Raw genomic sequence first — 85576 nt, forward strand, 5'->3', positions numbered from 1 at the left:
CAGCAACGGCTCGATCACCGACCAAGCGGCCTCAGATATCTCCCCATCCCTCACGACCAATCCAACGATCGGATGATCGGAAAGACACTCCCTAGAAGGTCAATGCTGTCCCGGGGTGGACCGGCAGTCGTTCCACAGGGTGGCGAGGCGGGCCGGGATCTGAGTGATCGCGGCACAGCCCTGGGGGCTGGCGGGGAAACCGTCGCCGGCCACGTAGTGCCATCCGGCACCGGGGCGATCAACGAAGTACTTCATCGCAGCTCCGTCATCCTGTAGGGCCACCTGCTCCGCCTCCGTGCTGCCGGGGGTGAGCTGGAAGCGGGTCCCGGCGTAGAAGGTCCCGTCACAGCTGCCGTAGTAGAACGTGCCCTCGACCGGGGCGATGTGGCTGAGGGGTGGCTGGGCCTGGCTGCGGTAGGCCGCCGTGACGCTCGCCTTGACGGTGGCCGATGCCGGCAATGACCGGCAGCTGCCAGTTCTGGCCGGGGAGCCGGCGGTGGTGTGCCCGGGCGATGTACTCGGCGCCGCGGACGCCACCGTCGACGAAGAGGGCGTGCGCGAAGAGGGCGTTCGAGCTGCGTTCGGGGGGGCTGCTGTGTGCGGTGCTGCTGTTCGACGTGCAGCTCGTCAGCAGGACCACTGCCGCGGCGACCATGCCCAGACCGGCACTGCGGGACAGGGAGCGGTTCCGGCGTGTCATTTCGAACCATCCTCTCTGGTACATCCAGACAGGCCCGAGATGGCGTACTTCGGACACGTTCTCCCGGTCTTGTGCATCAAGACGCCACGGCATGGGCCGCGGTTTCACCGATTCCGCTTCGGTTCTCCGGCAGTCTCCCTGTTGTCCTCGCCTCGCGAGCGCCTGCCACGCACCGCCGGGCAGTTGTCCTTGAGGATGGCGCTTCACGGCCCGTGCGAAGGCTGTATTGCGGTTCTGTCATCGCCATGTGGACGGCGCCCCCCGGCCCATCCAGCTGACCTACTATCCGGTGTGGCTGATCGACGAACTATGAGATCGGCGATCCGTCCACCCGAAGCGAGAACGCACCCCGGTGAGAATCCTCCCTGCTCAACCCGATGACCTGGGCCACCTGCTCGCCTTTCGCGAGGAGGCCGCGGCCTGGCTGTCGCGCCTGGGTACCGACCAGTGGCAACGCCCCTACCCGGTGGAAGAACTGCTCGGAACCATACGATCCGGAACGGTCTTCATGGTGCGCGACGGCGAGGCCACGGCGGCTACGATCACTTTGACGCCGGAAGCGGAGGACGGGCTCTGGTCCGAGCAGGAACTGAAAGAGCCGTCCCTGTTCATCAACAAGCTCTCCGTCGCCCGCAGCCATGCCGGCCGTGATCTCGGCGGCCGTCTGCTCGATTGGGCAGGAGATCGCGCCCACCGTGCCGGAGCCACATGGCTGCGCCTTGATGCCTGGACGAGCAACAAGGCCTTGCAGGCGTACTACATCCGTCACGGCTTTGAGCACGTTCGCACCGTGTTGGACGGCGAGGCCATCTATGGGGGGCCTCGGCTTTCGGGCTGGCTAGCACAGCGGCCAACCCGTCCCGCGGTACATGGTTTTGTGGATGAGACGTCGGATCCTGCACGTTTCTCCGACGTCTGAAGGAAGTGCCCGCTCGCGGGTCCGGTCTACTGGGCCGCCTGTTCCTGTGGGGGCAGCAGCACGTCAGTGGCTGTGGACGGGGTGGGGTGACGCGGTGTCATGCGCTTCGCCAGCCACTCGAGGTTTTCCCATACGCGGGGTTCACCGTGCCGCTTCCGCTGCGCTTCGACCCATGGTCGGTAGTGGTTCCAGACCGAAATGATGATGCCGCCCCATGCCTCGTCGATCACGTCTCGGTCAAAGGCGTCTGTCTGTGCCCCGACAGCCAGGAAGTTGAACGTCGTCAGGTACGCGGTTATCAGCTTGGTCGTATGGCCATCGCCTGACAGTGCACGGTCAATCGAAGCCGCGATTGCGGCCTCGTCCCGTTCGGTGGGTATTCCCTCGCTGAACAGCACCTTCCGCCGATCCATGTTGGCGGTGAGGTACTCCATGGTCGCCTGTTTGCGGCGCCGGTCGTGATCCTGCTTGGTGCTGCGGGACAGCAAGACGAGCTGCCAAGCCACGGCTACGAACGCCACCACGCTGACGAGCAACGACCCGAAGGACGCCACTAAGGACCACGCTTCAAACGACGTCACGACCGCATACCTTACGGAAGACGTGCCGCCGGCGGGGTCGTTTCCGACAGAACGGGGCGGACACTGCGGGTGCGCCCGCCTGCGCAGGCTGACGACCGCGCACGGCGCAGGTCGATCGCATCTGTTCGCGGCCAGGATGGCGAGCGTGTCGTCGCCGGGCCCATCACTGCCGGTCATTCCCCGCAGGTGTCAGTCACCTTCCAGCGAGATCCGGGCCATGACCAGGCCGGTCGGCTGACGGGTCCGCTCAGCACTCCCCGCCGCCGGACTCGTTCTTGTGCAGTTTCTCGAGGTACTCGTGGGCGAGTGCGGTGGCGCGGGTGAACCAGTCGGTGACGACGGCGAGTTCGTCGGGCGAGTAGTCGGCGAAGAGGGTGTTCAGGCGGGCGTAGTGGCCCGCGTACACGGCGGTGACGCGCTCGACCGCCTCGGGGAGGGCTGCCACGCGGACGCGACGGCGGTCGGTGGGGTCGGGGCGGCGGGTGACGTATCCGGCGCGCTCCAGGCGGTTGAGGATCCCGGTGACCGCTCCCGTGGTGACGTGGGCGCGGGCCGCCAGGTCGCCGGCCGTGAGGAGGTCGTCGCCGGCCTCCAGCACGAATCCGAAACAGGTCAGGTCGGTGACGTTCAGGCCCAGTCGCCGGGCCAGTTCCTGCTGTCCGATCAGGTGGGCCGCGATGAGATGGTCCATCGCGGCCAGCGCCTGGGCCGGGGTGGCGGGCGGGCGCGGCGTGCCTTGCATCCTTCGATATTCCTTAGCTAGTGAGAGATTTAGCTGCTAAGTTTCTTATGACGTGAGGGAACTGTGGCGTCTCCCGCGTCGGGTTCGATTCTGCTGCCTACGCACGCCCTGGGAGAGGGAGGCGGGTACATGAGCGCACATCTGTACGACGAGGGGCACACGATCGCCGGCTGGACCGGCTTCGGCATCGCGGCCGTCGGGACCGGGATCGTGGGGCTGGGGGTGTGTACGGGATCGATTGCCGTCGTGGGTGGCGGGCTGGTTGTCGTCGTCCTCAGTGTCCTCGCCACCTGGGGGCTGCACCTCTCCGGCTGGGGCAAGCCGCCCGGGGTGCGGCCCCGGGAGCAGTGGGGGATGCGGGTGCGCGATCCGCTGGCGCGGGAGGGGCACACCGGGTGCGTGGGGTGCCGGCTGGCGGGGCGGGGGCGCGCGCGGCGTGCGACGGCCGTGGTGCCGGTCGGCTCGGGCGGGGCGGGCGGCGAGTTGGCAGAATCGGTACCTCTGTCATCTTTCGAGTGAATGTACCTCGTACGAACGGGAGTTGGCTTTATGTGCTCCTAGCTTCCGGTGTGGAGGTGATGCTCGATGTACGAGCAGAACGACACGCCGGCGGAAGAGCCGACGGCACACAAGCAGGACGCGATCGACATCAACGACTTCGTGTTCGCGGCCACCGGGGCGCGGGTACGGAGGCTGACGTTGCCGGACGGGGAGCACCGGTTTCCGGCGGCGGACGTGGGGCGCCACCTGGGGTACGCCAACACGCGCCAGGCATTGCAGATGCATGTTGCGGCAAACTGCCAGCGACGCCTGGATGAGGTTGCACAAGGCGTCTATACAGCAGACACCTTGAGCAAACTCGCAGCTCACAGGCTGCAAAGGTCAATGGAGATGGTTGACGGAGGACGTGCACGCGGTGGCGGCGTACCTGGCGCCGACGCTCGTGCGGGGACCGGCCCGGTGCCGGCTGGAGGACGTCGCCACGCGTACGGGGCTGACGCTCGAGCGGGTGCGTGACTGTGTGCGGATGCTGATCGAGCGCGGGTGCATCCGGCAGACGGGATGCGCACCGGACGGGGCGTCGGTGTACGTCCTGCCGTAGCGGTCCGTAGCGGTCGACGCAGCTGGCCCGAAGTCGCAAACCGAAGTTGCGGCTTCGGGCCTTTGCCTACCGTAGCGCCTCGCGGTCGTCGCGGGGCGTTGTCGGTGGGGCGTCCTACTCTGATGAGTGATGGCACAGGCATGGAAGTGCTCGGGGCTGCGGTGGTCGGCGGACGGTCCCGTGCTGGTGTGGGACGGCGGCCGGAGCAGTGCGCTGCCGTGGGGGAAGCGGGTGGCCTTCGGGGTCGCGGAAGGGGGAGCCAGGACATGTGTGGGAGCGCGGGGGCATGCCTGTGCGGTGCGGGCGGTGGTGCCGGGGCGCAGTACCGGCGCGCGGTGCGAGGAGTGCGCCCGTCTGGACCGGGCGCACTCCGTGGCGGCGGACACGATCGCGGACGATCGCCGGCCCTACCGCGTATATCTGGCGTGGTTCGGTCCCGGCATGGTCAAGGTCGGTATCACCGCCGTGGAGCGCGGCTCGGCGCGGCTGCTTGAGCAGGGGGCCGTCTGCTTCAGCTGGCTGGGCACCGGGCCGCTGATGGCCGCCCGGCGCACCGAGGAGCTGCTGCGCGCCGCGCTCGGCGTGCCGGACCGGATTCCGTACGCCGAGAAGCGGGCGGTGCGCTCCGCGTTGCCCGCGTCCGCGGAGGAGCGGGTGGCGGAGATCGCGGAGCTGCACGCGCGGGCGGTGGTGCTGGGCGGCTGGCCGGACTCGCTGACCCGGGCTTCGTACCAACCCGTCGATCACGTAGGAACGTTCGGGCTGGACGGGCTGCCGCCCGCTGCCGGGGAGGTGACCGAGCTGGTTCCGGGCGCTACGGTGCACGGCGAGCTCGTGGCGGCCGCCGGGCCGGACCTGCACCTGGCGGGCGGGGGCGGGGTCGTCGTGCTCGACACGCGGCTGGTGACCGGGTGGCCGCTGGTTCGGGCGGGCGCCGGTGAACTCACGGTGCCCGTCAGGCGGTTCCCTGCGGTGAGCAGCGTGCAGGACGAGCTTTTCTGACGGAGTCCGGCGTCGCCGCTTTCTCGGGCGTCGCAGGCGGCTCACAGCTTCTGGACAGCGTTCTCACCGGTCGCGCAGATCACGCGCTCAGGTTCGTGTGGGCCAAAACTGCCGCAACTGCGGGAAACGGCGCACGAGTCGACGCTCCGCTGAGAGATCCCTGTGTGTTTCTCAGGGAAATCACAGATAACGGAAAGCCCCTTCTCAGAGGGCCCCGACATGGTGTCCACCATGACCACGACCTCGCCCCAGGGGCGCACCGAACTGCTGAGGCCGGACGGGAGCCCCGTCCGAGTGCTTGTGGTGGACGACGAACTGTCGATCACCGAACTGCTGAGCATGGCTCTTCGTTACGAGGGCTGGCAGATCAGGAGTGCGGGTGACGGCACGGGGGCCATCCAGACGGCTCGCGAGTTCCGGCCCGACGCCGTCGTCCTGGACATGATGCTGCCCGACATGGACGGGCTGACCGTCCTCGGGCGGCTGCGGCGGGAGCTGCCCGACGTGCCGGTGCTCTTCCTGACGGCCAAGGACGCGGTCGAGGACCGGATCGCCGGTCTCACCGCCGGCGGCGACGACTACGTCACCAAGCCGTTCAGCCTGGAGGAGGTCGTGGCCAGGCTGCGCGGGCTCATCCGGCGCTCCGGTGCGGCCGACCGGCGGTCCGACTCGGTGCTGGTGGTCGGTGACCTGACCCTGGACGAGGACAGCCACGAGGTGTCGCGTTCGGGGGAGTCGATACACCTCACCGCCACCGAGTTCGAACTCCTGCGCTTCCTCATGCGCAATCCGCGGCGCGTGCTCAGCAAGGCGCAGATCCTGGACCGGGTGTGGTCGTACGACTTCGGCGGCCAGGCCAACGTCGTCGAGCTTTACATCTCGTACCTGCGGCGCAAGATCGACGCGGGGCGTGAGCCGATGATCCACACCCGGCGTGGGGCCGGCTACCTGATCAAGCCCGCCGCGTCATGAGCGGGCGACGACGGCCGCGTGCGCAGAAGCGACGTGCGGGAAAGCCGCGCACTCTTCGGTCGCGGCTCGTCGTCGCGGCGGTGACGCTGATCGCCGTGGTGTGCGCCGTGATCGGCACGGTGACGACCCTCGCACTGAAGCAGCACCTCGACGAACAGCTGAACAGCAAGGTGAACGACCTCGCCATGCGTGTCGTGGGCGGCCCCATGATGCACCGGGAGAACAACGGGGACGACCAGAAGGGTGCGCAGAACGGCGCGAACGGGACGAACCCGGCCCCTCCCCGGGCGAACGTCAACCTCTCGCCGAGTACCAGGACGAATCTGGCCGTCACCAAGACCCCGGGGATGCAGGAGAAGACCATCGTCGGCTACCTGGAGAACGGCAAGGTCGTCAGCGCCGCCATCGCGCAGCAGAAGAAGGGCAGCGACGGCTACTACCGGAACATGAGCGCGGGCACGCTCAGCGATGCGCAGAAAGCGGCGCTCAACTCGGTGCCGAGGGACAAACAAGCGCACACCGTGGACATCCCCGGTCTCGAGGAGTACCGCGTCCAGTACGTCGAGCCGCCGGACCACAGCCAGGGGCAGGGGTACTACGTCGCTCTGCCGACCGCGGACGTCTCCAACACCATCACAACGCTGATCATCGTCGAGATCAGCGTCACCGCCGCCGGCCTCGGCGCCGCCGTCATCGCCGGATACGTGCTCGTCGGAATCGCCACCCGCCCCCTCCGCCGCGTCGCCGCCACCGCCACCCGGGTCTCCGAACTCCCCCTCCACACCGGCGAGGTGAACCTCAGCGAGCGTGTCCCGGAGTCGGAGACCGATCCGCACACCGAGGTCGGCCAGGTCGGTGCCGCACTCAACCGCATGCTCAACCACGTGCACGGCGCGCTGCACGCGCGGCAGCAGAGCGAGATGCGGGTACGGCAGTTCGTGGCCGACGCCAGTCACGAGCTGCGAACGCCGCTCGCCTCCATCCGCGGGTACGCCGAGCTCACCCGGCGCGGACGCGAGGAGGTCGGGCCCGACACCCGGCACGCCCTCGGGCGTATCGAGTCCGAGGCCGGGCGGATGACCCTGCTCGTCGAGGACCTGCTGCTCCTCGCACGGCTCGACGCCGGGCGCCCGCTGCAGTTCGAGCAGACCGACCTGATCCCGCTGGTCGTGGACACGATCAGCGACTCACGTGCGGCCGGGATGGACCACACCTGGCGGCTCGACCTGCCCGACGAACCGGCCCTGGTGTCGGCGGACGCGGCCCGGATCCAGCAGGTGCTGGTCAACCTGCTGGGCAACGCCCGCAAGCACACCCCGCCCGGGACGACCATCACCGCGCGCGTGCAACGACGCGGTCCGTGGATGTGCGTGGACGTGGAGGACAACGGCCAGGGAATCCCGGCCGATCTGCTGCCGCACGTCTTCGAGCGGTTCGCGCGCGGCGACTCCGCGCGGTCGAGGGCGACCGGTTCGACCGGTCTGGGCCTCGCCATCGTGCAGGCGGTCGCGACCGCGCACGGTGGCGCGGTGACCGTGGACAGCGTGCCGGGACGGACGGTGTTCACCATGCACCTGCCCGCGCTCGGCCCCGCCGTGCCCCGGCCGGCCCCCGAAACGAACTGGCAGTCGCACTCACAGGCACACCACAGCACCAACACATGGGTGCAACAGGGCGCTTGACCAGAGTCGTTGCCATGCGAACCGACTCTTCTCCCGGCACCCTGCCGGCGCGGGAGCACCTCCCGGCCGGCGACGCCGGTACGCCTGTCCTGGACGTAGTGGTCCCCGTCTACAACGAGGAGAAGGACCTCCGGCCCTGTGTGCTCAGACTGCACGAGCACCTCACGCGCACCTTCCCGTACGCGTTCCGCATCACGATCGCGGACAACGCGTCCACGGACACCACCCCCCAGGTGGCGGCGCGGCTGGAGGCGGAGATCCCGGAGGTCACCAACTTCCGCCTGGAGCAGAAAGGCCGGGGCCGTGCCCTGCGGACCGTGTGGTCCGCCTCGGACGCTCCGGTCCTCGCCTACATGGACGTCGACCTGTCCACCGACCTCAACGCGCTGCTGCCGCTGGTGGCGCCGCTGATCTCGGGCCACTCCGACCTGGCGATCGGGTCCCGGCTGGCCCGTTCCTCGCGGGTGGTGCGCGGCCCCAAGCGGGAGTTCATCAGCCGCGCCTACAACCTGATCCTGCGCGGCTCGCTGCAGGCCCGGTTCTCGGACGCGCAGTGCGGCTTCAAGGCGATCCGGCGTGACGTCGCCCAGGTGCTGCTGCCGCTGGTGGAGGACACCGGCTGGTTCTTCGACACCGAGATGCTGGTGCTCGCCGAGCGCGCGGGCCTGAGGATCCACGAGGTGCCGGTCGACTGGGTCGACGACCCGGACTCGACGGTGCACATCGTGAAGACGGCGACCGACGACCTCAAGGGCGTGTGGCGGATCGGGAAGGCCCTGACCACCGGTTCGCTGCCGCTGGACCGGCTCACCCGGCCGTTCGGCGACGACCCGCGCGACCGGGAGATCAAGGACGTACCGAAGGGGCTGGCCCGCCAGCTGGTCGGGTTCTGCGTCGTCGGTGGTCTGTCCACCCTGTTCTACCTGGCGCTGTACAGCGTCTTCCGGCAGTTCTCCGGCTCGCAGCTCGCCAACGCGCTGGCCCTGCTGGTCTCGGCGGTGGCGAACACGGCGGCCAACCGGCGGCTCACCTTCGGGGTGCGGGGCCGGGGCGGTGCCGTCCGGCACCAGGCGCAGGGCCTGGTGGTCTTCGGTATCGGCCTCGCCCTGACCAGCGGCTCGCTCGCCGCACTGAACGCGGCCACCTCCGACCCCGCGCACTCCACCGAACTGGCGGTGCTGATCGCCGCCAACCTCGCGGCGACGGTGCTGCGCTTCCTGCTGTTCCGCGCGTGGGTGTTCCCGGACCGCGGGGACTGTGCCGAGGGGCCCACGGCAGTGGCCGCGCACCGCGCGTCCTCGCCGGCCCACAGCACGGTCATCCCGCAGCGGACCGGCCCGTACGCGCCGCTGCCGCAGCGCCCGGCGCCGCACCAGACCCGCACCGCGTACGACACGACGACCCAGTTCCGCGCCGGTGAAGCCGCGGACGGCACCTGGAGGGACGCGACGATGCGGTTGCAGCCCGTCCGGACCCACGACACCGACCCGAGGGACGCCCGATGAGCACCCACACCGACCACACGACCCACCCGGGGGGCACGGGTCCCTCCGACTGGGGCCCGCCCGAGACCGCCGCTCCCCCGGCCGTCTCCCCGGCCGCCCCGCAGGCGCGGCAACCGCGACAACCGCAGCAGCCGCCCGCGGCCCCGGCGCCCGGTTCGGGTGAGCCCGAGCAGCCCTTCGTCCGCCGACTGTGGCGCGGCCGGCCCGAGGACCCGCGCTGGGTGCGCCCGGCCTTCCTCGGCCTGCTGGCCGCCACCTTCCTGCTGTACCTGTACAACCTGAGTGCCTCCGGTTACGCCAACTCCTTCTACTCGGCGGCCGTACAGGCGGGCAGCAGGTCCTGGAAGGCGTTCTTCTTCGGATCGCTGGACGCGGGCAACGCCATCACCGTCGACAAGCCCCCGGCCTCGCTGTGGCCGATGGCGCTGTCGGTGCGGATCTTCGGCCTCAACTCGTGGGCGATCCTGGTGCCCGAGGTCATCATGGGTGTGGCGACGGTCGCCGTGGTGTACGCGGGCGTGCGCCGCCGGTTCAGCCCCGCGGCCGGTCTGATCGCGGGTGCGGTGCTCGCGCTCACCCCTGTGGCGGCGCTGATGTTCCGGTTCAACAACCCGGACGCGATGCTGGCGCTGCTCATGGCCGTCGCCTGCTCCCTGGTGGTGCGGGCCGTGGAGGACGGCCGTACGAAGTGGCTGGTCTGGGCGGGTGTGGCGATCGGCTTCGCGTTCCTCGCCAAGACCCTGCAGGCCTTCCTGATCCTGCCGCCGCTGGCGATCGTCTACGCGGTGTGCGCGCCGGTGTCGCTGAAGAAGCGGTTCGGGCAGCTCGCCGCGGCGACGGGTGCGCTGGTCGTCTCGGGCGGCTGGTGGGTCGCGATCGTCGAGCTGTGGCCCGCCTCGTCCCGCCCTTACATCGGCGGCTCGCAGAACAACTCCTTCCTGGAGCTGACCTTCGGCTACAACGGCCTCGGCCGGCTGAGCGGTGACGAGACCGGCAGCGTCGGCGGTGGCGGCGGTGGCGCGGGCGGCGGTACCGGCATGTGGGGCGAGACCGGCTGGAACCGGATGTTCGACTCCGAGGTCGGCGGCCAGATCTCCTGGCTGCTGCCGGCCGCGCTGATCCTGCTGGTCGCGGGCCTGGTGGCCACCCGGAGGCTGAAGCGGACGTCCGTGACCCGCGCCTCGTTCCTGGTGTGGGGCGGTTCGCTGCTGATCACCATGGTGGTCTTCAGCTACATGGCGGGCATCTTCCACCAGTACTACACGGTGGCCCTCGCCCCCTATCTCGCGGCCGTGATCGGCATGGGCGCCGGGCTGCTGTGGGAGAAGCGGCGGGAGACGTGGGCGTCGATCACCCTCGCCGCCTCCGTCGTGGCGGCCGCGGCCTGGGGGTACGTCCTGCTCAACCGCACCTCCGACTACCTGCCCTGGCTGAAGTGGCTGGTGCTCGTCGGCGGTCTGGCCGCCGCGCTCGGCCTGGTCTTCGCGGGCCGGATGACCCGCCGGCTGGCCCTCGGCGCGGCGGCGGCCGGTCTGGTGGCGGCGCTGGCCGGCCCGACCGCGTACACCCTCAGCACGCTGCAGGAGGGCCACACCGGCTCCATCGTCACGGCGGGTCCGGCGGGCGCGAGCATGATGGGCGGCGGCCGTGGCGGTCCCGGCGGCGGTATGCGCGGCGGCTTCGGCGGCGGTATGCCGGGCCAGGGGCAGCAGGGGCAGCAGGGGCAGCAGGGCAATGGCACGGGCGGTTTCCCCGGCGGCGGCATGCCGGGTCAGAGCCGGCAGAACGGCGGCGGCACCACCCAGAATCAGCGGAACGGCGGCGGCCTCCCCGGTGGCGGTCGGATGGGCGAGGGCGGCCGGACGGGCGGCGCCGGTGGCGTCGGCGGTCTGCTGAACGGCGCCAGCGTCAGCTCCGCGGCCAAGAAGCTGCTGGAGGCGGATGCCGGGAAGTACACCTGGGTCGCCGCGTCCATCGGCTCCCAGAACGCGGCGAGCTACCAGTTGGCCACCGGCGACCCGGTGATGGCGATCGGCGGCTTCAACGGCACCGACCCGTCGCCGACGCTGGCCCAGTTCCAGCAGTACGTGACGGAAGGGAAGATCCACTACTTCATCTCGGGCGGCGGCATGGGCGGTGGCAACAGCGGCACGGCGTCCCAGATCACCTCGTGGGTCCAGAGCAACTTCAAGAAGGTGACGGTCGGTTCGGCCACCTTCTACGACCTCACGCAGAAGACCAGCGGCTGACGGCCGGCAACCGACGGCCGGTACGGAGGCGGTTCACGGAGGGAGGCGGTGGCCGAGGGGCCACCGCCTCCTCGTGTCGACGACGCGCGCGGCCGCGGACGGGGGACAGCTCTGGCATCGTGGAAGGTGGCCCCACAGGTCGAGGAAGGTGCGCCGATGGCGAAGGCTGGCGAGCGGTCGGCGCGGTCCAGTGTCTGGCTGGAGGGCAAGCCGCGCCGGGGCGGACGAGGGCAGCCCTCCGGGCTGGACCGTGACCGGATCACCGGGGTCACCGTGCGGCTGCTGGACGCGGAGGGGCTGGCCAAGCTGTCCATGCGGCGACTGGCCGCCGAGCTGGACGTCACCGCGATGTCCCTGTACTGGTACGTCGACACCAAGGACGACCTGCTCGAACTGGCGCTGGACGCGGCCCTCGGCGAGCTCCGGCTGCCCGACCCGGAGGCCGCGGACGAGGACTGGCGGGACCAGGTGCGGGCGCTGGCCCGGGAGTACCGGGGGCTGCTGGTACGCCATCCCTGGCTGTCGCCGCTGGTGGGACGGTTCCTGAACATCGGGCCGAACGCGCTGGCCTTCTCCTGGGTGCTGCAGCGGGTCATGCGCCGGGCGGGGCTGCCCGCGCACGGGGTGACCGGCGCGATCTCGGCCGTGTTCCAGTTCGTGTACGGCTACGGCACCGTCGAGGGCCACTTCTCCGCGCGGGCCGCGGACACCGGGCTGAGCCCCGACGACTACTTCCAGCAGGCCATGAGAGCGGTGACCGGGACGCCGGGCGAGGCCGCCGTGTTCCTGGCGGAGTCCGAGGAGCTCATGGCGGCCCGCGGCGGCGACACGGTCAAGGAGATGCTGGAGCGGGACTTCACCTTCGCCCTGGACCTGCTGGTGGCAGGCATCGAGGCGATGGTGGCACGCGGCTGACCAGGCCCCCCGCGGCTACTCCCCGTCCGCCAGTCGCGCTGGGAAGCCGCCGGTGGCCACGGGGCCCCGGCGTTCGGGTGTGATGCGGATGATGGACTTGCTTGCTTGACCATCGCCTGACGGGCCCCTTCTGTCTGCGCCGCTTGCACTGCTGCGCAGGCTGCGCGGCGCTGCGCCGGACTCCGTCCGTCGGGCGAGGCCGACCGGGCCCCCGCGGCTACTCCCCGTCCGCCAGTCGCGCTGGGAAGCCGCCGGTGGCCACGGGGCCCCAGCGTTCGGGTGTGATGCGGATGATGGACTTGCCCTGCTTGACCATCGCCTGACGGTACTCGTCCCAGTCCGGGTGCTCGCCGGCGATGTTGCGGTAGTACTCGACCAGCGGCTCGACGGAGTCGGGGGTGTCGATGACCTCGGCCGTGCCGTCGATCTGGACCCAGGGGCCGTTCCAGTCGTCGCTCAGGACGATCAGGCTGACCCGGGGGTCCCGCTTGGCGTTGCGGGTCTTGGCGCGTTCGGGGTAGGTGGAGACGACGATGCGGCCCGAGTCGTCGACCCCGCAGGTCAGTGGCGATCCCTGGGGTCCGCCGTCGGCCCGGCGGGTCAGCAGGATCGCGTGGTGGCGGGGGCGTACGAAGTCCAGCAACTCGTCGAGGGACACGGCGGTGTTGGTCGCGATGTTCGGTGCCATACGGCCAGCCTAGGGGGTGTCTTGTGGATCAGGCCGGCACACACCGACGGCGCCTTCCAGTCGGCCGCGGCCTCGGGATGATCCACAAGACACCCCCTGAGGCCGCCCGCCACCGGATGGGCCGGTGCTACGCCGTCAGTGCCTCCGTCAGGTCGTCGTACACCGGGACGTCGCGGCGTACGCCGGTCAGTTCCAGGACGCGGCCGGGGAGTTCCTGGGGGTGGGCCACCACGCGTACCTGGGTGTCCGGGGGCAGGAGGCGGCGTACCTCGTGGATCAGGCGGGCGCCCTGGGAGTCGAGGAAGCCGGTGTCCGTGAGGTCCAGGACGAGTACGCGCAGGCGGCCGGCGCGGGCCTCGCTGAGGGACCGCACGTGGGCGAGCAGGGCGTCGGCGTTGCAGAGGTCGATTTCCGGGGGGAGCGTGAGCAGGGTGCGGCCCGGCAGGCCACTCGGGTCGCGGGGAGTCGGGAGGAAGGTCACGGCACTCACCTGACGGCAGACGGTCGTCCGGATTCCTGACGGAATGGAACGCGGCCGCTTCCTGACCCTCGGCCCATTCCACCACGCACCGCGCGGCCATGGAAGCGCGTGCTGCCGGGTCGTCGGGCGAAGGTCACCTCACGGCAACAGAGCAGTTAGAGTGCTGTACGTCCTGTGCTCGCAGTCGGGAATGTGCTGCGGAGCTCTCCTGCGCATGGCCGTGAGGCCTTGCATGCCGAAGAGGTTCGTGGTGGCTGCGTCCGACTTTTCCGATGTGCCCGGTTTGCCGGTCGACTTCGAGCTGGCCGAGGCACTCACGGTGGCGGCTCGGCAACTGCACGAGACCACCACCTCGCACGGCACCCTGCGCACCGCGGTCAATCTGGCGGTGCATCTGCTGCCCGGCGCAGAGCACGCCGGGATCTCGGAGATCGAGCGCGGCGACCTGCGCCGTACGATCGCCTGGACCGACGAGGTGGTACGCACCGCCGAGTCACCGGACGGCGCCGAAGGCGCACCGCACTGGGAGCAGTTGTGGAACACGCCGGTGGCGCGGATAGAGGACAGCGGGACCGACGGCGGCGGTGGCCTGCTGTCGGACCTGGGGCTGCGCTCGGTCCTCTCCCTGCGGCTGCGCGCCGACCGCCGTCGGCTCACCGTGCTGACCGCCTACTCCCGCAAGCCGCGCGCCTTCGACGAGGCCACCACCCGGGTGGGCCGGCTGTTCACCGCCCATGTCAGCCTGGCCCTGCAGTCGGTGACCGTCCGCGAGCAGCTCACCGAGGCCATGCGCACCCGGGACCTGATCGGCCAGGCCACCGGCATCCTCATGGAACGCCTGGACATCGACGCGGCGGAGGCCTTCGACAGCCTGGTCCGCACCTCCCAGCGGGAGAACGTCAAGCTGCGTGACCTGGCCCGCCGCATCGTGGGCAACAAGGAAGGGGCCTGAGGCCCACGGGTCGGGCGGTCAAGAGAAGGGCGTGAAGGGGCCCACACCCTGCTTCAGCGGCCGATGACGGGATATCCGGTAGCTCATGAGACCTGAGACCCCTGACACGCTGGACCGGGCGATGGCGCGCAGCGGTGGTCTCGACACGCTGCTGCGCGATCTGGCCGACCGTGCCGTGCACGAGGTGCCCGGCGCGGTGGCGTGCAGCATCACCGTGCGCCGCGCCGACCGGCTGCTCACCCTGGCGGGCAGCGGCGGCATGCCCGGCGGGCTGGACCAGAGGCAGTACGAGAACGGCTCGGGCCCGTGCGTGGACGCGGCCGGCACCGAGGAGGAACAGTACGCGCCGGACCTGGCGCGGGAGACGCGCTGGCCGGCGTACCGGACGTACGCGCTCTCCGTCGGTGTCCGCAGTGTGCTGGCGCTGCCGCTGGACGTCGAGGGGGAGACGGGCGCGGCCCTCAACCTCTACGCCGCCGAGCCGGGCGCGTTGGAGTCCGGCCACGAGCAGGCCCGGCGCTTCGCGGAGCGGGCCGCGGACACGGTGAACGTGGCCCTGCACATCGAGCGGGAGCAGCAGTCCGCCGCCGACGTGCGCGTCGCCCTGCTCTCCCGCAGCGTCATCGACCAGGCGATCGGCATCCTGATGGCCCGTGAGCGGGTCGACGCCCAGAGGGCCCTGGAGCGGCTGCGCCGCGCATCCCAGGACCGCAACGTCAAGCTCCGCGATCTGTGCACCGACCTGGTGACCCGGGTCGGCGGCAGCCCGCCGCGCTCAGCCGAGCGGTAGCGACTCGCCCTGTACGGCCTGGATGTCCAGCTCCACCTTCAGCGTCGTGCCGATGGCCGCGATGCCTGCCTGCAGGACCTGGTTGTAGTTCATCGCGAAGTCCTCGCGGTGCAGCTGAGCCGTCGCCCGGAAGGCCGCGCGGGTGCCGCCCCAGGGGTCGGCGCCGGTGCCGAGGTAGGCCAGGTCGAGGTCGACGGGGCGGACGATCCCGTGCATCGCCAGCTCGCCGTGCACGGTCCAGCGGTCGGATCCGGTGGCCGTCAGGCCCGTCGAGTGATACGTGATCTCGGGGTGCCGCTCGACGTCCAGGAAGTCGGCGGAGCGCAGATGGGTGTCGCGCGTGCCGTTGCCGGTGTCGACGGAGGCGGCCCTGATGACCGCCTGGACACGGGACTTGGTGACGTCGTCGGGGGCGATCTCGATCGTGCCGGAGAAGTCGGTGAACCGGCCGTGCACACTGGAGATGCCCAGGTGCTGGGCGACGGCGGCCACCGAGGAGTGCGCCGGGTCGATGGTCCACGGTCCGGGCGGGGGCAGTTCGGTGCCGCCCTGCCGGGCCAGTGTCACCGTCCCGACCTCGGCCCGCCCGCTGGCGGTGACGAGGGCGCTCGCGGCGGCGGGCGCGTACCCGACGGCCGTGACGATCACCGTGTACGCTCCCGGCGCCAGCTCGGTGGTGTCCCGTACCGCGCCCTCGGCGTCCGCCTCGGCGCGCAGCACCTGCGTGCCCGTCATGTCGGTCACCGTGACGACCGCGTGCGACACGGCCCAACCGTCGCGGGTACGGATCCTCGCGGTCAGTCCCATCCCAGTAACTCCCTGAAAAGCCTTGAAAAGCGCTATAAATCGCGCACATGGAAGCCGGCCCGGGGCAGCGGGGGCTGCCCCGGGCCGGCCGTGGACTACTCGCCGGGGTGGGCGAGTTCGATGTCGTGGTCGTCGACTCCGCTGCCGGACAGCGTCAGGGCCGTGGCGGCCGGCGGGTAGCCCGTCGCGATGACGGTGTACTCGCCGCTGTCCAGGTCGGCGAAGGCGTACGCCCCGTCCTCCCCGGTGGTGGCCGTGCCGACCACGTTGCCCGCCGCGTCCACCAGGGTCACGCGGGCGTCGGCCAGCGGGCCGTGCGGGGCCCGTACGACACCCTGGAGCTGGGCACCGGCGTCCAGGTCGACCTCGAGCCGGGTGACGCCGGTGGCGCCGATCTCTACGGGCAGGGCCCGCGGCCGGAACCCGGCGGCGTTGACCGCGACGGTCACCACGCCCGGCACCAGTTCGGTGAAGGAGAAGTCGCCCTGCTCACCGGTGTTGCCGGTGGCCAGCAGATCGCCGCGCACATCGGTGACGATCACCATGGCGTCCTTGACCGGCTGCGCGCTCCCGGCCGCCCGGACCACACCGCTCAGCCCGCTGGTGCCGCTGAGCAGGATGTCGTACGACACCGGCTCCTCGCCCACCACCACGGTGGACGCCTGCGGCTGGTAGCCGTCGGCGGAGGCGATCAGGACGTAGGAGCCCGCGCCCGGGGCGCTCAGCGTGTAGGAGCCGTCGGCCCGCGCGACCGAGCGGCCCAGCTGGCGGCCGGAGAGCGAGATCAGGGTGACGGCGGCCTGCGGGACCGGGGCGCTCTCGGCGCCGCGGACGAAGCCGTGCAGCGGGGTGCCGCCGGACGCGGACTGCTGGGGCGCGGCCACCGTGGCGACGGCGGCGAGGCGCTGGGTGCCCTCGGGACCGGCCTCGGTGGTGGAGCCGGCGTCGGCCCAGCTGGGCACCCGCTGCTCCGCGACGGGCTCGGAGACCTCGGCGGCGGGGGCCTGGGCCTCCGCGACGGCCGGGGCGGCGGCGGGGGCGACCGGCGCGGCCTCGGTCTCGGCGGCCTGCGCCAGCGCGCCCTTCGTCTTCAACGGGACCTCCTTGATGAACAGGGTGATCAGGAAGGCGACGGCCGCGAGGCCGCCGGCGATGAAGAAGACGTCGGCGATGCCGTGGCCGTAGGCGCTCTCCAGCAGCGTCCGGATGGGCGCCGGCAGCTTGTCCATGTCCGGGATGCTGTCGGTGGAGCCCGATCCGCCGGCCAGGGCGGCCTGGTACTTGGGGCTCAGGGCGGAGACGCCGTCCTGGACGTAGTGCGTGATCCGGTGCGACATCACCGCGCCGAGGGCGGAGACGCCGACCGCACCGCCGAGGGAGCGGAAGAAGGTGACCGTGGAGCTGGCCGAGCCGAGGTCGGACGGAGCCACCTGGTTCTGCGTGGCGAGCACCAGGTTCTGCATCATCATGCCGATGCCGAGACCCAGCAGCGCCATGAAGATGGCCATCTTCCAGTAGTCGGTGTCGTAGCGGATGCCGCCCAGCAGGCACAGGCCGGCCGTCACCAGGACGCCACCGCTGACCAGCCAGGCCTTCCAGCGGCCGGTGCGGGTGATGAACTGACCCGAGACGGTCGAGGAGACGAACAGACCGCCGATCATCGGGATGGTCATGACGCCGGACATCGTCGGGGACTTGTCGCGGGCGAGCTGGAAGTACTGGCTGAAGAACACCGTGCCGGTGAACATCGCGACACCGACGAACAGCGAGGCGAGCGACGCCAGCGTGATCGTGCTGTTCTTGAACAGGCGCAGCGGGATGATCGGCTCGCTCGCCTTGGACTCGACGAGCACGAACAGCGCGCCGAGCACGATCGAGCCGCCGACCATCGCGTACGTCTGCCACGACAGCCAGTCGTACTTGTCACCGGCGAAGGTGACCCAGACCAGCAGCAGGGAGACGGCGGCGGAGATGAAGAACGCCCCACCCCAGTCGACCTTCACGTCCCGCTTCACCACGGGCAGGTGCAGCGTCTTCTGCAGCACGATCAGCGCGATGACGGCGAAGGGCACGCCGACGTAGAAGCACCAGCGCCAGCCCAGCCACGAGGTGTCGGTGATGACACCGCCGAGCAGCGGGCCGCCCACGGTGGCGATGGCGAAGGTGGCGCCGAGGTAGCCGGAGTAACGGCCGCGCTCACGCGGGGAGATCATCGCCGCCATGACGATCTGGGCCAGGGCGGACAGACCGCCGACGCCGATGCCCTGCACGACACGGCAGGCGATCAGCATGCCCGGGTTCTGCGACAGGCCGGCGGCGGCCGAGCCCAGCACATAGATGACCAGGGCTATCTGGACGAGCGCCTTCTTGCTGTACAGGTCGGCGAGCTTGCCCCACAGGGGAGTGGCGGCGGTCATCGACAGCAGGGCGGCGGTGACGACCCAGGTGTAGGCGGACTGGCCGCCGCCGAGGTCGCTGATGATGTGCGGCAGGGCGTTGGTGACGATCGTGGACGACAGGATCGCCACGAACATGCCGAGCAGCAGCCCGGAGATCGCCTCCATGATCTGCCGGTGCGTCATCGGGGCGTCGGCGCCTGCGCCTCCGCCGTGCTTGGCGTGAGCCCGCACACCGGCTGGTGTGGTCGTTGCCATGGGCTTCCTTTTCCTACGTCTTATGCGGGTGTACGGGTGGTTGTCTCGAGTACGGGGGAGGTGGCCGGAGGTCTGTGGGGGGTCCGGCAGTCGCCGAAGCTCGCCCTGAGCCGGGTCATGAGCCCGATCAGCTGGCCCACCTCCTCGTCGGTCCAGTCGCTCAGCCGCTCGGCCAGCAGCTCGCTGCTGCGCCGGGACAGCTCGCAGACCTTGTCCTCGCCCGCCGGGGTGAGGCGCAGGATGCGCGAGCGCTTGTCCGCAGGGTCGGGTGCCCGCTCGATCCAGCCCCGCTCGGCGACGTGCGTCACGTGCCGGCTGGTGACCGACATGTCCACGGCCAGCAGCTCGGCGAGCTTGCTCATGCGCATGTCCCCATGCCGGCCGAGCAGCGTCAGCACGCCGGCGGAACCGGCCGGGCAGTCGGGCGGCAGGATCCGTCCCAGGTCCCGTTTCACGGCGCCGAAGGCGCTGAGCTGACGCGCCAGCTCTTCGAACTGCGTCTGCTGCGCCATCACACCTCCCGTATTCGTTGCTTGTGGCAACCATAGATCTGATTGGTTGCTGCAGGCAAACATGAGCGGGGCCGAGTGGACAAAAAGTTGGCAAAGGCAAGTATTGCGTCAGTAAACACGCAGGTGGGCATGGCTTCCGGGTGCATGGCCACCCAACCGGTCCCCAACCGGACCCCACCCGGCCCCCCACTTGGGCCGCCCCCCGCGATTCGCTAGTGTCTCGGGCCATGGCTAACACCCAGGGCCCCCAGGGCAACTACGACCCCGCAGGCAGCACCCAGATGTTCCGCGCGTTCGTCGACGAGGCCCCCCAGGGGCGGCAGCAGGCGGCCACCTCGTCCGGCCCCCGCGTCGGTCTGATCGTCGGCGTCGTCGCGGCGATCGTCGTCGTGGCGGCGGTGGCCTGGCTCGCGCTCATGTAGTCGCTCGCGGCTACTTCCACTTCACGTCCACGTCGCGCGTCTCGACGTGCATGCCGAGGGGCACCCTCCAGGCGTCGACGCACACCGTCCAGGTGTGCTCCTTGTGTGCCCCGGCACCGATCGGCGTCGGCAGGTCCTCGGCCGACCCGACGGTCGCCCAGTCGGTGCCGAGCGCGTCGACGATGTGCGTCCCGAAGTTCACCGTGCCCGAACGCACGGCCGTGCCGCCCGAGTTGCGGAAGTCCACGGTCACGTCCTCGCACCAGCGTCTGTCCGTGGGCGCACGGGCGGGTTCGCCCCAGGTGAGGGCGGCGGGGCCGGGGGCGGGCGTGGAGGAGGGCGGCTCCGGCGCCGAGGAGGACGGTCCGGATGCGGGAGCGGACGGCTTCGGGGCCGTACGCCCACGGGACTCGGGGGTCGCGTCGGCGCCGGGTGAAGCGGGGCCGGGTCCCTGTCCGGACAGGGACCGCTCGTTGTGGCCACCCGGCGCGGCGTCGCTCGCCGAGGGAGCGCCGCTCCCCGAAGGACTGCCGCCGTTCCGGCCCGCGGTCCTGCCGCCACCTCTCGCGGTGCCGTCGAGCGGCACCAGTGTCACCGCGTCCGTGGGGCCCGTCGCCGTGGCCGACGTGCCCGGCGTGCCGCCCACCGGGCCGACCGCGGCGTAACCCTCGCCACCGCCGCTTCCGCACGCGGTCAGGACCGCACCGAGGCAGACGACGGCCGCCGACGCTGCCGTGACGACGGCGCACCGGCGGCCATGAGTCGGGCCTGGCGGTTCTGTCGATCCTGTAGGACCTGTCGCTCCCGTCGCTCGAAGCATCACGCCATACTGGCTGACGACCCGTCAGACGGGAAGGGTTGCGGTCGGTCCGCGCGGTCGGTCCGCGCGGTCGGCCCCCGCGATCAGTCCGAGATCAGACCGTCCCTCAGCTGTGCCAGGGTGCGGGTCAGCAGCCGGGAGACGTGCATCTGGGAGATGCCGACCTCCTCGCCGATCTGGGACTGGGTCATGTTGGCGAAGAAGCGCAGCATGATGATCCGCCGCTCCCGGGGCGGGAGCTTGGCCAGCAGCGGCTTCAGGGACTCCCGGTACTCCACGCCCTCCAGGGCGCTGTCCTCGTAACCGAGCCGGTCGGCCAGGGAGCCCTCGCCGCCGTCGTCCTCGGGGGCGGGGGAGTCCAGCGAGGAGGCCGTGTAGGCGTTGCCGACCGCCAGGCCGTCCACCACGTCTTCCTCGGACACGCCCAGGACGGCGGCGAGTTCGGTCACCGTCGGGGAGCGGTCCAGCTTCTGGGAGAGCTCGTCGCTGGCCTTGGTGAGGGCCAGCCGCAGCTCCTGGAGGCGGCGCGGGACGCGGACCGACCAGGAGGTGTCGCGGAAGAACCGCTTGATCTCACCCACGACCGTGGGCATCGCGAAGGTCGGGAACTCCACGCCCCGCTCGCAGTCGAAGCGGTCGATCGCCTTGATCAGGCCGATGGTGCCGACCTGGACGATGTCCTCCATCGGTTCGTTGCGGCTGCGGAAGCGGGCCGCCGCGTACCGAACGAGGGGGAGGTTGAGTTCGATCAGCGTGTCCCGGACGTAGGCGCGCTCGGGGCTGTTCTCGTCGAGCGCGGCGAGCCGCAGGAACAGGGAGCGGGACAGCGTGCGGGTGTCGATGTCCGCCGAGGCCGGCAGGGCCGGGGTGTCGGCGGCCGGGATGGCCGGGGCCTGCGCGGACTCGAGGGGCGTGACGTCGTCGATCACGTCGAGCACATCGAGTTCCTTGGGTGCTGCCTCGCTCATGGTGGGCGTGAGCACCTTCGAGCTGCCCTGTTCTGCGGACATGCCACCCCCTTTGGGTCGCGGGACGGTCGCGGCTGCGCTCGGACGAAGGAACGCAGCCCTCACCTGAATACCGGAGCCGAAGCCGCGGCAAACGCGCTTCCCGCAGAATGTCACATGTCGGCAACACGCTGTAGTGACATGTCGACACACAGGAAGCGAATCGGCCCTGGAAAAAAGGGGTCTGACGGTATTTCGAGGCACAACTGTCGGGAAGTTCCCCGGTGAGTGATTCGCTCGCGCCGGTTATGACTCGATCCTGCTTGCGAGTCTTATCCGTGATACCCCACGTGATCCCGTGCGCACTCCGGTGCGCCCCCTGCGCCCCTCGTGCCTCGGCTTATGCCTCGATCCGGTTGGCGGAACGCAGTCGCTGGAAGCTGCGTGCGAGGAGGCGGGACACGTGCATCTGGGAGACGCCGAGTTCCGCGCTGATCTGTGACTGGGTGAGATTGCTGTAGTAGCGCAGGAGCAGAATTCGCTGTTCTCTCTCGGGGAGCTGGACCAGTAGGTGGCGTACGAGATCGCGGTGTTCGACCCCGTCCAGAGCCGGGTCCTCGTAGCCGATGCGGTCGAGCAGTCCCGGCAGCCCGTCGCCCTCCTGCGCGGCCTCCAGCGAGGTCGCGTGGTAGGAGCGGCCGGCCTCGATGCAGGAGAGCACCTCCTCCTCGCTGATGCGCAGCCGCTCGGCGATCTCGGCGGTGGTGGGGGTGCGTCCCAGGGCCGTGGTCAGGTCCTCCGTGGCGCTGTTGACCTGAACCCACAGCTCGTGCAGCCGGCGCGGTACGTGGACGGTGCGGACGTTGTCCCGGAAGTATCGTTTGATCTCGCCGACGACCGTGGGCATCGCGAAGGTCGGGAACTGCACGCCCCGGTCGGGATCGAAGCGGTCGATGGCGTTGATCAGGCCGATGGTGCCGACCTGGACGACGTCCTCCATGGGCTCGTTGCGGGAGCGGAAGCGGGCGGCCGCGTACCGCACGAGGGGCAGGTTCGCCTCGATCAGCGCCCCGCGGACCCGGGTGTGCTCCGGGCTCCCCGGCGTCAGCTCCTTGAGCTGGGTGAAGAGCACCTGGGTGAGCGCGCGAGTGTCGGCGCCGCGGCGCTTCTCCGGAGCGGGTGCCTCCTCCTGGGGCGGCGCAGTACTGGCCGACACGGTCAACGCCACCTCTTCATCGGTCCTCCGTCAAAAGGCGGTCATAGCATCACAAGACATGTGCACTGTGTGCAAGCACCGCATAACCCCGTGTTGAGGACAAGTTGGGGCAAAAACCACCCGCAAGAAGCAGTGCGGCCAGAAGCGGCGCAGCCCCCCGCCGTACCGGCGGAGGGCTGAAGGGGCAGGGTCCCTGGGCTCAGAACTCGTAGTCGGCGATCACCCATGTGGCGAACTCCCGCCACAGGCCGACACCCGCCTGGTGATCCGGGTGCTCCACATAGCGGCGCAGCGCCTCCGCGTCGTCGAAGGCGGAGTTGATGGCGAAGTCGTAGGCGATGGGCCGGTCGCTGGTGTTCCAGCCCAGCTCCCAGTGGCGGATCTCGGCGATCCTGCCGTCCAGGGCGCGGAAGGCCGCCTCGCCCGCGACGACCCGCGGATCGTCGCGCCCGACGCCTTCGTGGAGCTTGAACAGGACCAGGTGGCGGATCATGGGCTCCAGCTCTTTCCCCAGTTAGTTCTTCGCCCCATCGGCGACCCAGGTCATGAAGTCGCCGATGGCCTTCGCTGCGTCCGATATGCCCTGGAAGCCTATCTGGACGTAGTCGGCGGCCTTTGCCGGGTCTGTGATGATCACGTACAGAGCGAAGACCACGAGCACGTACACGGTGATCTTCTTGGCGTTCACCGCCACCGCGGCCTCCCCTGTCGCTGACTGTGCCGAGCGCTGCTGACCGCGCTGAGCGCTGTTGATAATCGCACAAAGGGCCCCGTCCAACGGACGGGGCCCTTTCAAAGCGGTAGCGGAGGGATTTGAACCCTCGGTGACTTGCGCCACACTCGCTTTCGAGGCGAGCTCCTTCGGCCGCTCGGACACGCTACCGAGGGAGACCTTACAGCAAGGTGGGCCGTGCCCCGAAATCCTTTCCGGGCCCCCTGAATATCCGGGCTTCAGCGCTCCCGGAAAAAGTCGGTGAGGAGCCGGGCGCAGTCCTCGGCCAGTACGCCCTCGACGACCTCGGGGCGGTGATTGAGCCGCCGGTCGCGGACCAGGTCCCAGAGCGAACCGGCCGCGCCCGCCTTCTCGTCACGGGCGCCGTACACCACCCGGTCCACGCGGGCCTGCACGAGCGCGCCCGCGCACATGGTGCAGGGCTCCAGCGTGACCACGAGCGTGCAGCCGGCCAGCCGCCATTCCCCGAGTTTCGCCGCGGCCCGCCGCAGCGCCAGCACCTCGGCGTGGGCCGTCGGGTCGCCGGTGGCCTCGCGCTCGTTGTGCCCGGTCGCGAGCACCGTCGTACCGTCCCTGGACAGCACGACGGCGCCGACGGGAACGTCCCCGCCCCGGACGGCCGTTCGGGCTTCGTCCAGGGCGAGCCGCATGGCGGCCCGCCAGCGGTCGCGTACCGGGTCCGGTGTCCTGCCCCGGGGTGCCTCGTCCGGGTCCGGGGCGGTCAGCGGACGGTCTCCAGCACCTCCGAGGCGCCCAGGGCCTCGGCGATGGTGCCCAGCGCGTCGTCCGCGTCCAGGGCGCGCAGCTCCTTCTCGCCGATGCCCAGGTCGTCGAGGATCTCGCTGTCGCCCACCGGGCTGTGCGGCACCGAGTCGGCGGAGGAGCCGTCCTCGTCATCGTCGTCGGACTCGCCGTCCTCGGTGCCGTCGAGGTCCAGCGCGTCCAGGTCGGGGCCGTCGGAGCCGGGCTCCCGGCCGAGCAGCTCGTCGGTGAGCAGCAGCTCGCCGTACGCGCTGCGGGCGGCGGCGGCGGCATCCGAGACGTAGATGCGAGGGTCCTCCTCGCCGTCCACGCGGACGACGCCGAACCAGGCGTCCTCCTGCTCGATCAGCACGAGCACCGTGTCATCGTCGGGGTTGGCTTCCCTGGCCAGGTCGGCCAGATCCGACAGGGTTTCCACGTCGTCGAGCTCTGTGTCGCTCGCTTCCCACCCGTCTTCGGTGCGCGCGAGCAGTGCGGCGAAGTACACCGTGACTCTCCCACTGGTCATAGGCGTGCCGGTTGGGGGTCCCCCCGGCGGAGGCTGTTGGGCGGAGAGAGCTCTGGCTCCGAGCCCCACCCACTCGGAATCGTGGCAGAAACAAGGCGTTCAGGGGACGTCTTCCGCTCCCTGTGTCCGGCAGTTTTGATCGCATGGACGCATACGGGCATCCGCGCGTCCATGACTCAGTCACCAGCGCACTCGTTGCCGCCACGTGCGGATCGTACGCGGCTTTTCCCGTCGTCCACGCACGGCATTACCGGGAACACCCCAGGAAAGGCGGATCTTCCTACCAGCGGAACGTCCGCATGCGCATGGCGTGGCGGAGTCTGGCCACCTTGGCCCGGCGGGGCTGGACCCGGTCGCGCAGCTCCCGGGCCTCGGCGAGCTCGCGCAGGAACCGCGCCCGGCGGCGCCGGCGCTCGGCGTCCGTCTCCGGTTGCGCCGTGTGCGTGTCGTTCACGGAGGTGTCCTCGGGTATGTCGGATTGGTTCTCTGGCAGGTCAGACACAGTCACACCACCCCAGTCCGTCCCTCCACTTTCCCCCGGAGGGGTGGTTTGATGCCAGAGCGAGCGGTGGTGTGGCGCGGTTACTGTTATGGGCATGCGTCTCCACGTCGTCGACCACCCCCTGGTCGCCCACAAGCTCACCACCCTGCGCGACCGCCGCACCGACTCCCCGACCTTCCGCCGGCTGGCCGACGAACTGGTCACCCTGCTCGCCTACGAGGCCACGCGGGACGTGCGCACCGAAGCGGTCGACATCGAGACCCCGGTAGCCACGACCACCGGCGTCAAACTCGCCCGTCCGCGTCCGCTCGTCGTACCCATCCTGCGGGCCGGTCTCGGCATGCTGGACGGCATGATGCGGCTGCTGCCGACCGCCGAGGTGGGCTTCCTGGGCATGATCCGCAACGAGGAGACGCTCCAGGCGTCCACGTACGCCACCCGCATGCCGGAGGACCTCTCCGGCCGTCAGGTGTACGTCCTGGACCCGATGCTGGCCACCGGCGGCACGCTGGTCGCGGCGATCCAGGAGCTGATCAGGCGCGGCGCCGACGACGTGACGGCCGTGGTGCTGCTGGCCGCGCCGGAGGGCGTCGAGGTGATGGAGCGCGAGCTGGCGGGCACCCCGGTGACCGTCGTCACGGCGGCCGTCGACGAGCGCCTCAACGAGCACGGCTACATCGTCCCGGGCCTGGGAGACGCGGGCGACCGGCTGTACGGGGCGGCCGAGTAGGCCGTCAGCAGTCCTTCTTCTTCACGGTGGACGCCGGCGCGGGCGCGGACAGCTCGGCGACGGCCTTGTCGGCGTCCGCCCGCTTGCTGAGGTTCTTGAAGCCGTCGCCGATGATCAGATCGACGGCGTCGCCCTTGCGTGCGGCGTCGGTGTGCTGCTCGGTGCCGGTGAGCTGCGCGGCGACGACGGGCAGCGAGGTGTTCAGGGCCGACGCGGGGCCGAGGATCACGCCGGGGCCCTTCACCTTCTTGTCGTACTGCTTGGACGCGTTGCCCACGTCACCGATGCGGAACCCGCGCTTCTTCAACTCGTCCGCGGTCGCCTTGGCCAGGCCGGTGCGGGCCGTGGCGTTGTAGACGTTGACCGTGATCTTCCCGGGCGCGGGCAGCGGCTTCGTGTGCGCGGCGGGGCTCGCCTTGGTCGTGCAGTCTTTCTTGGCGCCGACCGTTTCGGACTTCCCGCCGCCGGTGAACACGTCGATGAGCTGCAGGGTGCCCCAGCCGGCGACCCCCAGTGCGGCGACGCCGGCCACGGCCATGAAGGCGAGCCTGCCGCGCCTGCGGGGAGGGCGCATCCGCGGGTACTTGCCCCCCGTGATCCGGTACTGGCCGCCCATGCCGGGGGGAGTCAGCATGCTCATGAGCGCAGCGTAGTGCGCCCGGGCGACGATTCCTACTAGATGATCATTCGACGCCGGTCAGCAGAACCCGAAAGGGGCAATTCGCGGTGCGTCGGCCGATTCAGTCGAGCTCGAGCACGCGCGCGTGCAGGACCTGACGCTGCTGGAGTGCGGCGCGGACCGCGCGGTGCAGGCCGTCCTCCAGGTACAGGTCGCCCTGCCACTTCACGACGTGCGCGAAGAGATCGCCGTAGAAGGTCGAGTCCTCGGCGAGAAGGGTTTCCAGGTCGAGCTGGCCCTTGGTCGTCACGAGCTGATCGAGGCGGACCGGGCGCGGCGCGACGTCCGCCCACTGCCGGGTGCTTTCCCGGCCGTGGTCGGGGTACGGCCGGCCGTTTCCGATGCGCTTGAAGATCACACGGAAAGCCTACCGGTCCCGACGTTCCGGGCGCAGCCCAGGCGACACAGCGCGGCGTTGGAAAAGACACCGTATACGGGTCATACCCGTCGTGGGCGGCTCGCGAATCGTTGTGCACAGGCTGTGGACCGAGGATCGGCTCGCGGGAGTGCGCGCGGCACGGCGGGCCCTCCCGGCGGCCCCGGCGCCCGCCTCCGCCGGTGGGTCAGCGGTCCGGGCCCTGGGCGTGCAGGTGTTCCTTGCGCCGTACGGGGCGACGGGCCGGTCTTCCGGGGCGGGGAGGGGCGCGGGGCGCAGCGGTACGGGAGTCCGGCACCTGCAGCGCCGGCATGGCAGGGACGCGTCCTCGCCGGCCGGGGACCGTTCGGCCTGGCCGTTCGGGGTGGCGCATGAGGGTGGTTGGTCGGAGTCGGCCGGTCCGGTGGATCCGCGCCCGGCGCCTGTCCCGGGACGCCTGGGGCCGGCGGTCGGCGAGGCCTTGCTGGGGGCCTCCGGGGCGGTGGCCGGGGCCCGCGTGGGCGGGGCCGGGGGGACGGTGACGTGGCGGCCCGGTCGTCCCGCCTACTTGCCGGAGGCCTTCGCCGCCGCCTTCATCTCCTGTTTGTGGGCGCGGACCTTGGCCAGTGACTCCGGGCCGGTGATGTCGGCGACGGAGCGGAAGGACTTCGGCTCGCCGTAGGCGCCGGCGGCCTCGCGCCAGCCCTCGGGCCGCACGCCGAGCTGTTTGCCCAGCAGGGCGAGGAAGATCTGGGCCTTCTGTTTGCCGAACCCGGGCAGGTCCTGGAGCCGCCGGAGCAGTTCCCGCCCGTCGCCGACGCCCTTCCAGACGAGCTCGGCGTCTCCGTCGTAGTGCTCGACGAGGTACTGGCACAGCTGCTGGATCCGCTTGGCCATCGACCCCGGGTAACGGTGCACGGCCGGTTTCTCCGACAGCAGCGCGGCGAAGGCCTCCGGGTCCCGGGCCGCGATGTCGTGCGCGTCGAGGTCGTCGGAGCCCATCCGCCGGGCGATGGTCGACGGCCCCTTGAACGCCCACTCCATCGGGACTTGCTGGTCCAGCAGCATGCCGGTCAGCGCGGCGAGCGGGGACCGCCCGAGGAGCTCGTCGGCCTCGGGGTCCTGGGCGAGGTGCAGGGTGACGTCCATGACCCCGATCATCCTCCGGTCCGGACACCCGCGCCCCTCCGTCCGTCGCGTACGATCACGCCAGGGCAGAGTAAGGCAAGGCTAACCTAAAGGTTGATCGAGGGGTGGCGGCACAAGGTGGACACCGGAACCTACCGAGACGCCTGGGGCATCCCGCACCTGCGCGCCGGCAGCGCACGCGAACTCGCCCGTGCCCAGGGCCGCGTGACCGCCGGCGACCGGGCCTGGCAGCTCGAGGTCGAGCGGCACCGGGCGCAGGGCACCTCGGCCTCCTTCCTCGGCGCGCCGGCCCTCTCCTGGGACGTCCTCGCCAGGCGGGCCCGCCTCGCCGACACGGCCGTACGCTGCTTCGCGGCCCTGGACGGACGCGACCCGGAGACGGCCGACTGGCTGAGGGCGTACACGGACGGCGTGAATGAAGGCCTGGCCCGGACCGGCGCCCCGGAGTTCGCCCGTACCGCCCTCACCCCCGGCCGCTGGGAGCCCTGGACCCCGATCGCCGTCTGGCTGTCCACCCACATCCTCTTCGCGGGCTTCCCGGCCAAGCTCTGGCGCGAGCAGGCCGTACGGCACCTGGGCGCCGGCGCCGTCGGCCTGTTCGCCACCGACGGCCCCGGCACCTCGGGCAGCAACGGATGGATGCTCGCCGGCGAGCGGACCACGACCGGCCACGCCCTCATCGCCGGCGACCCGCACCGCTTCATCGAGGACCCGGGCGTCTACCAGCAGATCCACCTCTCCTGCCCGGAGTTCGACGTCGTCGGCCTGGCCGTGCCCGGCGTCCCCGGCATCGCCCACTTCGGCCACACCGGCACGGTCGCCTGGGCCATCACCAACGCGATGGCCGACTACCAGGACCTCTACCGGGAACGGCTGCGCCGCACCGGCGCCGGGGTCGAGGCGCTCGGCCCCGACGGCGTCTGGCGCCGCGCCCACCGGCACACCGAGACCGTGGAGATCGCCGGGGAGGAGCCGGTCGAGGTGGAGGTGATCGAGACGGAGCGCGGGCCGGTGATCGCCGGGGGACCGGAGGGCCTCGACGGACCCGACCCCGCCCCCGGCGCGCCCGGCGTCCCCGGGACGCCCACCGCCCTCGCCCTCCGCCACCCGCCCCGGGTCACCGCGGACCTCGGCTTCAGCGCCCTGCTGCCCCTGTTGCGCGCCCGCCGGGTCGCCGACGTGGACCGTGCGCTGGACGCCTGGGCGGAGCCCGTGAACGTCGTGCTGGCCGCCGACACCGAGGGCGGTCTCCTGCACCGGGTCGCGGGCCGGGTGCCGGTCAGGGCGGAGGCCAACCGGATCCGGCCGGTGCCGGCCTGGGAGCCGGGCCACGAGTGGCGCGGACGGCACGAGACGCCCCGCGCCGGGCTCACCGACGGCATCGCGGTGATGGCCAACCAGCGCGGCCCCGCGGCCCCGCTCGGCGTGGAGTTCGCCCCGCCGCACCGCGCCGACCGCATCACCGCCCTGCTGCGGGAGAAGGACCGCTGGTCGCCCAGCGACATGCCCGCCCTCCACATGGACACCCACCTGGCCTCGGCGGGTCCGCTGCTGGACCACCTGGCGGCCCTGGAAGGGCTGTCCCCGGCTGCCGCCGAACTGCGCGACCGCCTCCTTTCCTGGGACCGCCGGATGGACGCGAGCAGCACCGGAGCGGCGGCCTACGCGGCCGTGCGCGGCGCGGTCGTACGCCGGATCGCCGCACACCCCGCGTTCGCCGCCCTCGCCGAACCGCCCGCCTACCCCGAGGTCCTCCTCCCCTGGCTCGCCCTGCTCCCGCGCGTCGGCTTCGCCCTGGAACACCTGCTGACCGCCGAGAACCTGTACGGCGTCGACCGCCCCGCCGCCGTCCGCGCGGCCGTCGAGGAGGTCGCCGCGGCCGGGCCGGCCGGCACCTGGGGCGACAGCCACCGCCTCGCCCCCTGGCGGGCGCTGCCGGAGACGTCGTACGACGAACCGGGGCTGTCCGGGGACCACGACTGCGTGCTGTGCACCTCCCCGGTGCCCGGCCTCACCGACCGAAGCGCCCGCGGCCCCGCCGCCCGGTACGTGTGGGACCTGGCCCGGCGGGAGGACAGCCGGTGGGTGGTCCCGTTCGGCGCGTCGGGCGTGCCCGGCACGCCCCACCACCGCGACCAGCTCCCGCTGTGGCTCGCCGGGGATCTCGTCCCCGTCGTCACCGACTTCGACCGGCTCGTGAAGGAGACCGATGTCTGACCCGTACGCCGCCCGCACGGCCGTCCACGAGCAGGTGATCGACGGCTTCGGCACCGTCCGCGTCCTGCCCCTCGACCCGCACGCCGACGCCGGGGTGGTCCACGACTGGGTGAGCGAGGAGCGGGCCGTCTTCTGGGGGATGACCGGCCTGACCCGGGACCAGGTCGCCGAGATCTACGCCCACATGGACTCGCTCGACACCCACCACGCCTTCCTGCTCCTCAAGGACGGCGCACCGGCCGGGCTGCTGCAGACGTACGAACCGGAGGCCGACCGGGTCGGCGAGACCTACGACGTCCGGCCCGGCGACATCGGCATCCACCTGCTGCTCGCCCCCGCGGGTCCCGGCGGCGCGCGCACCGGTTGGTCCTCCCACCTGCTGACCGCCGTCACCTCGTACGCCCTGCGGGGACCCGGCCGGCACCGCATCGTGGTCGACCCCGACGTGCGCAACGAGAAGGCGGTCGCCCGCTTCCTCCGGCAGGGCTTCGAGGCGGGCGGGACGGTCGTGCTGCCGGAGGTCGACCTCCCCGACGTGCACCTGCCCGAGAAGCGCGCGCAACTGGCCTTCCTGACCCGGGAGGTAGCCTGCCGGGATGACGGTGACACACGACGGGCCGGACAGGCCTGACGGCCCGGTCACGGCCGAGTTCCTGGTCGCCCACTACGGCCTGGAGCCGATCCCGCGCGAGGGCGGGCTCTTCCGGCAGACCTGGGCCGGTCCCGGGAGAGCCGACGGCCGCCCCGAGGGCACGGCGATCGTCGCCCTGCTCACCGCGGACGACTACTCGGCCCTGCACCGCCTGCCCACCGACGAGATCTGGCACTTCTACCTCGGCGACCCGCTCCACCTGCTGCTCCTCGCCCCCGACGGGACGTCCGCCCACCCCGTGCTGGGCCCGGACGTCCTCGCCGGACAGCAGCCGCAGCTCACCGTGCCCGCGGGCACCTGGATGGGCGCGCGGGTGGCGGCGGGCGGCGCCTGGACCTTCTTCGGCTGCACGATGGCACCCGGATTCACCTTCGAGGGCTACGAACACGGTGCCGCGGCGGACCTGACGGCGCGTTATCCGGCCGAGGCCGCCCGGATCGCGGAACTCTGCCGTCCATGAACCCTGCCGGGTGGTGAGCACGGCCGCCCTCCGCCGCGTACATACCGGGAAGTACGCGAGTCCGAAGACGGAGCGGTGACGTGGGCGAAGTACGAGGGCCAGACGCACGCAGCGGTGGCACGCAGGACGGAAGGCGGCGACTTCGAGGGCTGGTGCTGCTGGGCAGCATGCTGGTTCTGCTCCTCTTCGGCGGAGCCGGCCCCGCCTCGGCGCACGCCGCGGTCCGCAGCACCGACCCCGCCGACGGTTCCGTCCTCAAGTCCGCGCCCAGACAGGTCACCCTGACCTTCACCGAGTCCGTCGGACTGCTCGACGACTCCTTCCGGGTGTACGACCCCTCCAACCACCGGGTCTCCACTGGTGAGGCCCAGCACGTCCCGGGGCGCTCCGACACCGCCCGGATCACCCTGCCCGCGCGGCTCGGCACCGGTACCTTCACCGTCGCCTGGCGGGTGGTCTCGGCCGACAGCCACCCGGTCTCCGGCGCCTTCACCTTCTCCATCGGCAAGCCCTCCGCGACGACCGCGCCGCTGGACACGGGAGAGACCGAGGACCCGGCCACGGGCAGCCTCTGGAACATCGGGCGCTACGTGGCGTACATGGCGGCGGCGCTGCTGATCGGCACGCTGACGTTCGACGCGGTCTGCCGCCCGCCCGACCTCGCCCCGCTGCGGAAGGCGGTCGCGGGCGGCTGGTGGACGCTGGTCGCGGCCACCGTCGTGCTCTTCGTACTGCGCGCCCCGTACGAGGAGGGCGCCTCACCGGCGACCGCCTTCGACGTGTCCGCGCTGACCCGCACGGCGACCGGCCGCCCGGGCCTGCTCCTGCTGACCCGCCTCGCCCTGCTGCTCGTCACGGGCGCCCTCCTGCTGCTCCTGCGCCGCAGGACCACCCCGCCCGGCCGGCCCCTCCTCGCGGCCGGCGCCGTGCTCGCCGTCGGGCTCGCCCTGACCTGGGCGGCCGCCGAACACGCCTCGGCGGGCATCCAGGTACCGGTGGCCATCACCTCGTCGGTCCTGCACCTGCTGGCGATGGCGGTGTGGCTCGGCGGCCTGACCGCACTGCTCACCACCCTGCGCGGGGCGGCCGGGTCCGGGTCCGTCACCGTGCCGCCCGCCACGGTGACCCGCTTCTCCCGCCTCGCCTTCGCCTCGGTGATCGTCCTGGCCGTCACCGGGGTCTACCAGTCCTGGCGGGGTCTCGGCTCCTTGCGGGCGCTCGGCGACACCACGTACGGCCGCCTCCTGGTCGTCAAACTCGCCGCGGTGATGGTGCTGTTGCTGATGGCGAACTTCTCCCGTCAGTGGACGGCACGGCTGGCGGTGGTCGAGGTGAGCGAGAGCGTGCGGGAACGGGTGCCGGAGACGGTCGGGGGACCGTCCGCGCCGCCCCAGGGGGAGGCACAGGAGTCCGGCCGGGAGTCCACCCGGGAATCCACTGAGGAGCCCGACCAGGAGTCATCCCAGAAGTCCCCCCAGGTGTCCCCGCCCTCGCCGCTCGGCGTCCACCGGGCCCTGCGCCGCTCGGCCCTGGCCGAAGTGGCCGTCGCCGTCGTCGTGCTGGGGGTCACCACGGTCCTCACGGGCACGCTGCCCGCCCGGGCGGAGGCCGAGGCGGCGGCGGACGGTTCGGCATCGGCGAGCGGCCTGCCGACCGCGTCCGTCACGTTGATCCCCTTCGACCTCGGCAAGCCCGGCGCCCGCGGCAACGTCCAGGTCACCCTGGACTCCGGTCGGGTGGGCCGGCGCTCCGTCGAGGCCGTGGTCTACGGCCCCGACGGCGGCCTCTCCACCGTCCCCGAACTGCGCCTCTCCTTCACCCTCCCGGCCCAGAAGATCGGCCCGATCGACGCCAAGGTCACCAACCGGGGCGGCTACTGGGGCACCGACTCCCTCAACCTCCCCATCCCGGGCACCTGGACGATGAAGGCGACGGTGCGGGTGTCGGAGGTGGACCAGGTGAGCGCGTCGAGGACCGTACGGATCACGCGGTAGCCGACCCGCGGACGGGGACGCCGTCCGGCTCACATCCCGGGATCGCCGAACTGTTCGAGGAGGACGTCGGCCGGTGTGTGGGCCGGGACGGCGGGTGCGCCGTCGTGGAGGGTCTGCTCCGCCCAGATGACCTTGCCGCGGGTGGTGTACCGCGTCCCCCACCGCTGCGCCAGCCTGGCCACGAGGAACAGCCCGCGCCCGCCCTCGTCCGTGGTCGCCGCCCGGCGCAGGCGCGGCGAGGTGCTGCTGCCGTCCGACACCTCGCAGATCAGGGACTGCCCGCACAGCAGCCGCACCCCGATGGGCGCGGAGCCGTACCGGATCGCGTTCGTGACGAGTTCGCTGAGGATCAGCTCCGTGGTGAACGCGATCTCCTCCAGCCCCCACTCCCGCAGCCGCCGCCTGCAGCGCGCCCGCACCGAGGGCACCACCGCCGGGTCCGGCGGCACCTCCCACTCGGCCACACGCGAGGGCGGAATCAGCCGGGTACGCGCCGCCAGCAGCGCGATGTCGTCGCCGCGGTGCGCCGGCTTCAGCGCGTCGATCACCGCCCGGCAGGTCTCCTCCGGAGCGCGTCCCCCGGCCCCGCCCAGCGCCACCCGCAGCCTCTCCAGCCCGACGTCGATGTCGCGGGTGCGGTCCTCCACCAGCCCGTTGGTGTACAGCACCAGCTGGGAACCCTCCGGCAGCCGCAGCTCGGCGGTCTCGAAGGGGTGGCCGCACAGGCCGAGCGGTGCGGAGGGCGGCACCCCGGGGCAGTCGACCGTGCCGTCCGGGCGCACCACCACAGGGTCGGGGTGACCGGCCCGGGCCACCGTGCACGTGCCCGTCACCGGGTCGTAGATCGCGTACAGGCAGGTCGCTCCGGACACCCCCTCGCCCTCGTGGCCGTCCGCGCCGTCGCCCTCCTCGTTGTCCATGCGTACGACCAGCTCGTCCAGGTTCCCGAGCACCTCGTCCACCGGAAGGTCCAACGCGGCGAAGTTGTGCACCGCCGTACGCAGCCGGCCCATCGTCGCCGCCGCGCGCAGCCCGCGCCCGACGACGTCCCCCATCACCAGGGCCACCCGCGCACCCGGCAGCGGGATGACGTCGAACCAGTCCCCGCCCACCCCCGCCTCGGCCGGCAGGTACCGCCAGGCCACGTCCAGTGCCTCCTGCTCCGGCTGCCCCCGGGGCAGCAGACTGCGCTGCAGCGTCACCGCCATCGCGTGCTCCCGGGCGAACCTGCGGGCGTTGTCGATGGCCACCGCCGCCCGGGTGGCCAGCTCCTCCGCGAAGGACAGGTCGTCCGGCTCGAACACCGGGGAGTCCTTCGTCCGGTAGAAGTTCGCCACGCCCAACGGCACGCCCCTCGCCCTCAGCGGCACGGTCAGCAGCGAACGCAGGCCCCCCTCGAGCGACTTCCGGGCGCGCTCCGGATCCTGCTCCTGCCAGCCGCGCGCCTCGCGCAGATCCGCCTCCAGCACGCCCCGGCCCTTCTGCAGCGTCCGCATCTGCGGGGTCGCGGTCGAGAAGTGGATCACCTCGCCCAGCGGATACACCGGCACCATCCGCCGATCGCCGCCGATCGCCGCCCGCCGCAGATGCCGCCAGCCCTCCGCCGTCGGCTCCCACCCGCGCAGCACCGCGTCCAGCAGGTCCACCGTGACCAGGTCGGCGAACCGCGGCACCGCCACCTCGGCCAGCTCCCGGGCCGTACGCTCCACGTCCAGCGTCGTCCCGATCTCCGTGCCCGCCTCGTACAGCAGCCTCAGCCGCTCCCGCGCGGCCTCGGCCCGCCCGGAGACCGCCGCCAGCTCCGTGGTGTCCCGCAGGGTCAGCACGCTGCCGCCGCGGCCGTCCCGCGGGAACGTGGGCCGCTTGTTCACCGCCAGCAACCGGTCCCCGACGAGACACACCTGGTCGGTGACCTCCTCCGGCGACGCCAGCAGCCGCGTGAGCCGCTCCGGCAGTCCCAGCTCGCCCACATGACGCCCCTGTGCGTCCGCCGCCAGCCCGAGCAGCCGCGCCGCCTCGTCGTTGGCCAGCACCAGACACCCTTCGGCGTCGCTGATCAGCACGCCTTCCCGCACCGCGTGCAACACCGCGTCATGGTGCTCGTACATCCCGGCGAGCTCCGCGGGCGTCAGCCCGCGCGTCTGCCGCAGCAGCCGCCGGGACGCGAGCGTCGTCCCCATGCCCGCCAGGAGCAGTGCGACCGCTCCGGTGCCGAAGGCGATCGGTACCTGGGGTATCCACAGCCGGGCCACGTTCCTGACCGTGATCCCCGCGGAGACCGCGCCCACGACCGTGCCCCGCGGATCGGTCACCGGTACCACCGCCTGCACGGCCGTCCCCTTGCCGGCCGGCAGCGGCGGCCCCCCGGCCTGCTCCACCACGGTTCGGCCGCGCAGCGCGGAGTCGATGTCACCGACGAACTTCTTCCCGATCTCCGCCGGGTAGGGGTACGTGTACCGGACGCCCCGGGTGTCGGTGACGACCACGAAGTCCACGCCCGCCCGCTTCCGCGCCTGCTCGGCCCGAGGCTGCAGCACCGCGGAGGGGTCCGGGCCGCGCAGCGCCTGCGCCGTCCCGGGCGCGTTCGCGAACGACTCGGCCGCGACGACCGACTCCCGCCTTCCCTGCTGCACCGCGTCCCGCGCCGCCTGCAGCACCACGGCCGCCACCGCGGCCAGCACCAGCAGCACCACGATCACGACCTGCAGCAGGAACATCTGCCCGGCCGTACTGCGCGGGTTCAGCAGGGAGACACGGCGCTCACCCGGGCGTCCGGCGCCCACCCGTGCCGTCGGGCTCCGGGAATGCCCGGAAAACACCCTCATGCATCCTTCATAACACCGGGGAGCGCGCCTCACCGGGCGGGTCGGCCGGGCCGGGGGACGACTCCATGGGCAGCGGCTGTTCGGCCCAGATGGTCTTGCCGGTCGCGGTCTGGCGGCTGCCCCAGCGTTCGGAGATCTGGGCTACGAGCAGCAGCCCGCGCCCGCCCTCGTCGAAGACGCGGGCCCGGCGCAGGTGCGGCGCGGTACTGCTGCCGTCGGAGACCTCGCAGATCAGCGTCGCGTCGCGGATGAGGCGCAGCATGATCGGGGGTTCGCCGTACCGGACCGCGTTCGTCACCAGCTCGCTCACGATCAGTTCGGTCGCGAACGCCGTGTCGGTCAGCCCCCAGACGGCCAGCTGGGTGCCCGCCACCTTGCGGGCCCCGGCCACGGCCGCCGGGTCCTGCGGCAACTGCCAGGTGCGCACCTTCGCGCTGTCGAGCGCGGACGTCCGGGCCAGCATCAGCACGATGTCGTCGGCGGAGCGGTCGGCCAGTACGGTGCGCAGCACCTGGTCGCAGGTCTCCTCCAGCGGACCGTCCGCACCGCCGAGCGCCTGCTGGAGCAGGGCGAGCCCGACCTCGATGTCACGGTCGGCGGCCTCGACCAGGCCGTCCGTGTAGAGGGCGAGCAGGCTGCCCTCCGCCAGTTCCAGCTCGACGGATTCGAAGGGCAGGCCACCGAGGCCGAGCGGCGGTCCCGCGGGGAGGTCCAAGAGTCGTACGCCTCCGCCGGGGTTGACCAGGGCGGGCGGCGGATGCCCGGCGCGGGCCATGGTGCAGCGCCGGGACACCGGGTCGTACACGGCATACACGCAGGTGGCGCCGACCTCGCCCGACGCGTCCTCGGTCCGTCCGCGTACCTCCGGGCCCTCCTCCCGGTCGAGCCGGATGACGAGGTCGTCCAGCTGGGTGAGCAGTTCGTCGGGGGCGAGGTCGACGTCCGCGAGGGTCCGCACGGCGGTCCGCAGGCGGCCCATCGTGGCCGACGCGTGGATGCCGTGGCCCACCACGTCGCCCACCACCAGGGCGACCCGGGCGCCGGACAGCGGGATCACGTCGAACCAGTCCCCGCCGACGTCCGCGCCGGATCCGGCCGGCAGATAGCGGTAGGCCACCTCCATCGCCGCCAGACCCGGCGGCCGCTCGGGCAGGAGGCTGCGCTGGAGCGCCAGCGCGGTGCGGCGTTCACGGGTGTAGCGGCGGGCGTTGTCCACGCTCACGGCGGCTCTGGCGACGATCTCCTCCGCGAGCAGCAGATCGTCCGCGCTGAAGTACTCCGGAGTGCGGTGCCGCAGGAAGTGCACCAGGCCGAGGGTCACCCCACGGGCCCGCAGCGGCACCAGCATCACCGAGTGGATCATGTACTTGGACACGGTCTCCGCCCGGGCCCGGGAGGACCGGATCCACTCCCGCATCCCCGGATCCTCCATGCGTTGCCGTGTGCCCCGGCCCCCGGCCAGTGTCTGCGCCGGCGGCGTCCCCACCGGGTAGAGGAACGTCCCGCCCGTGGGCACCACCGACTCCGGGCAGCCGTCCAGGACCGACCTCTGCGCCGTGCGGCGCACGGTGACCGGCTCGCCCGCCAGCACCTGTTCCGGCTCGTCGCCCAGCGCGACGGACTCCAGCAGGTCCACGGTGACGAAGTCCGCGAAGCCGGCGACGGCCACGTCGGCCAGTTCCTCGGCGGTCCGGGTCACGTCCAGGGTGCTGCCGATGCGCAGGCTCGCGTCGTTGAGGACCGCGAGCCGGCGGCGGGCCCAGTACTGCTCCGTGGTGTCGAAGACCGCCGCGGACAGCCCCCGGACTGCGCCGGTCCCGTCCTTCAACGGCGACAGGAACATCGACCAGGCACGCTCCCGGGTGTCACCGGGGGACTGGCCGCGCCCCTCGTGGAACACCGTCTTCCCGGTGCGCAGGACCTCTCGCTGGAGGCGGTCGTACTCGTCGAACGGCGGTCTGGGCTCGATCTCCCACAGGGTCAGGCCCCGCATGTCCGCCTCGGACCTGCCCATCAGGCGGGCCATGACCTCGTTGGCGGCCACCAGCCGGGCCTGGCGGTCGTACACCGCCACCGGCACGGGGAGCTGGGCCAGCGTCAGGTCCCACAGCTCCGCGCCCCCCGGCTCCGGCGGTGCGGCGAGGTCCGCCGGGGCGGCACCGGTCACGAGCCAGAGCCGTCCGGGGCCCGCGTCGACCAGCGGCGTCCCCCGCAGCCGCACCACGACACGGTCCCCGTCCCGGCGCCGCAGTGCCACCTCACCGGCCCACCGCTGCCCGTCCGCCACACGGCGCCGCGCCGACCCGGGCAGCTCGCCGGCGAGCAGTTCCCCGGCGGGCCGGCCCACGACCTCGGCGGCCCCGTATCCGAGCAGCCGCTCAGCCGCGTCGCTCCACGCCAGAACCACCCCACCGGCGTCGACGACGACCGCCGAGTCCTCGGCTGCGCGTACCTCCACGGTGCCTCCGGATGTCACGCCCCTGCCGCTGTGCGGACACCCGGGTACCCAGTCCGACGCCGTGCTCCACGGCGGTCGGCGGACAACGGGTTCTTACGAAACCCTGACAGGGCGGCGAAGATCCCCCGTCACTTCAGCCTCATGGACGATTCTGGTTCCCAACGCCACTGGACTGCCCCCCTCGCCGGAAGCCGGCATGGAGGGCATCGCCGCGGCATGAACAAGCGGCTGCCGCGGAACAGCGCCCCGGAGGCTCCTCCGGGGCGCGACGCGTTCTCGCACCGGGACGAACCCGGCCGGGAGCGACCGTCCCCGAGGTCCTGGGCCGTACAGGACGGGCATGCGACGGGACCGTCGTCCGGTGCGGTCCTGCGGCTCACGACGCCGCGTCTTCCACAGGAGCCGAGGAACCATGTGCGCGGCGAGCGGATCGTCTACGTCCCCGGCGTCCGCACCGTTCGACCGGCGGCTGCCGACGCCGCACGCATGCCCGAGGCGGGCTCGTGCGCGCCGTCGGTCGGATAGGTCTCGTCCTCCCCGAAGTCAGGGGCCTTGAAGGGGTTCGTCGCCGGAGGCGGCGATGCCGCCGGTGCGCAGTCAGGTTGCCCTTCCAGGGCGGAGAACAGCGACGTCAGATCGATGAGAGTCCCTCTTTCGGTACAGGTCCCCGAAGGGGGCCTGGTGTGCCGTGACCGGGCACTGCGGTCCTACAGCTTGGTCATCTTGGCGTACGGGCTCAGAATCCGCATCTGCGCCGAGCCGAAGTCCACGAGCGCCGCGATGCCCTCCTCGACGCCGACCACCCGACCGAGGCCGTACACGTCATGGGTGACCTGGTCGCCCACCGCGAAGTGCTTGGGGACCGGCGTGACCGGGGCCTTGAAGGGGCTGGTGGGCAGATGACGCTTGGGTGCAGCAGGCTTTGTCATGGTTCAGTATGAGCCCATGGGGCGCCCCGTTGGCTGTGGCCGTCGGCACAGATCCATTGCGTTGACGTCCAGGCGGTCGCGTCGTTCACGATGACCGGGCCCGCCCCGCCCCGCCTGGCGGTCCGATCCGGCCATGGCCCCGATCCGGCCATGGCCGACTCGCGCCCTTCTGCCACGGCGTCGGGCTGCCCAGACTGCCGTACACGGACCTGTGGGGGAGGGCTTCGTACGTGGCTGGGCGTAGACGTGGTGCGGCTGCCCGGAGGCGGTCGGCGCGGTGGGAATCCGCGGCGGTCGGCGGTGCCCTGGTGCTGGTCGTGCTGCTTCCGCTGGTGGTGTTCTGGTCAACCGTGTGGCCGTACGTCACGGGCGTACTGGTCCTGGGCGGCCTCGGAGCGGTGGCCTGGTGGCTGTGGCGTACGGACCGGCTCGTGCGCGGGCGGGAGCGGCTGTGGCGGCAGGAAGAGGCGGTGAAGGCCGGCCACCGGACTCTCGCCGAGGTGGACGCGATGACCGGCACCGAGTTCGAGGACCTGGTCGCAAGCCTGTGCCGACGGGACGGCTGCACGCAGGTGCGGCGGGTGGGCGGTGCGAACGACAACGGCGCCGACGTCGTCGGCCGTCTCCCGGACGGGCGGACCATGGTGATCCAGTGCAAGCGCTATGCGCCGAGCAGCACGATCGCGAGTCGCGAGTTACGCGATCTGCTGGGTGCCAAGGTGCACTTCGGGGCCGACCTGGCAGTGTTCGTGACGACCACGCGCTTCAGCCGGCCCTCCGAGAGGTTCGCCGTGCAGCACGGCATCCTCGCGGTGCACCGCGATCACCTCGGCATGTGGAACAACGGGGCCTCTCTGCTGTCCCTCGGCGAGGTGAACGGCAGAGGACAGGGAGACTCCCGGCACCGGGCACGCTGGAAGCGTGCCTACGGGAGATGACCGCGTCCAGCACGGTCCGGACGGCCCCGGTCGGACGCTCCGCCGCATCCTCCTTCACGCCCTGCGCCAGGCGTCGAGCAGTTCCTCGGGGCCGTACGTGGCCTGGAGGCCGGAACAGCGGATCCCGCCCCGGGAGACCGCCACGAGCGGCACCGGCTCGTCGGTGATCGCTGCCCGGTGTTTCTGCAGTGCGGCCAGGGCGTGGCTGTCGAACACGGAGTTCTCCAGCCACTTGACCGAGCCGAGGAAGAGCAACCGCCTGGCCACCGGCTGCCGGTCGGCGCCCACCAAGTCGATTTCGACGTCGTTGCTGCGGGTCCAGTACCCGCCGACAGGGGCTCGATCGCGCGGCCCCGCCAGCTCGTCCACCGCACCCTGATCCGGCTCAGGGTGAGATCTCCCCGCATCGATACCACCTTCGAGGTGCCCGCGGGAACCGCTGCGCTCGCGCGGGGGAGCGCCCCGCGGCGCGTGGCCGCGGGGCGCCTTGTGGGGGTTCAGTCGATCGCCTCCCCGTTGTGCATGCCGCCCTTGCAGGTGTTGCTGGAGAGATCGGGCGTTCCGCCGGCCTGCTTGCACTGAGAAGGCGTGACGGAAGAGGGGGTGCCCTGTGCCGTGGCGGCGCCGGCGGCGGCGGCGCCTGTGAGGCCGAGTCCGGCGAGGGCTGCCGTAGCGATGACGGCGGCGAGAATTCGTCGAATGCGCATGTGGTTCGCCTTTCGCGGATTTGCCGGGGTTGGGGCACTAGCCAGCCTGATCTTCACCCATGTGGGTGGCACGTCATGTTGCGCCATTCGGGTGACAGCCCTGTCGGGTGCGGGGTCGGTGACACGGCCCGTCGGGCAGGCTCCGGCGGGGGCAGCGTCCCCATGCACTCTGGGAGCCCCCGAAAACGAACTGACACGGAAACTGAGACGGACAACGCCGAAGGGCCCCACCGCGAACGGTGGGGCCCTTCGACATCGTGCCCGGTGAGGCACTGGCGGAGGATACGAGATTCGAACTCGTGAGGGGTTGCCCCCAACACGCTTTCCAACTGTGGTGGTGGGGTGGTGGCGCTCGTACGGGGGCGTTCACCTGCGTTCATGGGCGGCTGGCTGTCGGCGTTGAGACGGCTGGGGGTCTCGATGAACGGCCGTGAACGTGGCTGAATGAGACGGAAACTGAGACGGCAGCCCCCATCGTCCTAGGGTTGATCTCGCCACCATGGCACGTCCGGGCTGTCAGCCGGGATGACCTTGGCCCTTGCCAGGATCTTCCTGTCGAGGGCCCGCACGAGGGCCCGTGACTCACGCGCGCTTTTCCTGGGCAGCGCGTGAAGCACGGCTTCGAGGTGTTCACGGAAGTCGGCGCCGTAATAAGCGGGTCCGCTCTAGTCGACGCAGGTCAGCTCCGCCAAGCCACCCTTCCCCCATGAAGATCACGATCTACGGCTGGAGTATTGGGGCGCGGAGCTTCAGTGGGCGTTCGGCCGTGACCTCCCTTCCTTGTGTCATCAGGCCGCCGATGGAAGGGTCCTGGTCCAGGCAGAACGGCCTATCCCAGGGAGAGGGTCGCGATGACTTACGGCTACATCGCCTCGATGAAAACCCAGCCCGGTTCCCGCGACGAAGTCGTCTCCATCTTGCTGAGTGGGGTGGACGGTCTCCGCGAGGCGGGATGTCACCTCTACGTCGTCAGCGTGTCCAACGACGATGACGTGACGATCTGGGTGACCGAGGTCTGGGAGAGCAAGGAGCATCACGATGCTTCGCTGGAGCTGACGGAGACGCAGGCTGCCATCGGCAAGGCGATGCCGATGTTGACGGGAGAGTTCACTAGGCGGGAGTTGTCTGTCATGGGCGGGCTGGGACTTTAGACGTCGTCAAGACTGCATCAGTGCCTGATACCGGCGGCTGACACCAACAAGCACGAACAGCAGCGGTCGGTGCCGGACCTCAGTGGACGATCGACCGCGGCACAGGGGCCGTTGGTCGACGTTGACAAGCCCTTGTGATCGCCCTGATAAGGATGAGGCCGAACCGTAAAGCGCCGTGCCCCACTCGTGCCCGATGAAGCGGGAAACCACGGGGAGCAGCGGGCAGCGACGGTGGCCGAACATGAGAGCGGCCCCTGACCAAGTCTCCCTGGTCAGGGGCCGTTCTCACTGCTCATCGCGCGGGCGGTGGGATTTGAACCCACGGTGACATCGCTGCCACGACGGTTTTCGAGATCGCCGAAGGAGGCGACTCGCCCACGAGACTCCCACCGAGCTAGTGATGATCTCGGCGTGGAGCCGGTCCTGTGCTCTCCTTTGTGCTCTCTGTTGAGACGGTGTGATCAGAAGCACGCATGACGGCCCTGATCAACATGACCAGAACCAGGCCGCCAACGAGGATGGCGGCGACGCCGACGCTTCCGGTCTCAACGCTCTGGCCGAACAGCTTCCAGCAGGGCCCGGTCCTCCAGTGGAAGGCTCCACGGGCGGCTCTTGCGGACCACGTCCGCGCCCCGGCGCCGCAGAACCGTCACCAGCTTGCCGAAGGCGCGAGGGCTCAACCCGGAGGACGGGGCTATCCAGGACGGCTTCGACGCCGTGATCACACCAGCCACATCCGGAACATCTCAGCTCGCCGGTTGGCCTGCGGACCTTTCACGGATGATGGTCCGCCCGCCTCCTCGTGTGGTGACGGCGGGCCGCCATTCCCAGCAGGGCTAATCCCGCGAAGCCAACCAGGAGGGTTGTCCACTCGGGCATATGGGCTGCCCGCATGAGGCCGGCGACGCCAAAACTCGTATCCCATCCGGCCTCTGTGATGGCCGAGCCGAAGCCCTGGATGGCAAGGATGGCACCGGACAACCACAGCAGCCCCTGACCTGTGCTGCTGTCTGGCCTCTTGAACTGATTCGCCATGATGAGCTTTCCCTCCCGATGTCCGCGCATCGTTCCGATGCGATCGCATCACATCGTGCCGCCACCCAGGATACGATGCAAGTGCATCAGAACGTGGGGAGGAGTAAACCGTGCCCAGGCAGGTCGACTACGAGGACCGGCGCCGACGGATCGCTGATGCGGTCTGCACCCTGATCGCACGCTCGGGCATGGAGGCGGTCAGCCTCCGCGAGGTCGCCACCCAGGCCGGCGTGTCCATGGGAGCTGTCCAGCGCTGCTTCCGCACCAAGGAGGACATGCTGCTCTTCGCGCTGGAGCACATCTCCCAGCACGTCAGCGACCGCGCCAACCAGCGCATCGCCGCCACCTCCACCCCCCAAGCCGCGTCGACCCTGCTGTCCCACACCCTGGCCGAACTCGCCCTGCTGGATGAGACATCGAAGACACAGGCTCATGTCTGGCTGGCCTTCGTCGCCCATGCCCCTGCCAGCGAGAAACTGGCCGCCGTCCTGCACGACACCTATGCCAAGCTTCACGACCTCATTGCGTGGATCATCCGCTACGGCCAGGACACCAAGGATTTCCCCCGGATCCTTGACCCCGATCGCGAAGCACACATGCTCCTCGCCCTGGCCGACGGCCTCACGGTCCACGTCCTGGCAGGCCACCACTCACCGGCCACCGCGCTGGCCACCCTGCAACGCCACATCGACCACCTGCTGGAAGACGCGTCCGGCCGCAGCTGACCCCTCCACTCCTAAAAGCGGAATCCTGCACCCGGCGCCGGGGTTCTTCATGACGCACGCCACACCGCCGCGACCGTGCTCCTGCTCCCTCGGCGTCCCGGATGTCGTGGTCGACGCGATCATGGGTTGGGAGCCTGGGGGAGCGGCGCGGATGCGGGCCCGGTACATGCACGTCACCGGGCCGATGCTCCGGAAGGTCGCGCAGCAGGTTGGTGCAGCGTTCAGGGAGCCGCCTGCGGCCGGCTGAAGCTCTCAGGGCGTGCGGGCTGTCCCTTCTCGTTCCGCGAGGAAGTCATCGAGCAGCATGAAAAGTGTCGTGATGACGCGTTCTCCTGTTCCGGTGAGAGCCGCGTGAAGTGCCAGCGCTCATTGGGAAGCGCGATGTGGCGAACCTGCCCCATCCAGTTGTGGTTGCACTTGCGGCCGCGCCGGGCCACCAGCCACTCATGCCAGCCATCGAACCCGGGACCGCCGTGTCGCTGGGCATGGGCTCCGTACCCTTCGAGGAACGATTCCAGGCGGGCGAGTGTGACCTCCCCGACAAACATGCCGGGCCGCTCCGCCACGTTGGCCCAGTACTCGCGCTCGCTCATGCCTATGAGATCCATCCGCGCATCCTCTCGCTTGGTAGCCGGCCGTTGCTGGGTGCTGAGCGAGCGGCAGTCGATCAATCGAGACGGAAGCTGAGACGGACAACGCCGAAGGGCCCCACCGCGAACGGTGGGGCCCTTCGACATCGTGCCCGGTGAGGCACTGGCGGAGGATACGAGATTCGAACTCGTGAGGGGTTGCCCCCAACACGCTTTCCAAGCGTGCGCCCTAGGCCTCTAGGCGAATCCTCCGCCGGAAACATTACATGACCGAGGGGAGTGCTCGCGAACTCGTTCCCGCAGGCCGGGATCGGGTACTCTGTGCGCAGCCCCTCACGCGGCGCTATCTGACTGAACTCCCCCAGGGCCGGAAGGCAGCAAGGGTAGGTTGGCTCTGGCGGGTGCGTGGGGGGCGTCTGCGTTGCGGTGGAGGCCGGCCGCGGGGGCTCGGGCGGGGACCGTTGTCAGTGGGCGCCTATAACCTCGTAAGCGTGTCGTCTCTCGCTCTGTACCGCCGCTACCGCCCGGAGTCCTTTGCCGAGGTCATCGGGCAGGAGCATGTCACGGACCCGCTGCAGCAGGCGCTGCGGAACAACCGGGTCAATCACGCGTACCTGTTCAGCGGGCCGCGCGGGTGTGGCAAGACGACCAGTGCCCGGATCCTGGCCCGGTGCCTGAACTGCGAGAAGGGGCCGACGCCGACGCCGTGCGGGGAGTGCCAGTCCTGTCAGGACCTGGCGCGCAACGGGCCCGGTTCCATCGACGTCATCGAAATCGACGCCGCTTCGCACGGCGGTGTCGACGACGCGCGCGAGCTGCGGGAGAAAGCCTTCTTCGGGCCCGCCGGCAGCCGCTACAAGATCTACATCATCGACGAGGCCCACATGGTCACGTCGGCCGGGTTCAACGCGCTGCTGAAGGTCGTCGAGGAGCCTCCGGAGCACCTGAAGTTCATCTTCGCCACCACCGAGCCCGAGAAGGTCATCGGGACGATCCGGTCGCGGACCCACCACTACCCGTTCCGGCTCGTGCCGCCGGGGACGCTCCGGGACTACCTCGCGGAGGTGTGCCAGAAGGAGGACATCACCGTAGAGGAGGGTGTCTTCCCGCTCGTCGTGCGGGCCGGCGCGGGCTCCGTGCGCGACTCCATGTCCGTCATGGACCAGCTGCTCGCCGGCGCGGGCGAGGACGGCGTGACGTACGCCATGGCCACCTCGCTGCTCGGGTACACCGACGGGTCGCTGCTCGACTCCGTCGTCGAAGCCTTCGCCACCGGGGACGGGGCCGCCGCCTTCGAGGTCGTCGACCGGGTCATCGAGGGGGGCAACGACCCGCGGCGGTTCGTCGCCGACCTGCTGGAGCGGCTGCGGGACCTGGTGATCCTCGCCGCCGTGCCGGACGCCGTCGGCAAGGGGCTCATCGACGCCCCCGCCGATGTCCTCGAGCGCATGCAGGCCCAGGCCGGCACCTTCGGCGCCGCCGAGCTCAGCCGGGCCGCCGACCTCGTCAACGAGGGCCTGACCGAGATGCGCGGCGCCAACTCGCCCCGCCTCCAGCTCGAGCTGATCTGCGCGCGCGTGCTGCTGCCCGCCGCGTACGGCGACGAGCGCTCCGTCATGGCCCGGCTGGACCGGCTGGAGCGAGGGGTCAGCTTCTCCGCCGCGCCTGCCGGTGCGCCTGCCGCGGGGTACGTGCCCGCGCCCGACGTCCACACGGGCGGTGGCGGGGTGCAGGTGCCGCCGGGCGGCGGTGCCGCGGCGGCTCGCGCGGCCGTCCGGGGGCAGGGGGGCGCCGGCTCCGGTGCCGCCGGGGCTCCGGCGCCCGCGGCTCCGCCTCCCGCACCTACGCCGCCTCCCGCACCTACGCCGTCCCCCTCACCCGCGCCCTCACCGTCGCCCGCGCCCTCACCGTCGCCCGCGCCCTCACCGTCGCCCCAGCAGGCTCCGGCCGGGCCCCCGCCCGGCGAGCAGGCCCCGCCGCCCGCACCGGCGGGTACTCCGGCGCGCGGCGCCTGGCCCACCGCGGCTCCGGCGGGTGGCGGCCGGCGGCCCGGTGGCTGGCCCACGGCCACCCCGGCAGGCGGCGGACAACCGGCGGCGGCCGGTGCACCGACGCCCGCCCCGGCCCCGGCGGCCCCGGCACCCGCTCCGGCGACACCCCCGCAGGCGGCCCCCGCGCCCTCGGCCCCCGCTCCCGCCGGTGGCCCCGACCCGCGCATGCTCTGGCCGAACATCCTGGAGGCCGTCAAGAACCGCCGCCGCTTCACCTGGATCCTGCTCAGCCAGAACGCCCAGGTCGCGGGCTTCGACGGCACCACCCTTCAGCTCGGCTTCGTCAACGCCGGTGCCCGCGACAACTTCGCGAGCAGCGGCAGCGAGGACGTGCTGCGGCAGGCGCTGGCCGAGCAGTTCAACGTGCAGTGGAAGATCGAGGCCCTCGTCGACCCCTCGGGCGGGTCCGGCGGCTCCGCACCCCCGCCCGCCGGCGGACCCGGAGGATTCGGATCCTCAGGTCCCTCCGGGTACGGCGGAGGCGGTGCCGGTGGTGGCTACGGCGGCTCCGGCGCCGCGAACCCGCAGCGTCCGGCCGCCCCGCAGCCGGGCCAGGGCGCCCCGCAGGCCCGGCCCTCGGCTCCGGCGGCCTCTCCTGCGCCCGCCTCCCGGCCGACGCCCGCACCCGAGCCGCCCCCGGTCTCCCCGGAGGACGACATCCCCGCGGACGACGACCCCGACCTCGACGAGTCGGCCCTGTCCGGACACGAACTCATCGTGAGGGAGCTGGGAGCGACGGTGGTGGAGGAGTTCTCCAACGAGTGACCCCGGGAGTTCGCCGGAGTCCGTAGGCGTTCGTAGGAGCTTGTAGGAACGTACAACCTCCCCGCCCTCCGGCTCTCATCGGGAACGCCAGCTAGGCTGGCCCCCGTGAAGGTCCTCGTCATCGGCAGCGGCGCCCGCGAACACGCCCTGTGCCGCTCCCTGTCCCTCGACCCCGACGTCACCGCGCTGCACTGCGCCCCAGGCAACGCCGGCATCGCCGAGGTCGCCGAGCTGCACCGGGTCGACGCGCTCGACGGCGCCGCGGTGTCCGCGCTGGCCACCGAGCTGGGCGCCGACCTCGTGGTGATCGGCCCGGAGGCCCCGCTGGTCGCCGGTGTCGCCGACGCCGTCCGTGAGGCGGGCGTCCCGGTGTTCGGCCCCTCGCGGGAGGCCGCGCAGCTCGAGGGGTCCAAGGCGTTCGCCAAGGAAGTGATGGCGGCGGCCGGTGTGCCGACCGCCCGCTCGTACGTGTGCACGACCGCCGACGAGGTCGCCGAAGCCCTCGACGCCTTCGGCGCCCCGTACGTCGTCAAGGACGACGGGCTGGCCGCGGGCAAGGGTGTCGTGGTCACCTCCGACCTGGAGGCCGCCAAGGCCCACGCGGCCGGCTGCGAGCAGGTGGTCATCGAGGAGTTCCTCGACGGCCCGGAGGTCTCGCTCTTCGCGATCACCGACGGCGAGACCGTCGTCCCGCTCCAGCCCGCCCAGGACTTCAAGCGGGCGCTGGACGGCGACGAGGGCCCGAACACCGGCGGCATGGGCGCGTACTCCCCGCTGCCGTGGGCCGACCCGAAGCTGGTGGACGAGGTGCTGCAGAGCGTCCTGCAGCCGACCGTCGACGAGATGCGCCGCCGGGGCACGCCGTTTTCCGGCCTTCTCTACGCCGGTCTGGCGATCACGAGCCGGGGTGTGCGGGTCATCGAGTTCAACGCCCGCTTCGGCGACCCCGAGACCCAGGTCGTCCTGGCCCGTCTGAAGACGCCGCTGGCCGGCGTCCTGCTCGCCGCCGCGAACGGCACCCTCTCCCACCTGGCTCCCCTGCGCTGGAGCGACGAAGCGGCGGTCACCGTGGTCGTCGCCTCGCACAACTACCCCGGCACCCCGCGCACCGGCGACCCGATCACCGGCCTCGACGAGGTGACGGCCCTCGACGCCCCGCACGCCTACGTCCTGCACGCCGGCACCAGGCGCGAGGGTGACGCCGTCCTCAGCGCGGGCGGACGCGTGCTCTCCGTGACGGCCTCCGGCCGGGACCTGGCCGAGGCGCGGGACCGGGCCTACACCGCTGTGGCCCGCATCCGCCTGGACGGCTCCCAGCACCGTTCGGACATCGCGGCGAACGCCGCGGCGGACGCGGCGGGCGCGTAAAGCCACCGGTCAAGAGCCCTTTGCGAACGACCTGACCCCGGAGCGAATCCGGGGCCAGGTCGTTGCTGTGTGTCATCCACCTCTGACCAAAGCCATTCCATCGAGTGACCGATGCCCTATCCGGCTGACGGGGGCCCAGGCCCCAACTAGGGTGCGGCGCAAGCGTTCCGGCACTTGGCCCACCGGCATTGCGATGTCACTGGGGGGTGCCACAGTGGGGGAGTGAGCAACGCCAGGACAGCGCGAGGACAGCACGGAGGGGGTGAGGTCCGGTCGTGACCGGTATGGGTATGGAGGCAGGCGCGCAGGCCGCGCGGTCCCGGGCCCTCGCCGTGCTGCGGGTGCGCGGCCGGGGGCTCGCCGTCGCCGTGCTGCCCGCGGCGGCCGCCGTGATCCTGCTGGCGGGAGGCTCCAGCGGCCACCTCGTCGGCCACGGCTGGGACGTCGCCCGCTGGGTGGTGAGCGCGCTGGCCCTGGTGGTGCTGCTCGCCGCCGCAGGGATAGCCCTGGTCGTCGTCCGGGCCCGGCCCGCGGTGAGCCCCACGGTGTCCGTCCCCGAGGAGTCCGCGCCGGACCTGTACCGCATGGTGCGCGACCTCGCCGACCGCCTCGACGTGCCCGCGCCGTCCGCGATAGCGATCACGCCGGACTGCGACAGCTGGCTGGAGGACCGCACCCATCCGGCCCACGGCCCGCCGCCGCCCGAGTCCGGCGACGAGATAGCCGGACCGGGGCGGCGCCACCATCGGCGTACGGCCGTCGCTCCCGTCCTCGTCATCGGCTCCCCGTTCCTGTGGTGGATGCGGGTCGGCGAACTGCGGGCGGTCCTCGCCCCGGTCGTGGCCGGTACGGGACCCTCGGCGCATCCGGACATAGCGGCCGCCCGCCGCTTCGTACGGGGGCTGGACGCGGCGGTGGCGGTGGCGTCGACGCCAGGCCGCTGCGCGATGATCCGAGGAGTGTGCGCGGGGCTCGGCTGGGTGGCCCGGATGCTGCTGCGCGGCTGCCGGGAGCACGCGGCCCTGATGGAGCGCGCGGTCGCGGCGGCCGCCGCCGAGCGTGCACAGGCTGTGGATTACGGGCTGCGGATCGTCGCCCAGGAGCAGGTGGGGCTGGCGTACGCGGGCTGGGACCGGCTGCTGACCCGGGTGGCACTGCCCGCCTGGCGGATGGGCCGCTGGCCCTCGCGACTGGACGCAGGTGTCGTCGCGGCGCTCACCGAGCTGTCCCGGCGGGACCGACTGGCCGAGGGCTTCGCCTCCCGGCTGGGCGAGCGCCCCGCCTGTGACCTGCTCGAGGAGCCCGGCCTGGTGGACGAGGCCGCCTCCCTGCTCGCCGCCCGTCTCTTCCACGGCGGCCCCGCCGAGTCCGGTCCGGACTGGGCGCCGGTGGACTGGCAGGAGTACCCGGAGGAAGTGGTCGACCGCACCTGGCGCACCGAGGCGGCCCGTCTCCACCGGGTCCTGGACTCCCTGGGCGTCCGCTCCGCCCCCGCCGCCACCGCCTCCCCCGCTCCGACGCTGTCGCGGGTGCTGGACCACCTGTCGTGCCCGCCGCCCCCGCCGCCCGCCGTCACCGAGCCGGACGGCTGTCGGGCCGACGACCCGCGCTTCGCGTCCGCGGGCGACCCGCGCTACGCACCCGCGGACGGCGAGCCGCTGAACGAGCGCAGCGCCTCGCTCGCCGCAAGGCTCAGCGCCGAGGTGGCCCGTGAGGAGGCCACCGGGCCGGACCCGGCGCCGACGGCCGGTGCGGGCGCCGGTCAGGGCTCCGACACCGCCCTGTGGGACGACGACGCGCTGCCCCTGTTCCCGCTCCAGCCCCCGCGCACCGCCCGCGACCTGCTCGCCGAGCACGTCACGGCGATGGTGTGCTGCGCCGCGGTCGACACGGCGGGCGCGAGCCCGGGGCTGGACTGGCTCGACGGTCCCTCGCTGCTCGTCCACGGCGAGAGGGCCGCCGACCTCTCCGCCCGGGTGCTCAGCCTGATCGAGGAGGGAGACCCGCTCCCGCTGCGCGCCTGGCTGGTGGAGTCGGGGATACGCCCGGAGAAGCCGGTACGGCTGGTCTGACGAGCCGGCTGGACGGCCGTACCGGAGTCGGCTCTTCCAGTTCAGGTCAATTCGCAACGAATAGTGACCATACGCGTGTCGAATGTGCTGTGCTGGGACCGAACGCGCACATGGCAAGGGCGTACGACATACGACAGACACACAGACCAACCGGCAAGCCACGCACACCAGTTCACACGGACACGTCGCGGAACGCGTCGCACGGACCACGACGCACAGACCGCGACGCACGGACCACGACGCACGGGCCAGTCGCACAGACGAGACCACGGGGGCACGAGGGAGGGGAGCGGCCATGGCTTCGGACCACATTCGCCGCTGGGAGTCGGGAGCACTCGCGCACGCCGTCACGGACCCCTTCGGACTGGGCCCGGTCCCCTGGCTGCGCGGCAGCGAGACGTACTTCGACGACACGGGACACGTCGTCCCCTGGTACGTGGACACGACCCGGCAGCACCCGCCGACGGCCGGCACCGGCAGGAGCACCGCACGGGTCCCGGCCCCCCGGGCCTCCGGCGGCGGTCCCCGCTCCGCCGACGACGTGCACCGTCAGATCAAGGGGTTCACCTCCGCCGGCGCGGTCGCACCCGGCGAGTCCCTCGACTTCCACATCACCGTGGACCCGCCCCAGCAGTTCGGCGTGGACATCTACCGCATCGGCCACTACGGCGGCGACGGCGCCGCCAAGATCACCACGAGTCCCCGGCTGTCCGGCATCGTCCAGCCCCCGCCGCTGACCGCCGACCGCACGGTCTCCTGCCATCACTGGTGGCTGTCCTGGCGACTGCAGGTCCCGTCGTACTGGAGCATCGGCGCGTACGTCGCGGTGCTCACCACGGCCGACGGCTACCGCTCCCACGTGCCGTTCACCGTCCGGGACAACCACCCGGCGGACCTGCTCCTGCTCCTGCCCGACATCACCTGGCAGGCCTACAACCTGTACCCGGAGGACGGCCACACCGGCGCGAGCCTCTACCACGCCTGGGACGAGAAGGGCCGTCTGCTGGGCGAGGCCGACGCCGCGACCACGGTGTCCTTCGACCGCCCGTACGCGGGCGCGGGACTGCCCCTGCACGTCGGTCACGCCTACGACTTCATCCGCTGGGCGGAGCGCTACGGCTACGACATCGCCTACGCCGACGCCCGCGACCTGCACGCCGGCCGGGTCGACCCCACCCGCTACCGGGGCCTGGTCTTCCCCGGCCACGACGAGTACTGGTCGACGCAGATGCGCCGCACGGTGGAGCTGGCCCGGGAGAACGGCACATCGCTGGTCTTCCTCTCCGCCAACACCATGTACTGGCAGGTCGAGCTGGGCCCGTCCCCCTCCGGCGTCCCCGACCGCCTGCTGACCTGCCGCAAACGCAAGGGCCCGGGCAGGCCCGTGCTCTGGCGGGAGATCGACCGCCCCGAGCAGCAGCTGGTCGGCATCCAGTACGCGGGCCGGGTCCCCGAGCCGCACCCCCTGGTCGTGCGCAACGCCGACCACTGGCTGTGGGAGGCGACGGGCGCGCAGGAGGGCGACGAGATCGAGGGCATGGTCGCCGGCGAGGCCGACCGGTACTTCCCGCGCACCCCGCTGCCCGAGCACGAGGAGCGCATCCTGCTCGCCCACTCCCCGTACACGGACGGCGACGGAGTCCTGAGGCACCAGGAGACGTCCCTGTACCGCGCCACCTCCGGCGCCCTGGTGTTCGCCTCGGGCACCTTCGCCTGGTCCCCGGCCCTGGACCGCCCCGGCCACGTCGACCCCCGCATCCAGCGGGCCACGGCCAATCTGCTGGACCGTATCTGCAAACGCGACTGACCGCTGTCCGCGAGGGTGACCGACCGCTGTGACCGACCGCTGTTCGAAAGCGCGACCGACCCGCCGTCCGCGACCCGTGTCCGATACGGGACAATCGAGGCTGGACCAAACCACGGGGAGGAACCGTGTCCGGATTCGTAGAAAAGCCCGAGCCGATCCAGGTTCCGGGGCTGGTGCACCTGCACACCGGCAAGGTGCGCGACCTGTACCAGAACGAGGCCGGTGACCTCGTGATGGTCGCCAGCGACCGCATGTCCGCCTACGACTGGGTCCTGCCCACCGAGATCCCGGACAAGGGACGCATCCTCACCCAGCTCTCCTTGTGGTGGTTCGACCAGCTCGCCGACCTCGTCCCCAACCACGTGCTGAGCACCGCGCTGCCGGCCGGCGCCCCCGCCGACTGGCAGGGGCGCACCCTGGTCTGCAAGTCCCTGAGCATGGTTCCGGTCGAGTGCGTGGCCCGCGGCTACCTCACCGGCTCCGGCCTGGCCGAGTACCAGGAGTCCCGCACGGTCTGCGGCCTCGCCCTCCCCGAAGGCCTGGTCGACGGCTCCGAGCTGCCCGCCCCGATCTTCACCCCGGCCACCAAGGCCGCGGTCGGCGACCACGACGAGAACGTCTCCTACGAGGAGGTCGCCCGCAAGGTCGGCGCCGACACCGCCGCCCGGCTGCGCCAGGCCACCCTCGCCGTGTACGCCCGCGGCCGTGACATCGCCCGCGACCGCGGGATCGTCCTGGCCGACACGAAGTTCGAGTTCGGCTTCGACGGCGACACGCTCGTGCTCGCCGACGAGGTCCTCACCCCCGACTCCTCCCGTTTCTGGCCGGCCGACCAGTGGCAGCCGGGCCGCGCGCAGCCGTCGTACGACAAGCAGTTCGTCCGCGACTGGCTGACCTCCGCCGAGTCCGGCTGGGACCGCAAGAGTGAGGAGCCCCCGCCGGCGCTGCCGCAGCAGGTGGTGGAGGCGACCCGCGGGAAGTACGTGGAGGCGTACGAGCGGCTGACGGGCGTCCGCTGGGCGTAGGAACGGAGAAGGCCCCCGGTGGAAACCGGGGGCCTTCTCACTGGAGCGGACGACGAGGCTCGAACTCGCGACCTCAACCTTGGCAAGGTTGCGCTCTACCAACTGAGCTACGTCCGCGTTGCGCCGTGGCGCGAGAGCAACTATACCCAACCTCGCTCCCGTGCGAGACGCACCGCGGTGTGCCGGTTCTCCGCCCCGAGCTTCGTCGCGGCCGAGGAGAGGTAGTTCCGCACGGTCCCCGGGGACAGCGCGGCCCGTTCCGCGATCTCCGCGACCGGTGCCCCGTCGGCGGCCAGCTCCAGCACCTCCGCCTCCCGCGCGGTCAGCGGCGAGTCCCCCGCGGAGATCGCGTCGGCGGCCAACTCCGGGTCGACGTAGCGGTTTCCGCCGTGCACGGTACGGATGATCTCCGCGAGCCGCTGCGCGCTGACCGTCTTCGGCACGAACCCGCGCACCCCTGCCGCGAGGGCGCGTTTCAGATGGCCGGGACGCCCGTGACCGGTGACGATCAGTACCCGGCAGCCGGGCAGTTCGGTGCGCAGGGCTGTGGCGACCTTCACACCGTCGGCGCCCGGCATCTGCAGGTCCAGGACCGCCACGTCGGGTGCGTGGGCTCGCGCCATGGCCAGCGCCTCCGGCCCGCTCGCCGCCTCCGCCACCACGAGGAGGTCGTCCTCCAGGGAGAGCAGCGCGGCCAGCGCGCCCCGGATGAGGTGCTCGTCGTCGGCGAGCAGCAGACGTACCGGGGTACTCATGACGCGACCTCACTCACACCGGCCACACGGGCCAAGGGCACCTCCGCGACCAACCTGAAGCCGTCAGCCCCGACCGGCCCCGCCTCCAACGAGCCGTCGACCGCCGCCAGCCGTTCCCGCAGCCCGGCGAGCCCTGAGCCGCCGCTCCCGCCGGGGCCGGCGACCCCGTCGTTCTCGACCGTCAGCACCACAGATCCCTCCCGTACCCGCAGTCCCACCGTGCACCGCCCCGCGTCCCCGTGCCGCAGCACGTTGGTCGCCGCCTCCCGCACCACCCAGCCGAGCGCGGACTGCACCTCGGCGGGCAGCCCGTCGGTGTCCCCGGTGATCTCGCAGTCGATCCCTGCCGCCGTCAACACGCCCTTGGCACCGTCGAGTTCGATGCCGAGATCGGCCTCGCGGTAGCCCCGTACGACGTCCCGCACCTCCCGCTGCGACTCCTGCGCGATGCGCTGGACCTCGATCATCTGCTCCACCGCCTCGGGCCGCCCGCGCCGGGCCAGCTGCACGGCCAGCTCGCTCTTCAGGGAGATGACGGACAGGTTCCGCCCGAGGACGTCGTGCAGATCCCGCCCGAACCGCAGCCGCTCCTCGGCGACGGCGAGCCGGGCCCTGGTCTCGCGGGCCTCGTCGAGTTCGTAGACGGAGTCGAGCAGCCAGACGGAGAAGAGGCAGGTGGAGGCGAGAGATCCGGCTGAGATGAGCACCACGAACGTCACGGCCAGCACAGTGGTCCAGGACGCACCGAACGGCCACGACCCCACGCCCGCGCCGAACGCGAATCCGCACACGGTCGAGAACACGCGCCGCCGTCTGCGCACACCCAGCGCCATGGTGCCCGCGCCGAAGGTGAGGATGACCACGAAAACTGTGCCGGCGGCGGTGTCCATGCTCGGTCCCCCGGGCCCGTACTCCTTCAGTCCCAGGGCGAGGACCGCGAGCGCGAAGGTGAGCGTGCCGAGCACCCACAACAGCCGTATCGGCTGGCCGCGCCGGCCGCGGCTCCAGTCCAGCGCCCGGGAGGCGGTCACGCATGCGGCCAACGCGTGGACGGCGCCCGCGGCCGTCAACCAGCCCGCGACGTCCGCGCGCCCCTGTCCGACCCCCGGCAGCCCGATCGCCGCGACCTCGATCACGCCGAACAGGTGGAACGACCACCGCGTGTACGTCTCGACCTTCTCCGGCGTGCTCTTGCGCCGCCACCACCCCGCGGGCCTGCCCGCATCCCCCATGTCCCGCCCCCCGTAGGTCACCGCCGCGGTTCCCAGCGGAACCGCCGCCCTACAGCAAACACCGCCACGACGGTCCAGGCCAGCGCGGTCGCCAGGGTGCCCAGCGCCGCGTACGCGCTGAGGTCGCCGGTCCAGCCGGCCCGGACCAGCCGGATCGCGGGGGACAGGGGGAGGAACTCGCACACGTCGGCGAGACGGTCGGGCAGGACTTCCGTCGGGACGGCCATGCCCGAGCCGGTCATGGACACCATCACCAGCGGCAGCGCGGTGACCTGGGCGCTCTCCGGGGTCCGGGTGAACGAGGCCGTGAGGGCGGCGAGTGCCGCGGACAGCACCATGCCCAGGCCGACCCCCAGCACGGCCAGGTACGGCGCCCGGGGCGCCCCGGTGTGCAGGAGCACCGCGCAGCCCGCGGCCAGCACCAGCGTCTGGGCGAGGCCGACGCAGACGGCGGGCAGGGCGGTGCCGGCCAGGATCTCGGCGTCGCCGAGCTCACCGGTGCGCAGCCGTTTCAGGACGAGTTCCTCGCGGCGGGCGACGAAGGCGCTGACCAGGGTGGTGTACACGGCGAAGAGGAAAGTGAATCCGATCGCGGCCGTGATCATCACGGTGCCGATGGTCAGTCCGTGCGCCTTCAGGTCCAGCCCGTCAGTGGCGGGCCGCACGCTGAGCGGCAGGGTGAGCGGCATGAGCAGCGCCGTGGCGACGGCACTGCGGTTGCGGCCGAGGAGGGTGAGCTCGGCCCGGGCGAGGGCACGCAGCCGCCGGGCGGTCGGGGCGAGGGCCAGAGTGCTCATGCGACGACCTCCAGGTCCCGCGCGATGGACAGGAACGCCTCCTCCAGCGAGGCCGAGCGCACATCGAGGCCGTGCAGTTCGACCCCGGTCCGCTCGGCCCACAGCAGCAACGCGGTGGCGGTGCGCTGCAGCTCCCGGGTGCGCAGCCGCACGTCCCGGCCGGCCACCTCGTGTCCGCTGACACCCAGTTGCGCGAGCGGCGGCAGGTCTCCGAGGAAGTAGCCCTCGGGGAGCCGGAAGGAGATCCGCGCAGGGCGGTCGGCGGTCACCTCGTCCGGTGTTCCGGCGGCCGCGATGCGTCCCTCGTGCAGGATGGCGAGCCGGTCGGCGAGGCCCTCGGCCTCCTCCAGGTAGTGCGTGGTCAGCAGCACGGTGGTGCCGCTGTCGCTGAGTGCCCGCACCAACTCCCAGGTGTCCCGGCGCCCTTCGACGTCGAGTCCGGTCGTCGGCTCGTCCAGGAACAGCACCTCGGGCTCGCCGAGCAGGGCGAGCGCGAGGTCCAGCCGGCGCCGCTCACCCCCGGACAGCTGCTTCACCCGCACCCCGGCCTTCCCGGCCAGTCCCACCAGGCCCAGTGCCTCCGACTCGGGCCGGGCCCCGCTGGTGCACCCCGCCCACATCCGCGCGGTCTCGGCGACGGTCAGCTCGGAGGGAAAGCCGCCCTCCTGGAGCATCACGCCGGTGCGCGGCCGTACGGCCGCCCGTTCCCGGTAGGGGTCGTGGCCGAGGACGCGCACCCGGCCCCCGGCCGGTGCCGCGAGGCCCTCCAGCAGCTCGACCGTCGACGTCTTGCCCGCGCCGTTGGTGCCGAGCAGTGCGAAGACCTCTCCGCGGGTCACGGAGAAACTGATTCCGCGTACCGCTTCGAACCCGCCCCCGTAGACACGTCGTAGGTCGGTGACCTCGATCACGTGCTCGTGTCCGTCGCTGTCCATGCGGTCTGTCTGGTCCATGCATCCAGCGTTCCGGCGGCCGGGGCCGGGGAGCAGTGCGCGGTGTCATCACTCGGCATGACAAATGTCAGGCGGACGCTCGCGGCAGGGCATGAAAAAACCCCGGTCGCGATGACCGGGGCTTCACTGGAGCGGACGACGAGGCTCGAACTCGCGACCTCAACCTTGGCAAGGTTGCGCTCTACCAACTGAGCTACGTCCGCACTGCTCCCGACCGGCTCCCACCGATCGGTGCGAGCACCAGCCTACCTGATCCACAAGCTGCTCAGGACCGGCGGTGCAGAGCGGGTGACAGGAATTGCACACTGCGCCTTCCCCCTGGAAGGGGGATGTTCTGCTACTGAACTACACCCGCATGTACTCCGTCGGGCTCGGGCCTTTCGGCCTCGCCCTTCGGCGTGCTCCAGACATTAGCTGAACAACAGGGGGGTTGCGCAAGTCGGTTCCCCCCGGGGGTGCCTGACACCCAACGCGGCTGCCCTCAGGGGCCGCTGACGGACCCTGAGGGCTCACCCCTCGCGGGCGGACTCACTGTGCCGCGCTGAACGCCTCGTAGACCTTCTTGGGGATGCGGCCGCGCGCGGGGACGTCCATCTTGTTCGCCTGGGCCCAGGCGCGGACCGCCGCGGGGTCGGGGGCGACCTCCGTCTGGCGGTACGCCTTGCCCGACCTCGACCGCTTGCGGCCGGCCGTCACGTAGGGCTCGAGGGCCTTACGCAGTTTCTTGGCATTGACCTGGTTCAGGTCGATCTCGTACGACTTGCCGTCGAGTCCGAAGGCGATCGTTTCCGCCGCTTCCGAGCCGTCGATGTCGTCAAAGAGAGTGACCACGACCTTCTGCGCCACGAATATCGGTCCCTTCGTGCGACACCTCTCCGGTGATGACGTGCCGAGACGTCCGGAAGATGTCGACTGTCCGCCTGTTATTGGGCAAAGTATCAGCTATTGCCAATTCATTTGTACAGTGCGCGGCATTGGAAAGTGAAGCCCGACTAAATCCGTCCGCGTGTCCGGGGGCAATACGGTTCGCCGGACGATCCGGTAACTTTCCCAGAATTTTTCACGGTGTACCCCGTTCGACACCGGACCGTGATGCCGCTCACGTAGGTTCCTACAACTCTACCCGCGTAGAAATTTTGTGCGGGTAGTCTGAAGGAACCTGCTCAGCACCACACACCGGGAGTGCCAGTGGCACGCGTCGTAGTCGACGTCATGCTCAAGCCGGAGATCCTCGACCCCCAGGGCCAGGCGGTGCAGCGCGCACTGCCGCGCCTGGGTTTCGACGGCATCTCCGACGTACGTCAGGGAAAGCGATTCGAACTGGAAGTTGACGGGCCGGTCGACGAGGCCGCGCTCGCCCGCATTCACGATCTTGCCGAATCCTTCCTCGCCAACACCGTGATCGAGGACTTCACCGTCAAGGTGGAGGAAGTCGCGGAGGCCGTGAAGTGACCGCTCGTATTGGCGTCGTCACTTTCCCGGGCAGCCTGGACGACCGGGACACCCAGCGGGCGATCCGTCTCGCCGGTGCGGAGCCGGTCGCGCTGTGGCACAAGGACAAGGACCTCAAGCAGGTCGACGCCGTGGTGCTGTGCGGAGGTTTCTCCTACGGCGACTATCTGCGCGCCGGCGCCATCGCCCGCTTCTCGCCGGTGATGGAGCCCCTCATCGAACAGGCGAAGGCCGGCCTGCCGGTCCTCGGCATCTGCAACGGCTTCCAGATCCTCACCGAGGCCCATCTGCTGCCCGGCGCGATGCTCGGCAACGACCACCTCCACTTCATCTGCCGTGACCAGAAGCTGCGGGTGGAGAACGCGGAGACCTCCTGGACCACCGACTACCGCGCCGGCCAGGAGATCCACATCCCGCTGAAGAACATGGACGGCCGGTACGTCGCCGACGAGTACACGCTCGACAAGCTGGAGGCGGAGGGCCGGGTCGCGTTCCGGTACCTCGACTTCAATCCCAACGGCAGCCTCCGTGACATCGCCGGCATCACCAACGAGGCCGGGAACGTCGTCGGCCTGATGCCGCACCCCGAGCACGCCGTCGAGCCGCTGATCGGTACCGGTCGTACCGACGGCCTCCCCTTCTTCACCTCGATCCTCAAGAAGCTGGTGGGCGCATGAGCCGGACGCCTCTGGACACGGTCGAGCACGCGGCCGCGACCCCCGACGTCGAGCTGCCCTGGGCCGAACTCGGCCTGAAGAAGGACGAGTACGAGCGGGTGGTGGAGATCCTCGGCCGCCGTCCGACCGGCGCCGAGCTCGCCATGTACTCGGTCATGTGGTCCGAGCACTGCTCGTACAAGTCCTCCAAGGTGCACCTGCGCCAGTTCGGCGAGAAGGCCCCCCAGTCCGACGCCCTCCTCGTCGGCATCGGCGAGAACGCCGGTGTCGTCGACGTCGGTCAGGGCTACGCGGTCACCTTCAAGGTCGAGTCCCACAACCACCCCTCCTACGTCGAGCCCTACCAGGGCGCGGCCACGGGGGTCGGCGGCATCGTCCGCGACATCATCGCCATGGGCGCCCGCCCGGTCGCGGTCGTCGACCCGCTGCGCTTCGGCGCGGCCGACCACCCGGACACCAAGCGGGTGCTCCCCGGAGTCGTCGCGGGCATCGGCGGCTACGGCAACTGCCTGGGCCTGCCCAACATCGGCGGCGAGGTCGTCTTCGACGCCTGCTACCAGGGCAATCCGCTGGTCAACGCCGGTGCCATCGGTGTGATGCGGCACGAGGACATCCACCTCGCGAAGGCGTCCGGCGCCGGCAACAAGGTCATCCTGTACGGCGCCCGGACCGGCGGTGACGGCATCGGCGGCGCGTCGATCCTGGCCTCCGAGACCTTCGACGACGCGAAGCCGAGCAAGCGCCCGGCGGTCCAGGTCGGCGACCCCTTCCAGGAGAAGCTCCTCATCGAGTGCACCCTGGAGGCCTTCAGGGAGAAGCTGGTCGTCGGCATCCAGGACCTCGGCGCGGCCGGCTTGTCCTGCGCCACGTCCGAGCTGGCCTCCAACGGCTCCGGCGGTATGCGCGTCACCCTGGACGACGTACCGCTGCGTGACTCCACGCTCTCGCCCGAGGAGATCCTCATGAGCGAGTCGCAGGAGCGCATGTGCGCGGTGGTGGAGCCGGAGAAGGTCGACCGTTTCCTGGAGATCTGCGAGAAGTGGGACGTCATCGCCACCGTCATCGGTGAGGTGACCGACGGCGACCGCCTCGAGATCTACTGGCACGGCGGCAAGATCGTCGACGTCGACCCGCGTACGGTCGCGCACGAGGGCCCGGTCTACGAGCGCCCCTACGCCCGCCCGTCCTGGCAGGACGAGCTGCAGGCCGACGACGCGAACAAGCTGCCCCGGCCGGCGACGAGCGAGGAGCTGAAGGACCAGGTCCTGAAGCTGGTCGGCTCGCCCAACCAGGCCTCCAAGAAGTGGATCACCTCGCAGTACGACCACTTCGTGCAGGGCAACACCGTCCTCGCCCAGCCCGAGGACTCCGGCATGATCCGCGTCGACGAGAAGACCGGCCTCGGTGTCGCGATCGCCACGGACGGCAACGGCCGGTACGCCAAGCTCGACCCGTACACGGGCGCGCAGCTGGCCCTAGCCGAGGCCTACCGCAACGTCGCCACCACCGGCGCCAAGCCGCTGGCCGTCTCCGACTGCCTGAACTTCGGCTCGCCCGAGGACCCGGCGGTCATGTGGCAGTTCGCGGAGGCGGTACGCGGTCTCGCGGACGGCTGCCAGCAGCTCGGCACCCCGGTGACCGGCGGCAACGTCTCGCTCTACAACCAGACGGGCGAGGCGGCCATCCACCCGACGCCGGTGGTCGCGGTCCTCGGCGTGATCGACGACGTCGCGCGCCGCACGCCCGTCGCCTTCCAGGAGGAGGGCCAGCTGCTCTACCTCCTCGGCGACACGCGTGAGGAGTTCGGCGGTTCGGCCTGGTCGCAGGTGGTCCACGACCACCTCGGCGGCCTGCCCCCGAAGGTCGACCTGGAGCGCGAGCGTCTGCTCGCCGAGATCCTGATCTCCGCCTCCCGCGACGGCATGATCGACTCCGCGCACGACCTGTCCGACGGCGGTCTGATCCAGGCGGTCGTGGAGTCGGCGCTGCTCGGCGGCAAGGGCGCCCGCCTGATCGTCCCGGACGGTCTGGACGCCTTCACCTTCCTCCTCTCCGAGTCCGCGGGCCGTGCGATCGTCGCCGTGCCGCGCTCGGAGGAGGTCCGCTTCAACGACATGTGCGGCGCGCGGGGCCTGCCGGCCACCCGCATCGGTGTCGTGGACGGTGACACGATCGAGCTCCAGGGCGAGTTCGAGCTGACACTGGAGGAGCTGCGCACCGCCCACGAGGGAACCATCCCGGCCCTGCTGGCCTGAGTCCTCGCGGGGTTCCGCGAAGTCCCGCTCCTTCGAAGCCCCCGCCCGGGGTCACCGGGTGGGGGCTTCGTCGTTGTGTGCGGGTTCGAAGCTTCACTTGCACGAGATTACGTAGTTCCGTAATCTCATAGCCGTGGAACTCGAACAACGCGTCGCGGACCTCGAACGCAGGCTGGCGGCGCTGGAGGACGCGCAACGCGCCGCCCCGCAACTGGACGCGAGCGACTTCTGGGCCCTGAACGGGCTGAAGGAGCAGCTGGCCGAGCTCGGGGCGGCCGACGGAGGCGTCCTGTTCACGGGGGCCGTACGGCTGCCGACCGGGGAGCGCTACGACTGGCAGCACGGCGCACTCACCGACGAGCTTCTGGACGACGACTGGACCCGGGTCGCCGAGCCGCTCGCCGCCCTCGGGCACCCGGTACGGCTGCGGCTGCTCCGCGAGATCCTCGGCGGCCGGCGCACCGCGGCCGAGCTCGCCGAGCTGGACGAGGTCGGCACGACCGGCCAGATCTACCACCACCTGCGCCAGCTGTCCGCCGCCGGCTGGCTGCACACGACCGCCCGCGGCCGCTACGCGGTACCGGCGGGACGGGTGGTGCCGCTGCTCGTCGCACTGTCCGCGGCCCGGTCCTGACCCGGCCGGCGCCGACACCAAGAGGGGGAACCATGACCGCACGCAAACTGACCGGCATCGTCCACCGACTTCTGCAGCTCGTCTTCCTCGGCCTCGTGATCACCCACGCGTTACTGGACCTCGGGTATCCGTGGTGGTGGAACTTCGGACCGCTCGCCCTCGCCCAGGCCGTCCTCATCGTGGGCCGTCGGCGGTGGAGCGGTGCCCCGGACAGCCCGCGCGCGGCCCGCGAACCCGTCGAGGTCGTCCCGCCCGTGACGGGCCGCTGGTCCGCGCTGAACAGCCCGGCCGACCGCACGCCGAGCCACGGGACGCACGCCTACGGCCAGACGTTCGCCATCGACGTCGTCGCCGAGCCCGAGCCGGGCGCCCGCCCGTGCTTCCGCATGCTGTGGCCGCTCGCCCGCCGGAACAGCGCCTTCCCCGCCTTCGGCGCCCCGCTGCTCGCGGTGGCCGACGCCACCGTCGTACGGGCCACCGACGCCCAGCGCGACCACCTCAGCCGCACGTCGCTGCCCGCCCTGCTGTACCTCACGTTCCTGGAAGAGGCCGTGCGTGCTCTGTTCGGCGTCAAACGGATCGTCGGCAACCACGTCGTGCTGGATCTCGGCGAGGGCACCTACGCGATGTACGCGCACGTCCAGCGCGGCTCCCTCGCCGTCCGGGAGGGCGACCGGGTGCGCGCCGGGCAGACCCTCGCCCGTTGCGGGAACTCGGGCAACTCGACCGAGCCGCACCTGCACTTCCAGTTGATGGACGGCCCCGACCCGGACACCGCCCGCGGCATCCCCTTCACCTGGCGCGGCATCGGCGTCCCCCGCAACCGCGAGATCTTCGAGGCGCCCGCGACGGCGTCGCAGCCCACATAGGCTGCCGCCATTCATCGCCGACGCGCTCGCCGTGAAGGCGCCCGGCGGCTCCCCGGCCGTCCGTGCCGAGACGGTGAACACTTCGCGAACCAGTTGTAACGCCCTGCGCCCGCAGGGTAGTTGTGAGGCGAAAGCGTTTGTGGGGAGTGGCGCCGGGCTGACAGGGGGAGCGGCCGGATGGAGATCAGGTTCGAAGCGGCGGGATCCACGCGCGAGGAAGAACTGCAGTCCCTGTACGACTGGCTGGCCGCAGACCGGGCTCTGCGCCGCGAGGTCCGGGTGACCAGGGTCGCCGAACCCGACGCCGGCACCGGCCGGATGGGCCCCGGCGTCGACCTCGTACTCGCGGTGCTCTCAGCACTGGGTGGCGTGGGACAGCTCCAGCAGTCGTACCTGGCCTGGCGGCAGAGCCGCAGACCCGAGAGCCGGGTCACCGTCGACATCACCGGCCTCGACCCCGAACGGGCGGCCGAGCTGCTGCGCGGGTTCGGGCAGGCCGACGGCGACGGCCACGGCGAGGACGAGGAGCCGCGGTGACGGCCACCACGCGCAGCCCCACGATCGACACCTCGGGCCGGATCGACCCGGACCGCTCCGCCTGTGTGCTGATCGGCGTGGACGACTACACGCACCTCGACCCGCTGCGCAGTGTCCGGCACAACCTCGTGGAACTGCGGGGCACGCTCATGGACCGGAACATCTGGGGCGTCCCCGAGGACCGGATACGCACGGTCGCCAACCCGGCGACGGCGGCCGAGGTGACCGACGCGATCCGCGAGGCCGCCGAACTCGCCGAGGACACCCTCCTCGTCTACTACGCCGGACACGGATTCCGCCGCGATCAGCAACTGCTGCTCACCCTGCCCACATCGGTCGAGGGCCGGCCTGAGACCACCACCCGTGCCGACGACGTGCGCGGCGCCATCGCCGGCACCGGCGCCGCGCAGCGTCGCGTACTGATCCTCGACTGCTGCTTCAGCGGCCAGATGCTGACGGAGATGGCGGACGGCCACCGCCAGGACGTCGAGGCGGCGATGCGGACCCTGCACGACGTCGAAGGCGCCTACACCATGACCTCCGGCACACGTGACCGGCCCTCCCACGCCCCCGACCCCGAGCGCTGCACCCTGTTCACCGGCGCCCTGGTCGACGTCATGCGACAGGGTCTCCCGGACGGCCCGGAGATGCTGGGCCTGCACGACCTCTTCAAGGAGGTCAAGAAACGCATCGTCGCGCACCGGCCCGAGCTGCCGCAGGAGCCGCAGGACGAAGACCACAACGGGGTCGGCGGCCTGCCCTTCGTCCGTAACGTCGCCGTACTGCCCCCACGGGAGACGCCGCCGCCCCCGCCGCCGCCTCCCACGCGCTGGCAGCGGATCCGCACCCCCGTCCTGTCACTGACCGCCGGTGCCCTCGGACTCGCGCTCGGACTGGGCGCCCAGCCCCTCGTCCACTGGTGGCGCGACACCCACCCGGCGGCCGCCGCCGGTCCCTGCGCGCGTCCCTCGCCGGCCGATGCCGCCGCGCCCCGCGCCGTGCTGCTCGACCACTCCGACGCGCTGAACAAGCAGCATCCCGACTACGAGAACATCGCCGGCCTGTCCGGCCTGGCCCTCGTCTCGCAGGGCAAGACGGTCAAGGCGCTCGCGCTCGCCGACAACTCGCCGGGCCGGGTGTGGCCGCTTACCCTCGGCTCCCCCTTCCACCTCGACCCCAGCCCCGACACGGCACTGCCCCTGCACCGCGCCGACGGCAAACCGTTCCCCGACGACTGGTACGACGGCGAGGCCCTGGTCATCGAGAACGGCGGCAGGACGATGCTGATCGCCTCCGAGACCGGCCCGGCCATCCGCCGCTTCGACATCGCCACCGGACGCCAGCTCGGCAAGGACTTCACCATCCCGAAGGAACTGCGCTACTGGCCCCAGGGCTCCGCGCAGATCGGCCGCAGCATCGAGTCCCTGGCCGTCTCCCCGGACGGCCGCCACCTCTACGCCGGCTGGGAGGCACCTCTGGCAAAGGACGGCGACCAGCGCGGCCGGGCGATCATCCGCATCCAGCGCTACAAGGGGACGCCCGGCGGCGACTACACCCCGGACGGGGAGTACGCGTTCTTCGCCGACGACGGCATGTACCTGTCCGAGCTGAACGCCATCGACGACAGCGGCGACCTCCTCGCGCTGGAACGCCAGTACACCGCCGGCCTCGGCTCGGCCATCCGGATCGTCCAGCTCTCCCTCAGACAGGCCTCCGACGTGACCGACCTGACCTCGCTGTGGCACCAGCCGGCACACATCTTCGCCAAGGAGGAACTGGTCGTCGACCTGGCGACCTGCCCCGCGGGCGGCCCCGGCGCCGTCGCCGTCCCGGCCTCGTCCCCCGAGCATCCGCTCCTCGACAACGTGGAGGGCATGGCCCTCGGCGACCCGTGGAAGTCCGGCACGTACAAGGGATGGCAGCCGCTCTACCTGGTATCCGACGACAACGACAGCGATGACCAGATCACCCGCCTCTACTCGCTCGCCGTGAAGCTGCGCAGGTGATTAGGCTCCCCGTCATGCCCACGGCCAGGAAACGCCCCCGCACCTACGACCCCGTCAGGACCCGCACGGCGGTCCTCGGCCAGCTCGCCCATGTACGGGAAGCCGTCCGCGGGCTCACGCCCGAGCAACTCGCCCTCCCGACCCGGCTCGGCGGGTGGACCGTACGGGAGCTGGTCGCGCACATCGGGATGGCGCTCACGGCCATCGAGCGGTCCCTCGACCTGCCCGAGCCGGAGAAGCAGGACGCCGTCCTCGTCGAATGGCCGTTCGCGACCTCTTCCAACGCCACGGCCATCGACGAGTTCACCCGGCGGCTCGCCGAGCAGCACCCCGACCTCGACACCTACCTCGCCGGCATCGAGCGGAACCTCGTCGAGCAGCTCGACACCCACCCCGGGACCCGCCTGCTGCAGACCAACGCGGGCGTCCTGCCCCTCGCCGACTACCTGGTCACCCGCGCCGTCGAACTCGTCGTCCACACCGACGACCTCAACGCCGCGGTGCCCGGCCTGGAAGTGCCGTACGAGCGTCAGGCCCTCGCCGCCGCCACCCGGCTCCTCGCCGACGCGCTCGCCGTGAAGGCACCCGGCGGCTCCACCGAGGTGCGGATCCCGCCGTACGCCGTCGTGCAGTGCGTAGAAGGACCCCGGCACACCCGCGGCACCCCGCCGAACGTCGTCGAGACCGACCCGCTGACCTGGATCCGGCTCGCCACCGGACGGCTGGCCTGGGCGGACGCAGTGGCGCGGGCCGAGGTCAGCGCCAGTGGGGAGCGGGCCGACCTGGAGGGAGTGCTGCCGCTGATGGCGTGACGGACACCCGAATGATGTGCGACACCTCACTCACGCATGGGGGCAAAGGACTCCGCAGCGGCCCTCCCAAGGCCCCCCGGTGACCGGACGACACCTCGGTATATGGCGCTGACCTGCGGGAACGAAGAAACCGATGAGACGATCACCAACGCTTGATCACTTACCGGCCACTGTCCCCAATTCGGACCAGTGGTCGACCTCGCCTACACTCGGGAACGTGCCACGTGGTGACGGTCGACTCAATCACGATCTGCTTCCCGGCGAGAAGGGCCCCCAGGACGCATGCGGCGTCTTCGGTGTCTGGGCTCCGGGCGAAGAGGTCGCAAAGCTCACTTACTTCGGGCTCTACGCCCTCCAGCACCGGGGTCAGGAATCCGCGGGAATCGCGGTCAGCAACGGCTCCCAGATCCTCGTCTTCAAGGACATGGGCCTGGTCTCCCAGGTCTTCGACGAGACCTCGCTCGGTTCGCTCCAGGGTCACATCGCGGTCGGACACGCCCGCTACTCGACCACCGGCGCCTCCGTGTGGGAGAACGCCCAGCCGACGTTCCGCGCCACCGCGCACGGTTCGATCGCCCTCGGCCACAACGGCAACCTGGTCAACACGGCGCAGCTCGCCGAGATGGTCGCCGAACTGCCGAAGGACACCAACGGGCGCTCCACGCGGGTCGCGGCCACCAACGACACCGACCTGCTCACCGCGCTCCTCGCGGCCCAGGTCGACGAGGACGGCAAGCCGCTGACCATCGAGGAGGCCGCCCACGCGGTCCTGCCGAAGGTGCGCGGCGCCTTCTCCCTCGTCTTCATGGACGAGCACACCCTCTACGCGGCCCGCGACCCGCAGGGCGTCCGCCCGCTCGTCCTCGGCCGTCTCGAGCGCGGCTGGGTCGTCGCCTCGGAGTCCGCAGCCCTCGACATCACCGGCGCCAGCTTCGTCCGGGAGATCGAGCCCGGCGAGTTCGTCGCCATCGACGAGAACGGCCTGCGCAGCTCCCGGTTCGCGGAAGCGAAGCCCAAGGGCTGTGTCTTCGAGTACGTGTACCTGGCGCGCCCCGACACCGACATCGCCGGCCGGAACGTCTATCTCTCCCGCGTGGAGATGGGCCGCCGACTGGCGAAGGAAGCCCCCGTCGAGGCCGACCTCGTCATAGCGACCCCGGAGTCCGGCACGCCCGCCGCGATCGGTTACGCGGAGGCCAGCGGCATCCCGTTCGGCTCGGGCCTGGTGAAGAACGCCTACGTCGGCCGGACCTTCATCCAGCCCTCGCAGACCATCCGGCAGCTCGGCATCCGGCTGAAGCTGAACCCGCTGAAGGAAGTCATCAAGGGGAAGCGCCTGGTCGTCGTCGACGACTCGATCGTCCGCGGCAACACCCAGCGCGCCCTGGTGCGCATGCTCCGCGAGGCGGGCGCGGCCGAGGTCCACATCCGGATCTCCTCGCCGCCCGTGAAGTGGCCCTGCTTCTTCGGCATCGACTTCGCCACCCGCGCCGAGCTCATCGCCAACGGCATGACCATCGACGAGATCGGCACCTCCCTAGGCGCCGACTCCCTGGCGTACATCTCCATCGACGGCATGATCGAGGCGACCACCATCGCCAAGCCGAACCTGTGCCGCGCCTGCTTCGACGGCGAGTACCCGATGGAGCTCCCGGACCCCGAGCTGCTCGGCAAGCAGCTCCTGGAGACCGAGCTCGCGGCCGGTCCGGCGGCCACGGCCGCGTCCGACGCGATCCGCCGTCCGTAGAAGGCCCGTGCTGTGCCTTTTCAACAACGCCTGCCGTACGACACGAAAGTCCTCATTGGCCATGTCTGAGACAACTGGTGCCAGCTACGCAGCCGCGGGCGTCGACATCGAAGCGGGCGACCGCGCCGTCGAGCTCATGAAGGAGTGGGTGAAGAAGACGCAGCGCCCCGAGGTCCTCGGCGGCCTCGGCGGCTTCGCCGGGCTCTTCGACGCCTCCGCCCTCAAGCGCTACGAGCGTCCCCTCCTCGCCTCCGCCACGGACGGCGTCGGCACCAAGGTCGACATCGCCCGGCGGCTCGGCGTGTACGACACCATCGGCCACGACCTGGTCGCCATGGTCATGGACGACATCGTGGTGTGCGGTGCCGAGCCGCTGTTCATGACCGACTACATCTGCGTCGGCAAGGTCCACCCCGAGCGGGTCGCCGCCGTCGTCAAGGGCATCGCGGAAGGCTGCGTACTGGCCGGCTGCGCCCTGGTGGGCGGCGAGACGGCCGAGCACCCGGGTCTGCTGGGCGAGGACGACTTCGACGTCGCCGGCGCCGGTACGGGCGTCGTGGAGGCCGACCGGCTCCTCGGCGCGGACCGTATCCGGGGCGGTGACGCGGTGATCGCCATGGCGTCCTCAGGGCTTCACTCGAACGGATACTCCCTGGTCCGCCACGTCCTGCTGAACACCGCGGGCCTCTCGCTCGATACGCGGATCGAGGAGCTCGGCCGCACCCTGGGCGAGGAACTGCTGGAGCCCACGAAGATCTACTCCCTGGACTGCCTGGCCCTCACCCGCACCACCGACGTGCACGCCTTCAGCCACATCACCGGCGGCGGGCTGGCCGCCAACCTGGCCCGAGTGATCCCGGACACACTGCACGCGAGGGTCGACCGCTCCACCTGGACCCCGGGCGCGATCTTCGACCTCGTGGGCAGGACCGGCGACGTCGAGCGGCTGGAGCTGGAGAAGACCCTGAACATGGGTGTGGGCATGATGGCGATCGTGCCGCAGGAGTCCGTGGACGTGGCCCTGGCGACCCTGGCCGATCGCGGGGTCGACGCCTGGGTGGCAGGCGAGATCACCGACCGGGGCGACCACGGGACCGGCGCCGAGCTGGTCGGTACGTACTCGATCTAACGGCGCCGCGGTCTGAACCTGCGGGTAGCACAGAACCCGGTCGGTGGCTGTGCCACCGACCGGGTGAGTGCTCAATGCAAGGTCAAGCGCCGCGACGGTGTTGTGAGGGACCGTCGTCCTCATCCTCGTCGTCGTCCTCATAGAGGTCGGCGTACCGAGAGTAAAGATCGTCCTCGTCGTCCTCATCGTCCTCGAACGGCTCGCCGTTCGGCGGCTGGCTCGAAGTTGATGCGCCCAGTTCACTGGCCAGACGCGACAGGTCAGTCCCACCGCTGTTGTACTTCAGCTGGCGGGCGACCTTCGTCTGCTTGGCCTTGGCCCGGCCGCGCCCCATGGCTCGACCCCCTCGGTGACGGGGCTCGACGGCCCCAGAGTCTGACACGCGTTCATGATCTGGAACGGACTCTCCGCGGAGAGGCCGGTCCGTAGGGCTTCCACGGTACCTGAGCCCGCGCCCATACGGTACGTCGCCCGCAGCACGCGCGTGTGCACAGCCCCTTCGAGGCGCCCCGTCCTCGCTGGTCAGTGGCGATTTTAACCACTTATCCCGGGACGACCCGCCGACGGAAGTGAGAGTTCTCTCTAAGTTCCCGCCGACGGGTACCGGTCATGCGTGCGAAGCCCTGCCCTCCGCCATCCGCTGCTCGGCGATCCGGTCGGCCGCGGCGGCCGGCGGAATACCGTCCTCCTTCGCACGTGCGAATATGGCCAGCGTGGTGTCGAAGATCTTCGCGGCCTTCGCCTTGCACCGGTCGAAGTCGAACCCGTGGAGCTCGTCGGCGACCTGGATGACCCCGCCGGCGTTCACCACGTAGTCCGGCGCGTACAGGATCCCGCGGTCGGCGAGGTCCTTCTCCACACCCGGATGGGCGAGCTGGTTGTTGGCTGCGCCGCACACCACCTTGGCGGTGAGCACCGCCACGGAGTCGTCGTTCAGCGCGCCGCCGAGCGCGCAGGGGGCGTAGATGTCGAGGCCCTCGACACGGATCAGCGCCTCGGTGTCGGCGACGGCCGTGACGCCCTCGGTGTGCTGGTCGACGACCCGCCGCACGGCCTCCGCGCGCACGTCCGTGATCACGACCTCGGCGCCCTCGTCCCGCAGGTGCCGCACCAGGTGGTGCCCGACCTTGCCGACGCCCGCGACGCCGACCCTGCGGCCGCGCAGCGAGGGGTCGCCCCACAGGTGCTGGGCGGAGGCCCGCATGCCCTGGTAGACGCCGAAGGCGGTGAGGACGGAGGAGTCGCCGGCCCCGCCGTTCTCCGGGGAGCGGCCCGTCGTCCAGCGGCACTCGCGCGCCACGACGTCCATGTCGGCGACGTACGTGCCCACGTCGCAGGCGGTGACGTACCGCCCGCCGAGCGAGGCCACGAACCGCCCGTAGGCGAGCAGCAGCTCCTCGGTCTTGTGCCGCTCCGGGTCGCCGATGATCACGGCCTTGCCGCCGCCGTGGTCGAGACCGGCCATGGCGTTCTTGTACGACATCCCGCGCGCGAGGTTGAGAGCGTCGGCGACGGCCTCCGCCTCGGTCGCGTACGGGTAGAAGCGGGTACCGCCGAGCGCGGGGCCCAGCGCGGTGGAGTGGATGGCGATGACGGCCTTGAGTCCGCTGGCGCGGTCCTGGCAGAGCACGACTTGCTCATGACCGCCCTGGTCCGAGTGGAACAGGGTGTGCAGTACATCAGCAGGTGCGCCGGTCACGTCGGTCACTGTGGTGACTCCTGTTGCGAGTAGCGGCGGTGGTCCTGGGACCAGCTCCCATGGGGGTCCCCCCACGCTTTTGGCAGTGGGGGAGGGTGGCGGGTAGCTGTGGCTGAGCGTAGAACACTGCCCGGCCGCCATCCGCGCAGTGTTCAGGATCACTCTCCGGGAGCTTCCATGCACGTATCGGCATGACACGATTTGCAGAGATTTCCCGTCGTCCCGAGCCCGGCCCGTGCGGATTCGGTGTCCGCCCCGCGAGGGTTTCGAGCCGAATCCGGTGGGGAGGGAGCAGGCGTGCCCAAGGTGTCCTCGGTGATCGTCCCCTACGCCACGTACCTGCGTGTGTACGAGCCGCTGGCCGCCTTCCCCGAGCCCGAGCGCGGCCACTGGACGCGGTACGCCCGCCGCCCGGAACGCCCCTCCTACCAGGACGAGCTCCGCCGCTCGCTCGCCGACCTGCTGCCCACCCCGCCGGTCCCGGTACCGGTGCACGAGAGCGGCGACGCCTTCGTCCTGGACGTCGACGGGGTCGTCTGCGTGTGTCCGTGGCGGACCCGGCTGCGCGGCTGGCAGGCGCTCGACGACCTCGCCGAGGAGCTGCCGCCGGCGGTCCTGGACGCGGTGCTCCCCCCGGTCGTGCGCCAGCAGGCCGGCCGGGACTACGAGCGCTGGCTCGACCGCAACCCCGACGCCCGTCCCTGGATCCGTACCGCGACCTGGCAGGTACCGCTCAACTGGTTCGTCCTGGTGTCCGACGAGGAGCGGGAGTACGCCAAGGGTGCCGGTGACCCCGGGGCGGCCGGCGCCGAGCCGCCCGTGCTCCGTTACCGCACGCCCATGGTGCAGGCCCGGCGTCGGGTGGCCCGCGGGCTGCGCGCGCTGAAGGACGCCATCGAGGAAGGGCCGCTCATCGACGGCCTGGTGGACGTGGGCCGCTGGCTGGAGGAGTTCCACCCGCGCTCGCTGGTGGAGCTGGACTACGGCGGCCTGGTGCACGTGCTGCCCGCCGGCGAGCTCGAGGGCGATCACTCGGCGGCCGACGTCGCCGAGGGAATCGACGCGCTGCGCCGCGGGGACGGGGCCGCCGCCGGTGAGGCGTACGGGCGGCTCGTGGAACGCTGGCGATCGGTGCGGGACCGGCGTTCCGCGAACTGACGGGGCGTGAGTGACGTGGATCACGGCCGAAACTGCCTCGAACAGCGTACGGTAACGCCACTTCGGTGACCTGACGGGATGTTGGTCCCGAACTGGGCTTTTGTCCGGAAGAGTGCCGCAAGGGTGATGGACCGCACGTACACGGCCCTTGCGCCACTTGCCCCCCCTCATGCCAAAATAGGACAAGGAGTCCGGGGAGGGCTCCATCCGTCCGCTTGTGCTTCATTGTGGGGGGAATCTCAGCATTGCACGCTTTGGGGGGTCTCGTGACTCCCGATCGCCAGTGTGACTGATCGTCACACTGGCGTGACTGTCCGCTATGGCATGGTCCATCGGCTTCCGTCGCTGATGAACACCTGGGAGGGCAATTCCATCGGTTTGGCCGACGCGGCTGGACAGATGGTGTAGTTGTAGTGCCGAGGACAAGCCGTTCGTCCTATAACCGACTCGACTCGCGTCCGCCATTTCGGGCAACGCGGGTCAAGGTGCAGAATTTAGAGGAAAGAACCGAGAAGGTTCGGTTCTCCCGAGGAGGCCGCTCATGACCGCTCGCACCCCTGATGCCGAGCCGCTGCTGACCCCGGCTGAGGTCGCCACCATGTTCCGCGTGGACCCGAAGACGGTCACGCGGTGGGCGAAGGCCGGCAAGCTCACGTCGATCCGTACGCTCGGCGGGCACCGCCGCTACCGCGAGGCCGAGGTCCGCGCGCTGCTCGCGGGCATCCCGCAGCAGCGCAGCGAGGCCTGAACAACTGAATAACCGGGCGATGCGGCAGGTCCCCCAACCGGCCGGGAAGCCCGAAACCTAGCTCCAAGCGACGCGGGACCTGCCCCAACAGGCCCCTCTCCCAAGCCGAACAGAGCTCACTGGCAAGCGACACAGGGTGCGTCGTCGATCGCGCTGGACTCCGCCGGGTCCAGCGCGATCTTTTTTGTGTGCCGGGGGGCGTCTACACGGGTCCGCCTGGGCGGGCTTGTGGAAGTCTGGGGAGCCGTGTCGGATCGGCCGGGGGACGGTCGTGAGGTCTGGTGCAATTGCACATATTAAATTGACCAGTTGTAGGTCGCGTGTAAGTACCGTGCTTTCAAAAATTCATGCGGTGACACCCGTCACATGGTGGAACGCCTGTTGTGGGCCACCTGTGCGGGGCGGACGGTCACGCCGGAGACGGGCTCTCGTCCTCGGCGGCCTCCTCCGTGGGCAACGGGCCGCACGGCGGCGAGTCCAGCGCCAGCCGCAGCAGGTGGTGGCAGACCGGGCAGTGGCGGGTCAGATGCCCGTAGGACGAGGCAGCCGCCAGATGCGCCCTGAGGAGCGCCCGCGTCTCGTGCCGGACCGATGCCGCCATACGCCACCTCCGGGGCCGCTCGAGGGGAACCCGGCCCTGTTTTCTGGGTACCGGCGGAATGTGACGCCGTCAAGGCCGCCGCGTGGCTCCGCCGGTTGGGCTGTGCGGCTCGGCGGGCGCCGCTTGTGCCGTGCGGGGCGGCGGGCGCCGCTTGTGCCGTGCGCGCCGGCGGGCGCCGCTTGTGCCGTGCGGGGCGCATGGGGCCGCCGGCTGGGGGCTGCCGCCCCCAAACCCCCGCTTCGGCCTGAACGGCCTCGTCCTCAAACGCCGGACGGGCTGAGAATCACGGACCGGACCAAGAGGAACGGGCGCCTACGGCTCCGCCGCGGGCGCGGCCTCCGGCTGGGTATGACGAAGGCCCGCATCTCCCAAGGGATGCGGGCCTTACTTGCGGTCCTGACGGGATTTGCTGTGTCTGATTGCGGCTCCGCCGCGGGCGCGGCCTCGGCTGGGCATGACCAAAGGCCCGCATCCTTGGGGGATGCGGGCCTCTTCTGCGGTCCTGACGGGATTTGAACCCGCGGCCTCCACCTTGACAGGGTGGCGAGCACTCCAAACTGCTCCACAGGACCAGGTTTCGCGGCGCCTTCGTCGCGTTGCGCTGCGAGAAGGACTGTACAGGAGGGTGAGGGTCCTGGTCGAACCCACTCCCCGTATCCGGTCGATTACGGGACGGCCGCGTCGATCGCCTTCACGATCCGCTTGTCCGAGACGGGGTACGCCGTGCCCAGCGCGTGGGCGAAGTAGCTGACCCGGAGCTCCTCGATCATCCAGCGGATGTCCAGGACGGAGGAGGGGACAGGCCGGCCCTGGGGGAGCTGCTCCAGGAGCCACGCGTACTCGTCCTGCATCTCATGGACCTTCTCCATGCGCGTGGTGTCCCGCTGGACGCTCGTCGGCATCTGCTGCAGGCGCCGGTCGGCGGCCACCAGGTACCGCATGAGGTCGGGCAGCCGGCGTATCCCCGCCGCCGTCACGAAGCCGGGCTTCACGAGGCCGTCGAGCTGCGCCCGTACGTCGGCCAGGTTCGGCAGCAGCGAGGGGCTCCGTACGGCCTTCAGCCGCCGCTCGCAGGACTGCCAGGCGGCCAGCACCTGTTGCACCTGGCCCACCGTCCGCACGGTCGTGTCGACGATCTCCGCGCGTACCTTGTCGTACAGCTTGCGGTACGACTCCTCGTCCCACACCGGGCCCCCGAAGTCCGCGATCAGCTTGTCCGCCGCCGCCGTCGCACAGTCGTCGAACAGCGCCTGGATCGACCCGTGCGGGTTCGCGGACAGGCCCAGCTTCTGGGCGTTCGTCAGGCGGTCGCTCGCGAACTTCGCCGGGTTGACCGGGATGTTGCGCAGGATGAGACGCCGGGTGCCCCGCCACATCGCCTCCGTCTGCTCCGCCTCCGTGTCGAAGAGCCGGACCGAGACCGTGTCGCCGTCGTCCACCAGCGCCGGATACGCCTTCACCGGCTGCCCCGCCCTGCGGGTCTCGAAGACCCGGCTGAGCGTGCCGATGGTCCAGTCGGTGAGGCCCTTGCGCTCCAGTGACTCGCCGCCCTGACGGGAGGCGGTGGCCGCCGCTGCCTGCGAGAGGGCCTGGCGGGCCTTCGGCTTCAGCCGGAGCTTCAGGGGCTCGAGGTCCTTGTCCTCCGCCAGTTTCCGCCGTCGCTCGTCGACGATCCGGAAGGTGATCTTCAGATGGTCGGGGACCCTCGCCCAGTCGAAGTCGCCTGCCTCGAAGGGCACACCGACCATGCGCTTCAGCTCGCGGGCCATGGTCGTGGTGAGCGGCTCGGCGAGCGGCGCCGCCTTCTCCAGGAAGGCCTTCGCGTAGTTCGGCGCGGGCACGTAGTTGCGGCGGATCGGCTTGGGCAGGGAACGGATCAGCTCCGTCACCAGCTCCTCCCTGAGCCCCGGGATCTGCCAGTCGAAGCCCTCGTCCGTGACCTGGTTGAGGACCTGCAGCGGAATGTGCACGGTCACGCCGTCCGCGTCCGCGCCCGGCTCGAACTGGTACGTCACACGGAACTTGAGCGGGCCCTGACGCCAGGAGTCCGGATAGTCGGTCTTCGTGACCGCCTCCGCCGACTCCCGGATGAGCATCTCCCGCTCGAAGTCCAGGAACTCCGGCTGCTCGTGCCGCTTCCGCTTCCACCACGAGTCGAAATGGGCACCGGAGACGACGTGCTCGGGCACCCGCTGGTCGTAGAAGTCGAACAGCGTCTCGTCGTCGACCACGATGTCCCGGCGCCGCGCCCGGTGCTCCAACTCCTCGACCTCGCTGAGGAGTCGGCGGTTGTCCGCGAAGAACTTGTGGTGCGTGCGCCAGTCGCCCTCGACCAGCGCGTTCCGGATGAACAGCTCGCGGCTGGCCTCCGGGTCGATCCGGCCGTAGTTGACCTTCCGGTCGGCGACGATCGGCACGCCGTACAGCGTGACCTTCTCGTACGCCATCACGGCCGCCTGGTCCTTCTCCCAGTGCGGCTCGCTGTACGTCCGCTTCAGCAGGTGGCCGGCGAGCGGCTCGACCCACTCGGGTTCGATTTTGGCGTTGACCCGGGCCCACAGCCGTGACGTCTCCACCAGCTCGGCCGACATGACGAACCGCGGCGTCTTCTTGAACAGCGCCGAACCCGGGAAGATCGCGAACTTGGCGTTCCGCGCGCCCAGGTACTCGTTCTTCGCGCCGTCCTTCACGTCCTTCATGCCGATGTGCGAAAGCAAACCGGCGAGGAGGGAGACGTGGATACGGTCGTCCGGGGCGTCCTCGTCGTTGAGATGGATGCCCATCTGCTTGGCGACCGTGCGCAGCTGCGTGTAGATGTCCTGCCACTCCCGGATGCGCAGGAAGTTCAAGTACTCCTGCTTGCACATCCGCCGGAAGGAACTGGACCCCCGCTCCTTCTGCTGCTCCCGGATGTACCGCCACAGGTTCAGATAGGCGAGGAAGTCGCTGGTCTCGTCCTTGAAGCGGGCGTGCTGCTGGTCGGCCTGGGTCTGCTTGTCGACGGGGCGCTCACGCGGGTCCTGGATGGACAGCGCGGCGGCGATCACCATGACCTCGCGGACACAGCCGTTCTTCTCCGCCTCCAGCACCATGCGCGCCAGGCGCGGGTCGACGGGGAGCTGGGCGAGTTTGCGGCCGGTGTCCGTCAGGCGTTTGCGCGGGTCCTTCTGGGCCGGGTCGAGGGCGTGCAGCTCCTGCAGCAGCTGGACGCCGTCGCGGATGTTGCGGTAGTCCGGCGGATCGATGAAGGGGAACTTCTCGATGTCGCCGAGGCCGGCCGCGGTCATCTGCAGGATGACGGACGCCAGGTTCGTACGGAGGATCTCCGCGTCCGTGAACTCCGGACGGGAGAGGAAGTCGTCCTCGCTGTAGAGGCGGATGCAGACACCGTCGCTGGTCCGCCCGCAGCGGCCCTTGCGCTGGTTCGCGCTGGCCTGCGAGACCGGCTCGATGGGCAGCCGCTGCACCTTCGTGCGATGGCTGTAGCGGCTGATCCGGGCGAAGCCGGGGTCGATGACGTACTTGATACCGGGGACGGTCAGGGACGTCTCCGCCACGTTGGTCGCCAGCACGATCCGGCGACCGGTGTGCGGCTGGAAGACGCGGTGCTGCTCGGCGTGGGAGAGCCGGGCGTACAGCGGCAGGATCTCCGTGAAGCGGTAGTTCTTCTTCGTCAGCGCGTCGGCCGTGTCCCGGATCTCCCGCTCCCCGGAGAGGAAGACGAGGATGTCCCCCTTCCCCTCCGCCATCAGTTCCTCGACGGCGTCGGTGATCGCGGTGATCTGGTCGCGGTCGGCGTCGTCCGAGTCCTCTTCCAGGAGCGGCCGGTAGCGCACCTCCACCGGATACGTCCGCCCGCTCACCTCGACGATCGGCGCGTCGCCGAAGTGCCGCGAGAAGCGCTCGGGATCGATGGTGGCGGAGGTGATGACGACCTTCAGGTCGGGCCTGCTCGGCAGCAGCTGGGCGAGGTACCCCAGCAGGAAGTCGATGTTGAGGGACCGCTCATGGGCCTCGTCGATGATGATCGTGTCGTAGGCGCGCAGCTCGCGGTCGGTCTGGATCTCGGCGAGCAGGATGCCGTCCGTCATCAGCTTCACGAAGGTGGCGTCCGGGTTCACCTGGTCGGTGAACCGCACCTTCCAGCCGACGGCCTCACCGAGAGGGGTGTTCAGCTCCTCGGCGACACGTTCGGCGACGGTCCGGGCGGCGATGCGGCGGGGCTGCGTGTGCCCGATCATGCCGCGCACACCGCGCCCGAGCTCCAGGCAGATCTTCGGGATCTGCGTCGTCTTCCCGGACCCGGTCTCGCCGGCGACGATGACGACCTGGTGATCACGGATGGCGGCCGCGATCTCGTCCTTCTTCTGGCTGACCGGCAGTTGTTCGGGGTAGGTGACGGCGGGCACGTGGGAGCGCCGCTCGTGCATCCGGGCCTCGGCCTTGCCCACCTCCGCCTCGATCTCGGCGAGGACGGCGGCGCGGGCCTCCGGCTTACGGATCTTGCGCGCGCCCTCGAGCCTGCGCCCGAGCCGGTGCGCGTCGCGCAGCGACAGCTCGGTCAGACGGGGGGCGAGGGTGCCGAGGGCGGGGGCAGGGTGCGTAGACATACGCGGTCCAGGATCTCACCTCGGCCAAATTCCTGGCTAACGAATTGCCTCCGGCGGTTCAGCAGGGGGTTTCCTCGCCCGCCCGCCCGTGCGGCACGTCGACGACTGCGAGTGGCCCCAGCGGGGGCTGATCGCCGTCGGCGAGGGCTACTGGTTCTGTTGAGCCGGCGGAGTCGTCTGCGGAGGCTCCCGGCGGTGACCGTCGCCCAGGGCGATCGACCTCGCCGTGTTGGACACCGCCTTGATCCCCAGATAGGCGGTGGTCGTGCCGCTCACCGCGGTGAACGCGGCCGTCAGCACCCCGACGATCACCGCTCTGTCCCCGTTGAGCCGCCACACCCCGAAGATCGCGACCGCGGCGACCGCGAGGTTGCTGAACACCACCGCCATCAGCCCGTACCGAGCCCGGACCCTCTCCAGCTCGTCGACGTCCCGACCCGCTCTCGCCTCTGCCTGATGCATCGTCCCCCGCCCTCAGCGATCCGCTCGACCGGCCAGAACCTAGCGCCGCGCACAGGACATGCCAAGACCAGAAGTGATCACGTGTTCGGGCAGCCGCTCGCGTCGGTGAACCGCCCCTGTTCGCGAGACCGAACGAAACCCCAGCCATAGGATCCGTGTTCGTGAAGTTGACCGTGCGTGTGAAGCTCCTCCCGACACCTGAACAGGCCCAGGCCCTCCGAGCAACCCTGCACGCCTGCAACGAAGCCGCCAACCACGTCTCTGCCACCGCATTCGCCACAGGGACCACAGGCAACCGCGAGCTGCGAGCCACGGCCTACACCCACATCAAGAACACCTGGCGCCTCGGCGCCCAAGCCGCCCAGCACGCCATCAAAAAGACCAGCGACGCGTACGCGGCCCTCAAAGGCAACCTCAAAGCCGGCAACCTCGGCCGCCCCGGATCCAAGCGACACCTGGCCGCCACCGGCAAGCCACTCCGCTTCCGCTCCGACGCCGCCCAGCCCTACGACGACCGCATGCTCTCCTGGCAGACGGAACCGCGGACCGTCTCCATCTGGACCACCGCCGGACGCATGAAGCACCTCGCCTACACAGGCAGAGAAGAGCACCTCCAGCTACTCGCCGAGTACCGGCAGGGAGAATCCGACCTCCAGTACCGAGACGGTCAGTGGTACCTGCTCGCCACCCTCGACCTGCCCGAACCCGCCCCGAACCCGAACCCCCGGGCGTTCATCGGTGTCGACCTCGGCATCGCCAACATCGCCACCACATCCACGGGGCACCGGCACAGCGGCAGAAGACTCAACCGCACCCGGCACAACGACCGAAAGCTCCGCACCCGACTCCAGAAAAAGGGCACCCGCTCCGCCAAACGACGCGCCAAGCGTCACGCGGGCAAGGAAGCCCGACGAACCCGAGACATCAACCACAAGATCAGCAAGCACATCGTGGCGGAGGCTCAACGCACCGGACGCGGCATCGCCCTCGAAGCTCTGGGCGGCATCCGTGAACGGGCACGGCTGAAAAAGCCCCAACGCGTCACGATGAACTCCTGGGCGTTCGGCCAGCTCGCCGAATTCATCGCCTACAAGGCACGCAGGGCCGGAGTCCCCCTGGTCCACGTGAACCCGGCGTACACCAGCCAGGAGTGTTCCCGCTGCCACCACATCGACAGACGCAACCGGCCGAGCCAGGCCGTCTTCACCTGCAGGTCCTGCGGCTTCGTTGAGCACGCGGACCTCAACGCGTCCCACGTCATCGGCCACCGCGGCTGGTGGACGTGGGTCCGCGGGGCCGAGTCACAGGTCCCTGCCCTCACGCTGATCGCGTAGGGCTGGATGCGCCGCTTCCGCCGAAGCCATCGGCGGGCGCGAGCTGCGAGCCGGGGGTAATTCTCCGGTAGCGGACGCGATCGCTCGTACACGCGCGTGATCCCGGGCCATACAACAAGGCCCCGATCCTTAAGATCGGGGCCTTTGCTGTGGCTGGGGCCGGGGTCGAACCGGCGACCTTCCGCTTTTCAGGCGGACGCTCGTACCAACTGAGCTACCCAGCCAAGGGGTTTCACGTGAAACAAAACCCCAGCGGTCCTGACGGGATTTGAACCCGCGGCCTCCACCTTGACAGGGTGGCGAGCACTCCAAACTGCTCCACAGGACCAAGCGTTGTGTACAACAGTGTCGCACACGGTGTTGCGTGCCCCCAACGGGATTCGAACCCGTGCTACCGCCTTGAAAGGGCGGCGTCCTAGGCCGCTAGACGATGAGGGCTATCGGCCCGCCTGGGCGCTTCTCAGCGCGTCGGGGACGTGAGAAGCATATGGGATGGCGAGGGGTATCGCCAAAACGGTTTACGGCGCCGCCCGCGAAGGGGCCGGCGACGAGGGTGGCGGGCTGGTCGGTGCCTGGGGCGCGCCCGGCTGGTTCTCCTCGGGGAGGTGGCGGCTGACCTCGGCCGTCGTCAGGCCCAGGCCGCCCAGCTTGATCGCGTCCCAGGCCTGGAGGCGCCGGGTGTCCCTATCGAAGTAGAGGATCGACGCCTCGATCGGCGCCGGGTACTTGTGCTCGACGGCGCGCAGACCGCTGCCGCCCGTGGAGCCCTCGATGCGCAGCCGGGTCCCCTTCTTCATGATCTCGTCGCCCTCGTGGTGGAGGTGCCCGGCCAGCACCAGGGGCACCTCGCCGTCGGTCTCGCGGGCGGCGGAAGGCTCGTGGATCATGGCGACGTCCACCGGGGTGCTGGCGGTCCGCTGGTCGCGCAGGGCGGAGGCCAGCCGGTCGCCCGCCTGCTGCTCCTGGGTGTCGCTGAGCCGGCCCGAGCGGTCGGGGGTGAACTGAGGATCGCCCATCCCCGCGAAGCGCAGGCCGGCCACCGATTCGGCCTTGCCGTCGTCCAGGATGTGCACGTTCTTCATCCGCCCCAAGTATTTCTGGGTGACCCGCGAGTCGTGGTTGCCGCGGACCCACACGTACGGGACGCCCAGGTCGGCGATCGGGTCCAGGAAGCCGTTCTCGGCCGCCGTGCCGTGGTCCATGGTGTCGCCGGTGTCCACGATCACGTTCACCTTGTACTCCGCCACTAGCGAGGTGATGATCTTCCAGCTCGCCGGGTTGAGGTGGATGTCCGACACGTGCAGGACCCGGATCGTGGTGGGGTCCGGCTGGTAGGCCGGCAACGTGGACGTGACGTCGTACAGCTTGGTCACGTTCGTCACCAGGCGGGCCAGCTCCTTCTGGTAGACGTCGAACTCCGTGACGATGCTGCGCGCGTTGCCGACGAGTGAGGGCGCGGAGGACAGCAGGCCGGAGAAGCGCGGCTCCAGGACCGACTCCGGGTTCCAGGTGGCGTACGCGGTCGCGCCGGACGCCGCGAGGAGGGTGAGCGCCAGCCCGCCGGCGGCCAGGGCGCGGCGCGGGCGGCGGTAGACCGCGAGGCCGAGCGCCGTCGCGCCGGAGACCACGGCGACGCAGGAGCGTACGGCCAGGTCGACGGTGCCGTGCTCGACGTCGTGGGCGATCTCGTCCTGCAGGCCGGAGATGCGTTCGGGGTGGTCGACCAGGGCCTGGGAGCGGACCGGGTCGAGCTGGTCGACGTTGACGTCGAGGCGGACCGGCGCGACGTGGCTGTCGAGCGAGAGTGCGCCGAGCGGTGCGACGTTGATCTTGGTGCCGCCGGTCAGGGACGGGCGGAGGGTCATCGTCGTGTTCATCGGGCCGACCGGGGCCCGTACGTTGCCCACGATCAGCAGGCCCAGCCAGGCACCGACCAGTACGACGCCCGTCAGGCCGAGGGCGCGGGCCCAGGGGTTGGGGCGTGCGGCCAGCTCGAGCGGAGGGAGGGGGCGGGGCTCCTTCCGGAAGCGGGCGGCCTTCCGGAAGCGGGGGTTCCTCCGGATGCGGTGTGTGCGGTTCTCGGTCCGGTTCAGCATGTGGTCCAGGGCTGCGAGGGGGACGCGGGCCATTGGTGCCGTATGCCCGGTCGTGTGCGCGGGTATGCGGTGCTCCAAGACCTTCGTACGAGGGTGCCGTACCGGACAATGGGCCTGTGCTGGAGATGACGCGCGAGGAGTTCGAGGAGCTGGTCGCCGAGGCGCTCGACCGGATTCCGCCGGAGCTGATGCGGCTGATGGACAACGTCGCGGTGTTCGTGGAGGACGAACCGCCCGCCGACGACCCCGAGCTGCTCGGGCTGTACGAGGGGACGCCGCTCACGGAGCGCGGCGAGTGGTACGCGGGCGTGCTGCCGGACCGGATCACCGTCTACCGGGGGCCGACCCTGCGGATGTGCGAGACCCGGGAGGACGTGGTGGCGGAGACCGAGGTCACCGTGGTGCACGAGATCGCCCATCACTTCGGCATCGATGAGGAACGGCTGCACGCGCTCGGGTACGGCTGAGTCGCTTCGGGCCCTTTCCGGCGGGTCGCGTGTCCTCTTGTGGGCGGCGGGAGTTGGGCAGGTTGACTTCTTCACCCTTTGGAGGTGGCCGCCGTGCGTCCCTTGTCCGTACCCGTCCGTCTGGCCACCACGGCGCTGGTCCTCGCCGCCGCCTCCGGCTGTGTGAGTGTGGGTGACGACGCGGGCCCGGGCAGACCCGCGCACTCGGCGGGGCAGCGGGACGGCCGGGCGCCCGACGGCCTGACGGTGGTGTCGGGGCACGGCGGGGGGCACGACGGCGGCCCGGCCGACGGCAAGCACCGGCACGGCGGGAAGGCCAAGCCGGGGAAGTCGGCTTCGGCGTCGGCCGAGCCGTCGGCGCCGGGCAGCGCGTCCCCGACAGCGCGGGCCGAGCCGGGAAAGACCGCCGGGCCGGGCGAGCCCGCGCCGACCGACGCCCAGCCCGTCCCCTCGCGGACGGCCGAGCCCACGCCCACGCCCCCGCCGCCTCCTCCACCGCCGCCGCCCACGCCGACCAGCGAGCCCCCGTCCGCCGAGCCGTCGTCGTCGGCGCACGAGGAGGCCGGGCCGCAGTTGGTCGAGCGGGAGCCAGCGCCGGAGGCCGGGTCACCGGTGTAGCCGGACGCCTGGCCGTGTGACGTAGCTCAACGAGACCCGGTTTGCCTTCGGGGGCGTTGGGTGCGTATCTTGGTAGATCGTTTGATCCCATTTGCCCGGCGCCACCGCAGAGCGCGCCGTGTGGCGCGTACTCTCCCTTGCCGTGGCTGACCGCATAGAGGCGGTCGTATTGCGAATCACGGAGTTGACGGGCGCGTGCCGACGAGACTCCGGAAGGTTTCGCATACGCATGTCCATTTCCAGTACTGATCACGTCGTGGTGTCCGAGAACATCGAGGCGGACAACGCTGAGCTCGAGGCCAACGACGAGACCAGCACCCCCGAGGTCACCTTCGCGGACCTCGGTCTCCCCGAGGGCGTCGTGCGCAAGCTCGCGCAGAACGGCGTGACCGTCCCCTTCCCGATCCAGGCCGCGACCATCCCGGACGCCCTGGCCGGCAAGGACATCCTCGGCCGCGGCCGCACCGGCTCCGGCAAGACGCTCTCCTTCGGTCTGCCGACCCTGGCCACGCTGGCCGGCGGTCGCACCGAGAAGCACAAGCCGCGTGCCGTCATCCTCACGCCCACCCGTGAACTCGCCATGCAGGTCGCCGACGCGCTCCAGCCGTACGGTGACGTCCTCGGCCTGAAGATGAAGGTCGTCTGCGGCGGCACGTCGATGGGCAACCAGATCTACGCCCTGGAGAAGGGTGTCGACATCCTGGTCGCCACCCCGGGCCGCCTGCGCGACATCATCAACCGTGGCGCCTGCTCCCTCGAGGACGTGCGGATCGCGGTCCTCGACGAGGCCGACCAGATGTCCGACCTGGGCTTCCTGCCCGAGGTCACCGAGCTGCTCGACCAGGTCCCGGCGGGCGGCCAGCGGATGCTGTTCTCCGCCACGATGGAGAACGAGATCAAGACCCTCGTCGACCGGTACCTGAACGACCCGGCTCTGCACGAGGTCGACGCCGCCCAGGGCGCCGTCACGACGATGTCCCACCACATCCTGATCGTGAAGCCCAAGGACAAGGCGCCGGTCACCGCCGCGATCGCCTCCCGCAAGGGCCGCACCATCATCTTCGTCCGCACCCAGCTCGGCGCCGACCGCGTGGCCGAGCAGCTGCGTGACGCGGGCGTGAAGGCGGACGCGCTGCACGGCGGCATGACCCAGGGCGCCCGTACGCGCACGCTGGCCGACTTCAAGGACGGCTACGTCAACGTCCTGGTCGCCACCGACGTCGCCGCCCGCGGTATCCACGTCGACGGCATCGACCTCGTCCTGAACGTGGACCCGGCCGGCGACCACAAGGACTACCTGCACCGCGCCGGCCGCACGGCCCGCGCGGGCCGCACCGGCACGGTGGTCTCCCTCTCCCTGCCGCACCAGCGGCGCCAGATCTTCCGCCTCATGGAGGACGCCGGCGTCGACGCCGGGCGCCACATCATCCAGGGCGGCGCCGCCTTCGACCCGGAGGTCGCCGAGATCACCGGCGCCCGTTCCATGACCGAGGTCCAGGCCGAGTCGGCGGGCAACGCCGCGCAGCAGGCCGAGCGCGAGGTCGCCCAGCTCACCAAGCAGCTGGAGCGCGCCCAGCGGCGCGCCGCCGAGCTGCGTGAGGAGGCGGACCGGCTGGTCGCCAGGGTCGCCCGTGAGCGGGGCGAGGACCCGGAGGCCGCGGTCGCCCAGGCGCAGGCCGAGGCGCAGCAGACCGTCGCCGAGGTCTCGGTGCCGCAGCAGACGGCCGCGCAGGACGTCGACCGGGCGGAGCGCGAGGAGCGCCCCGCGGCTGCGTCGTCGTACGAGCGTCGCGAGCGTCGTGACGAGCGGGGCGGGCGTTCCTTCGACCGTGACCGTGGTGGACGTTCCTTCGAGCGTCGGGACAACGACCGCGGGTTCGAGCGCCGTGACAACGACCGTGGCGGCTTCCGCCGTGACGAGCGCCGGGACGGTGACCGTGGCGGCTTCCGCCGTGACGAGCGCCGTGACGACCGGGGCGGGCGTCCCTTCGAGCGCCGTGACAACGACCGTGGCGGCTTCCGCCGTGACGAGCGCCGGGACGGTGACCGTGGCGGCTTCCGCCGTGACGAGCGCCGTGACGAC

General features: G+C 71.0%; 77 protein-coding genes, 9 tRNA genes, 1 other RNA gene and 4 pseudogenes. 43 read left to right on the forward strand and 48 right to left on the reverse strand.

Annotation, left to right across the window (positions count from 1 at the left end; genetic code table 11):
• Window positions 1-99: 99 nt before the first annotated feature.
• Complete coding sequence (locus ACFYZQ_RS34850; protein WP_389156773.1) at window positions 100-459, reverse strand: hypothetical protein; 360 nt, start codon at window positions 457-459, stop codon at window positions 100-102.
• A gap of 593 nt (window positions 460-1052) precedes the next feature.
• Here ACFYZQ_RS34850 and ACFYZQ_RS34855 point away from each other — a divergent pair.
• Window positions 1053-1619 carry a GNAT family N-acetyltransferase gene (locus tag ACFYZQ_RS34855; RefSeq protein WP_389156776.1) on the forward strand — a complete coding sequence of 189 codons (567 nt, stop codon included), beginning with the start codon at window positions 1053-1055 and terminating at the stop codon, window positions 1617-1619.
• A gap of 26 nt (window positions 1620-1645) precedes the next feature.
• Here ACFYZQ_RS34855 and ACFYZQ_RS34860 read toward each other — a convergent pair whose 3' ends face one another.
• The gene (locus ACFYZQ_RS34860) at window positions 1646-2200 is read right to left on the reverse strand and encodes a DUF4760 domain-containing protein (RefSeq protein ID WP_389156779.1); all 555 of its coding nucleotides are present in this window, start codon (window positions 2198-2200) and stop codon (window positions 1646-1648) included.
• Between the two features lie 247 nt (window positions 2201-2447).
• Window positions 2448-2942 (reverse strand): MarR family winged helix-turn-helix transcriptional regulator, encoded by a 495-nt coding sequence (locus tag ACFYZQ_RS34865; RefSeq protein ID WP_389156782.1) that lies wholly within the window; start codon window positions 2940-2942, stop codon window positions 2448-2450.
• Between the two features lie 129 nt (window positions 2943-3071).
• On the opposite strand from ACFYZQ_RS34865, the gene ACFYZQ_RS34870 reads away from it, so the two are divergent.
• From ACFYZQ_RS34870 to ACFYZQ_RS34905, 8 genes are all read left to right on the forward strand, one after another.
• On the forward strand, window positions 3072-3461 hold the full coding sequence (locus tag ACFYZQ_RS34870; protein WP_389156785.1) for an HGxxPAAW family protein: 390 nt from the start codon (window positions 3072-3074) through the stop codon (window positions 3459-3461).
• Between the two features lie 376 nt (window positions 3462-3837).
• Window positions 3838-4044: a hypothetical protein gene (locus ACFYZQ_RS34875; RefSeq protein WP_389156787.1), complete on the forward strand. Its 207-nt coding sequence runs from the start codon at window positions 3838-3840 to the stop codon at window positions 4042-4044.
• 129 nt (window positions 4045-4173) lie between these two features.
• Window positions 4174-5046 carry a DUF2797 domain-containing protein gene (locus ACFYZQ_RS34880; protein ID WP_389156790.1) on the forward strand — a complete coding sequence of 291 codons (873 nt, stop codon included), beginning with the start codon at window positions 4174-4176 and terminating at the stop codon, window positions 5044-5046.
• 231 nt (window positions 5047-5277) lie between these two features.
• A complete protein-coding gene (locus tag ACFYZQ_RS34885) occupies window positions 5278-6018 on the forward strand; it encodes a response regulator transcription factor (RefSeq protein ID WP_389156793.1) in 741 nt (246 codons plus the stop codon).
• Complete coding sequence (locus ACFYZQ_RS34890; RefSeq protein WP_389156796.1) at window positions 6015-7700, forward strand: ATP-binding protein; 1686 nt, start codon at window positions 6015-6017, stop codon at window positions 7698-7700. The genes ACFYZQ_RS34885 and ACFYZQ_RS34890 overlap by 4 nt, the downstream gene beginning before the upstream one ends.
• A gap of 14 nt (window positions 7701-7714) precedes the next feature.
• A complete protein-coding gene (locus ACFYZQ_RS34895; protein ID WP_389156799.1) occupies window positions 7715-9205 on the forward strand; it encodes a glycosyltransferase in 1491 nt (496 codons plus the stop codon).
• On the forward strand, window positions 9202-11454 hold the full coding sequence (locus tag ACFYZQ_RS34900; RefSeq protein ID WP_389156802.1) for an ArnT family glycosyltransferase: 2253 nt from the start codon (window positions 9202-9204) through the stop codon (window positions 11452-11454). Before ACFYZQ_RS34895 ends, ACFYZQ_RS34900 begins: the two co-directional genes overlap by 4 nt.
• A gap of 156 nt (window positions 11455-11610) precedes the next feature.
• Window positions 11611-12369, forward strand: a complete 759-nt coding sequence (locus ACFYZQ_RS34905; protein ID WP_389156804.1) for a TetR/AcrR family transcriptional regulator C-terminal domain-containing protein — start codon at window positions 11611-11613, stop codon at window positions 12367-12369.
• A 15-nt stretch (window positions 12370-12384) separates the two neighbouring features.
• Here the strand turns inward: ACFYZQ_RS34905 and ACFYZQ_RS34910 are convergent.
• The 3 genes and pseudogenes from ACFYZQ_RS34910 to ACFYZQ_RS34920 all read right to left on the reverse strand — a co-directional run.
• Window positions 12385-12468 (reverse strand): annotated as a pseudogene (locus ACFYZQ_RS34910) (PPOX class F420-dependent oxidoreductase); the annotation flags it as partial.
• A gap of 118 nt (window positions 12469-12586) precedes the next feature.
• Complete coding sequence (locus ACFYZQ_RS34915) at window positions 12587-13057, reverse strand: PPOX class F420-dependent oxidoreductase (protein ID WP_389156806.1); 471 nt, start codon at window positions 13055-13057, stop codon at window positions 12587-12589.
• A gap of 127 nt (window positions 13058-13184) precedes the next feature.
• Window positions 13185-13538 carry an STAS domain-containing protein gene (locus tag ACFYZQ_RS34920; protein WP_389156808.1) on the reverse strand — a complete coding sequence of 118 codons (354 nt, stop codon included), beginning with the start codon at window positions 13536-13538 and terminating at the stop codon, window positions 13185-13187.
• A gap of 232 nt (window positions 13539-13770) precedes the next feature.
• Here ACFYZQ_RS34920 and ACFYZQ_RS34925 point away from each other — a divergent pair, with 232 nt between their 5' ends.
• Window positions 13771-14490, forward strand: coding sequence for an ANTAR domain-containing protein (locus ACFYZQ_RS34925; RefSeq protein ID WP_389156811.1), 720 nt, complete (start codon window positions 13771-13773; stop codon window positions 14488-14490).
• An 85-nt stretch (window positions 14491-14575) separates the two neighbouring features.
• A complete protein-coding gene (locus tag ACFYZQ_RS34930) occupies window positions 14576-15280 on the forward strand; it encodes a GAF and ANTAR domain-containing protein (protein ID WP_389156813.1) in 705 nt (234 codons plus the stop codon).
• Here the strand turns inward: ACFYZQ_RS34930 and ACFYZQ_RS34935 are convergent.
• The 3 genes from ACFYZQ_RS34935 to ACFYZQ_RS34945 all read right to left on the reverse strand — a co-directional run bounded on the left by ACFYZQ_RS34935 (window position 15266) and on the right by ACFYZQ_RS34945 (window position 19253).
• Window positions 15266-16087: a YceI family protein gene (locus tag ACFYZQ_RS34935; RefSeq protein WP_389156816.1), complete on the reverse strand. Its 822-nt coding sequence runs from the start codon at window positions 16085-16087 to the stop codon at window positions 15266-15268. The two genes, ACFYZQ_RS34930 and ACFYZQ_RS34935, sit on opposite strands and share 15 nt — an antisense overlap.
• Window positions 16088-16182: 95 nt before the next feature.
• Window positions 16183-18741 (reverse strand): MFS transporter, encoded by a 2559-nt coding sequence (locus tag ACFYZQ_RS34940; RefSeq protein WP_389156819.1) that lies wholly within the window; start codon window positions 18739-18741, stop codon window positions 16183-16185.
• A 20-nt stretch (window positions 18742-18761) separates the two neighbouring features.
• Complete coding sequence (locus ACFYZQ_RS34945) at window positions 18762-19253, reverse strand: MarR family winged helix-turn-helix transcriptional regulator (protein ID WP_389156822.1); 492 nt, start codon at window positions 19251-19253, stop codon at window positions 18762-18764.
• Window positions 19254-19480: 227 nt separating this feature from the next.
• Between ACFYZQ_RS34945 and ACFYZQ_RS34950 the strand changes: the two genes are divergently transcribed.
• Complete coding sequence (locus ACFYZQ_RS34950; RefSeq protein ID WP_389156824.1) at window positions 19481-19675, forward strand: hypothetical protein; 195 nt, start codon at window positions 19481-19483, stop codon at window positions 19673-19675.
• A gap of 10 nt (window positions 19676-19685) precedes the next feature.
• On the opposite strand, the gene ACFYZQ_RS34955 is transcribed toward ACFYZQ_RS34950, so the two are convergent.
• The 9 genes from ACFYZQ_RS34955 to ACFYZQ_RS34995 all read right to left on the reverse strand — a co-directional run bounded on the left by ACFYZQ_RS34955 (window position 19686) and on the right by ACFYZQ_RS34995 (window position 25133).
• Window positions 19686-20321: a hypothetical protein gene (locus tag ACFYZQ_RS34955; protein ID WP_389156827.1), complete on the reverse strand. Its 636-nt coding sequence runs from the start codon at window positions 20319-20321 to the stop codon at window positions 19686-19688.
• A 257-nt stretch (window positions 20322-20578) separates the two neighbouring features.
• A complete protein-coding gene (locus tag ACFYZQ_RS34960; protein WP_389156830.1) occupies window positions 20579-21505 on the reverse strand; it encodes an RNA polymerase sigma factor SigF in 927 nt (308 codons plus the stop codon).
• Window positions 21506-21842: 337 nt separating this feature from the next.
• Entirely contained in the window at window positions 21843-22664 is an 822-nt protein-coding gene (locus tag ACFYZQ_RS34965) for an RNA polymerase sigma factor SigF (protein WP_389157029.1), read from the reverse strand.
• Window positions 22665-22857: 193 nt separating this feature from the next.
• Window positions 22858-23151, reverse strand: a complete 294-nt coding sequence (locus ACFYZQ_RS34970; protein WP_389156833.1) for a Dabb family protein — start codon at window positions 23149-23151, stop codon at window positions 22858-22860.
• Window positions 23152-23172: 21 nt separating this feature from the next.
• The gene (locus ACFYZQ_RS34975) at window positions 23173-23352 is read right to left on the reverse strand and encodes a hypothetical protein (protein ID WP_388802864.1); all 180 of its coding nucleotides are present in this window, start codon (window positions 23350-23352) and stop codon (window positions 23173-23175) included.
• Between the two features lie 104 nt (window positions 23353-23456).
• Window positions 23457-23541: transfer RNA gene (locus ACFYZQ_RS34980), tRNA-Ser, on the reverse strand.
• 68 nt (window positions 23542-23609) lie between these two features.
• On the reverse strand, window positions 23610-24041 hold the full coding sequence (tadA, locus tag ACFYZQ_RS34985; RefSeq protein WP_388802867.1) for a tRNA adenosine(34) deaminase TadA: 432 nt from the start codon (window positions 24039-24041) through the stop codon (window positions 23610-23612).
• A gap of 71 nt (window positions 24042-24112) precedes the next feature.
• A complete protein-coding gene (locus ACFYZQ_RS34990; RefSeq protein WP_389157032.1) occupies window positions 24113-24640 on the reverse strand; it encodes a hypothetical protein in 528 nt (175 codons plus the stop codon).
• Window positions 24641-24941: 301 nt separating this feature from the next.
• Complete coding sequence (locus tag ACFYZQ_RS34995) at window positions 24942-25133, reverse strand: hypothetical protein (RefSeq protein ID WP_389157034.1); 192 nt, start codon at window positions 25131-25133, stop codon at window positions 24942-24944.
• 124 nt (window positions 25134-25257) lie between these two features.
• Here ACFYZQ_RS34995 and upp point away from each other — a divergent pair, with 124 nt between their 5' ends.
• The gene (gene upp, locus ACFYZQ_RS35000) at window positions 25258-25893 is read left to right on the forward strand and encodes a uracil phosphoribosyltransferase (protein ID WP_388802873.1); all 636 of its coding nucleotides are present in this window, start codon (window positions 25258-25260) and stop codon (window positions 25891-25893) included.
• Between the two features lie 4 nt (window positions 25894-25897).
• Here the strand turns inward: upp and ACFYZQ_RS35005 are convergent, their stop codons facing one another.
• From ACFYZQ_RS35005 to ACFYZQ_RS35015, 3 genes are all read right to left on the reverse strand, one after another.
• Complete coding sequence (locus ACFYZQ_RS35005) at window positions 25898-26533, reverse strand: LytR C-terminal domain-containing protein (protein WP_389156836.1); 636 nt, start codon at window positions 26531-26533, stop codon at window positions 25898-25900.
• A 100-nt stretch (window positions 26534-26633) separates the two neighbouring features.
• Window positions 26634-26930, reverse strand: a complete 297-nt coding sequence (locus ACFYZQ_RS35010) for a type II toxin-antitoxin system VapB family antitoxin (protein ID WP_003999914.1) — start codon at window positions 26928-26930, stop codon at window positions 26634-26636.
• Between the two features lie 561 nt (window positions 26931-27491).
• On the reverse strand, window positions 27492-28076 hold the full coding sequence (locus tag ACFYZQ_RS35015; protein ID WP_389156839.1) for an HhH-GPD-type base excision DNA repair protein: 585 nt from the start codon (window positions 28074-28076) through the stop codon (window positions 27492-27494).
• Between the two features lie 117 nt (window positions 28077-28193).
• Between ACFYZQ_RS35015 and ACFYZQ_RS35020 the strand changes: the two genes are divergently transcribed.
• The 4 genes from ACFYZQ_RS35020 (at window position 28194) to ACFYZQ_RS35035 (ending at window position 33399) form a co-directional block, all read left to right on the forward strand.
• Window positions 28194-30293, forward strand: coding sequence for a penicillin acylase family protein (locus ACFYZQ_RS35020; protein ID WP_389156842.1), 2100 nt, complete (start codon window positions 28194-28196; stop codon window positions 30291-30293).
• Window positions 30286-30924 carry a GNAT family N-acetyltransferase gene (locus ACFYZQ_RS35025; protein WP_389156844.1) on the forward strand — a complete coding sequence of 213 codons (639 nt, stop codon included), beginning with the start codon at window positions 30286-30288 and terminating at the stop codon, window positions 30922-30924. The genes ACFYZQ_RS35020 and ACFYZQ_RS35025 overlap by 8 nt, the downstream gene beginning before the upstream one ends.
• Complete coding sequence (locus tag ACFYZQ_RS35030) at window positions 30890-31405, forward strand: cupin domain-containing protein (RefSeq protein ID WP_389156847.1); 516 nt, start codon at window positions 30890-30892, stop codon at window positions 31403-31405. The genes ACFYZQ_RS35025 and ACFYZQ_RS35030 overlap by 35 nt, the downstream gene beginning before the upstream one ends.
• 152 nt (window positions 31406-31557) lie before the next feature.
• Entirely contained in the window at window positions 31558-33399 is a 1842-nt protein-coding gene (locus ACFYZQ_RS35035) for a copper resistance CopC/CopD family protein (RefSeq protein WP_389157036.1), read from the forward strand.
• Between the two features lie 29 nt (window positions 33400-33428).
• Here the strand turns inward: ACFYZQ_RS35035 and ACFYZQ_RS35040 are convergent, their stop codons facing one another.
• The 3 genes from ACFYZQ_RS35040 to ACFYZQ_RS35050 form a co-directional block, all read right to left on the reverse strand.
• Entirely contained in the window at window positions 33429-36116 is a 2688-nt protein-coding gene (locus ACFYZQ_RS35040; RefSeq protein WP_389157039.1) for a SpoIIE family protein phosphatase, read from the reverse strand.
• A 115-nt stretch (window positions 36117-36231) separates the two neighbouring features.
• Window positions 36232-38682 carry a SpoIIE family protein phosphatase gene (locus tag ACFYZQ_RS35045; RefSeq protein ID WP_389156850.1) on the reverse strand — a complete coding sequence of 817 codons (2451 nt, stop codon included), beginning with the start codon at window positions 38680-38682 and terminating at the stop codon, window positions 36232-36234.
• Between the two features lie 707 nt (window positions 38683-39389).
• Complete coding sequence (locus ACFYZQ_RS35050) at window positions 39390-39611, reverse strand: hypothetical protein (protein WP_389156853.1); 222 nt, start codon at window positions 39609-39611, stop codon at window positions 39390-39392.
• Between the two features lie 230 nt (window positions 39612-39841).
• Here ACFYZQ_RS35050 and ACFYZQ_RS35055 point away from each other — a divergent pair, with 230 nt between their 5' ends.
• A complete protein-coding gene (locus ACFYZQ_RS35055) occupies window positions 39842-40549 on the forward strand; it encodes a restriction endonuclease (protein WP_389156855.1) in 708 nt (235 codons plus the stop codon).
• 54 nt (window positions 40550-40603) lie between these two features.
• On the opposite strand, the pseudogene ACFYZQ_RS35060 reads toward ACFYZQ_RS35055, so the two are convergent.
• Window positions 40604-40959: pseudogene (locus tag ACFYZQ_RS35060) on the reverse strand (ATP-binding protein); the annotation flags it as partial.
• An 87-nt stretch (window positions 40960-41046) separates the two neighbouring features.
• Window positions 41047-41256, reverse strand: coding sequence for a hypothetical protein (locus ACFYZQ_RS35065; protein ID WP_389156857.1), 210 nt, complete (start codon window positions 41254-41256; stop codon window positions 41047-41049).
• Window positions 41257-42107: 851 nt separating this feature from the next.
• On the opposite strand from ACFYZQ_RS35065, the gene ACFYZQ_RS35070 reads away from it, so the two are divergent.
• The gene (locus tag ACFYZQ_RS35070) at window positions 42108-42407 is read left to right on the forward strand and encodes a putative quinol monooxygenase (RefSeq protein WP_389156860.1); all 300 of its coding nucleotides are present in this window, start codon (window positions 42108-42110) and stop codon (window positions 42405-42407) included.
• Window positions 42408-42970: 563 nt separating this feature from the next.
• Here ACFYZQ_RS35070 and ACFYZQ_RS35075 read toward each other — a convergent pair.
• Together ACFYZQ_RS35075 and ACFYZQ_RS35080 are read right to left on the reverse strand one after the other, a co-directional pair.
• Window positions 42971-43141 (reverse strand): annotated as a pseudogene (locus tag ACFYZQ_RS35075) (IS5/IS1182 family transposase); the annotation flags it as partial.
• Window positions 43142-43181: 40 nt separating this feature from the next.
• On the reverse strand, window positions 43182-43442 hold the full coding sequence (locus ACFYZQ_RS35080; RefSeq protein ID WP_389156862.1) for a hypothetical protein: 261 nt from the start codon (window positions 43440-43442) through the stop codon (window positions 43182-43184).
• Between the two features lie 110 nt (window positions 43443-43552).
• Between ACFYZQ_RS35080 and ACFYZQ_RS35085 the strand changes: the two genes are divergently transcribed.
• Together ACFYZQ_RS35085 and ACFYZQ_RS35090 are read left to right on the forward strand one after the other, a co-directional pair.
• A complete protein-coding gene (locus ACFYZQ_RS35085; protein WP_389156865.1) occupies window positions 43553-44167 on the forward strand; it encodes a TetR/AcrR family transcriptional regulator in 615 nt (204 codons plus the stop codon).
• A gap of 39 nt (window positions 44168-44206) precedes the next feature.
• Window positions 44207-44414: pseudogene (locus tag ACFYZQ_RS35090) on the forward strand (site-specific integrase); the annotation flags it as partial.
• On the opposite strand, the gene ACFYZQ_RS35095 reads toward ACFYZQ_RS35090, so the two are convergent.
• Both ACFYZQ_RS35095 and ACFYZQ_RS35100 read right to left on the reverse strand, forming a co-directional pair.
• Complete coding sequence (locus ACFYZQ_RS35095; RefSeq protein WP_389156868.1) at window positions 44389-44760, reverse strand: hypothetical protein; 372 nt, start codon at window positions 44758-44760, stop codon at window positions 44389-44391. The pseudogene ACFYZQ_RS35090 and the gene ACFYZQ_RS35095 sit on opposite strands and share 26 nt — an antisense overlap.
• 161 nt (window positions 44761-44921) lie before the next feature.
• Window positions 44922-45009, reverse strand: a tRNA-Ser gene (locus tag ACFYZQ_RS35100).
• Window positions 45010-45081: 72 nt separating this feature from the next.
• Here ACFYZQ_RS35100 and ffs point away from each other — a divergent pair.
• From ffs to ACFYZQ_RS35130, 6 genes are all read left to right on the forward strand, one after another.
• An RNA gene (ffs, locus tag ACFYZQ_RS35105) (signal recognition particle sRNA small type) lies at window positions 45082-45178 on the forward strand.
• Between the two features lie 70 nt (window positions 45179-45248).
• Window positions 45249-47573, forward strand: a complete 2325-nt coding sequence (locus ACFYZQ_RS35110) for a DNA polymerase III subunit gamma and tau (protein ID WP_389156871.1) — start codon at window positions 45249-45251, stop codon at window positions 47571-47573.
• A gap of 105 nt (window positions 47574-47678) precedes the next feature.
• Window positions 47679-48941, forward strand: coding sequence for a phosphoribosylamine--glycine ligase (gene purD, locus ACFYZQ_RS35115; protein WP_389156874.1), 1263 nt, complete (start codon window positions 47679-47681; stop codon window positions 48939-48941).
• A 284-nt stretch (window positions 48942-49225) separates the two neighbouring features.
• Window positions 49226-51013, forward strand: coding sequence for a hypothetical protein (locus ACFYZQ_RS35120; RefSeq protein ID WP_389157042.1), 1788 nt, complete (start codon window positions 49226-49228; stop codon window positions 51011-51013).
• 295 nt (window positions 51014-51308) lie between these two features.
• Window positions 51309-52820, forward strand: coding sequence for a N,N-dimethylformamidase beta subunit family domain-containing protein (locus ACFYZQ_RS35125; RefSeq protein WP_389156877.1), 1512 nt, complete (start codon window positions 51309-51311; stop codon window positions 52818-52820).
• Between the two features lie 125 nt (window positions 52821-52945).
• Window positions 52946-53845 (forward strand): phosphoribosylaminoimidazolesuccinocarboxamide synthase, encoded by a 900-nt coding sequence (locus tag ACFYZQ_RS35130; RefSeq protein WP_389156880.1) that lies wholly within the window; start codon window positions 52946-52948, stop codon window positions 53843-53845.
• 41 nt (window positions 53846-53886) lie between these two features.
• Here the strand turns inward: ACFYZQ_RS35130 and ACFYZQ_RS35135 are convergent.
• The 8 genes from ACFYZQ_RS35135 to ACFYZQ_RS35170 form a co-directional block, all read right to left on the reverse strand.
• Window positions 53887-53962 (reverse strand) — tRNA-Gly (locus ACFYZQ_RS35135).
• 23 nt (window positions 53963-53985) lie between these two features.
• Window positions 53986-54600: a response regulator gene (locus ACFYZQ_RS35140; RefSeq protein WP_389156882.1), complete on the reverse strand. Its 615-nt coding sequence runs from the start codon at window positions 54598-54600 to the stop codon at window positions 53986-53988.
• Window positions 54597-55832 (reverse strand): sensor histidine kinase, encoded by a 1236-nt coding sequence (locus ACFYZQ_RS35145; protein WP_389156885.1) that lies wholly within the window; start codon window positions 55830-55832, stop codon window positions 54597-54599. Before ACFYZQ_RS35145 ends, ACFYZQ_RS35140 begins: the two co-directional genes overlap by 4 nt.
• 17 nt (window positions 55833-55849) lie before the next feature.
• The gene (locus ACFYZQ_RS35150; protein WP_389156888.1) at window positions 55850-56629 is read right to left on the reverse strand and encodes an ABC transporter permease; all 780 of its coding nucleotides are present in this window, start codon (window positions 56627-56629) and stop codon (window positions 55850-55852) included.
• Window positions 56626-57564, reverse strand: a complete 939-nt coding sequence (locus ACFYZQ_RS35155) for an ABC transporter ATP-binding protein (RefSeq protein ID WP_389157045.1) — start codon at window positions 57562-57564, stop codon at window positions 56626-56628. The genes ACFYZQ_RS35150 and ACFYZQ_RS35155 overlap by 4 nt, the downstream gene beginning before the upstream one ends.
• 145 nt (window positions 57565-57709) lie before the next feature.
• A tRNA-Gly gene (locus tag ACFYZQ_RS35160) sits at window positions 57710-57785 on the reverse strand.
• A gap of 80 nt (window positions 57786-57865) precedes the next feature.
• Window positions 57866-57937 (reverse strand) — tRNA-Gly (locus tag ACFYZQ_RS35165).
• Window positions 57938-58110: 173 nt separating this feature from the next.
• The gene (locus tag ACFYZQ_RS35170; protein ID WP_388802929.1) at window positions 58111-58428 is read right to left on the reverse strand and encodes an Lsr2 family protein; all 318 of its coding nucleotides are present in this window, start codon (window positions 58426-58428) and stop codon (window positions 58111-58113) included.
• A gap of 342 nt (window positions 58429-58770) precedes the next feature.
• On the opposite strand from ACFYZQ_RS35170, the gene purS reads away from it, so the two are divergent.
• The 10 genes from purS to purM all read left to right on the forward strand — a co-directional run bounded on the left by purS (window position 58771) and on the right by purM (window position 69700).
• Window positions 58771-59034, forward strand: a complete 264-nt coding sequence (gene purS, locus ACFYZQ_RS35175) for a phosphoribosylformylglycinamidine synthase subunit PurS (RefSeq protein WP_062041421.1) — start codon at window positions 58771-58773, stop codon at window positions 59032-59034.
• Window positions 59031-59711, forward strand: a complete 681-nt coding sequence (gene purQ, locus ACFYZQ_RS35180; protein ID WP_132855080.1) for a phosphoribosylformylglycinamidine synthase subunit PurQ — start codon at window positions 59031-59033, stop codon at window positions 59709-59711. Before purS ends, purQ begins: the two co-directional genes overlap by 4 nt.
• A complete protein-coding gene (gene purL, locus ACFYZQ_RS35185) occupies window positions 59708-61966 on the forward strand; it encodes a phosphoribosylformylglycinamidine synthase subunit PurL (protein ID WP_389156892.1) in 2259 nt (752 codons plus the stop codon). Before purQ ends, purL begins: the two co-directional genes overlap by 4 nt.
• A 133-nt stretch (window positions 61967-62099) precedes the next feature.
• Window positions 62100-62600 (forward strand): ArsR/SmtB family transcription factor, encoded by a 501-nt coding sequence (locus tag ACFYZQ_RS35190; RefSeq protein WP_389156895.1) that lies wholly within the window; start codon window positions 62100-62102, stop codon window positions 62598-62600.
• A gap of 32 nt (window positions 62601-62632) precedes the next feature.
• Entirely contained in the window at window positions 62633-63469 is an 837-nt protein-coding gene (locus ACFYZQ_RS35195; protein WP_389156898.1) for a M23 family metallopeptidase, read from the forward strand.
• A gap of 177 nt (window positions 63470-63646) precedes the next feature.
• Window positions 63647-64006 (forward strand): hypothetical protein, encoded by a 360-nt coding sequence (locus tag ACFYZQ_RS35200; protein ID WP_389156901.1) that lies wholly within the window; start codon window positions 63647-63649, stop codon window positions 64004-64006.
• Window positions 64003-66012: an esterase-like activity of phytase family protein gene (locus ACFYZQ_RS35205; RefSeq protein ID WP_389156904.1), complete on the forward strand. Its 2010-nt coding sequence runs from the start codon at window positions 64003-64005 to the stop codon at window positions 66010-66012. Before ACFYZQ_RS35200 ends, ACFYZQ_RS35205 begins: the two co-directional genes overlap by 4 nt.
• Window positions 66013-66026: 14 nt before the next feature.
• Entirely contained in the window at window positions 66027-66824 is a 798-nt protein-coding gene (locus ACFYZQ_RS35210; RefSeq protein ID WP_389156907.1) for a sterol carrier family protein, read from the forward strand.
• 217 nt (window positions 66825-67041) lie between these two features.
• Window positions 67042-68571, forward strand: a complete 1530-nt coding sequence (purF, locus tag ACFYZQ_RS35215) for an amidophosphoribosyltransferase (protein ID WP_389156910.1) — start codon at window positions 67042-67044, stop codon at window positions 68569-68571.
• Between the two features lie 61 nt (window positions 68572-68632).
• Window positions 68633-69700 carry a phosphoribosylformylglycinamidine cyclo-ligase gene (gene purM / locus ACFYZQ_RS35220; RefSeq protein ID WP_389156913.1) on the forward strand — a complete coding sequence of 356 codons (1068 nt, stop codon included), beginning with the start codon at window positions 68633-68635 and terminating at the stop codon, window positions 69698-69700.
• An 82-nt stretch (window positions 69701-69782) separates the two neighbouring features.
• Here purM and ACFYZQ_RS35225 read toward each other — a convergent pair whose 3' ends face one another.
• Together ACFYZQ_RS35225 and ACFYZQ_RS35230 are read right to left on the reverse strand one after the other, a co-directional pair.
• Window positions 69783-70034 carry a DUF3073 domain-containing protein gene (locus tag ACFYZQ_RS35225; protein WP_161181528.1) on the reverse strand — a complete coding sequence of 84 codons (252 nt, stop codon included), beginning with the start codon at window positions 70032-70034 and terminating at the stop codon, window positions 69783-69785.
• Between the two features lie 273 nt (window positions 70035-70307).
• Complete coding sequence (locus tag ACFYZQ_RS35230) at window positions 70308-71408, reverse strand: Leu/Phe/Val dehydrogenase (RefSeq protein ID WP_389156916.1); 1101 nt, start codon at window positions 71406-71408, stop codon at window positions 70308-70310.
• A gap of 288 nt (window positions 71409-71696) precedes the next feature.
• Here ACFYZQ_RS35230 and ACFYZQ_RS35235 point away from each other — a divergent pair, with 288 nt between their 5' ends.
• Together ACFYZQ_RS35235 and bldC are read left to right on the forward strand one after the other, a co-directional pair.
• Window positions 71697-72557, forward strand: a complete 861-nt coding sequence (locus ACFYZQ_RS35235) for a hypothetical protein (protein ID WP_389156919.1) — start codon at window positions 71697-71699, stop codon at window positions 72555-72557.
• 541 nt (window positions 72558-73098) lie between these two features.
• Window positions 73099-73305 carry a developmental transcriptional regulator BldC gene (gene bldC, locus ACFYZQ_RS35240; RefSeq protein WP_003949541.1) on the forward strand — a complete coding sequence of 69 codons (207 nt, stop codon included), beginning with the start codon at window positions 73099-73101 and terminating at the stop codon, window positions 73303-73305.
• 409 nt (window positions 73306-73714) lie between these two features.
• Here the strand turns inward: bldC and ACFYZQ_RS35245 are convergent, their stop codons facing one another.
• The 4 genes from ACFYZQ_RS35245 to ACFYZQ_RS35260 form a co-directional block, all read right to left on the reverse strand.
• A complete protein-coding gene (locus ACFYZQ_RS35245; protein WP_389156922.1) occupies window positions 73715-73906 on the reverse strand; it encodes a DUF6274 family protein in 192 nt (63 codons plus the stop codon).
• Window positions 73907-74403: 497 nt separating this feature from the next.
• Window positions 74404-74478 (reverse strand) — tRNA-Asp (locus tag ACFYZQ_RS35250).
• 93 nt (window positions 74479-74571) lie between these two features.
• A complete protein-coding gene (gene hrpA / locus ACFYZQ_RS35255; protein ID WP_389156925.1) occupies window positions 74572-78516 on the reverse strand; it encodes an ATP-dependent RNA helicase HrpA in 3945 nt (1314 codons plus the stop codon).
• A gap of 147 nt (window positions 78517-78663) precedes the next feature.
• Window positions 78664-78978, reverse strand: a complete 315-nt coding sequence (locus ACFYZQ_RS35260; protein ID WP_389156928.1) for a hypothetical protein — start codon at window positions 78976-78978, stop codon at window positions 78664-78666.
• Window positions 78979-79139: 161 nt separating this feature from the next.
• On the opposite strand from ACFYZQ_RS35260, the gene ACFYZQ_RS35265 reads away from it, so the two are divergent.
• On the forward strand, window positions 79140-80312 hold the full coding sequence (locus ACFYZQ_RS35265) for an RNA-guided endonuclease InsQ/TnpB family protein (protein WP_389156931.1): 1173 nt from the start codon (window positions 79140-79142) through the stop codon (window positions 80310-80312).
• A gap of 150 nt (window positions 80313-80462) precedes the next feature.
• Here the strand turns inward: ACFYZQ_RS35265 and ACFYZQ_RS35270 are convergent.
• The 4 genes from ACFYZQ_RS35270 to ACFYZQ_RS35285 all read right to left on the reverse strand — a co-directional run bounded on the left by ACFYZQ_RS35270 (window position 80463) and on the right by ACFYZQ_RS35285 (window position 82441).
• Window positions 80463-80536, reverse strand: a tRNA-Phe gene (locus ACFYZQ_RS35270).
• A gap of 29 nt (window positions 80537-80565) precedes the next feature.
• A tRNA-Asp gene (locus ACFYZQ_RS35275) sits at window positions 80566-80640 on the reverse strand.
• Between the two features lie 37 nt (window positions 80641-80677).
• Window positions 80678-80750 (reverse strand) — tRNA-Glu (locus ACFYZQ_RS35280).
• 80 nt (window positions 80751-80830) lie between these two features.
• Window positions 80831-82441: a metallophosphoesterase gene (locus ACFYZQ_RS35285; protein WP_389156934.1), complete on the reverse strand. Its 1611-nt coding sequence runs from the start codon at window positions 82439-82441 to the stop codon at window positions 80831-80833.
• A gap of 83 nt (window positions 82442-82524) precedes the next feature.
• Between ACFYZQ_RS35285 and ACFYZQ_RS35290 the strand changes: the two genes are divergently transcribed.
• From ACFYZQ_RS35290 to ACFYZQ_RS35300, 3 genes are all read left to right on the forward strand, one after another.
• Entirely contained in the window at window positions 82525-82875 is a 351-nt protein-coding gene (locus ACFYZQ_RS35290) for a metallopeptidase family protein (protein WP_389156937.1), read from the forward strand.
• 84 nt (window positions 82876-82959) lie between these two features.
• Window positions 82960-83493, forward strand: a complete 534-nt coding sequence (locus tag ACFYZQ_RS35295; RefSeq protein WP_389156940.1) for a hypothetical protein — start codon at window positions 82960-82962, stop codon at window positions 83491-83493.
• A gap of 229 nt (window positions 83494-83722) precedes the next feature.
• Window positions 83723-85576 (forward strand): DEAD/DEAH box helicase (locus ACFYZQ_RS35300; RefSeq protein WP_389156943.1); only part of this gene is annotated, 1854 nt, incomplete at its 3' end.

The sequence above is a fragment of the Streptomyces sp. NPDC001843 genome (genome assembly GCF_042891955.1).
GTDB lineage: Bacteria > Actinomycetota > Actinomycetes > Streptomycetales > Streptomycetaceae > Streptomyces.

Bases quoted from the DNA above. Each gene is read 5' to 3' on its own strand.
- ACFYZQ_RS34880 (WP_389156790.1), top strand. From the start codon at position 4,174: ATGGCACAGGCATGGAAGTGCTCGGGGCTGCGGTGGTCGGCGGACGGT.
- ACFYZQ_RS34895 (WP_389156799.1), top strand. From the start codon at position 7,715: ATGCGAACCGACTCTTCTCCCGGCACCCTGCCGGCGCGGGAGCACCTC.
- ACFYZQ_RS35040 (WP_389157039.1), bottom strand. From the start codon at position 36,116: ATGTTCCTGCTGCAGGTCGTGATCGTGGTGCTGCTGGTGCTGGCCGCG.
- ACFYZQ_RS34970 (WP_389156833.1), bottom strand. From the start codon at position 23,151: ATGATCCGCCACCTGGTCCTGTTCAAGCTCCACGAAGGCGTCGGGCGC.
- ACFYZQ_RS35200 (WP_389156901.1), top strand. From the start codon at position 63,647: ATGGAGATCAGGTTCGAAGCGGCGGGATCCACGCGCGAGGAAGAACTG.
- ACFYZQ_RS35070 (WP_389156860.1), top strand. From the start codon at position 42,108: ATGACTTACGGCTACATCGCCTCGATGAAAACCCAGCCCGGTTCCCGC.
- purM (WP_389156913.1), top strand. From the start codon at position 68,633: ATGTCTGAGACAACTGGTGCCAGCTACGCAGCCGCGGGCGTCGACATC.
- ACFYZQ_RS34925 (WP_389156811.1), top strand. From the start codon at position 13,771: ATGCCGAAGAGGTTCGTGGTGGCTGCGTCCGACTTTTCCGATGTGCCC.
- ACFYZQ_RS34900 (WP_389156802.1), top strand. From the start codon at position 9,202: ATGAGCACCCACACCGACCACACGACCCACCCGGGGGGCACGGGTCCC.
- ACFYZQ_RS35005 (WP_389156836.1), bottom strand. From the start codon at position 26,533: ATGAGCATGCTGACTCCCCCCGGCATGGGCGGCCAGTACCGGATCACG.
- ACFYZQ_RS34885 (WP_389156793.1), top strand. From the start codon at position 5,278: ATGACCACGACCTCGCCCCAGGGGCGCACCGAACTGCTGAGGCCGGAC.
- ACFYZQ_RS35120 (WP_389157042.1), top strand. From the start codon at position 49,226: ATGGGTATGGAGGCAGGCGCGCAGGCCGCGCGGTCCCGGGCCCTCGCC.
- ACFYZQ_RS35030 (WP_389156847.1), top strand. From the start codon at position 30,890: ATGACGGTGACACACGACGGGCCGGACAGGCCTGACGGCCCGGTCACG.
- ACFYZQ_RS35080 (WP_389156862.1), bottom strand. From the start codon at position 43,442: ATGGCGAATCAGTTCAAGAGGCCAGACAGCAGCACAGGTCAGGGGCTG.
- ACFYZQ_RS35015 (WP_389156839.1), bottom strand. From the start codon at position 28,076: ATGGACGTCACCCTGCACCTCGCCCAGGACCCCGAGGCCGACGAGCTC.
- ACFYZQ_RS35065 (WP_389156857.1), bottom strand. From the start codon at position 41,256: ATGCGCATTCGACGAATTCTCGCCGCCGTCATCGCTACGGCAGCCCTC.
- ACFYZQ_RS35125 (WP_389156877.1), top strand. From the start codon at position 51,309: ATGGCTTCGGACCACATTCGCCGCTGGGAGTCGGGAGCACTCGCGCAC.
- tadA (WP_388802867.1), bottom strand. From the start codon at position 24,041: ATGCGGCTCGCCCTGGACGAAGCCCGAACGGCCGTCCGGGGCGGGGAC.
- ACFYZQ_RS35155 (WP_389157045.1), bottom strand. From the start codon at position 57,564: ATGGACAGCGACGGACACGAGCACGTGATCGAGGTCACCGACCTACGA.
- ACFYZQ_RS35245 (WP_389156922.1), bottom strand. From the start codon at position 73,906: ATGGCGGCATCGGTCCGGCACGAGACGCGGGCGCTCCTCAGGGCGCAT.
- ACFYZQ_RS35025 (WP_389156844.1), top strand. From the start codon at position 30,286: ATGTCTGACCCGTACGCCGCCCGCACGGCCGTCCACGAGCAGGTGATC.
- ACFYZQ_RS35150 (WP_389156888.1), bottom strand. From the start codon at position 56,629: ATGAGCACTCTGGCCCTCGCCCCGACCGCCCGGCGGCTGCGTGCCCTC.
- ACFYZQ_RS34865 (WP_389156782.1), bottom strand. From the start codon at position 2,942: ATGCAAGGCACGCCGCGCCCGCCCGCCACCCCGGCCCAGGCGCTGGCC.
- ACFYZQ_RS34915 (WP_389156806.1), bottom strand. From the start codon at position 13,057: ATGGCACCGAACATCGCGACCAACACCGCCGTGTCCCTCGACGAGTTG.
- ACFYZQ_RS35260 (WP_389156928.1), bottom strand. From the start codon at position 78,978: ATGCATCAGGCAGAGGCGAGAGCGGGTCGGGACGTCGACGAGCTGGAG.
- ACFYZQ_RS35195 (WP_389156898.1), top strand. From the start codon at position 62,633: ATGACCGCACGCAAACTGACCGGCATCGTCCACCGACTTCTGCAGCTC.
- ACFYZQ_RS35140 (WP_389156882.1), bottom strand. From the start codon at position 54,600: ATGAGTACCCCGGTACGTCTGCTGCTCGCCGACGACGAGCACCTCATC.
- ACFYZQ_RS35095 (WP_389156868.1), bottom strand. From the start codon at position 44,760: ATGAGCGAGCGCGAGTACTGGGCCAACGTGGCGGAGCGGCCCGGCATG.
- upp (WP_388802873.1), top strand. From the start codon at position 25,258: ATGCGTCTCCACGTCGTCGACCACCCCCTGGTCGCCCACAAGCTCACC.
- ACFYZQ_RS34940 (WP_389156819.1), bottom strand. From the start codon at position 18,741: ATGGCAACGACCACACCAGCCGGTGTGCGGGCTCACGCCAAGCACGGC.
- ACFYZQ_RS35050 (WP_389156853.1), bottom strand. From the start codon at position 39,611: ATGACAAAGCCTGCTGCACCCAAGCGTCATCTGCCCACCAGCCCCTTC.
- ACFYZQ_RS35225 (WP_161181528.1), bottom strand. From the start codon at position 70,034: ATGGGGCGCGGCCGGGCCAAGGCCAAGCAGACGAAGGTCGCCCGCCAG.
- purL (WP_389156892.1), top strand. From the start codon at position 59,708: ATGAGCCGGACGCCTCTGGACACGGTCGAGCACGCGGCCGCGACCCCC.
- ACFYZQ_RS35285 (WP_389156934.1), bottom strand. From the start codon at position 82,441: ATGGCCCGCGTCCCCCTCGCAGCCCTGGACCACATGCTGAACCGGACC.
- ACFYZQ_RS34945 (WP_389156822.1), bottom strand. From the start codon at position 19,253: ATGGCGCAGCAGACGCAGTTCGAAGAGCTGGCGCGTCAGCTCAGCGCC.
- ACFYZQ_RS34950 (WP_389156824.1), top strand. From the start codon at position 19,481: ATGGCTAACACCCAGGGCCCCCAGGGCAACTACGACCCCGCAGGCAGC.
- ACFYZQ_RS35145 (WP_389156885.1), bottom strand. From the start codon at position 55,832: ATGGGGGATGCGGGCAGGCCCGCGGGGTGGTGGCGGCGCAAGAGCACG.
- ACFYZQ_RS35210 (WP_389156907.1), top strand. From the start codon at position 66,027: ATGCCCACGGCCAGGAAACGCCCCCGCACCTACGACCCCGTCAGGACC.
- ACFYZQ_RS34890 (WP_389156796.1), top strand. From the start codon at position 6,015: ATGAGCGGGCGACGACGGCCGCGTGCGCAGAAGCGACGTGCGGGAAAG.
- ACFYZQ_RS34870 (WP_389156785.1), top strand. From the start codon at position 3,072: ATGAGCGCACATCTGTACGACGAGGGGCACACGATCGCCGGCTGGACC.
- ACFYZQ_RS34905 (WP_389156804.1), top strand. From the start codon at position 11,611: ATGGCGAAGGCTGGCGAGCGGTCGGCGCGGTCCAGTGTCTGGCTGGAG.
- ACFYZQ_RS34935 (WP_389156816.1), bottom strand. From the start codon at position 16,087: ATGGGACTGACCGCGAGGATCCGTACCCGCGACGGTTGGGCCGTGTCG.
- ACFYZQ_RS34930 (WP_389156813.1), top strand. From the start codon at position 14,576: ATGAGACCTGAGACCCCTGACACGCTGGACCGGGCGATGGCGCGCAGC.
- ACFYZQ_RS34960 (WP_389156830.1), bottom strand. From the start codon at position 21,505: ATGTCCGCAGAACAGGGCAGCTCGAAGGTGCTCACGCCCACCATGAGC.
- hrpA (WP_389156925.1), bottom strand. From the start codon at position 78,516: ATGTCTACGCACCCTGCCCCCGCCCTCGGCACCCTCGCCCCCCGTCTG.
- bldC (WP_003949541.1), top strand. From the start codon at position 73,099: ATGACCGCTCGCACCCCTGATGCCGAGCCGCTGCTGACCCCGGCTGAG.